This is a genomic window from Rhizobacter terrae, from assembly GCF_003852895.1.
Classification (GTDB): domain Bacteria; phylum Pseudomonadota; class Gammaproteobacteria; order Burkholderiales; family Burkholderiaceae_C; genus Albitalea; species Albitalea terrae.
Genome location: NZ_QUSW01000009.1, coordinates 1 through 115,343, shown reverse-complemented (window position 1 = coordinate 115,343; position 115,343 = coordinate 1). Strand labels below are relative to the sequence as shown.

Annotated in this window: 94 protein-coding genes and 1 pseudogene (1 of these 95 running past the window's edge); 42 read left to right on the top strand and 53 right to left on the bottom strand. The window is 65.5% G+C overall.

Going from position 1 to position 115,343, the window contains the following annotated elements; all coding sequences use genetic code 11:
- Together DZC73_RS25590 and DZC73_RS25585 are read right to left on the bottom strand one after the other, a co-directional pair.
- On the bottom strand, nt 1-107 hold the start of the coding sequence (locus tag DZC73_RS25590; RefSeq protein ID WP_124543217.1) for a prenyltransferase/squalene oxidase repeat-containing protein. 1,669 nt of this gene lie to the left of the window's left edge; 107 of the gene's 1,776 nt are visible here — the first part of the coding sequence; its start codon is at nt 105-107; the stop codon falls past the left edge of the window.
- A 179-nt stretch (nt 108-286) separates the two neighbouring features.
- Nucleotides 287-694: a hypothetical protein gene (locus DZC73_RS25585; protein ID WP_124543216.1), complete on the bottom strand. Its 408-nt coding sequence runs from the start codon at nt 692-694 to the stop codon at nt 287-289.
- A gap of 79 nt (nt 695-773) precedes the next feature.
- Between DZC73_RS25585 and DZC73_RS25580 the strand changes: the two genes are divergently transcribed.
- Nucleotides 774-1,097: a helix-turn-helix domain-containing protein gene (locus tag DZC73_RS25580; RefSeq protein ID WP_161974743.1), complete on the top strand. Its 324-nt coding sequence runs from the start codon at nt 774-776 to the stop codon at nt 1,095-1,097.
- A gap of 97 nt (nt 1,098-1,194) precedes the next feature.
- Nucleotides 1,195-1,473: a hypothetical protein gene (locus tag DZC73_RS25575; RefSeq protein ID WP_124543214.1), complete on the top strand. Its 279-nt coding sequence runs from the start codon at nt 1,195-1,197 to the stop codon at nt 1,471-1,473.
- 77 nt (nt 1,474-1,550) lie between these two features.
- Here DZC73_RS25575 and DZC73_RS25570 read toward each other — a convergent pair whose 3' ends face one another.
- The 15 genes and pseudogenes from DZC73_RS25570 to DZC73_RS25505 all read right to left on the bottom strand — a co-directional run bounded on the left by DZC73_RS25570 (nt 1,551) and on the right by DZC73_RS25505 (nt 11,514).
- Nucleotides 1,551-2,492 carry an NAD(P)/FAD-dependent oxidoreductase gene (locus tag DZC73_RS25570; RefSeq protein WP_161974742.1) on the bottom strand — a complete coding sequence of 314 codons (942 nt, stop codon included), beginning with the start codon at nt 2,490-2,492 and terminating at the stop codon, nt 1,551-1,553.
- A 125-nt stretch (nt 2,493-2,617) separates the two neighbouring features.
- Entirely contained in the window at nt 2,618-2,899 is a 282-nt protein-coding gene (locus DZC73_RS25565) for a four-helix bundle copper-binding protein (RefSeq protein WP_407924129.1), read from the bottom strand.
- A gap of 30 nt (nt 2,900-2,929) precedes the next feature.
- Nucleotides 2,930-2,995: pseudogene (locus tag DZC73_RS30735) on the bottom strand (four-helix bundle copper-binding protein); the annotation flags it as partial.
- Between the two features lie 204 nt (nt 2,996-3,199).
- Nucleotides 3,200-3,544, bottom strand: a complete 345-nt coding sequence (locus DZC73_RS25560; RefSeq protein WP_124543212.1) for a hypothetical protein — start codon at nt 3,542-3,544, stop codon at nt 3,200-3,202.
- Between the two features lie 308 nt (nt 3,545-3,852).
- Entirely contained in the window at nt 3,853-4,389 is a 537-nt protein-coding gene (locus DZC73_RS25555; RefSeq protein ID WP_124543211.1) for a hypothetical protein, read from the bottom strand.
- A 15-nt stretch (nt 4,390-4,404) separates the two neighbouring features.
- Nucleotides 4,405-4,782 (bottom strand): copper-binding protein, encoded by a 378-nt coding sequence (locus tag DZC73_RS25550; RefSeq protein ID WP_124543210.1) that lies wholly within the window; start codon nt 4,780-4,782, stop codon nt 4,405-4,407.
- An 11-nt stretch (nt 4,783-4,793) separates the two neighbouring features.
- On the bottom strand, nt 4,794-5,273 hold the full coding sequence (locus tag DZC73_RS25545) for a DUF411 domain-containing protein (RefSeq protein WP_235835296.1): 480 nt from the start codon (nt 5,271-5,273) through the stop codon (nt 4,794-4,796).
- The gene (locus tag DZC73_RS25540; RefSeq protein WP_124543208.1) at nt 5,254-5,826 is read right to left on the bottom strand and encodes a cupredoxin domain-containing protein; all 573 of its coding nucleotides are present in this window, start codon (nt 5,824-5,826) and stop codon (nt 5,254-5,256) included. The genes DZC73_RS25545 and DZC73_RS25540 overlap by 20 nt, the downstream gene beginning before the upstream one ends.
- A complete protein-coding gene (locus DZC73_RS25535) occupies nt 5,823-6,575 on the bottom strand; it encodes a class I SAM-dependent methyltransferase (protein WP_124543207.1) in 753 nt (250 codons plus the stop codon). The genes DZC73_RS25540 and DZC73_RS25535 overlap by 4 nt, the downstream gene beginning before the upstream one ends.
- An 8-nt stretch (nt 6,576-6,583) precedes the next feature.
- Nucleotides 6,584-8,011, bottom strand: coding sequence for a multicopper oxidase family protein (locus DZC73_RS25530; protein WP_124543206.1), 1,428 nt, complete (start codon nt 8,009-8,011; stop codon nt 6,584-6,586).
- An 18-nt stretch (nt 8,012-8,029) separates the two neighbouring features.
- On the bottom strand, nt 8,030-9,493 hold the full coding sequence (locus DZC73_RS25525; protein ID WP_235835281.1) for a TolC family protein: 1,464 nt from the start codon (nt 9,491-9,493) through the stop codon (nt 8,030-8,032).
- Complete coding sequence (locus tag DZC73_RS25520; protein WP_124543205.1) at nt 9,490-10,116, bottom strand: hypothetical protein; 627 nt, start codon at nt 10,114-10,116, stop codon at nt 9,490-9,492. The genes DZC73_RS25525 and DZC73_RS25520 overlap by 4 nt, the downstream gene beginning before the upstream one ends.
- A gap of 125 nt (nt 10,117-10,241) precedes the next feature.
- Nucleotides 10,242-10,475 carry a hypothetical protein gene (locus DZC73_RS25515; protein WP_124543204.1) on the bottom strand — a complete coding sequence of 78 codons (234 nt, stop codon included), beginning with the start codon at nt 10,473-10,475 and terminating at the stop codon, nt 10,242-10,244.
- Nucleotides 10,476-10,780: 305 nt separating this feature from the next.
- The gene (locus tag DZC73_RS25510) at nt 10,781-11,116 is read right to left on the bottom strand and encodes a copper-binding protein (RefSeq protein WP_124543203.1); all 336 of its coding nucleotides are present in this window, start codon (nt 11,114-11,116) and stop codon (nt 10,781-10,783) included.
- Between the two features lie 38 nt (nt 11,117-11,154).
- Entirely contained in the window at nt 11,155-11,514 is a 360-nt protein-coding gene (locus DZC73_RS25505) for a DUF4148 domain-containing protein (RefSeq protein ID WP_124543202.1), read from the bottom strand.
- A gap of 173 nt (nt 11,515-11,687) precedes the next feature.
- Here DZC73_RS25505 and DZC73_RS25500 point away from each other — a divergent pair, with 173 nt between their 5' ends.
- From DZC73_RS25500 to DZC73_RS25470, 7 genes are all read left to right on the top strand, one after another.
- Nucleotides 11,688-12,371, top strand: a complete 684-nt coding sequence (locus tag DZC73_RS25500; protein WP_124543389.1) for a heavy metal response regulator transcription factor — start codon at nt 11,688-11,690, stop codon at nt 12,369-12,371.
- Nucleotides 12,368-13,741 (top strand): heavy metal sensor histidine kinase, encoded by a 1,374-nt coding sequence (locus DZC73_RS25495; protein WP_124543201.1) that lies wholly within the window; start codon nt 12,368-12,370, stop codon nt 13,739-13,741. Before DZC73_RS25500 ends, DZC73_RS25495 begins: the two co-directional genes overlap by 4 nt.
- Before the next feature lie 288 nt (nt 13,742-14,029).
- Complete coding sequence (locus DZC73_RS25490) at nt 14,030-14,842, top strand: hypothetical protein (RefSeq protein ID WP_198414977.1); 813 nt, start codon at nt 14,030-14,032, stop codon at nt 14,840-14,842.
- Between the two features lie 237 nt (nt 14,843-15,079).
- Nucleotides 15,080-15,397, top strand: coding sequence for a hypothetical protein (locus DZC73_RS25485; RefSeq protein ID WP_124543199.1), 318 nt, complete (start codon nt 15,080-15,082; stop codon nt 15,395-15,397).
- Between the two features lie 285 nt (nt 15,398-15,682).
- On the top strand, nt 15,683-15,904 hold the full coding sequence (locus DZC73_RS25480; RefSeq protein WP_235835280.1) for a helix-turn-helix domain-containing protein: 222 nt from the start codon (nt 15,683-15,685) through the stop codon (nt 15,902-15,904).
- A 296-nt stretch (nt 15,905-16,200) separates the two neighbouring features.
- Nucleotides 16,201-17,301 carry a hypothetical protein gene (locus tag DZC73_RS25475; RefSeq protein ID WP_124543197.1) on the top strand — a complete coding sequence of 367 codons (1,101 nt, stop codon included), beginning with the start codon at nt 16,201-16,203 and terminating at the stop codon, nt 17,299-17,301.
- Between the two features lie 32 nt (nt 17,302-17,333).
- A complete protein-coding gene (locus DZC73_RS25470) occupies nt 17,334-17,843 on the top strand; it encodes a hypothetical protein (RefSeq protein ID WP_124543196.1) in 510 nt (169 codons plus the stop codon).
- Nucleotides 17,844-18,245: 402 nt separating this feature from the next.
- Here DZC73_RS25470 and DZC73_RS25465 read toward each other — a convergent pair whose 3' ends face one another.
- A complete protein-coding gene (locus DZC73_RS25465) occupies nt 18,246-18,722 on the bottom strand; it encodes a hypothetical protein (protein WP_124543195.1) in 477 nt (158 codons plus the stop codon).
- Between the two features lie 934 nt (nt 18,723-19,656).
- On the opposite strand from DZC73_RS25465, the gene DZC73_RS25460 reads away from it, so the two are divergent.
- The 3 genes from DZC73_RS25460 to DZC73_RS25450 all read left to right on the top strand — a co-directional run bounded on the left by DZC73_RS25460 (nt 19,657) and on the right by DZC73_RS25450 (nt 25,283).
- Nucleotides 19,657-22,596 carry a hypothetical protein gene (locus DZC73_RS25460; RefSeq protein ID WP_124543194.1) on the top strand — a complete coding sequence of 980 codons (2,940 nt, stop codon included), beginning with the start codon at nt 19,657-19,659 and terminating at the stop codon, nt 22,594-22,596.
- A gap of 90 nt (nt 22,597-22,686) precedes the next feature.
- Nucleotides 22,687-23,754, top strand: a complete 1,068-nt coding sequence (locus DZC73_RS25455; RefSeq protein WP_124543193.1) for a hypothetical protein — start codon at nt 22,687-22,689, stop codon at nt 23,752-23,754.
- Complete coding sequence (locus tag DZC73_RS25450; protein ID WP_124543192.1) at nt 23,751-25,283, top strand: hypothetical protein; 1,533 nt, start codon at nt 23,751-23,753, stop codon at nt 25,281-25,283. Before DZC73_RS25455 ends, DZC73_RS25450 begins: the two co-directional genes overlap by 4 nt.
- A 191-nt stretch (nt 25,284-25,474) precedes the next feature.
- Here DZC73_RS25450 and DZC73_RS25445 read toward each other — a convergent pair whose 3' ends face one another.
- From DZC73_RS25445 to DZC73_RS25375, 15 genes are all read right to left on the bottom strand, one after another.
- Entirely contained in the window at nt 25,475-25,762 is a 288-nt protein-coding gene (locus DZC73_RS25445) for a hypothetical protein (protein WP_124543191.1), read from the bottom strand.
- 614 nt (nt 25,763-26,376) lie between these two features.
- Nucleotides 26,377-27,549, bottom strand: coding sequence for a hypothetical protein (locus DZC73_RS25440; protein ID WP_124543190.1), 1,173 nt, complete (start codon nt 27,547-27,549; stop codon nt 26,377-26,379).
- Nucleotides 27,550-27,710: 161 nt separating this feature from the next.
- Nucleotides 27,711-28,292 (bottom strand): heme-binding protein, encoded by a 582-nt coding sequence (locus DZC73_RS25435; RefSeq protein WP_124543189.1) that lies wholly within the window; start codon nt 28,290-28,292, stop codon nt 27,711-27,713.
- A gap of 136 nt (nt 28,293-28,428) precedes the next feature.
- Entirely contained in the window at nt 28,429-29,715 is a 1,287-nt protein-coding gene (locus DZC73_RS25430) for a glycerate kinase type-2 family protein (RefSeq protein WP_235835279.1), read from the bottom strand.
- Nucleotides 29,712-30,887 (bottom strand): dihydrodipicolinate synthase family protein, encoded by a 1,176-nt coding sequence (locus DZC73_RS25425; RefSeq protein ID WP_124543187.1) that lies wholly within the window; start codon nt 30,885-30,887, stop codon nt 29,712-29,714. Before DZC73_RS25425 ends, DZC73_RS25430 begins: the two co-directional genes overlap by 4 nt.
- Before the next feature lie 9 nt (nt 30,888-30,896).
- Entirely contained in the window at nt 30,897-32,510 is a 1,614-nt protein-coding gene (locus DZC73_RS25420; RefSeq protein ID WP_124543186.1) for a GMC family oxidoreductase, read from the bottom strand.
- The gene (locus DZC73_RS25415; RefSeq protein WP_124543185.1) at nt 32,507-33,280 is read right to left on the bottom strand and encodes a 3-ketoacyl-ACP reductase; all 774 of its coding nucleotides are present in this window, start codon (nt 33,278-33,280) and stop codon (nt 32,507-32,509) included. The genes DZC73_RS25420 and DZC73_RS25415 overlap by 4 nt, the downstream gene beginning before the upstream one ends.
- Nucleotides 33,277-34,809, bottom strand: coding sequence for a GMC oxidoreductase (locus tag DZC73_RS25410; protein ID WP_124543184.1), 1,533 nt, complete (start codon nt 34,807-34,809; stop codon nt 33,277-33,279). The genes DZC73_RS25415 and DZC73_RS25410 overlap by 4 nt, the downstream gene beginning before the upstream one ends.
- On the bottom strand, nt 34,806-35,918 hold the full coding sequence (locus tag DZC73_RS25405) for an ABC transporter ATP-binding protein (RefSeq protein ID WP_124543183.1): 1,113 nt from the start codon (nt 35,916-35,918) through the stop codon (nt 34,806-34,808). Before DZC73_RS25405 ends, DZC73_RS25410 begins: the two co-directional genes overlap by 4 nt.
- Before the next feature lie 3 nt (nt 35,919-35,921).
- Nucleotides 35,922-36,800, bottom strand: coding sequence for a carbohydrate ABC transporter permease (locus tag DZC73_RS25400; RefSeq protein ID WP_407924128.1), 879 nt, complete (start codon nt 36,798-36,800; stop codon nt 35,922-35,924).
- 31 nt (nt 36,801-36,831) lie between these two features.
- Nucleotides 36,832-37,698 carry a carbohydrate ABC transporter permease gene (locus tag DZC73_RS25395; protein ID WP_124543181.1) on the bottom strand — a complete coding sequence of 289 codons (867 nt, stop codon included), beginning with the start codon at nt 37,696-37,698 and terminating at the stop codon, nt 36,832-36,834.
- 9 nt (nt 37,699-37,707) lie between these two features.
- The gene (locus tag DZC73_RS25390) at nt 37,708-39,219 is read right to left on the bottom strand and encodes an aldehyde dehydrogenase family protein (RefSeq protein WP_124543180.1); all 1,512 of its coding nucleotides are present in this window, start codon (nt 39,217-39,219) and stop codon (nt 37,708-37,710) included.
- Between the two features lie 22 nt (nt 39,220-39,241).
- Nucleotides 39,242-40,030: an enoyl-CoA hydratase/isomerase family protein gene (locus tag DZC73_RS25385; protein ID WP_124543179.1), complete on the bottom strand. Its 789-nt coding sequence runs from the start codon at nt 40,028-40,030 to the stop codon at nt 39,242-39,244.
- Complete coding sequence (locus tag DZC73_RS25380; RefSeq protein WP_124543178.1) at nt 40,014-41,618, bottom strand: acyl CoA:acetate/3-ketoacid CoA transferase; 1,605 nt, start codon at nt 41,616-41,618, stop codon at nt 40,014-40,016. Before DZC73_RS25380 ends, DZC73_RS25385 begins: the two co-directional genes overlap by 17 nt.
- Nucleotides 41,615-42,652 carry a Gfo/Idh/MocA family protein gene (locus DZC73_RS25375; protein WP_124543177.1) on the bottom strand — a complete coding sequence of 346 codons (1,038 nt, stop codon included), beginning with the start codon at nt 42,650-42,652 and terminating at the stop codon, nt 41,615-41,617. The genes DZC73_RS25380 and DZC73_RS25375 overlap by 4 nt, the downstream gene beginning before the upstream one ends.
- A gap of 87 nt (nt 42,653-42,739) precedes the next feature.
- Between DZC73_RS25375 and DZC73_RS25370 the strand changes: the two genes are divergently transcribed.
- Nucleotides 42,740-43,762 (top strand): LacI family DNA-binding transcriptional regulator, encoded by a 1,023-nt coding sequence (locus DZC73_RS25370; RefSeq protein ID WP_124543176.1) that lies wholly within the window; start codon nt 42,740-42,742, stop codon nt 43,760-43,762.
- Nucleotides 43,763-43,772: 10 nt separating this feature from the next.
- Here the strand turns inward: DZC73_RS25370 and DZC73_RS25365 are convergent, their stop codons facing one another.
- The 7 genes from DZC73_RS25365 to DZC73_RS29820 all read right to left on the bottom strand — a co-directional run bounded on the left by DZC73_RS25365 (nt 43,773) and on the right by DZC73_RS29820 (nt 51,328).
- Nucleotides 43,773-44,753: a LacI family DNA-binding transcriptional regulator gene (locus DZC73_RS25365; protein ID WP_268879065.1), complete on the bottom strand. Its 981-nt coding sequence runs from the start codon at nt 44,751-44,753 to the stop codon at nt 43,773-43,775.
- Nucleotides 44,754-44,787: 34 nt separating this feature from the next.
- Nucleotides 44,788-46,059, bottom strand: a complete 1,272-nt coding sequence (locus tag DZC73_RS25360) for an ABC transporter substrate-binding protein (protein ID WP_124543174.1) — start codon at nt 46,057-46,059, stop codon at nt 44,788-44,790.
- On the bottom strand, nt 46,056-47,612 hold the full coding sequence (locus DZC73_RS25355; RefSeq protein ID WP_124543173.1) for a methyl-accepting chemotaxis protein: 1,557 nt from the start codon (nt 47,610-47,612) through the stop codon (nt 46,056-46,058). Before DZC73_RS25355 ends, DZC73_RS25360 begins: the two co-directional genes overlap by 4 nt.
- Before the next feature lie 172 nt (nt 47,613-47,784).
- Complete coding sequence (locus DZC73_RS25350) at nt 47,785-48,996, bottom strand: maltoporin (protein ID WP_161974740.1); 1,212 nt, start codon at nt 48,994-48,996, stop codon at nt 47,785-47,787.
- 104 nt (nt 48,997-49,100) lie between these two features.
- The gene (locus tag DZC73_RS25345) at nt 49,101-50,345 is read right to left on the bottom strand and encodes an ABC transporter substrate-binding protein (RefSeq protein ID WP_124543171.1); all 1,245 of its coding nucleotides are present in this window, start codon (nt 50,343-50,345) and stop codon (nt 49,101-49,103) included.
- Between the two features lie 222 nt (nt 50,346-50,567).
- Nucleotides 50,568-51,074, bottom strand: coding sequence for a TspO/MBR family protein (locus DZC73_RS25340; RefSeq protein WP_235835277.1), 507 nt, complete (start codon nt 51,072-51,074; stop codon nt 50,568-50,570).
- Between the two features lie 116 nt (nt 51,075-51,190).
- Nucleotides 51,191-51,328, bottom strand: coding sequence for a hypothetical protein (locus DZC73_RS29820; protein WP_161974739.1), 138 nt, complete (start codon nt 51,326-51,328; stop codon nt 51,191-51,193).
- 160 nt (nt 51,329-51,488) lie between these two features.
- On the opposite strand from DZC73_RS29820, the gene DZC73_RS25335 reads away from it, so the two are divergent.
- The 4 genes from DZC73_RS25335 (at nt 51,489) to DZC73_RS25320 (ending at nt 55,339) form a co-directional block, all read left to right on the top strand.
- Nucleotides 51,489-52,109 (top strand): TetR/AcrR family transcriptional regulator, encoded by a 621-nt coding sequence (locus DZC73_RS25335; protein WP_124543170.1) that lies wholly within the window; start codon nt 51,489-51,491, stop codon nt 52,107-52,109.
- 230 nt (nt 52,110-52,339) lie between these two features.
- Nucleotides 52,340-53,569, top strand: a complete 1,230-nt coding sequence (locus DZC73_RS25330) for an SAM-dependent methyltransferase (protein WP_124543387.1) — start codon at nt 52,340-52,342, stop codon at nt 53,567-53,569.
- Nucleotides 53,538-54,815: an MFS transporter gene (locus DZC73_RS25325; protein WP_124543169.1), complete on the top strand. Its 1,278-nt coding sequence runs from the start codon at nt 53,538-53,540 to the stop codon at nt 54,813-54,815. The genes DZC73_RS25330 and DZC73_RS25325 overlap by 32 nt, the downstream gene beginning before the upstream one ends.
- Nucleotides 54,812-55,339, top strand: coding sequence for a DUF3833 domain-containing protein (locus DZC73_RS25320; protein ID WP_124543168.1), 528 nt, complete (start codon nt 54,812-54,814; stop codon nt 55,337-55,339). The genes DZC73_RS25325 and DZC73_RS25320 overlap by 4 nt, the downstream gene beginning before the upstream one ends.
- 37 nt (nt 55,340-55,376) lie before the next feature.
- On the opposite strand, the gene DZC73_RS25315 is transcribed toward DZC73_RS25320, so the two are convergent.
- The 3 genes from DZC73_RS25315 to DZC73_RS25305 all read right to left on the bottom strand — a co-directional run bounded on the left by DZC73_RS25315 (nt 55,377) and on the right by DZC73_RS25305 (nt 59,003).
- Nucleotides 55,377-56,321, bottom strand: a complete 945-nt coding sequence (locus DZC73_RS25315; protein WP_124543167.1) for a hypothetical protein — start codon at nt 56,319-56,321, stop codon at nt 55,377-55,379.
- Nucleotides 56,322-56,512: 191 nt separating this feature from the next.
- A complete protein-coding gene (locus tag DZC73_RS25310; RefSeq protein WP_124543166.1) occupies nt 56,513-57,778 on the bottom strand; it encodes a hypothetical protein in 1,266 nt (421 codons plus the stop codon).
- A gap of 55 nt (nt 57,779-57,833) precedes the next feature.
- Entirely contained in the window at nt 57,834-59,003 is a 1,170-nt protein-coding gene (locus DZC73_RS25305) for an acyl-CoA dehydrogenase (RefSeq protein ID WP_124543165.1), read from the bottom strand.
- A 212-nt stretch (nt 59,004-59,215) separates the two neighbouring features.
- Here DZC73_RS25305 and DZC73_RS25300 point away from each other — a divergent pair, with 212 nt between their 5' ends.
- Nucleotides 59,216-60,127: a LysR family transcriptional regulator gene (locus tag DZC73_RS25300; RefSeq protein ID WP_124543164.1), complete on the top strand. Its 912-nt coding sequence runs from the start codon at nt 59,216-59,218 to the stop codon at nt 60,125-60,127.
- Here the strand turns inward: DZC73_RS25300 and DZC73_RS25295 are convergent.
- Nucleotides 60,081-61,310, bottom strand: coding sequence for an MFS transporter (locus DZC73_RS25295; protein ID WP_124543163.1), 1,230 nt, complete (start codon nt 61,308-61,310; stop codon nt 60,081-60,083). The genes DZC73_RS25300 and DZC73_RS25295 overlap by 47 nt on opposite strands.
- Nucleotides 61,298-61,510 carry a hypothetical protein gene (locus DZC73_RS25290; protein ID WP_124543162.1) on the bottom strand — a complete coding sequence of 71 codons (213 nt, stop codon included), beginning with the start codon at nt 61,508-61,510 and terminating at the stop codon, nt 61,298-61,300. The genes DZC73_RS25295 and DZC73_RS25290 overlap by 13 nt, the downstream gene beginning before the upstream one ends.
- 138 nt (nt 61,511-61,648) lie before the next feature.
- Here DZC73_RS25290 and DZC73_RS25285 point away from each other — a divergent pair, with 138 nt between their 5' ends.
- From DZC73_RS25285 to DZC73_RS25180, 22 genes are all read left to right on the top strand, one after another.
- Complete coding sequence (locus DZC73_RS25285) at nt 61,649-62,449, top strand: phosphodiesterase (protein WP_328589540.1); 801 nt, start codon at nt 61,649-61,651, stop codon at nt 62,447-62,449.
- 57 nt (nt 62,450-62,506) lie between these two features.
- Nucleotides 62,507-63,586, top strand: coding sequence for a DUF6001 family protein (locus DZC73_RS25280; RefSeq protein ID WP_124543161.1), 1,080 nt, complete (start codon nt 62,507-62,509; stop codon nt 63,584-63,586).
- Nucleotides 63,570-64,118: a DUF6031 family protein gene (locus tag DZC73_RS25275; protein ID WP_124543160.1), complete on the top strand. Its 549-nt coding sequence runs from the start codon at nt 63,570-63,572 to the stop codon at nt 64,116-64,118. Before DZC73_RS25280 ends, DZC73_RS25275 begins: the two co-directional genes overlap by 17 nt.
- Nucleotides 64,115-65,389, top strand: a complete 1,275-nt coding sequence (locus DZC73_RS25270) for an aspartate aminotransferase family protein (RefSeq protein ID WP_124543159.1) — start codon at nt 64,115-64,117, stop codon at nt 65,387-65,389. The genes DZC73_RS25275 and DZC73_RS25270 overlap by 4 nt, the downstream gene beginning before the upstream one ends.
- Nucleotides 65,382-65,846 (top strand): aromatase/cyclase, encoded by a 465-nt coding sequence (locus DZC73_RS25265; RefSeq protein WP_124543158.1) that lies wholly within the window; start codon nt 65,382-65,384, stop codon nt 65,844-65,846. Before DZC73_RS25270 ends, DZC73_RS25265 begins: the two co-directional genes overlap by 8 nt.
- Nucleotides 65,843-66,928: an SDR family oxidoreductase gene (locus DZC73_RS25260; protein WP_124543157.1), complete on the top strand. Its 1,086-nt coding sequence runs from the start codon at nt 65,843-65,845 to the stop codon at nt 66,926-66,928. Before DZC73_RS25265 ends, DZC73_RS25260 begins: the two co-directional genes overlap by 4 nt.
- An 8-nt stretch (nt 66,929-66,936) precedes the next feature.
- The gene (locus DZC73_RS25255; protein WP_124543156.1) at nt 66,937-67,908 is read left to right on the top strand and encodes a fatty acid desaturase family protein; all 972 of its coding nucleotides are present in this window, start codon (nt 66,937-66,939) and stop codon (nt 67,906-67,908) included.
- Nucleotides 67,899-68,417, top strand: a complete 519-nt coding sequence (locus tag DZC73_RS25250) for a dCTP deaminase (protein WP_124543155.1) — start codon at nt 67,899-67,901, stop codon at nt 68,415-68,417. Before DZC73_RS25255 ends, DZC73_RS25250 begins: the two co-directional genes overlap by 10 nt.
- Nucleotides 68,414-69,016 (top strand): dCTP deaminase, encoded by a 603-nt coding sequence (dcd, locus tag DZC73_RS25245; RefSeq protein ID WP_124543154.1) that lies wholly within the window; start codon nt 68,414-68,416, stop codon nt 69,014-69,016. The genes DZC73_RS25250 and dcd overlap by 4 nt, the downstream gene beginning before the upstream one ends.
- Nucleotides 69,017-69,021: 5 nt before the next feature.
- Nucleotides 69,022-70,962: a PEP/pyruvate-binding domain-containing protein gene (locus DZC73_RS25240; RefSeq protein ID WP_124543153.1), complete on the top strand. Its 1,941-nt coding sequence runs from the start codon at nt 69,022-69,024 to the stop codon at nt 70,960-70,962.
- Nucleotides 70,959-72,188: a hypothetical protein gene (locus tag DZC73_RS25235; RefSeq protein WP_124543152.1), complete on the top strand. Its 1,230-nt coding sequence runs from the start codon at nt 70,959-70,961 to the stop codon at nt 72,186-72,188. The genes DZC73_RS25240 and DZC73_RS25235 overlap by 4 nt, the downstream gene beginning before the upstream one ends.
- On the top strand, nt 72,185-73,327 hold the full coding sequence (locus tag DZC73_RS25230; protein WP_124543151.1) for a hypothetical protein: 1,143 nt from the start codon (nt 72,185-72,187) through the stop codon (nt 73,325-73,327). Before DZC73_RS25235 ends, DZC73_RS25230 begins: the two co-directional genes overlap by 4 nt.
- Nucleotides 73,328-73,349: 22 nt before the next feature.
- Entirely contained in the window at nt 73,350-74,417 is a 1,068-nt protein-coding gene (locus tag DZC73_RS25225; protein ID WP_198414973.1) for a hypothetical protein, read from the top strand.
- A gap of 15 nt (nt 74,418-74,432) precedes the next feature.
- On the top strand, nt 74,433-75,026 hold the full coding sequence (locus DZC73_RS25220) for a dephospho-CoA kinase (RefSeq protein ID WP_124543150.1): 594 nt from the start codon (nt 74,433-74,435) through the stop codon (nt 75,024-75,026).
- A 197-nt stretch (nt 75,027-75,223) separates the two neighbouring features.
- Nucleotides 75,224-76,666, top strand: a complete 1,443-nt coding sequence (locus DZC73_RS25215) for an alkaline phosphatase family protein (protein WP_124543149.1) — start codon at nt 75,224-75,226, stop codon at nt 76,664-76,666.
- Nucleotides 76,657-77,436 (top strand): HAD-IIA family hydrolase, encoded by a 780-nt coding sequence (locus tag DZC73_RS25210; RefSeq protein ID WP_124543148.1) that lies wholly within the window; start codon nt 76,657-76,659, stop codon nt 77,434-77,436. Before DZC73_RS25215 ends, DZC73_RS25210 begins: the two co-directional genes overlap by 10 nt.
- Nucleotides 77,437-77,504: 68 nt before the next feature.
- Nucleotides 77,505-78,614 (top strand): GNAT family N-acetyltransferase, encoded by a 1,110-nt coding sequence (locus tag DZC73_RS25205; RefSeq protein ID WP_124543147.1) that lies wholly within the window; start codon nt 77,505-77,507, stop codon nt 78,612-78,614.
- A complete protein-coding gene (locus DZC73_RS25200) occupies nt 78,611-78,898 on the top strand; it encodes a hypothetical protein (protein ID WP_124543146.1) in 288 nt (95 codons plus the stop codon). Before DZC73_RS25205 ends, DZC73_RS25200 begins: the two co-directional genes overlap by 4 nt.
- Before the next feature lie 135 nt (nt 78,899-79,033).
- Nucleotides 79,034-80,305 (top strand): MgtC/SapB family protein, encoded by a 1,272-nt coding sequence (locus DZC73_RS25195; RefSeq protein ID WP_124543145.1) that lies wholly within the window; start codon nt 79,034-79,036, stop codon nt 80,303-80,305.
- 95 nt (nt 80,306-80,400) lie between these two features.
- Entirely contained in the window at nt 80,401-81,246 is an 846-nt protein-coding gene (locus DZC73_RS25190) for a universal stress protein (RefSeq protein WP_124543144.1), read from the top strand.
- A gap of 15 nt (nt 81,247-81,261) precedes the next feature.
- Nucleotides 81,262-82,101, top strand: coding sequence for a universal stress protein (locus DZC73_RS25185; RefSeq protein ID WP_161974736.1), 840 nt, complete (start codon nt 81,262-81,264; stop codon nt 82,099-82,101).
- 69 nt (nt 82,102-82,170) lie between these two features.
- On the top strand, nt 82,171-84,828 hold the full coding sequence (locus DZC73_RS25180; protein ID WP_198414971.1) for an excinuclease ABC subunit UvrA: 2,658 nt from the start codon (nt 82,171-82,173) through the stop codon (nt 84,826-84,828).
- 20 nt (nt 84,829-84,848) lie between these two features.
- Here the strand turns inward: DZC73_RS25180 and DZC73_RS25175 are convergent, their stop codons facing one another.
- A complete protein-coding gene (locus tag DZC73_RS25175; protein WP_124543142.1) occupies nt 84,849-85,349 on the bottom strand; it encodes a hypothetical protein in 501 nt (166 codons plus the stop codon).
- 143 nt (nt 85,350-85,492) lie between these two features.
- On the opposite strand from DZC73_RS25175, the gene DZC73_RS25170 reads away from it, so the two are divergent.
- Nucleotides 85,493-86,977, top strand: coding sequence for a sensor histidine kinase (locus DZC73_RS25170; RefSeq protein WP_124543141.1), 1,485 nt, complete (start codon nt 85,493-85,495; stop codon nt 86,975-86,977).
- On the opposite strand, the gene DZC73_RS25165 is transcribed toward DZC73_RS25170, so the two are convergent.
- Both DZC73_RS25165 and panD read right to left on the bottom strand, forming a co-directional pair.
- Nucleotides 86,974-87,408 (bottom strand): hypothetical protein, encoded by a 435-nt coding sequence (locus DZC73_RS25165; protein ID WP_124543140.1) that lies wholly within the window; start codon nt 87,406-87,408, stop codon nt 86,974-86,976. The genes DZC73_RS25170 and DZC73_RS25165 overlap by 4 nt on opposite strands.
- A gap of 11 nt (nt 87,409-87,419) precedes the next feature.
- Complete coding sequence (panD, locus tag DZC73_RS25160) at nt 87,420-87,785, bottom strand: aspartate 1-decarboxylase (protein ID WP_124543139.1); 366 nt, start codon at nt 87,783-87,785, stop codon at nt 87,420-87,422.
- Nucleotides 87,786-87,972: 187 nt separating this feature from the next.
- On the opposite strand from panD, the gene DZC73_RS29810 reads away from it, so the two are divergent.
- Entirely contained in the window at nt 87,973-88,338 is a 366-nt protein-coding gene (locus DZC73_RS29810; RefSeq protein WP_161974735.1) for a nuclear transport factor 2 family protein, read from the top strand.
- A 15-nt stretch (nt 88,339-88,353) separates the two neighbouring features.
- Here the strand turns inward: DZC73_RS29810 and DZC73_RS25150 are convergent, their stop codons facing one another.
- Genes DZC73_RS25150 through DZC73_RS30780 form a run of 5 tightly spaced genes read right to left on the bottom strand, consistent with a single transcriptional unit; the run spans nt 88,354 to nt 115,278 of the window.
- Entirely contained in the window at nt 88,354-89,658 is a 1,305-nt protein-coding gene (locus DZC73_RS25150) for an MFS transporter (protein WP_124543137.1), read from the bottom strand.
- Complete coding sequence (locus DZC73_RS25145) at nt 89,655-91,292, bottom strand: MBL fold metallo-hydrolase (protein ID WP_124543136.1); 1,638 nt, start codon at nt 91,290-91,292, stop codon at nt 89,655-89,657. Before DZC73_RS25145 ends, DZC73_RS25150 begins: the two co-directional genes overlap by 4 nt.
- Nucleotides 91,293-91,310: 18 nt before the next feature.
- Complete coding sequence (locus DZC73_RS25140) at nt 91,311-103,748, bottom strand: non-ribosomal peptide synthetase (protein ID WP_124543135.1); 12,438 nt, start codon at nt 103,746-103,748, stop codon at nt 91,311-91,313.
- Nucleotides 103,745-115,180: a non-ribosomal peptide synthetase/type I polyketide synthase gene (locus DZC73_RS25135; RefSeq protein WP_124543134.1), complete on the bottom strand. Its 11,436-nt coding sequence runs from the start codon at nt 115,178-115,180 to the stop codon at nt 103,745-103,747. Before DZC73_RS25135 ends, DZC73_RS25140 begins: the two co-directional genes overlap by 4 nt.
- Nucleotides 115,177-115,278, bottom strand: a complete 102-nt coding sequence (locus DZC73_RS30780) for a hypothetical protein (protein ID WP_456238447.1) — start codon at nt 115,276-115,278, stop codon at nt 115,177-115,179. The genes DZC73_RS25135 and DZC73_RS30780 overlap by 4 nt, the downstream gene beginning before the upstream one ends.
- Between the last annotated feature and the right edge of the window lie 65 nt (nt 115,279-115,343).

The window sequence follows — 115,343 nt, the reverse complement described above, 5'->3', positions numbered from 1 at the left end:
ATGCTTTTCGCGTGTTCTCCGCTGTACTCCTTGAACCGACTCAGCTCCATGGAGAACGGTGGAGTTTCCCACCAGCGTGCATGACCATGCACAAGAAGATTGAACATGTGGAGATTCGGTTTGAGGATAGAAGCGACCGGTTTCAGGGATGGAGGTGTCGAAGGCGCAAGGCCGCGATGTTATGGTCCTTCGCGCACGTGCAGGTTCCCCGCTCAGTCCGGGCAGCACTCTTCCTGCCGGAAGCCACATAGGTAGAGCCGCACAAGCCGCCGCCGGTGGGCAGAGGTCAGGCCGCGACCTTTCCCTGGAACGCCACGAACAACACGGTCGCCGCGATCGCTCCCCATGCTCTGACCTGCGGGCTCGCAGCTGGCAGCTGGTGGGCAAATCGGACGAAGTGCTCGCAATTGAACTGGGTCCAGCTGTAGGCCGGATGCGCGCCGGAGCGAGCACGGGCCAGGACCTGCCACCAAGGCAGTGTGCCGGACAGGCCCTCGACGGTCACTTCCTGGTTGCGTGCAAACGTGGACACGAACTCCTCAACGAGCTGTGACCCAGCGAGGCCAGGATTGAGTGAAATGACCTTTCGCGCCTGTCCAGGACAAAGCTCTGTCAGAAGGCCGACGTGGCGGTATGCGCCTCTGTTCACGCTGATGACCGTTGCGGGCGGAAGCGACTCAAGCATGCGATTCATGGTAGGATTCTCATTGAACATGTTTGCATTAAATGCATAAATGAGCAGAGTGTCAACCCCGCAGGTGCCGAAGCCGGAGATGCCCTACCCGTCGCTCCTGGGTCAGGTCGTCAAATCGGAACGCGGTCATCGGGGCATCGACCAGGCGTCCATGGCCGGATTCCTGGGGGTGTCTCAGTCGGCCTATTCCCGCCTGGAGTCTGGCGACACCACGATGAATGTCTGGCAACTCCGTCTTTGCGCGACCGCGCTCGGATTGTCCGTGTCTCAATTGATGGCAAAGGTCGAGGTTGTTGCCCGCCAGATCGAAGGGCAAGGCATCGAGATCGTCGCGGAGCGCCGCACCAACCCGGCAGCGGCGCTCATCGGATTGGCCATCCTGGCCGCCTTCCTCGGAAGCTGATTCGCTTCGAGTCGTTCACGACGACCGCCGACGCAGACCGTGACATTCGGCCAAGCTCATCGCCATAGACTAGGGATCCACACCTGGGAGACTCGAAATGGATGACGACGAACAGAAGCACTCGATGACCTACCAGGAGCGCGAGCAACTGAAGCAGTTCGCGAGGAAAGGTCAGAACCTTGAGCAGACGTTAATCATGATCTCGCACTGGATGTCGTGCGGCCACGATGTCACGTTCTCTGGGTACGCGGCCAACTGGGCCGCGGCGAACTCACGAGACGACGTGGGAGCGATTCGCCAACAGTGGCCCTTGACTGGCCCACGGATGATTGCGGACGACCGTACCGAGTGGGGCAGCGCCGTACGAACGGATTGAGGCCTTGTGCAACATTGGCGGTCATTGCCCCAGATTCCTCCTCCGCTGTCCAAGCACTGAATCGGCAGCATGTAGGCTCACGCGGATGACAGATCGTTGTGAATGGCTGTGGCGGCAATGGCAGCATGACCCACAGCCACGGAAATCTGGTCGAGCGCACTGACCACGTCTCCCGCCGCATACAGGTGTGGCACGCTGGTCTTCGAGTGCGCATCGGTCACGAGATTTCCGCGCTCGTCGACACTGGCGCCCAAAGCCGAGCCCAACTGTGACCGCGGGTCCGCGCCCAACGCCGCATAGAGGACATCGAACCGATGGCCGCTGCCATCGTCCATCGTGACGAAAGCCTTGTGATCGGCATCCACGGCGAGATGTCTGGCCACACCGGGAATGCGGTGCAGGCCCGCTGAATGCACCGCTACGTCGAGCCTTGTGCAGGGAGTCTTGGCCGCAATTTCGATGAACGAAACGTTCGCACTGAAGTGCCGGATGAAGGCGGCCTCCTTCACGCCGTGCAGCGAGTTGCCGATGACGCCGATGTGTTTTCCGGTGAACTCGTAGCCGTCGCAGACCGGACATTGGCGCAGCAGATCGGCGGAGACGAGGGCATCGACACCGGCCACGTCAGGCTGCCGGTCCTTCACGCCTGTGCACAGCAGCACATTGCGCGTCCACAGCTTCTCGTGGCTCAAGCACACCACGAACGAGTCATCCGGATGTCGAAGGATGTGCGAGACGGTGTCATGAAGGACGAAACCGTCCACCTGCCGCAAGTGCCGGACCATTCGCTCCAGCAATTGGACGCCAGCCACACCCGACGGGAATCCCGGGCAGTTGTTGGAGCGCGAGATTTGCAGTGCGCGGCTCGCACCTGCGTCCACGATCCGCACATTGCGATGGAAGCGGCGCAAGTAGAGACCGGCGGTCAAGCCCGCCGGTCCCGCACCCACCACCACGCAGTCAAGCAGTTCGAGCCCACCGTCCTTGGGGTCTTCGATCAAGTCATCGATATCAATCACTGTCAGTTGTCACCTCGTCGTAGTGGTCGCCGTGCCGGCCCGCGGTCCTCTGAGGGGGCCGGCGTCCCGATGCCCGTCAGGCGGCCCATGGCAGCCCCGATGCGCGGGTGTTGGCGGCCATGCGGTCAATGGGCATGCACGCCCAAGGCCGCGTCAGCCCTCGCGCCGGCGCCCTGCCCGCTCATCTTGCGGCACTCCTGGGCGCAGCGCTGACAGGCCTTGGCGCAGTCCTGGCAATGCGCCATCGAGTGCTTGGCACACTCATCGCCGCAGGCTTCGCAGATGTCCGCGCAGACCGCGCAGATGGCCGAGGCGAATTCACCACCGCGCGCCATCGAGGCCGCCGCCAGCTGGCAGATGGCAGCGCATTCGATGTCCAGCGCGCTACAGCGCGCCATCATCTTCACGTCAGGTTCCTGCAGGCAGGCGGTCGCGCAGTGGTTGCATGCCACTGCACATTCGTTGCAAGCGTCGATGCACGATTGAAACTGCTGATGGGCCATTTGGATCTCCTTGCTTCGCGCCGGAAATTCGGCAACCTTGAGAGGCAAACAGAACGCCTGCGGTGAAAGACCACCGCTTGACGTTCGCGCGACCAGCCTCCCACCCGCCCTCTTGTCAGACGCGTGATATCGACGCTTTCGAGCTTCAGGAGGCGTCGTCTGCGGCATTCCCTCCATGCAAATCTGCAAGGGCCGGCAAGGCCTTCATCGACGATGCAACGTGACCATCAAGGTCGACTTCGCGCTCGTCTTGTTGTCCCACATCCAGCAGTAGTCCTGATCGACGGGAACCTGCAGTTCGCCGTCCGAGGAGGCGACCTTGTCTTGCTTGGCCGGGAAGACGACGTTCTTGCCTTCGTGGTAGTGGATGTTGAAGTTCAGCGGCTCGTGGCCCTTGAACGACCAGGCGATGGCCTGGCCCTTGGTGAGCTTTCCGCACAGTTCGGCAAACTTGCCCGGCGCCACGTCGATCGCGCGCTCGAAATGGCCCGACGCATCCCAATCAATCTCGATCAGTTCGGCCCTTGCGCCCGTGCCGATCAGCAGCATCGCGCCGGTCGCGGCAAGGGCCACTGCATTCCTTGTCTTCGTCATCGTTGTCTTCCTTCTTTGTAGTAGTCAAAACCTTCATGTCGCAACCACGGCCCAGGGTCGCAGCCGCTCATTCATCGTCGCCGTCGCTTCGCGCGAGGCGGCGCTCCACCCTTGGGTGCGCGCGAGTTGCCTGGGTGTTTCCACCGCATGTAGATCACGAACACCACGATCAGCAGCCCGACAAACGCGCCCGCGGTGAGGATGTACGTGAACACCTCGTGAGGTTGGTCCTGCAAGCCTCGCAGTTCGTGTGGCATTGGCGTTCACCTGCGCTGACCGCTCCAAAGGAAGAGGGATGCGTCATCGCGCGCAAGACGCCATCCGGCGAGCACGAGCGCACCGCTGACCGCGAGTGCGAAGAGACATGGCGCAAACTCCACGCCTGCGAATCCCTTGGCCACCAGCGCCACGAGCGCACCGGTGAGCGTCCACGCGCCGATGCGTCCCGCTTCATCGACCAATGGCGACCGTCGATACCGCGCCCACATCACCCCCTGGACCACCACCAGCGCCGCCATCGTTTGCACGCCTCGATCATTGGCCGGTGTCCACAGTTCGAACCAGGCAGCGATGACGGTGCCAACGAGGATGAGCGCCGCGGCCATGGTGGCGCCGCCCATCAGCCAACACCGCGCCGCCGCGGCCCATCCGGTTTGAGGGGCGAGCGCGTCCATCGTCCGGTGAAACGCCTGCATCGCGATCACTGCCGCGCTTGCGATAAGCACGCAGTCGCGCCACATCAGACCCGTCGCCAGGGTGGCGGCGGCGAGTCCCCAGGGCAGCGCGCGTTGCAGGCTCATCCCGATGCGACGCGTTTACTTGGCGGACTGGATCTCGGTGACCACGAGCGCCCCGTTCGCCTTCTCCGCCTTGAACATCACCTTGTCGCCTTGTTTCAAGGTGTCGAGCACGGCCGGGTCCTTGACCTGGAAGACCATGGTCATGCCGGGCATGCCGAGGTTCTTGATCTCGCCGTGCTTGAGAGTAATCTTCTTGTTCTCCTTGTCGATCTTGCGGACCTCGCCATCGCTCATGTCGGGCATCTGCATGCCCGATGCCGTCGCTCCGGTCACGCCGGTGGACGTGCCGGCAGCCGGGCTCGTCGCAGCTCCGGCCGTCTGCGCCTGAGCCGATGTCCAGAGACCGGCAGCAGCAAGGATGGCGAGCGCGGTGGTTGCGAATTTGAACTTCATGATGCTTCCTTTCAGGAGTACGACTTGAAAACCGTTGCGCTGGCATCGAGGCCAATCAGCAACACCTGGTACGGGTCTTTGCGCCCGCCTCGCTCCATTCCCGGAGAACCGGTAGGCATGTCGGGCACCGCCAGGCCGATCGCCTGCGGCTGCTCGCGCATGAGCGTGAGAATGTCCAGCGCCGGCACATGCCCGTCGATCACGTAGCGGCCGGCGCGAGCCACGTGGCAGCCGGCGTATTTCTCCGGCATGCCCAATTGCTTGCGCACCGCGGCCACCTCCTCGACCTTGCGCTGGGTGACGACGAACAGGTAGTTCTGCAGGTGCTTGGCCCATTGGTCGCAGCACTCGCAGCCTTCGCTGCTCCACATTTCGACATGAGGCGCAGTGCCGTGCGCAAGAGAACTCAGTGGCAGAGCGCCTGCGAGCGCCGCGGCGCCCGCCCCGATCAGCCAGCCCCGGCGTGCCAGATCAGTGCTTGTGATCGGCATGTCCGTCACCCTTGGCTGCACCGCCCTTGCCTGCAGCGACATTCACGGCGCCCTTCATGCCGGCGTCGTAGTGACCCGGCTGAAGACACGCGAAATCGATCTTGCCGGCCTTGGTGAACTTCCAGATCACCTCGCCCGTCTTGCCCGGCGCAACGGTCACCTGGTTGGGGTCCGAGTGCTCCATCTCCGGGAACTTCTTCATCAGCTCGTAGTGCTCCTTGAGCTCCGCCTCCGTGCCGAGAACGAATTCATGCTTCACGGCGCCGGAGTTCTTGATGACGAAGCGGATGGTCTCGTTTTGCTTGGCCGAGATGCTCGACGGGTTGAAGCGCATGGCGTCGGTCATGTCGACGCTGACCGTGCGCGTCACCTTGGCCTTGTCGCCAGGTGCGCCAATGGCGCTGGCGTCCCCGTGAGAGTGACCGGCTGCGCCATGGCTGTGGCCGTCCGCGGCTTTGCCCGCAGCGGCAGATGCTGCGTGGTCTTCGCCGTCGTGCGCATAGGTGCCGACTGCGAACAGAGCAGCGGCAAGGGCGATAAGTGACTTTTTCATTTCGGCTTTCTCGGTTTGGATGAGGGGATAAAAAGGGGTTCGAAAAAGGCCGGCGCGTACACCGGCGCGTTGGGCGAATCCCGGATGTCGTCTCCGAGCTGCCCGATGGCAATGAAGAGATTGCCGCACCACGCGGACTCAATTTGTCGCAGTTCGGCGCCGCATCCTTCGAGCAGGCTCCATGGGCGGTCGAGTCCCATCCATGTGTCGAAGCTCTTGCGTGCTCGATACAGGTTGAACGCGTTCAATGGCCCACCCCACCACCAGGGCAAGGTCTTGAGGCCGACGATCGCGATGCGCGCGCGTGGCTTGCAAAAGCGAATCAGGCGGTTCAGCGCATCCGGTGACAGCAACACGTCGTGCGCGAAGGAAAAGATCATCGCGTCGGCGCGCTGCGTGGTCTCGAAGCGCTCGGCCGAGGTCTCGTCGACCTGAACGCAGTACCCGAAAGCGATGCCTTCGATGCGACGCTTGGCGTGTTCGGCCATGTGCGGCGAGCGTTCGATGCCCACCACCCAGCCGTTCTCCTGAACCCGGCGGGCCAGCGTCGGCAGCAGCGAGCCAGTGCCACAGCCCACGTCGAAAACCGTCTCGCCTGGTTGCACGTTCAAGGCTTCCAGGGCCCGCAGACGCAGGGCGTCCAGCGGGGCACCGGTCGCGTCATCGGTCATCTCGAACGGGCTGTCGTGATGACCCGCGGCGCTGGGTGGGGAGCGTCGAAGGAACTGCTGCAGCAACGATTTGACCATGATCGCCCTCAATGGTTGTGCTGCGCAGACCCGGCGCCTGGCTTGCGGATCTGTACTTCGATGTCCTTGGGCCTGTTGCGCCGCGACACCGGCATGGACTGCCCGCCTTCGCTCGCGAACCGCGACGGTTCGGGCATGGCGCCGGTCCACTCAAACGCGTTGGTGCCTGTCGGGTGCTTGTACCAACCCGGGTCCTTGTAGTCGCCGCGCGGCTGGTTGCGCCGCACCTTGACCACGCTGAACATGCCGCCCATCTCGACCGAGCCGAAGGGGCCCTCGCCGCCCATCATTCGCGCGGTGTTGTCGGGAATGGGCATCTCCATCTCGGACATGTCGGCCATGCCGCGCTCGGCCATCACCATGTAGTCGGGGATGAGCTTGTTGATCTCGCGCACGACCCCGCGATGCTCCACACCGATCATCGTGGGCACCTCGTGGCCCATCGCGTTCATCGTGTGGTGGCTCTTGTGGCAGTGGAACGCCCAGTCGCCCTCCTCGTCCGCGATGAATTCGAGCTGGCGCATCTGGCCGACCGCCACATCGGTGGTGACCTCGTGCCAGCGGCTGGACTTCGGGGTCGGGCCGCCATCGGTGCCGGTGACGAGGAACTCGTGCCCGTGCAGGTGCATCGGGTGGTTGGTCATCGTCAGGTTGCCCATGCGGATGCGCACCTTGTCGCCCTGTCGCACGTTGAGCGAATCGATGCCCGGGAAGATGCGGCTGTTCCACGACCACAGGTTGAAGTCGAGCATCGTCATGATCTTGGGTGTGTAGGCACCCGGCTCGATGTCGTAGGCATTGAGAAGGAACACGAAGTCGCGATCGACCTCGTCGATGAGCGGGTGCTTGGCCTTCGGGTGCGTGACCCAGAAGCCCATCATGCCCATGGCCATCTGCGTCATCTCGTCGGCGTGCGGGTGGTACATGAAGGTGCCCGGCCGGCGCGCGACGAACTCGTAGACGTAGGTCTTGCCCGGCTCGATCGGCGTCTGGGTGAGCCCCACCACGCCATCCATGCCGTTGGGCAGACGCTGGCCGTGCCAGTGGATGGAGGTGCGCTCGGGCAGCTTGTTGGTGACGAAGATGCGCACGCGGTCGCCCTCCACCACTTCGATGGTCGGCCCCGGCGACTGGCCGTTGTAGCCCCACAAATGCGCCTTGAAGCCCGGCGCCATTTCGCGCACGACCGGTTCGGCCACGAGGTGGAACTCCTTGACGCCGTTGTTCATGCGCCAGGGCAAGGTCCAGCCATTGAGCGTGACCACCGGGTTGTATTGGCGCCCGGTGTTGGGTACGAGCGGGGGCATGGTGTTGGGCGTGGTCTGCAGCACGGGCTCGGGCAATGCAGCCATCGCTACCTTGCTCACACTGGTGGCGGCCAGAGCCACGCTCGCCCCGGCGCCGCCGAGCAGGAAGTTGCGTCGATTCGTTGTCATGAGAATTCCGTCAAAAGGTCAGTGGCCGGCGGCCTTGGCGCCGCTCGCGGAACTGGAGTCGCCGTCTTGCGACATGGACATCGAGGACATGGGCCGGCCGATCAGGGTGGCTTGCAGCCCCGCGTCCGCGAGCCAGAAGTCGCGCTGCGCGTCGATGGCCTGGACCACGCTTGCAATCTGTTCGCGCGAGTCGGCGAGCAGCTCGAACACGCCGATCAGCATCCCGTTGTAGCGAAGGATGTTTTCTTCGGCGATCGTCTTGCGCAGCGGCACGATCTCGTCGCGGTAGTGGCGGGCGATGTCGTAGGCGGTGCGGTAGGCGCCATAGTTCTCGCGCACCTGCGAGTTGGCATCGACGGCCACCTGCGCTGCGCGGTGGAACGCCGCCATGTAGGTGGCTTGCGCGCGGGCTCGCGTGGCGTCGCCGAAATCGAAGATCGGCAGCGGCACCGACAAGTCGTAGCCCTTCTGCCGGGAGAGGCCCGTTTCGTTCTTGCGCGTCACGCCCACCTCAAGACCATTGACGATGCTGGTGACGCGCGTGAGCCCCTGTTCGCGCGCGACGAACTCCAAGTTCGCCTGCGCCATGCGCACGTCCAGGCGCTGCGCCATGGCGGTTTTGGCGATGCTTGCTTCGTCCTTCGGCGCCGCCGGCAGGTCGGGCAGGCGATCGGGAAGCTTCAACGCCGAGGACTGCTGTTCGTTCAAGCCGAGGATTCGGATCAGTGCCTCGCGGGTCGAGCGCGCGGCTTGCTGAGCCCGGGCCAGCTGTGCGACAGCGTCGGCCGAAAACGCCTGTTCCCTCGCTCGTTGCAGCTTGCTGTAGTTGCCCACCGCTTGCATCCGTCGAGCCAGTTCGGCGCCCGCGTCGGCCGTGGCCTTGACCTGTTGGAAGTACAGCACCGACTGCTGGGCCGCGACGGCACTGACCCACGCCTGGCGGGCGTCGGTGGCGGCTTGAACCACGTTCGACGCGAGCGTGAGACGACTGGCTTGTTGCTGGTAGTCCGCGAGTCGCAAGCGAGCTGGCAGGAGCAGCAGATCAAGCACCGAGAAGCTCAGGGTGCGCGTGAGTTCGAGTTCGCGTGCCCCAGCGTTGTCCCGCACGAGGCGTTCGAACGCGAACACCGGATTGGGCAGCCGGGCGGACTGGGTCGCCGCGGCTGAGTTGGCGGCGCTCTCGTAGAGCATTGCCTGCAAGGCGGGGCTGTAGGCCAGCGCGATGCGAACGGCGTCGTCGCCGCTGAGCGGCTTAGCCAGCAGCGCGTCGACATCGGTTTGTGCCTGGAGTCGAGCGTCTTCGGTGGTGAGCCACTTCACCTCACCGCCAAGGCGCTCCTGGCTCAGCTGTTGCACGCTGGTGAAATTCTCGTTGATGGTCGTGCTCGCACAACCGGCCAACACCAATGCGGCGACGGCAGCCGCGAGCAGTCGTTGGCGGGGCAAGCGTTCGATGAGCTTGGAGCGCATGTTCTTGTTCATTGCATCTGGTGACCGGAGTGAGCGCCCGAGGCGGCGGGCGCCGCTGAGGGTTGCTTCGGGGGCGTGGCGGTGCTGGCGGCCTTTGGCGCAAGAGGCGTGACTTTCGCGGGTGTGGGAGAGCGGCCCGGGCTGCTTGCAGCGGGCGACATCGGGGGCGCAGACCCTGCGCCCGAGGCCGGCATGGCCATCCCACCATGACCGGCGGGCATGTCTTTCATGCCAGGCATGTCCTTCATCCCCGGCATGGCAGGCATGCCCTGCTGTGCCGGTGCAGTGGCTTCGCTGCCAGCGGTTGGCCCGCCTGCGCCCTCACGCGCATACGCTTGCCAGCCGCCGATGCGCCCCACCACGTCGTTCGCTTCGCGCCACGACACGACGGGTTGCTCGTTGAACGGCCGATAGCCATCGAAAGCCGATTGGTAGCGCATCGGGTCACTGACAGATGCGGAGGCGTTGGCGGATGCGGCCTTGACACTGGCCGCGGTATTCGCGCTCGCCGCCTTGCCGGGCGTCGCGGACGCCTTGGACGCAGCGGGCATCGCGCCGGAGGCCTGCGCCGCCGCGGTACCCACGGCGGACGCGAGCAGCACCGTCCAAACGACGGAGCGAAACTGGGAATGCATGAGAATCCTCGGGAGAGGCCCCAGGGCGGACCGGCACAGGGCCGATCAAGCGATGCTTGGGGCGGTTCGACTGGGCGAGGAAGCGGCGCCGAGATCGGCGCGCGCCAAAGCGTCACTGACGAGCGTCAGGCGAGGATGGACCGGGGGGGCCGCTCGGGGCCCTCGGTGACGAAGACCACGACGCTGCGCCGATCGAAGGTCGTGAAGAAGTCGGCCACTGGCGTGGCTTCAAAGGAGACGATGGCCGTCGGAAGCGCGGCGGCCATGCAGCACGAGGCACATGCACTGCACGAGCCTTTGGTGACCTTGCCCGAAGCGCCCTGTGCCTTCAGGTGACCGTGCCCCAGGTCAGCCGTCATCCCGTGGTGGTGGTCAGAGTCGGCGTCTGCCTGATCAGCATCGTGCGAATGCGCCGGGGTTTGAGCCGAATGCGAGTGCTCGTGCATTCCCATCGCATGCGAATGCATGCCCGAGGCGTCTTGATGCCCAGTACCGCAGCCGAACATGGACGCGGCAGCAAAGCCCTGGGCAGGAACCGCCAAGGCCAAGAGCCACATCAATGTGATCCGCAATACGCGCAGCATCTGAAAAGTCTAATGCATCTGTTGGAGATGGCCAAAGGCCGGGAATAACAAAGGGAAACAGTTCATCTGATTCAACTCGATCAGCGGCGTTCAAGCGCGGTCAACACGAACAAACCGTCGAGCCGGTCGGCCTTGAACTTGACCATGTCGCCTGCCTTGAGGTTTGCGAGCTTGGCCGGGTCCGTCACCCGATAGACCATTGTCATCGCAGGCATTCCGAGGTTCTCGATGGGACCATGCTTCAAGGTCACCTTGCCCTGCCCCGCGTCGACCTTCTTGATCTCGCCATAGCAGTAGACGGTTGTGCCGATGGCCGACACCGCCGTCGTCCCCGGTACGGTGGCGTTCGATGCGTGCGCGATAAAGGACAGCGCCGCCAGCGCACCGAGGATCAACGCGAGCAGCAGGTGGGGCATGGATGGGCGGTCGCTTGAACTGAGCGGTGGCTGCACGTTCAGCGCCCCTCGTAGACCCAACCGGCTTCTCCGCCGACGTATCGCCAGCCGGTAGTCGCGGGCTGTTCGCGCAGGCGCATGGCTTGCCGCGTCTCGTCCCGGCTGGAGACGAATCCTGCGCGGGGGGCGTTGTCGGGCAGGCTGGCACTGCGCTGGATCAGGCGCAAGCTGCCATCGCGCCGCGCGGCCTCCAGTTCGGCCTTGACCTGTTCGCGCGTTAGCGTGCTGCTCTGGCCGACAAATTCCGCTCCGGCATCGTTGCGCAGGGTCCGAAAGCCGTCTTGATCCGCAAACACGAGCGGCGAGGCAAGCCCCGTCGCTGCACAGATGATGCTCAGCAAGGGAATGCGATTCGACATGACGGTACTCCTTGATCACAATGTTCCGACAGTCGCCGTAAGCGTTGTGGCACTTCGCGGTGGTGAGACGAAACCGACATCACGGTTGACACTGTAGGCACCCGATGCCGACGCAAGCCTGTTGTTCAGATTACAAATCTGTCAGCTTCGAAACCACCAAGGAGCCCCATCCCATGCGAGTCCTCGTCATCGAAGACGAACAAAGACTGGCCGAGTACCTGCGCAAAGGCCTGTCGGAGAACGGCTATGTCGTGGACATCGCGCACGATGGCATCGACGGCAAGCACCTGGCCGTCAACGGCGACTACGCCTTGGTCGTGCTCGACGTGATGCTCCCTGGCATCGATGGCTTCGGCGTGCTCAAGGCCATCCGCGAGAGCAAGGACACGGCAGTGCTCATGCTGACCGCCCGCGACCGCGTCGAGGACCGCGTCAAGGGATTGCAGCAAGGCGCCGACGACTATCTCGTCAAGCCGTTTGCGTTCAGCGAACTGCTTGCGCGCCTGCAGGCCCTGACACGACGTGGCGTGCGCGTGAGCGGTGACGACGCGACCACTTTTCGGCTGGGCGAACTGGTGCTCGATCTTGCGCGGCGCAAAGCATCGCGCGAGGGGCGCCGGATTGACCTGACAGCCAAGGAGTTCACCCTCCTCGCGCTCTTGATGCGCCGCCAGGGCGAGGTGCTTTCCCGCACGGTGTTGGCCGAACAGGTGTGGGACATCAACTTCGACGGCGACACGAATGCCGTAGAGGTCGCCATTCGGCGCCTGCGCGCGAAGATGGACGATCCGTTCGACAAGAAGATGCTGCGCACGGTGCGCGGCATGGGTTACGTGCTGGAAGCGCCCTCGGCGTGAGTGGCGCACTGCCACGGGCATCGATCGCTGCCCGGCTCACGTTGATGTTGACGTTGGTGGCCGTGGCCGGCTTCAGCACGGTGGGCGCCTTGCTGCATATCGCGCTTCAACGGGAATTGCTACACCTCGAACGCCAGGGGCTCGAAGGCAAGGTCGACGTGGTCCAGCATTTCATCGACGAGGTGCAGAGTGCGGCGGACCTTGGGGAATTGCGTCACCACCTGGACGACACCTTGATCGGTAACGCCGGTCTGCGCGTGTGGATCGTCAGCGCGGATGGCCAGGTGCTGTACGGTGGCTCCCACGTCCCGCCGATTCGGCCGGCCGATCCAGGGCGACTTTTCATCACGCGCGAAGACGGCGTCGTCCTGACCGGTGTCCGCTATGCGCTGCGCACCGGAGCTGTGCTGCCTGACGCGCATGTCCTGATCGGACTGGACCCGCGTCCGCGAGAAGCGCTCATGCGCACATATGACCAAGCCACCGTCCTGGTTTGCGCGCTTTGTGTGGCGATCACTGTGGTGCTCTCGATCGGCGTGACCCGCCGAGGCCTGCGTCCGCTGCGCCGGCTATCGGACGAGGCGTCGAGCATTGCCCCCGATGCGCTGTCCAAACGACTGGCCGCCCATCACGCGAGTTTCGAGCTCGTCCCGCTGGTCAAGAGCTTCAATCGCGTGCTCGATTGCGTGGAGGACGCGTACCGGCAGCTCGAAGGCTTCAGTGCCGACGTGGCGCATGAACTGCGCACTCCCCTTGCGATCCTGATCAATGGGACGGAAGTCTCCTTGTCTCGCGAGCGGCCGGCGGAAGAACTTCGGGACTTGCTCGGAGCGCATCTCGAAGACCTGCGTGGCTTGGCCTCGATGGTCAACGACATGCTGTTCTTGGCTCACGCCGACCGTGGCGATCGGGCTGACAAGCTCGCCGAGGTGTCCTTGCGCGACCAAGCGCTGGGCGTGGCGGACTTCGTAGAAGCCATGATGGAGGCGGGGCGCCACCGTCTGCACGTCGAAGGCGACGTTCGAGTGCGAGCCGATCCCTCGCTCGTGCGGCGAGCGTTGATCAACCTGGTGGCCAATGCAGCACGCTACACGCCGGCGGGCGATGCCATCATGATCCGGCTCGAAGCTCAGCTTGGCATGGCGCGCGTATCGGTCATCAATCCCGGACCACCGATCCCTGAGGACGAGCGCATCCGAATGTTCGACCGCTTCTGGCGGGGAGAGTCCTCCCGTCCCAAGTCGTCAGAGCGCCATGGGCTGGGGCTTGCGATTGTCCGGGCAGTCGCACGCATGCATGGAGGCGAGACTTTCGCTCATTCGCAAGGTGGTGTCACGACCGTGGGACTGACGCTTGGGCCAATTGCCTGACCCGTTCGAACGGAGACAGGCTCTCGGGCCACAGGGGTTGTTCCGCCACTGCGGTCACCATGCTCCCCTATCGCGTGAGGGTGGAAGTCCCTATCCGGTCAGAAATCGCGAACTGCTCAAATCGATTGAGCAGATGCCAGTCCATCCGGCTGGCTCTGTGCACTGGCGAACGACCCGGTGTCTCATCCTTGACGCTGAGTCGCTCGACGATCATCCATCGTCTACCAAGGGACTCCCATGTCAAAGAAGACATTCCAACGCCTTGCGGCGGCAGTTTCGGTTGGCTTGATGCTTGTGGCCGTGGCCACGCCGAGCCAGGCCACCCACTCCTGGGCTGGCTACCACTGGGCGCGAACCACGCCTGAGTTCACCTTGAAGCTCGGCGACAACCTGACCACCGCCGACTGGAAAGCTCACCTCGCGCAAAGCTCCAGCGACTGGAACTCCGGCAACAGCCCCGTGCTCACGGCAGTGGTGGGCGGCACCTCGAACAAGCGCTGCTCCATGGTCGCCGGCACCACGCAGGTCTGCAATGGCAGGTACGGCAACAACGGCTGGCTTGGCCTGGCGTCGATCAACATCACCGGCGGCGTGCACATCACGCAGGGCTCGGCCAAGATGAACGACACGTACTTCAACTCGGCCACGTACAACAATCCCAACGAGAGAGAACACGTGATGTGCCAGGAGGTGGCCCACACCTTCGGTCTCGACCATCAGTCCACCGATGGCAGCTCTCAGAACAGCTGCATGGACTATTTCTCGAACACCGGCGCGAACGCCGGCAGCACCTTGAGCACCAAGCCGAACCGGCACGACTTCGACGAGTTGAGCCTCATCTATTCGCATCTGGACAGCACCAGCACCATCAATCAGATCGCCGCCGAGGTCGTAGCGATGAGCGTCGGACCCGCCGCGGCCAATCGGGACGTGGGCGATGAACCCGAAAGCTGGGGGCAGTTGGTTCGCCAATCCGCCAACGGCCGCAGCTCAGTCTACGAGCGCCACAACGGCGATGGCTCGAAGAATGTCACCCATGTCTACTGGACGCACGAAGCAACCGCCAGGTGTCCAGGGTGCGACCACCGGTATGACCGGTAAGCGCTGAGCGTCGAACGCTGCTGGCGCAAGGAGGCGCCCGGGTAGTCGACGTTTCGAAAGAGGGGGCGAGGCCAAGAGCTTCGCCCTTTTTGTTTTCTCGGTCGCGGCAGGACGCCGAGGCGACCGCACACGTCGTATGCGTGCGCCGAACACACCTTGACGGCTGGGCTCAGTGGGGGGGCTCAGTATCATCAACCGCCTTCAGCAAGCCGCCACGTGGCGGCATTGGGAGCCGCCATGAGGATCAAAGATGTCCGGCCGCAGCCGTTTGTTTTTCAGCTTCGTTGCGACCGTTGCGGCGCCGAAGCGCAGCACAACATCGACGACGGCTTCAACAACTTCCTGCAGATCGAGTTCGATACGAGCTGGGGCTCAGACCTTGGCGACGGAAACCATGTGGAGCTGGACATCTGCCACACCTGCCTGAAGGAGACAGTGGGATCTTGGTTGCGCGCGTCGCCAGCCGCGTGGGCTGCTGTGGGACAGGTTCCTGCATCCGAGGATTTCATGGCCGGAGTCGAGAAGCTTCCCGTCCAGGAGCGGGACCCTCTGTAGTCACACGTCGCGACGTGCGGCGCGATGTCGCGCGGGCCTCAGGCTGCAGATCCGTCGGCCGCTAGCTCTCCATCTCAAGGCGGCGACGAATGCCGGACCTCCATCGACCTCATCCGTTTTGGTCATACCGAAACACACCAAGAGAAACGAAAAATACGGCATATATGCCGTGGTCAGGCAGGTATCTGAATTGGCACTCTTCGCGCCGTGCCACCTGCCCGTTCCGTCCCGTCCAAACGCGTCGCTCCCAAAGCGCGGTCGACCTCGTTCGACCCGGCAATCGCCGTGGCGTTCGGCAAGGTCGTGCGCAAGGAGCGCGAGGAGCAGGACATCGCCCAGGACGCATTCGCCGTACTTGCCGATGTGGATCGTTCGTACTACGGCAAGCTGGAGCGTGGTGAACGCCAGCCCTCGCTCGCCCTCCTGATGCGAATCGCGCACAGCCTCAAAGTGCCACCCGGGGAGCTTGTGCACCGGGTCGAGAAGGCCATGAAGCGCCGACGCTGACCCCGTCAGACCAGCCAGGCGCGCTTGTGCCGGCCGCGGACATCTCGGCTTCCGACCGCGACGCGACCAGCTTCACCTGAATTGGTGAGGCAACCCGAGTCGAAGAGCCTCTCCCCCAGATTCGTGCAGGGAACCCGTCCGTCCCAGCGCGCCGCTTGCTGCTTGCAGCGCGGCCTCGGCGCGCGCCACGAGGCTCTTGGCGCGCCGGCATGTTATCTTTCTGTCCACGGCATATATGCCGTGGACAGAATCAACTTCAAAGCGGCTCGCGACGGACCGCGGCCTCGTATCGATATGTGACGAAGCCGCGCTCGACCTGGGCGCGGCAGTTCAACTTCATCGAAATCATGGCGATCACGATCACGACCCGTGGGCCTCGGCTCGCGTCGCCCAGCGACGAGACGGTGCCACTGTGCGGTTCCCGCTTTGCCACCCCACGGCACCGGGCCATGTTGAAAACCGAGTGGGCGCGCAGCAGGCAAATCCTGACGCTGGTGGTTCTGTTTCTCTGTGGAACTGCGATTTCATCGTCGGCAAAAGCACAGCAGGCAACTAATCTGGACCGCCCCCCCGCCTTCTTCGCAGAATTCAGAAAGCAGGTGGGGACGATAGAAGGCATCACAGTCGGTCCGACATCGCCCTATCGGCTGGCCGTGGAATCGGGTGGCGGCGACTACAACTTCGTCGAGTACCTGCCTTGGGATGAATTTCGCCTCACCTTTGACCTGAATGTCATCAGGACCGCTGAGCCCATTTTGGAAACGATGCGCCTGCTCAAGATTGCGATGCAGCAGGCTTGCGGGCATTCAAAACTTGAACAGCGTCCCCTCGGGCCAAGGCACGGGTTTATGCTCTCCCTTCCCACCGACAAATTCATGACTGAGGTCTACTTCCGAGCATTCGATGAAGGGCTCGTTGGCGAGTTCGAGTGCCAGCAGGCCGACAAGCTCGCTCCGCAGCTCATTCGCGTCCAGTGGGATGACGGAAATCGCTATCCGGCTTCGGTCGTCCCTGCGGCCGAGTGGCACTTCCTCGTCGAGGGCATCGGGCCGGACCAGTTGGCTGCCCATCGCGCGAGGTTCGAGCAACATCGGCGAAGGTCCGATGCGCTGCGCACGAAACTCGCGGTCGGTTCAAGCGTTCAAGTCATGGCGCAGGATGTTCCCGCGCCCCTGCTCGCCCGATACAAGCAGCCTGAGAACCGGCGCAAGCACGCGTACGCAATCTGTGCGCTGGTGACCGACGTGCGAGGCCCGCTGGCTCAAGTTCAGATTCAGGCCGACACGTTCATGCTGCCAGCACGAAAGTTACTTCCGATGGGCCGGCCTGCGTCGGCTGATGAAATGTGGCAGCACCTTCAACAACAAGCGCCAGTGCAGTTGGCCTGTCTGAAGTAGGTTGTCCAGCGTCAAGCGTGAAAGAGAGTGCAATGTTTCAGATCGTGACCCTGCCGCACTGGCAATGCCGCACCCCAGTTTCGTTCAGCCGTCGAGGCGAACACTACTGGACTTGCGCGGAACTTCCGCTGGGCCAGGCCTGGGTATTCGTCGTCAACACAGCTGCCGACCCGAAAAGCCAGTTGGCCGCGCGCTCTGTGGTCGTGGTGTCCGCGGAACAACTGCTCGATGTCCTGGCCGAACTGGGGCCGGATCGCGTCAAGTCGGTCTATCAAATCCACCGTGGAACCGCCGACGACGATGATGCGTTGGTGATCAATCGCCTCTGCGCAATCGACGTAGGCGAAGACAGCCACGACGGATGGCGAAAAGTGTTCATGTTCCAGGCCGACGATGGGGTGCGGTGGGCGGATGAGCGAGACTTTGACGCCGTCGAACGCATCGTCAACCGCGTGGAAGTGGCCGCATTTCGGGCACCCGCGGCGCGGGGTGATGACAACGGATCAGGGGCCCCGAAGGCGCCGTCAATGCAGGACCTTTGAGCGGCGATCAACGAAGGAGACGCCTCCAAGCCTGGTGCTGGTAGTGCTGCTGATGGATCATGACACGGCCGCTTCAGGCAATGTGCCCAGACTGCGCTCGCAGCTACCGTCGTACGCGCCTACCGATCCGGTCATGAGGATGAGCCCCGCGAGATTGAAGGCGGTGCGAACTTTTTTTCTTTGGAGGCTTCGTGGCGCAGGCCCGTCGGCAGCCAAGACTGCCTTCATCTTCCCGCACGCTCAACCAAGACCAAACGGACATTCGCAGTTCCCCAGGCTGAGCGCCGGATGGGAAGGTCGTGGGTATGTCGTGCGGCGCGCCGAGAACACGGAAAAAAACTCGCGCCTGTCTCCTCGTCAGTCTCGGCGTCTGGCATTCACCGGGCGCAACTTCCTTGCTCCTCAATCCGTCAATTGCTTGGGTACCTTCCACCCCAGCTCTTCGGCTCGCTGAAGAACGAGCTTCTCCAACACGTGGGTGCGGCAGCCCGCAATCTTTCCGTCCAGGAATTGCAGGGCCTGCCATGCCTCGCTTGATAGTCTGATTGTCGACCGGTGGCCGCCTTTGTCTCGAAGACGCTCCCATGACTGCAAGACTCTCTGCGTGGGCGAAAGCTTTGCCGACGGGGATCGAACATCCTGTCGTTCGAATTCCTCTCCCTCCGCCCACTGCAGACAGACGCCTACTTCTGCATCCTCAGCCACAGGTACACCCAAGCCAAGATCGGCGATGTCAACAAATATGCGCCACTGCGCAATTTGGTTGAGCAATGCAACGGCGTTCTTTGCGCTTGTTGCCACTACTCGATAGTCCGAGCAGATTCGCCCGTCGCGAAGCGGGAAACCAGAACCTCGTCCTTCCCATTGATTCATCATCATGTGCGTTCCTTTCGATCCGGTCGGGCAGACTCCGATGGATAAGGCCACTTGTCCGCAGCTCACGACCTGACACGTCACCCGAGTAGCTGCGCCAGTGTCAGCGGCAGTCGTCCTGCCCGAGTGGACAGGAAGCAAGTGGAAGGTGGAGCAAACCTACACCGCAGCGGCATCGTCACGACGCTTGCATCGTTTGGGACATCTCGTGATCCATCGCCAAGGATGATCAACTTCTTTTGTTGGCACAAAGTTTTTTGAAACAACTCGTAGAGGACTGCTTTCTATACGAATAGGCATTATTGATATCCTTTCGATTTGATCGCTCGCCGCATTCGCATTTCTGTGAAATGCAGCGCGTTCAACTCTTCACCTGCGGCGAGAACATGACCGGGTTGGGCGCCGTCTCGACTTAGAGACTCTGTTCAGACAGGCGCATCACATCGTGCAGCCGCTGAGAACTACTGGCGGGACCGAGTCACTTCTAAGTTCCACGTCAACGTTCATGTTGAGGAATTCACACATCGCGCTCCCCTGCGTCGACGTTTTAGAACTTGGGTAGTTTTAGCGCCCGCTGAGGTGGCGCCGTTATCGAATCAATATTATTGGCGCAAGACGCCATTTCCCTCGAAGCGTCGGCCGAAGTCCGGCGGGCCTTTTGCACCCAGTTGAACTTTGCACAGGTTACGGCTAACAACGAGGGTGGGCGCCATGTCATGGCGCCAAGGAAATGCGTGCGGCAATAAGCGGCGCGGCCCAACCACTGCAATGGTTGAGCCGCTCTGTAAAAAAACCTTCAGTGCCCGTTGAGAACCAGTCAACAAGGTCCTTGGACTCTAGGCGAAGCCTTGAGTATTTGCAAGGGCGGGACTTCTTCGGCCTGCAGTTTTTGACAGGGCCACTTCTTCGCCGCGGCGCCACTGAAATCAGGAGGCCCGAAGTGTCAAAGAAGCAGTCGCCGCGTTCCCGCGGAAAGGGATTCAAACCAAATGGCCCCCTTGCAGACGCGGCTCGCGCGCGAGGCGCAGGGCCCGGAAATATCTGGTACCTGTTCGGCAACAAGGCGCAGAGCGACCTTGTCGTCAACAGCGACGCCGCGCTGCTGCATGTCCTCTCGATGGAAGGCAGCCCGGAGGTGAAGTCCTACCGCATCGGCATCAAATCCGAGAAGGGACCCATCAGCGCGACCAATCTTGTGGAAAGGTTCGATGCGGATGTCACGAGGCGCGGCGGTCAGCGCGAGCTGTGTCTACTGGAACGCTCCGTCTCAGCCGCCAGCGACGACTCGATGGTCGGACAACTCAAGCACGAGGATCACGAGCGGCTGTGTGCCGCGATCGGTGCGAAGTACGTTCGGGTGACCAACGAACAGTTGACCAAGTGCGCCGTGCTCACCGAGAACTGGAAGTTTGGCCTGGCGGCTATCAGTGCGGCGCGTCTGCACTCTCTGGTGAACTCGGATCTTTCCCTGAGCCTGCTGCTTCGACAGCGGTCAAGTTGGACAGTTGGGGAGCTTCTGCCCTGCGTGGAGAAGGACAAGGTCGCGCTCTTTCTTGCTGCCCTGTTTCGGGCAATTTCAAACGGCACGGTGGCGTCGGACTTGGATTCCAAGCTTTGGGGCAAAGCCACAAGGATTTGGAAACCAGGCGCTGTGCTCGAAACGGACTCCGGTGCCGACACTTCGGTCGCGCCATCCATCGGGGCAACGGTGGACGACGCGTCCGCCTTGCCCGAGCAGGTCACCGCGCGACATCTCGCGGCGGCTCAGAGCCGCTCGGATTCGCTGGCTTTGATGATCTCTCGGATCGCCAACGGGGCTGGGGGTGAACCGGTCTGGTTTACTCGCAAGAACCTTCCCCCGGAATACCGCGACCTTTCGAAGTGGCCCACTGTCGACTCCAGTTCCCTGGATGGTGGAGACGGCCCACGCCCCAACGAAGACCGGTTCAACCGATGTCGCGCAGCGATTCTTGCCTACCTTGAGGGCGGTGGCGTCATCGCCATCAGCGCGGAGCACGGTGTCAGTCGGTCCGAGGTTCTCAGGCTGCTCAATCGAGCGGTACAGAGGCATGAGGATGGGCGGATTTTTGGCTGGCGCGCCTTGATATCTCACAAGCACCTGGCGCCATACACGCGCACAGCACCGGTTGCACCCTGCGCGAAGAACGGGAGAATTGGCTATTCGGGTGTCGTGGGTGCGTTCTTCGACAGATTTCCTGACCTGCAAGACCTGGTCGATCGCCTTGCACTGAGAAGGCCGGCAAAGGATGAGGTCGCCGAGTCGCAGATGAACGTGTCAGACATCCACGCTGCGCTGCTACGCGCTTGCGCAAAACATCCAGAGATCACCATGTTCGATTGGCCACTGCGTCCAGACAATAAGGGCCTTGGCGGCCTGCGCAGCTACGTCGAAGCGCTAAGAGCAGACAACCCCGAGCAGACCGCCGCTCTGATGGGCGGGACCGGGGCAGCGAATCGCCTTCGACTCGATTCAGGAGTGAGTTCGATCCTGAACAACTTGGAGCCGTACAAGGCGGTCCAGCAGGACGGCCACAGGCTCGACTTCATCGGAAGCATTCGAGTCCCGCACCCGAGCGGATATGTGGTGATACCCATCCAGCGGTTCATTCTTCAGCCGATTGTGGATGTCGGATCCCACGCCGCGCTTGGCTACGAGTTGTCGATGGGTCGAGAAGCGTCAGCGAACGATGCCCTTGCGGCAGCCAAGCATGCGCTGGACACATGGTCGCCCCTCGTGATGGAGAAGCCCCCAGTACCCTATCCCGAAGGCGCCGGCTTCCCGTCGGGTCTGATTCCTGAACTCGCCGGCGTTGGGTGGTCGCTGCACTACATCGACAACGCAAGCATCAATACCTCCTACGCGATGGTCGAACGCATGCGCAAGCGGGTCGGATGCGCGGTCAATTTCGGACGCGTGAAAGACTGGCCACGGAGGAAATTCGTTGAAGCCATTTTTGCCGTACTCGAAAAAAGAGGATTCCAGCGTCTACCGAACACAACGGGCAAGGACCACAAAGACGTTCGCCGCCGCAGCCCCGAAAAGCAGGCTGTCGCTCTGCAGTGTGACTCCAGCGAACTTGTGTACCTGGTGGACGTGGCGCTCGCAACCTGGAATGCCACGCCACTGCCGAGCCTTGGAGGACGTGCGCCGCTTCAGGTGCTTCGTGAGCTTGTCCAAGACCCGCGGAGCAATTTCGTACCCAGGCCGCTTCCACCGTTGCCACCGGGCATGTCCGACTTGGACATCGTCGTCGAAACTCGATCGGTTCGCGGAAAGCTCGACGAAGGTCGTTCATGCTACGTCGAGATCGACGAAGTGCATTACACCAACGATGTCCTTGCACGCTGCTTCAATCTGATTGGCTCCGGCCTGAGTTTGCACATTGATGAAGCAGACTTCCGTTCGGTCGAGGCGTTCCTGCCGGACGGCAGCAATCTTGGCGTATTGAAAGCCACGGAGGGGTGGGATCGGACCCCTCATAGCCGAGAAATTCGTAAGGCGATCAACAAGCTGATCAGGCTAAAGAGGATCGCGCGGCACCTGGGGGAGGATTGGGTACAGGCCTACCTTCGGTACCTCGCGACAAAGGCGGTGGAAAGCAGGGACAAGCAGCCAAAGCACAAGGTCTCAAAGGAGGCGACTGCAGCCGCAAAGGTGGCCCATACCACCGGACTGCCCATTCCCGAAGTGCCTGCCGCCGGCACGAAACCATCGCGCGCAACACGTACCCCTGTACCGCCTCGCTCTGTCATTCCGCCGCCAGTGCGCCCACCCTCGCCGACTACCGCGCCGACTACCGCGCCGACGACGAGGCCGCCGTGGATGAGGATCCGTTCAACACGGCGTGCGGTTTATTGATGGGCGCTTCGCGGCCTTGCCTGCGCAATGCAAGCCTTCGCAGCGACGCGGTCCTGCTCTCCCACCAGCTTACCCCCAAGGATTGTTGCTATGGATGCTAGCGATCGTCAGGACGAACAAAACGATCCTCCACCGGCCACCCAGGAGCAGCAGATCATCATGGCAGCGGCACACCCGGTCACGTTGAGGAAGTACTTGATGCCGACACCGTCGGTGGAGCGAGTCTCAGAACGTGCAGTGAGTCGAATTGGAAGGAGACTGGCTTGCTGCGCATTCGCTGGCCTGCCTCGCTTCGGCAAGTCTAGTGCCATCCGATATCTAGAGGCAGATCTCCGCGATCAAGTTCCCGACGCACTTGTACTCCCCGTTATTGGACAAAAGGCAAATAGCAAGGCACCTGATGCGTTCTCGAATTGGCTTTACGAGACTGACGGAGGGCCACCGTTCAAGCGATCTGAGGCCGGAGATCCAGTAATAAGGGTCGTCAATCGTTTTTTGGCACGCGCATATGACGCCAAGGCAAATCAATTGATACTTCTCGTAGATGAGTTGCCGCGATTGACGATCGATGAACTGACAACGCTGGCGGACATCCTGAACAAGCTCGTGAAGGCTGACCTGCGCTGCACCGTCGTTTCCTTTGGAACCGAACAGATGGTTCACCTGAAGTCCGCGCTGCGGCTGACCAAGAGGACCGACCTCGTCGGGCGGTTCCTTGCGGGGCTTACCTCGTTCGACGGAATAAGTTCGCAGGCCGAGGCAGAGGCGGTATTGGGGCAGTTCGACAACCCTGAAATTGCAGACTATCCGCGCGGATCTGGCTGGTCCTTTTCGCGGTTCTTCTGCCCATGTGCTTTCGTCAACGGCTGGAGACTTTCTCACGAGGCAAAGCACTGTTGGTGCGCGTTTCAGACGGCTGCACGCGAATTCAGTCCCGATGGGATTGAGGGGCTGCAAGTCGGCGCGGAGTACTTTACCGCTGCTGTCGAATACATGCTCACGCAAGCCATGGACTACGAGACGACGGAACCAGACTTCGAAGACTGGGCCGTCGCAGTCTCCGAATCCGGATTCATTGATTCATTGGGTGAAACGTATCGAGTTGGCGATGTGGCCGTGCCGCCCGCCCCGCCGCGAAAGAAAGGGGCGGAAGAATGACGACGGGAAAGTACACGTGGAGCCAGTCGTGGCAAGGTCCATTCGAAGGCTCCTTCACACTTGTGTCGAAGCTCGCATGGGCGAACTGCATCGCTCATGGTCGAATGAGCCGAATCTTTGCAGTGAGGCAGCGAGGGGACTTTCCAGATGCCACGCCGACCCGAAGCTTTGTGAGGGGACGATGGAGGCAGTTTCCCGAATTCGCCAGCTATGAAACAGACGACCTGAAATTCCGGGAGCTGTTTGGCCACTCGGTGCTTAGCGAGCTTGCCGGGGAATGGGCCGCAGTCTTGGCCACTGACATGCGCGTTCGCTACTGCCCCGAATGCCTCGCCAGTGGATATCAGTCAACCGTGTTTCAAATCAACGCCCTGGTTCTGTGCCCCATGCACAACATCCCGCTGCTGGACGAATGCAAGTGCGGCGCGCCGATGCCGATCTATGGACTCGCTAGCAGCATATGTCAGCGGCCGTTCGAGTGTGTCCGCTGCGGCGAGCGCTGGACCTCAAACATCAAGGATTGGGGACAGACCGCCGAACTGCACGCGCAATGTCTGGCGCGTCTGGGTCCGATTGCCCGTTGGCTCCAAAGACTCGCCAAGATGGAAGTGCCAAGTGACTTCAGGTCGAAGGTCCCGAGTGACACCCTCCGCTTGGCCAGTGCATCCATGAACGCCATTGCATTTCAATGTGCGACGGAACTGATCCCTTTCGAACGCGATGCGCGCATGTGGGCGTCAGCGCCGCCGTCAGTTCGACTTACCGAAATCACAGGCGATTCCAAGCAAGTCGGAGACGCAAATCGCGTGGAGGCAGTGTTCAAGCCCATCATCAAATCGATCCGAAGATACTTGTCCAAGACCTACCTCAGGCCACACAAACGGTTCATCCCTCTACTGTCTCGGCTCAAGTTCGTTGCCCGTGATCCGATTTTCGAATTTGACGTTCCGGGAACCGTTCAGGCCTTTGCTGCTTGGCGCAGCTCATTCGAATATCGACTCGGCGCGGTCAAAGGCTCAAGGCATCACCACCGAGTTTCGGTACTCGGTACTCGGGTCCGAGCCGGTCAATCGGACGCCTTCTTCTCTGATGACTTCCGCTACATCTTGGTCTCGAAGAGTGCGACCTTCCCTATCGATCTTGGCGTGCTTGCACAGTTCGCGCTGTCCTACTTCTTCGTGCTTTGTGGGGCGGCGGCGAGATTCGTAGAAGCGTGTCAGGAGATCGACGAGAAGTGGCGACAGATGCGAATGCAGCCTCTTGGCGAACGTCGTCTGAGCGCAGAGTCGACGTTGGCGGAGCGTCTGTATTTGCAAGAGGCGCAAAACCTGTTGAAGCGCTTTGTTCGGCTAAACACGAACGCGTTCCCGCTTTGCACTTTTGCGTTGCATCCGATGGGCGGCGGCGCGTCGAAGTACGGCATGTACACCCTGTCGAGTCTCGGTGTAGAGCGGCTCGTCGCGGCAGAGAGGCGCGAGTACCCTGGTGCGTGGCCGCTCCCACCTTGGAGAAGCAGTCGCCCTGGGTGACTGCCCGCTTCGGCCTGGAGGAAAAATGGCTTCGCGGTTGAGATCAACGGCCCACTACCCTTGCCTGCGGAATGCGGCCTCCGCGTACTTGCGCACGGCAGGCACCCTCGGATCAGAGGGAGCACGATGCTGCGGTGGCAGCGCATGCCTCCGGCAAAGTCATTTTGAAAGCGCGCCGCGCTCATGCAAGGTCAGCCAGTCTGGCGGCTCCTCCACTCTTCGATGGGAATGAATGACTCTTCATGGACTTCATCGAAAATGATCCAGCCACCGCACTTGGCGCTCATGGCATGAAGCCGATGAACCTCCTCGGGAGTCAGCTTCATGAGGGGGACACGGCCTAAGTCCGGCGCATGCATTGCTACCCAGACTTCGCTTTCAATGCCTTGCATCCAGCCGGCGCGATAGCTTCGTTCCGACAACTGAGAGAGGAAGTCAGCCAGTTCCTGCTGCTCTCGAGTAAGGTCTCCGCGGGCCATGGTTCTCTCCTTGGTAGGCGGCCGGCACGTGCGCTATGGCCCTGCCGCTCAAAGGTTCGCGACAGGCAATGTCGGCTCGTACCCAGGGCGCGTCTCATTCGGCCTTCGGGTAGGTCGCCGGCAATTGCGCGTCTCTTTCTCGCCCGCCGCGATGGCGTCTATGTAGCTCGCATGAGCGCACCTTTCCCCTACTAGGAGTGTGCCATCGGCGCCACAACGCAGCATCTCGCGCAGCTGGGCGGCACACGCCCGCTGCTGCGGATGTACCAGACGCCGAACATGAGCGAAAACTTGGCGCTTCGGGGGTCGCATCGTGTCTCCGACGACCGGCTTGGCCGCTCACATGGTGCCACCGAACCAATTTGGTGGACACCATTCTGGGAGCCAAGGGCGAGCCGTTGAAGACGTATTGATCGGAAGCATGCGTAGCAGCGGCAGGGGATTCCGGCGTCACCCCAGGAAATGTTGCAACCTTCCGTGCGTCGCAGGAATTGTTGTACTTTTGGGGGCTGGAAATCACCTCCGGAAAAGTCCAACAAGCAGCTGTCATCGAGTCCGTAGCCCGGTAGCGGCAATGTTTAATGTTGTAGCTTCACAATACCCTGGTACAAGCGCTAAGCCGCGAGCCGCAAACAGCTCAATCGGCCCGCATCCCGCGCAATTGTTTCGACGATGGTGGCATGTGTGGCCTCGACCGTGGCATCTCCGAACAGGATGGTGTGCACTGCACGAGCAATCGCGTCGCGCAGACGCATGCCGCTGCCTTGCAGTAGGCTCATGGAGGGAAGCAGGATTTCAGGGCACAAGGATGCGAGGTGAAACAGCTTCCATCCTTCCGGATCGATGTTCGGCTCGATGGCATCCTTGACGGCGGGCAACGCGCCCTTGATCAAACCAAATCGCGCCTGGGTCTCCGGATGGAGCAAGGCGGTGGCCAGCGCCGTCAGAGCCTCGCCGTTGATGGCCGTGTTGGCATCTTCCACGAGCACGACGTAGTCAACGCTGTAGAGGTAAATGCCTTCCGTTCCAGGAACAGTCCACTTGTAGCTCGAACGATACCCAGTGCTGCCGAAGGTGCTGGGTTCGGTGAACTCACTGTGAAGCCAATCGCCCATCACGAGCGAGGCGACCTCTCCCGCGCGCTGCTGCGCCGCGAGTTCGTGCCATGCCTGCGAAGCGCGCTCCGGTGACACGAAGGGCCTGAACCGGGCCAGCGCCTCGATGCATTCCAACATCTGCCTGGATGAAACGGCCCTGGCCGACTGCATGCCGAAGACCCTGCGATGGAATTCAGGCCCCTGCAGTGATAGCACGATGGACTCGAACAACAGGCTTTGTGCCCAGGATTCACGGCTCACGCCCAAGGGGCAATTGGTGAGCCGGGATGCTTGCCTCAACCAGTCCATCCACTCGCCGAGGTCGCGTGGCCTGCCACCAATGCGGTCGGCGATGCCCCGGTCCACCCACATGCTGTTGTTGCGAAAGGCGCCCAGAGGAATGCCATAGAGACACAAGTGGGACGGCCCATCCGCGACCCGGAATGGCGGAAATATCCGCGACTCCAGATCGAAGAGCGACAGGTGATGCGACAGGTCGATGGGGCGTGGACCGTCTCCGCGCACACGCTCCCACAACGGGTGAGCGGACATCAGGACGGCCTGCAAATCGGCCAGTTCAGGCCTGTCCACCAGGCTGAGGCCCTTGGCCTCCAGGCTTCGCTGCACGATCTCCAACGACTGGAGTTCCGACGAGGACACCCACCAATGAGAGAGATGCACCTTGGACATGGCAATGCTCCTTGCTAGAGGCGTCCCACCCTGGATGTGCACAACTTCGCGATGGTGTCGCAGGAGGCTGCCGATGTGCGATCAGCATGAGCTCCTCGAAGGCACCAAGTTGCCGAAGGAGCAAGTGCCAGGTGCGCATGAACATCGGCTTGCGGGGTCAGTCACTTGCGCAGGAACTTGCGCAGGACCTGCACAATGAAGTCATGGTCGCTGCCATCGGGTCCGCCGGAGGCCACGATGGTGCCCACGAACCCCGAGCCCTTGACGACGATGGGAAAACCGCCGCCTACCAGTCCGGCGGCTTCATCGGGCGTCAGGTTCCAGAAGCGCACGGCGTCACCGCCGCCATTGGGATAGGACTTGAGCCAGTCCGCGCCCATGAAGGCCCGGTACTCGAGCTTCTTGCGTTCCGTGCTGGCCAGGAAGCGCGTCGTCGTGGCGATCTTCGCGTTCACCCAGCGCTCGTTGTCGGGCGAAGATCCTTCCAGCGAAACCCGGAACAGGATCTGGCCGTTGCGGCGGATGTCGAAGACGGTCTGCGGTGCCTTGGTGTCCTGCGCTTCCTTGACCATGGCCATGCCGAGCTTCAGCGCGGTGGCGTGGTCGAATGAATCGAACACCAGTTGGGACTCTTCTGCCACGACTGTCGCCAGGCGTTGCTTGTCGGTGGTGGATTGCGCCATGGCGGGTGAGGTCAGAAACGTGACGACGATGTAGGCGAAAGCTAGAAGGCGAAGGTGCATGTGTCTCTTTCGTTGATGTCGTGGATTGCGCCCCCCTCGGAGCGCTCGTTCCAAACCATATTGGAACGTTCCAATTATGATCCGCGACAACGATGCTGCAACGAGGGTCAACCCGCGGAACGCGACGTGACCTGGATCACGCCGGCAACACGAGCACGGCGCGGAAGTCGTTAATGTTGGTGTGCGTCGGCCCTGTCACCACGCACGCATCCAAGGCATGGAGGTAGGTGAAGCTGTCGTTGCGCGCCAGGAAGTCGGGGGCTTCATACCCCAGGCAAGCGCCGGCTTCAAGCGTCGCGGGCGTGGCCCATGCACCGGCGGCGTCGGCGGTGCCGTCCAGGCCGTCCGTGCCGGCGGACAACGCGAAGATGCCGCGGGCGCCGCGCAATTCATGCGCCAACGCCAGGATGAACTCCGTGTTCCGTCCGCCTTTGCCCTTGCCCCTCACCTTCACCGTCGCCTCGCCGCCGGAAAGCAGGACGCAGGGGGCAGACGAGAATGTCAGCCCGCGTTGCACCTTGAGCGCGATGTCCGCGTGAGCCTTGGCCAGGTGGATCGCCTCGCCTTCGAGCGCGTCCGAGATGATGTGAGCCGTGAAGCCTTGCTGCCTCACGGCGGCAGCGGCGGCCTGCAGGCCGTCCATGGCGCAGGTCACCATCACGCTTGGGTTCCGGTTCATTTCGCTGAGTGGCACCTTCGGCGTTTCGAACGCACCGGTGGTCAACCCCCGCCCCACCGATTCCGGCATGTCGATGCCGTATTTCTCCAGCACGGCGAGTGCCTCTGCACAGGTGCTCGCGTCCACGAAGGTCGGGCCCGACGCCACCATGCCCAGATCGTCTCCCGGGATGTCCGAGATGACGAAGGAATGGACCCGCGCCGGCAGTGCGGCCTGCAACAGGCGGCCTCCCTTGAACTGGGACAGGTGCTTGCGCACGATGTTCAATTCATGGATGGACGCGCCGCCCAGCAGCAAGGCTCTGGTCAGGGCCTGCTTTTCATGCAGCGACACGCCGGACTGCGGCAACGCACACAGTGCAGACCCTCCGCCTGAAATCAGCGCGAGAACCAGGTCGTCCTCATTCAATCCGGCAACGCGCGAGAGCAACCTCTGCGCTGCCGCCACGCTCGACGTGTCCGGAATGGGGTGCGGCGCGGACAGCACCTCGATGTGCTGGAGTGTCAGTTGTGCACCATGCGGCACCACGACCGAGCCTTCCAGAGGGACGCCATAGTGCGCCTCCACCGCCGCGGCCATGGCTGCAGCCGCCTTTCCGACGCCCACGACCCGCAAGCGCCCGGACGGCGGCGGCGGCAGGTGGCGGGGCAGCACCACACGCGGGTCGGCCGCCTGAAGCGCGGCGTCATAGAACCTCGACAGCAGTTGCACCGAATCCGGTGCCCGGGAGCTGACCCGGTTCACGTCGAGACCTGCTCGATGCCCGCGTTGACCTGGAGAAAGGCCTTCATGCGGCGAACGGCGAGCTCCGGATCGATAAGCGCACCGCAACGGTCGGCCAGCTCGAACACCCGCGCGTAGTGCAGCACGTCGCGGGCGGACTGCAGCCCTCCTGCCATGCTGAAGTGGTTCTGATGCCCGTTCAGCCAGGCAAGAAAGACGACCCCTGCCTTGTAATGCCGGGTGGGCGAGCGGAACAATTCGCGCGACAGGTCCACCGTCGGGTCCATCGCCTCCCTGTATTCCTTCACCCTGCCCTGTGCCAGCGACCTCAAGGCCTGTGCAGCGACCGGTGCGATGGGGTCGAAGATGCCCAGGAGTGCGTGTGAATGCCCTCGGTCGTCCCCTTGGATCAACTCGGCGTAGTTGAAGTCGTCGCCGGTGTACATTCGGACCCCGTCAGGCAGGCGTTCGCGAAGTGCAATTTCCCATGCCGGATCAAGCAGCGACACCTTGATGCCATCCACCTTGGAACGGTGTCGCTCGATCAGTTCGCACACCGTGTCCAGTGCCTCGCCCAAGTCCCGGCTGCCCCAGTAGCCGGTGAGGGTGGAGTCGAACATCTCCCCCAGCCAATGCAGGATCACGGGCTCGTCTGCGTCCTGCAGCAGGCGGCCATAGACACGCAAGTAATCCGCGGCCGTCTGTGCACTGGCAGCCAAGGCGCGGCTGGCCATCATGATCACGCGGCTGCCTGCTCCCTGGACGACGTCGAACTGTTCCCGGTAGGCACGCTCGATCGCTTCGAGGCTTGCCGGCCCGGCAGGCAACTGGTCGGTGCCGGCGCCGCACACGATGCGCGCCCCGTCGGTGAACCTGGCGTGCCGCACGCTGCGTTCGATCAGCTCCTTGGCCGTATCCCACGGCACGCCCATGCCGCGTTGCGCGGTGTCCATGGCCTCTGCCACCCCCAGGCCGAGCGACCAGAGGTGGTCGCGGAAGGCGAGCGTGGCGTCCCAGTCGACAACGGGTCGCGAATCCCAGGGATCGCGCGAGGCCAATGGGTTCACCACCACATGTGCCGCCGCATAGACGACACGATTGAAGCGAGAAGGCTGTCGGGCGAACTCGACGCTCGAATGCTTGAGGGCGTGGATGCGCAGGCAGCCCTGCGCATCCGGAAGGAGGATGTTCATGAAAAGGTCTCAGTGGGTGGCACTGGCGCGGATCAGGTCGGCGCCCTTCTCTGCCACCATGATGGTGGGCGCATTGGTGTTGCACGACGGAACGCGCGGCATGACGGATGCATCCACGACCCGAAGGCCGCTCAGCCCCAAGACGCGCAGATGCGGGTCGACCACGGTCTGGGTGTGATCGGGTGACCCCATGCGGCATGTGCCGACGGGATGATGGTCAGTCTTCGCGTTGGCACAGGCATATCGGTAGAGCGCATCGGCATCGCGCACCTCGGGGCCAGGCAACACCTCGGACTTGACGAACCGGCGCAGGGCACGCTGGGTCATGATGTCTCGCGCGAGCTGCAATCCGGCGATGGCTTTGCGGCGGTCGTGCTCTTCCGACCAGTAGTTCGGGTCGATGAGCGGCGCCGCCGCCGGATCGCCCGTCGCCAGCGTCACCGTTCCGCGGGAACGCGGCCGCAGGAGGGCGCTGTTCAAGGTCACGCCGGCATTGCGCAGCTTGGCCATGCCGGCCTCGATGCCTGAGCCCAGGCCGAGGTGGAACTGGATGTCGGGCGATCGGTCAGAGCCCGAGCCTTCGGCATACCAGAAGCCACCGGTCTCGAACAGGCTCGACGCCACCGGTCCTTTCTTGAGGACCAGGTACTGCAAGCCGGCGACAGCGGCATGGTGCGGTTTGTTGAACTTGTCGTAGGTGTGGTCGCCGGTGCACTCGGCAATCGTGAAGAGATCGAGGTGATCCTGCAGGTTCTTGCCCACGCCCGGAAGATGGTGCGCGACGGAGATGCCCAGCTTCTCCAGTTCATCCGCAGGCCCGACGCCCGACAGCAGCAGCAGCCTCGGCGAGCCGATGGCGCCGCACGACACCACCACCTCGCGCGCCGCGCGGATGACGCGGGTGTCGCGACCGACAGCAACGGTCACGCCTGTCGCCCGTGTGCCTTCGAGATTGATCCGAAGCACCTGCCGGGCCATCAACACCGTGAGGTTCTTGCGCGACATCGCGGGACGCAGGAAGCCGGTGGCTGCTGACGAGCGTCGCGCATTCAACTGCGTGAGCTGGTAGTAGCCCAGCCCGGCCTGGCTGGCGCCGTTGAAGTCTGCATTGAAGGGAATGCCCAGCTCCTGGCCCGCCTGGAAGAACGCTTCGCAGATGGGCAGCGGGCTGATTGGGTTGGACACGCCCAGCGGTCCGCCATAGCTGTGGTATTCGTTGGCGAATCGCTGGTTGTTTTCGGATTTCTTGAAGTACGGCAACACGTCGTCGAACGACCAGCCGCTGGCACCCTCCTCCCGCGCCCACTCGTCGAAATCGGCCGCAACGCCGCGGGTGTAGATCTGCGCGTTGATCGACGACCCGCCGCCGATCACCTTCGCCTGGGTGAAGCGAATCACGCGGCCGCCCAGATGCTGTTGCGGCACCGTGCTCCAACCCCAGGAGCCGATGCCGCGGGTCATCTTCGCGAAACCCGCCGGCATGTGGAAGAACGGGTGACGGTCCGAGCCACCGGCCTCGATCAGGAGCACCGTCGCCTGCGGGTCTTCGCTGAGCCGGTTGGCCAACACGCAGCCGGCCGAGCCGCCCCCGACGATCACATAGTCGTACTCTGCTGGACTCATAGTTTTCCGATGGACAGCCCGCCATCCATGTGGATGACGGACCCAGTGGCAAAAGACATGCTGCCGCTGGCCAGCACACCGACGGCCTGGGCCACGTCGGCCGGTGTTCCCCAGCGCGCCATGGGAACCAGGCCGTTGGCGATGGCCTCGTCGTACTTGCGCGCCACCCCTTCGGTCATGGGCGTGCGGATGATGCCGGGCCGCAGTTCATAGACCGCGATGCCCTGGGGCGCCAGGCGCAAGGCGAACAGCTTGGCCATCATCGCCAGGGCCGACTTGGAGATGCAGTATTCGGCCCGTTCGAGCGACGCGAGCTCCGCGCTCACCGATGACACGATGACTATCGAGCGGGGACCGTCCTTGCTGGCATCGGTGCCCATGCGTGCGGCCACGGCCTGCGACAGGAAGAAGGTGCCACGCAGGTTGATGTCCATGACCCGGTCGAACGCCTCGGGTGTCACGGCCAGCATGTCGCCTCGCGCGGATGCGGGAATGCCGGCGTTGTTCACCAGCGTGACGACCGGTCCACCCCAGGCGACGGCCGCGTCCAGAACCTGCGCATGGTGTTCGATGGCCCCCAGGTCCGCGTGGAAGAACCGGGCACTGTGGCCGTCCGCCGAGAGTTGCGCAGCCAGTGCTTCGCCTTCGGGATGGAGGATGTCCAGGATGCCCACGGAAAAGCCAGCCCCCGCCAGTTCGCAAGCGATGGCCGCGCCAATTCCCCGGGCACCGCCCGTGACCAGCGCCAATCCTTTGGTGGACCGCGTCATCTGAGCACCTCGGTCCGCAGGTGATGCCCCACACGCAAGGCCTGCGCCGCGATCGTCAACGCGGGATTCAGGGCGGCCGAGGACGGAAAGAAGCTGGCGTCCACCACGTAGAGGTTGTCGTGGTCCCATGCTTTGCACATCGGGTCCAGCGCAGAGGCGGCCGGGTCGGTTCCAAAGCGCACAGTGCCGCACTGGTGAGAGGGCGTCTCGACGGTGAAGGGTCGTGCCAGAACGACCGGATAGCCGATCTTCTTCAAGATGGCCGTTGCCTTCTTCACCCAACGCTGGTGTGCCTGCCGGTTGGTGCGCTCCCAGTGCACCTTGATCTGGCCACTGGAGGTCAGCCGCACCGTCGACTCAGGATGCGGCAGGTCTTCCGACATCACATACCAGTCCACGCTGTGGCCGGTCAGCCAACGGCCGACCTGGCGGGGCATCCACGAAGGCATCGCAGCTCTCACCATCGGCTCGGACAGCTTGCCCAGCAGCTGCAGATTGCCCAGGGGGTACGGGAACGACGGATCACTCGTGTCACCGAAGTAGAAGTCGTTGACCGACAAGGTCTTGGGGAACCGGGTGTGGTTGCTTCGCAGCGGGTGCAGCGCCATCAACCCGGTGCAGTTGTGGTTCATGAAATGCCGCCCTACCACGCCGCTGCTGTTGGCCAGGCCGCTCGAATGCAACGGCGAACTGGAACGCTGCAGGATGACCGAGGAATTGACGGCACCGGCCGCCAGGATGAAGGTCTCGGCGTGGATCTCCCGCACCTCGCCGCCCTCCTCGACCTCCGCTGCCACGATCCTTCGCCCGGTGGAGTCGGTGAGCAGCCGGTTCACCTTCACGCCGGTGCGCAAGCTGACGTTGGGCTGGCGCAGCGCGGGGTCGATCAGGCAGACCTCTGCATCACCCTTGGCACCGATGCGACATGGGAACGCGTCGCAGGTGCCGCAGCGCTGGCACTTGCCGCCGCTGCCGTAGTCGACCGCGGCCGGCATCGGCGACGGGTGCAGCGACGCCTGGCGCAATCGCTGCTCGATCGACGCGAGCACAGGCTCATGGGGAATCGGCGGAAACGGATAGGTCGTGGTTCGCCACGGCTCCGTCGGATCGGCGCCCTGCCCTCCGCGCACGCCGAAGAGGCGTTCGGCCTGGCCATACCAAGGTTCGAGGTCGCTGTAGCGGATCGGCCATGCCGGCGAGACTCCATCCTCGTGCTGCACCTCCTCGAAGTCCTCGACGCGAAAGCGGAACATCGCCGCGCCGAAGAACTTGGTCAACCCGCCCACGTAGTAGTACTGGCCGGGGCGGGATTTGCCGCTGTCGAACTCCCAGTGTTCGTGGGTGCGATAGCGCTGGTCCACGAAGACGGCCTCGGCGTCCCAGTTCTCCATTTCCCTTGGCAGGCGCGAGCCGCGCTCGAGGATGCAGGTGCGCAGGTTCGTCCCCGCGAGCTGAGTCGCCACGCAGCCTCCGCCGACCCCGGAGCCGATGATCACGACGTCGTAGTAGAGGACCGGCGGACTGCTCACGGGATGAGGGCTTCCGTTTCAGTGTCGAAGCAGACCAGGCGCGACCGGTCGACCAGGAAGCGATGGCGTTGGCCGACCTCGATCGGCGCTTCCGGTTCCAGCCGGGCCACGAGCTGTGCCTGCCCGATGGACAGCGACGCCAAGGTGTCTGCTCCGGTCGGCTCGATCACTTCCACCTTCGCTCGGACCTGGGCGTGGTCGCCGACCGGGATCGAATCGTGAGCCAGGTTGATCGCTTCCGGTCGCACGCCCATGATCACCGACTTGCCCAGGTAGTCGTCGAGCGCCGATGGTGCTTCGGGCAACGCGATGACGGCCTCCTCCTGCGCACCTGGCGCAATGGCCAGGCCCAAGCGACCGCGCTCGCCGACGACGCTCACCTCGACGAGGTTCATGCGCGGCGATCCCATGAAGCCGGCGACGAAGGTGTTGGCGGGCCGGTTGTAGATCTCGTGGGGTGTGCCCAGCTGCTGGAGCACACCGCCCTTCATGACGGCGATCCGCGTGGCCAGCGTCATCGCCTCGATCTGGTCGTGCGTGACGTAGACGATGGTTGCCCCCAGGCGTTGATGCAGCTTCTTGATCTCCGTGCGCATGTCGCCGCGCAACTGCGCGTCCAGGTTGGACAAGGGCTCGTCGAAGAGATAGAGCTGTGGCTCTCGCGCCAGCGCACGGCCAATGGCCACTCGCTGCCGCTGGCCGCCCGAGAGCTGCCGCGGCTTGCGCGACAGCAGGTGCTCGATCTGCAACAGGCGTGACACCGACTTCACGCGCTCCGTCCGCTCGGTCTTTCCGACCTTGCGCATGCGAAGTGGGAATTCGATGTTCTGCTCCACCGTCATGTTGGGATACAGCGCATACGACTGGAAGACCATCGAGATGTTCCGGTCCGCAGGCGACAGCTGGGTGATGTCGCGTCCGCTCATGCGCAGGTTGCCGCCAGTCGGTTCCTCCAGGCCGGCGATGATGTTCATGAGCGTGCTCTTGCCGCAGCCCGAGGGGCCGACCAGCACGAGGAACTCACCCTTTTCCAGGCTGATGGAGATGTCCGACAGGATCTTGATCGGCCCGAAGCTCTTCTCGACGTTGACGAGGTCCAGTGATGTCATGCCTTACCCCTTGACTGAGCCTGCCATCAGACCTCGGACGAAGTACTTGCCTGACAGGAGATAGACGATCAACGTCGGCATCGCAGCGATGAAGGCGCCGGCGAAATGGACGTTGTATTCCTTGACCCCCGTCGAGCTGCTGACGAGGTTGTTGAGCGCCACCGTGATTGGCGACGAGTTGAAGTTGCTGAACGACGCACCGAACAGGAACTCGTTCCAGATGTTCGTGAACTGCCAGATGACCGTCACGATGATGATCGGTGTGCTGTTGGGCAGCAGGATGCGCAGCAGCACACCGAAGAAGCTGGCGCCGTCCATGCGCGCCGAGCGCACGAGCTCCGAAGGGAATGCAGCGTAGTAGTTGCGGAAGAAGAGCGTCGTGAAGCCGATGCCGTACACCGTGTTCACGAACACCAGCCCCCACACCGTGCCCGCCAGACCGATCGCACCCAGCGTCTTGGCCATGGGGATCAGCACGATCTGGAACGGGATAAAGACCGAGGTCAGCATGCCCGCGAAGATGAGCTGCGCCCCCCGGAACTTGAACTGCGTGAGGATGTAGCCGTTCAGCGCACCGATCATGGTCGACAGCACCACGCTCGGGATCACGATCAGGAAGGAGTTGATGAAATATGGACGCAGGCCGGTGGCCTCGACGCCGATCTGCGCCGTGCTCCAGGCCGTGAGCCAGGGCTCGACCGTCCAGGCGGTGGGCAGGCTCATCAGGTCGCCGCTGCGGATCTCGTCCAGCGATTTCAGCGAGTTGACGACCATGACGTACACAGGCGTCAGAAAGACGAGCGCCAGGAAACCCAGCAGGACGTAGAGGACCAGTCGGGGCAAGTCGCCGCGCTTTCTGGTTCGGGTGGATTCGGTGCGCATGGTGCGGCTCGTCATCGATGTCACCGTGGCGCTATGCATGTTGGGCCTTCTTCATCTCGCTGTACAGGTAGGGCACGACGACCACGCTGATGGCCAGCAGCATCAGCACGGCGCTGGCGGCACCGATCGCCATTTCATTGCGGGTGAAGGTGTACTGGTACATGAAGACGGAGGGCAGCCAGGTCGAACGACCGGGGCCGCCGTTGGTCAGCGCGATCACCAGGTCATAGGACTTGATCGCCATGTGCGCGAGGATCACGAAGGACGACACGAACACCGGCAGCAACTGCGGAATGACGATGCGCAGGTAGATCTGCCACGGCGGCGCGCCATCCACCCGGGCGGCGTTGATCTGCTCACCGTCCACGCCGCGCAGTCCAGCCAGGAACATCGCCATGACGAAACCGCAGGTCTGCCACACTGCCGCGATGACCACGCAGTAGATGGCCATGTCACTGTCCTTGATCCATCCGAAGTGGAACTGCTGCCAGCCCAGCCGTTGCAGCGACTGTTCCAGCCCGACGCCCGGGTCCAGCAGCCACTTCCAGGCTGTCCCCGTGACGATGAAGGACAAGGCCATCGGGTACAGGAAGATCGACCGCAAGGCGGACTCGGCCCGGATCTTCTGGTCGATCATGATTGCAAGGCCCAGGCCCAGCGCCATCGCAATCCCGATGTACAGCGACGCGAAGGTGGCCAGGTTGCCCACCGACACCGACCAGTTCTCGGACGCGAGCAGGCGGCTGTAGCTCCTGGCGCCCGCCCATTCGTAGCTGGGCATGAGCGTCGAATCGGTGAAGGACAGATAGATGGTGAAGGCGATGTACCCGTAGACACAGCAGGCCATCAGGATGACGCTCGGGCTGAGCAGCACTCGTGCAAGCGGCGTGGCTTTCATGGGATGACCTCAGGCCTTGCTCGACCACATTGACTGACGCGGACCGATGTGCAGGTGCATCGTCTTGGTCTCGGTGTAGTCCTCGGTGGCCAGGCGACCCAGCTCGCGGCCGATGCCGCTTTCATGGAAGCCTCCGAACGGAAGCTCCGCATGCCCTTCCAGGAACGTATTGACCCACACGGTGCCTGCGCGGATGCGGCGCGTGGCAGCCACGCAGGTATCGAAGTCGCGGCTCCAGACCGAGGCGGACAAGCCATACGGCGTGCTGTTGGCGATGGCCACGGCCTCGTCCAGGGTGTCGAACGCAACGACGGCGAGGACGGGGCCGAACACCTCCTCGCGGGCGATGGGCATCTCGGGCGACACGCCGCTGATCACCGTCGGCTCCACGTACATCCCGGGGCGATCCATCCGCGATCCACCCAGCCGCACCTGGGCGCCGTCGCCTCGTGCCAGGTGGATGTACTGGAGGATGGTGTCGAGCTGCCGCTCGGTGGTGATTGCGCCCACCTGCACGCCTGGCATCAGCGGGTCGCCCACGCGAACGTTGCGCGAACGTGCCGTGACCTCTTCGACCAGCCGGTCATGGACCGTGCGGTGCACCAGCACCCGGCTTCCGCTGTTGCAGCACTGGCCGGCGTTGAAGTAGATGCCATGCACGACGGCGTCCACCGCTGCATCCCAGTCGCAGTCCGGAAAGACGATCTGGGGGTTCTTTCCGCCCAGCTCCATCGAGACCTTTTTCAGTGTCTGGGCGGACTTCGCCACGGCCTGCTTGCCAATGGCAGTGGACCCCGTGAACGACAGCATGTCCACCATTGGATGGGTGACAAGGACATCGCCCACCACGCTGCCAGGCCCGACGACGATGTTGGCAACACCAGCCGGCAAGCCGGCATCGAGCAGGATGCGCCCCAGCATGACGGTGGTGGCGGAGGTCACCTCGGCCGGCTTGACCACCGCGGTGCAGCCCGCTGCCAGCGCGAAGGGAAGCTTCTGGCTGACGATGAGGAAAGGAAAATTCCACGGCGTGATCACGCTCACCACGCCGATGGGCTCGCGCAAGACAATCCCCAGCGTGCGTTCGCCCAGGGTGTTGTAGCTGTCGCCGTGCAGGTTTCTGGCCAGCGTCGCGGCGTATTGCCACAGGTCAGCCGCCCCTTCGATTTCAGCCAGGGCCTGCTCGAACGGCTTGCCGTTCTCCAGCGTTTCCATCAGCGCGATCTCGCGCTTCTGGGCGAGGATGGCGTCGCCCACGCGACGCAGCACGGCGGCGCGCTCAGCGCCTGACATCCTGGGCCACGGGCCAAGGTCGAACGCGCGGCGCGCGCTCTCGATGGCGGCCTGGGCGTCTTTCACCCCGGCCTGCGCATAGGTCGCCACTGTCTTTCCGTGCGCCGGAGACTGGCGCTCCAGCGTGCGCCCGTCGAGGGCGTCCACCCAGCGTCCTTCAATGAGCAACTGACCCTGGAGAGGCTTGTCGAAGATCGCCTGGGCGGCGGCTTGAATGTCGTGAGTCATCGCGTCTTCTTCTTTCTGCCAATCAATGGCCTTCGTACTTCGGCGGCCGCTTTTCGCGGAAGGCCCGCATGCCTTCGGCGGCGTCCTGCGTCGTCGCGGCCAAGGCGCCGGCCATCGCCTCCATGCTGGCCGAGGCGTCTTCCTGTGAGGCGGCGTTGATCAATTGCTTGGTGAGCTGCAGTGCCACCGGCGCATTGGCGGCCATTTGCCGCGCCAGTTCGTGGGCACGGTCCTGGACCTGGCCGGGTTCGACCACTTCATCGACCAGCCCCCAACCCAGCGCGGCCGATGCGGCGATCCGTTGACCGGCCAATGCCATGTATTTGGCGTGTGCCGGCCCCACCAGGCGCACCAGCCGCTGGGTGCCGGACCACCCTGGACAGGTGGCGATGCTGGCCTCGGGCAAGCCCAGCAGTGCCTGCGAGGAGCAGATGCGGACGTCCGCCGTGACGGCCAGTTCCAGGCCACCGCCCAAGGCATGCCCGTTCAGCGCCGCGATCACGGGCATGCGCAAGCGAGCCCAGCGGTCGAAGACGCGATGGCCGATGCGCACCCAGCTGCGCCACATCTCCAAGGGCGGCAGCGATGACCACTCGTTGATGTCTGCCCCGGCGCAGAAGGCACGTTGCCCATCGCCGGTCAGTACGACGGATCGAATCATCGGGTTGCGCTCGATGGAATCGGCACAGGCCTCCAGCTGTTCCAGCATGTCGGGCGTCAGGGTGTTCAACTTGCGCTCACGCTCGATGACGACGGTCGCCACCGCGCCGACACAGCTCAGGCGCACGCGCGCGTCAGCCTTGGCGTCCACGGCGGACCTCGCTCTTCAAGGACATGCCCATGGGCTGATCGCGGAACAGTGCTTCATCCATCAGGCGCAGGTCAGGCGACACGATGAGCGAAAACTCGCACTGGTCAAGCACGTGCCGCTGCAGATCGATTCCCGGCGCAATCTCGGTGACCATCAGGCCATCGGCCGTCATGCGCAGCACGCAGCGCTCGGTGATGTAGGTTGCGTTCTGCTGCCGCTCCCGGCCGACCACGCCGCTGAACGTGACCTGCTCGATGGCACGGACGAACTTCCTGGAGCGCCCTTCCTCCAGCACCGCGAGCTTGCCGTCACCCACCTGCAGCTTTGCACCCGCCGTGAAGAAGCCGGAGAAGATGATGTTGCGCGCATGGGCCGTGATGTCGACGAAGCCACCACATCCGGCAGTGAGATAAGGCTTCGCAGCCAGCTTCGACACATTGACGCTGCCCTGCGGATCCACCTGCAGGAACGACAGCATCGTTGCGTCGAAGCCGCCGCCCTGGAAGTAGGTGAACTGCGTGGGCGAGGCCACGATCGCATCGGCGTTGGACGCACAGCCGAAGGCGAACCCCAGCAGCGGCATGCCACCGACCGCACCTTGTTCGATGACCCAGGTCACGTCGCCGTGCAGGCCTTCTTCCAACAGGATGCGTGGCACGTTGGCAGAGATGCCGAATCCGAGGTTGACGGTCGAGCTGGCGTGCAGCTCCATCGCAGCCCGCCTCGCGATCACCTTTTCCGCGCTCCAGGGCTGGTGCTCGAATGCGGACAACGGCTGCATCACCTCGCCGCTGATGGCCGGGTCGTACGGCGTCTGGGTCGTCTGCTGCTGGTCGGGGTCGACGACGATGTAGTCGACCAGATTGGAAGGAACGCGAACATCGTGCGGCCGCATGGAGCCGGTCTTGGCCAGCCGCTTCACCTGTGCAATCACGATGCCGCCATGGTTGCGCGCGGCCAGTGCCTGGTCGAGCCCGCCGAGCAAGGCCCCTTCGTGTTCGTAGGTGAGGTTGCCCCGTTCGTCCGCGGTCGTGGCGCGGATGATGGCCACGTTCGGCACGATGCCGGGAAAGTGCAGCCATGTGTTGTTGTCGAAGCTCACCTTGCTCACGATGGGTTGCATGCGGGCGGACGGATTCATCGCGCATCCGTCCTGGTCGGGGTCCACATAGGTGCCGACACCCACCTTGGTGAACACGCCTGCGCGCTTGGCCGCGACGTCGCGGTGCATGTCGAAGAGGATGCCGCTCGGCACGTTGTAGGCGGCGACCTCGTCATCAAGGATCATTCGCCAGATGGCCGGCATCGGATGCGAGGACGGGCCGCTCGGGTAGGAGCCTGCCAGCACTCGGGTGATCAGGCCTTTCTGCGCGACGTGGTCGATGCCCTTGATGCCGTACATGTCGCCGGCCGCGATGGGGTGGAGCATGGTCAGGGACCTCGGTGCCTGCTCGTTGCGATAGCGCTCACCCATGGCTTCCAGAACCTTGTCCGGGCAGCCAAGGCCGCTGGACGAACTGACACTGACGACGTCGTGGTCGCGGATGAGAGCGGCAGCCTGGGCTGCGGTGACGACTTTGGACTTCATTGGCCTTCGCCCGTGATGTTGGGAATGTGCACGACAGCGCCGGTTGCGCAGGCTTGGGACACGGCCAGCGCTGCAGACAGTGACTTGACGCCGTCCAGCCCGGTGGCTGCCGGCTCGCCTTGGCCGGCCAGCGCCTTGCAGAAGGCGCGCACGCCGGTGACGTAGAGGTCCTGGTGACGAAGGTCCAGCGTGCGGCTGCCGTTGGCGTCGACGAGGGTGACGTCGCCGACAGGCTGCTGGGTCATGACATTGCGTCCGATCAGCGACCCCGCGTCTCCGTGAAGCTCCAGGCCGGTGCCGGCGTGCTTCACCGTGAAGGCGTCGTGGAGCTGCACCAGCGTGCCGTTGTCGAACCGCACGACAGCCATGACGCCATCGGTCAGTCCTTTCTGCGCCATGCCGCCTTGCCGGCCCAGGCCGATGGCTTCCACCGGCTCCGCAGCGAGGATGAAGCGAAGCGTGTCGATGTCGTGGACGGTGATGTCCAGCTCCACCCCGCCGCCGGCCTCGGGCTTGTTGATGCGCCAGGCCTGGAGATGCTCCGGCAAATGAACCGCATGGAACACGCGGGCAAATTGCACCTGGCCAATGGCGCCGGATCGAACCGCGTCGCGCATGGCGCGGTGGCTGGCCGCGTTGCGTAGGTGATGGTTGGTTGCCAGCAGCACGCCGGCCCGTTGGCAGGCCGAGACCATCGCCAGTGCGTCGCCAACGCTCAGCGCCAGCGGCTTCTCGCACAACACATGCTTGCCGGCCGCTGCGGCAGCCATGGCCTGGGGCGCATGCAACTCATTGGTCGTGCTGATGTACACGACATCCACGGCAGGGTCCGCGAGCAAGCGATCCACGTCGGCGTAGGCATTCGCAATGCCTGCATGCGCGGCGAAATCACGCGCTCGCTGCTCATTCGAGCTGGCCACGGCGACGACACGATGCCCCGGCTGGGCGTTGATGGCCTGCACCATGTGCTCGCGGGCGATGGTGCTGGCTCCGATGAAACCCCACCCGGTCTCTGGCTTGGACGTCGATGTCATGCAGCTACACTCATTGGAACGGTTAAATAGATTATTGGAACGTTCCAATAAATTGTCAATCAAAAACAAACCACGGGAAAACCCGAAGTGAAACCCAAGACGCCACAGGCAGCCGCGCGCAACGTGACCATCCTGGACATTGCGAAGACCGCAGGCGTGTCGAAATCCACCGTCTCTCTCGTCCTGCAAGGCAGCGACCTGATCCGGGCGGAAACTGCCGAGCGCGTACGCGCCGTCGCAGCGGACCTCGGCTACGTGTACAACCGTCACGCCGCATTGATGCGCGGGAACACGAGCAACGTCATTGGCGTTGTCATCAACGACTTGATGAACCCCTTCTTCGCTGAAGTGCTCGTCGGCATCGAGCGCAAGCTCGTGCGCGAAGGTTTCATCACGCTGATGGCGCACAGCTGCGAAGACGTCGGGCTGCAAGGCAAGCTGCTCACCTCGATGCGAGAGCAGAACGCCGCGGGCATCATGCTGTGCCCTGCCCTGGACACGCCGAGCTCCCTGCTCAAGCAGATGGGCGAGTGGCGCATTCCCGTCGTCTTGATGGTTCGGCCACTGGGGCGCACCGTGCACGACTACGTCGGATCCGACAACGTCCTGGGCATGCGGACCTCCACCCGTTACCTGGCCGAGCAGGGGCACAAGCGCATCGGGTTTATCGGCGGCCAGACCGGTCCGGTGTACCGCGACCGCCTCAAGGGCTACCAGGAGGCGCTGGAGGAAGTGGGGCTTCCCTTCGACGAATCGCTGGTGAAGCCCGCCCCGCCGACACGCGAAGGCGGGTTCACGGCGATGCTGGATCTGCTGGCGAGCAAGCGACCAGCGACGGCCGCCGTCTGCTACAACGACATCACCGCACTGGGCGCCCTGGCCACCCTTGGCAGCCAGGGGCTGAAGGCTGGGAAGGACTTCGCCATCGTCGGCTTCGACGGCATCCTCGACACCGAGCACTCCAACCCGCCCCTCACCACGATGGACGTGCAGCCGGGGCAGCTCGGCGAACAAGCGGCCGCCCTGATGTTGCAGCGTCTGTCGGAGCCGGCCGGCAAGCCGATCCGGCATCTGGTGAAACCAGCCTTGAAGCTTCGCACCTCCGCGTAGTGCACCGTCGTCATGCGGTGCGGCGCACCACCAGTTTCGGCAGAGACAGGTGCACCCGCTGCGCCTGCTCGGGCGCGGCCCGCCGCTGCAACCACAGCTGCGCCGCCGCGGCACCGAATCCATGCGGGTCGATCGAGATGGTGGTGAGCGGCGGATTGAGATGCTGCGCCGCGCGGATATCGTCGAACCCAGCCACTGCGATGTCGACACCGGGGCGTCGGCCGAGGCGCGAGGCCGCGGCAATGGCGCCGAATGCAACGATGTCGTTGTAGCAGACCACGCCCTCGAGCCCGGGCTGCCGGCGCAGCAGCCAATGCAACCCGTCGAAACCGAACTGGCGTGTCGCGGCGCCCCAATGCTCGAGGTGGTCCGCGCGCGATACCTCGTACTGCCGCAAGGCCTTGAGAAACCCCCGATAGCGCTGGTTCCGGACTTCGCTCGGCAACCCGCCCAGGTACGCCAACTTGCGGTGGCCGGCCTGCAGCATCCGCTGCGTGGCCAGGTAGCTTCCCATCTCGTTCTCGAAGCCAGCGAAGTCGCAGCCGCCCATGCCCAGTGACCGCACCATGAGCACGAACGGCGTGCGCCAGGATCGCAGGTCGTTCAGTGCCTGCCGCCGCGTGCCCTGGCTGGGCGCGAGCATCACGCCGGCGACGCCTTGCTCGCGCATCGACCGAAGGACCGCGTCTTGCCGTTCGCAGCTGTTGTCGGTGTTGGCGACAAGCACCACGAATCCATCCTGCATGAGCCGCCCTTCGATGCCCGCCAGCACCTCGACGAAGAATGGATTGGCCAGGTCATTGACGATGACGCCGACAGCATTGGAATCGTGCCGGCGCAACTGTGCCGCGGAGCGGTTGTAGACATAGCCGAGTTCTTCCACCGCTCGTCGAACCCTGGTCTTCGTGGCCAGGCTGATCAGCTGGCTGTCCTGCAGGACCAGGGACACCGTCGACACCGACACGCCTGCGCTCGAAGCCACGTCATGCATCGTGACGTGCCGGCCGGAATGCGCGCCCATTCTCTCAGTGCTGGTCCTTGGTTCCGATGGCGCGTATCCGCTGGATCCGCCTCACCGCTTCGGCCACCGGCATGGCGTCGTTGCTCCAGAACTCCGACACGAGGTTCTTCAGCGCCGTCTCCTGTTCCACCGGAAGGGCCATGTGGAAGGCCACCGAGGGCACGAGCGTGTCGACCATGGAGGTGGCCACGAAGTAGGCGCTCGACTGCTGGCCGCAGACATCGAACTTGGCCATGTCCACGTTGGCAGACAGGGGAACCGACCCCTTCGCCAGGTTGAATGCCTGCTGGAAGCTGGGGGTCATGATCAAGCGGGCCAGGGTCTTCTGGGCCGCGGTGGCTTCGTCAGCCCCCTTCTTGAACACCGCGAAGCTGTCGACGATGAACAAGAAGGATCGCTGCGTGCCAGGTGGTGCGATGCACAGGAAATCCCGATCGGCGGCCTTGCCCGCTGCGAAGAATTCGCCCTTGGCCCAGTCGCCCATGAACTGCATGGCGGCCTTGTTGTTCACGACCATGGCCGTGGCCGCATTCCAGTTGCGGTCATTGGCGGCCGCGCCATCGGTGTAGGACTTCAGCCGGCGAAAGACCTTGAGCGCCTCCTCCACCTTGGGGCTCTGGATGGCCTCGTTGTCCAGCGCGATGAGCGCTCGCCGGTAGGTGTCCACGCCGCCCACGCCAAGCAGCACCGTCTCGAAGAGCGCGAAGTTCTGCCAGGGCTGGGACCCATGGGCAATCGGCAGGATGCCTGCGGTCTTCATCCGGTCGGCCATGACGAAGAACTGGTCCCAGGTCTCTGGCGTGCGCCCGGCGTACTTCACGAAGGCATCGCGGTTGATCCACAGCCAGTTGGCGCGATGGATGTTGAACGGCGCGGCCACGAAATGCCCGTCCACCTTCAGTCCGCGCGTCACCACCGCCGGGATCTGGCTCTCCCACTGCTGTTCTTTCGCCACCGCGTCCAGGTTGGCCAGCGCCTTCTGCCGGCCCCAGCTCTGGATGGATGCACCGTTCATCTGCGCGGCTTCCGGTGGCTGCCCCCGCGAGACGCGTGCCTGCAGCGTCTCCATCGCCTTGTCCCCGCCACCGCCTTCCACAGCCATGTCTTTCCAACGGTAGCCCGCGCCCTTCAGGCGTGACTTCAGTTCATCCAGCGCCTTGGCCTCGCCGCCGCTGGTCCACCAGTGCATGATTTCGATGTCTTCGGACGCAGCCTGCGCCGCCATCACGCACGCGCCGCACAGCGCACCCACCACGAGTGACGAAATCTTTTTCATACCAACGACTCCTGCCCGACCTCGAGCACCTTGAACCGGCTGACCATCTCGTTGAGCCGTGCAGCCTGCGACTTCAGGCTTTCCGCCGCGGCGGCCGACTGCTCCACCATCGACGAGTTCTGCTGCGTCATGGCGTTGAGCTGGTTGATGGTCTCCTTGACCTGGGTCACCCCGACCGATTGCCGCGATGCGCTGGCCGAGAGCTGGCCGATGGTGTCGGTCACTGCCTGCGCCGCGGCCACGATGTCGTTCATGGTGCGGCTGGCCTCCACCACACGCGTCCCGGCGTCGCCGATGCCTTGCAGGCAGTCCTGCAGCAAGCCGGCAATCTCCTTCGAGGCCTGCGCGGACCGCGTCGACAGAGCGCGCACCTCGCCCGCCACGACGCCGAAGCCGCGTCCCTTGTCGCCGGCACGCGCCGCTTCCACGGCGGCATTCAGCGCGAGCAGGTTGGTCTGGTAGGACAGCCCGTCGATGAACGACACGATCTCGCTGATGCGCGTGGAGCGCTGGGTCACCACTTCCATCGTCTCAACCACGCCGCTCATGAGATCACCACCGCGGTTGGCGTGCAGGGAGGCCGACTCCGCCAGCTTGACGGCGTGCTCCGCCGCCTGCGCACTGGTGGCCAGTGCATCGGAGAATTCGTTCAGCGTGGAGGCCGTGGCTTCGAGGTGCCCGGCCGCCTCCTCGGTCCGCGACGACAAATCGAGATTGCCCGCGGCCACCTCGTCGGACGCGACGTGGATGGAATCCGACGCCTGGCGGATCTGGCCGACCATGTCGCTCAGGCCGGATTGCATGGACTGGATGGCCAGCAGGAGCCTCCCCAGCTCGTCATGAACATGGCCATCGACGGCGTGGGCCAGATCACCCGAGGCAATCCGTTCGGCAGCGGAAATGGCCATGTCGATCGGCCGCCGCACGCTCTTGATGATGCTGCGGCCCACCAGCATGCCGAGGATCACGGCCACGGCCGAGATCGCTGCCATCGCCGAGATGGCCGACGTCAGCTGGTCCGAGGCCCGTTGCACCGCGTGTGTGTTCTGGTCCTGGGCGGAGGCAATCAGTGCAGCCAAGGCGTCGCGCCACAGCCGCTCGTTCGGCGCGACCTTCAGGTTGAGGATGACAGTCGCGTCTTCATTGGCGCCGGCCGATCCCTTCACGGCGGCCTGCGCGATGTCGCCCATCGTCTTCTTGCCGAGTTCATCGACCAGCCTGAGCTGCCTGAACTCCTGTTCAGTCGCCCATCGAGGGGCGGTCAGCATCAACTCCCTGAGCCTTTTGTCGTATTCGCGTTGTGCTGACTCCATCGCCTTGACCTGACGGTCGATGGTGGCCTTGTCCGTCAGGATGGTGACGTTTCGAACGCCTACAGCGAGCACGTTGGCATCGTCGCGCATCGCATTCAGCAGCGAGATGCGGCCATTGTTGGCCAGCAGCACGTCGCGCATCTGCGCTTCGAGATCGCGCATCTGCAAGACGCCATAGATGGCCGCCGCCAGTGCCATCACGATGAGCGTCCCGAACCCGAACCCAAGCTTGTGGACCACGGACAGGTGCAGGCCCGATGGCCGCCCCTGCTGTGGTTGTCCTCTACCCCCCTCACGAAGCCTCTTGCTCACTTCGCACCCCACTTTCTGACAAACCGCTGCCCGCAAAGCTGGCGCAGCAACTGGTGGCCTCGGGTGCGCGCAGGCACAAGAGGCCACCAGCCAAGCGTTCTCAGAACCAGATCTCGACCTGCGCGCCGTAGCTGGTGCCGGTGGTCTTGCCGTCGCCGATGCCAGTGACGCCTGCGGCTCCCGCTGCCGTGTTGGCGGCGGCGTTCCACTTCGCCGTCGTCACGTAAAGGCGCAATTCCGGGCGGTTCCAGAACCCAGGTCCCGTCGACAGGGCCGGTCCGACCGTCAACTTCGCCAGCTTCTGGGTCGAGGCGCCGTCCGGCTTCTTCTGCGAGTAGCCGGCCTCCGCCAGAACCTTCAGGTTCCTGGTGACGGCATACGACGCACGGGCACCGATGGACGACGAGGTGGTCTTGAGACCCGACGCGCCATCCTTGTCCTGCTGGACCATGGCCTGCGCCTGGCCACCCAGGGGCCCCATCTGCCATGTGAGGCTTTCGACGATGCGCAAGCCGCGGGTGCCGCTGTCTGCGGCCAGGTTGCCGAAGCCGCCGTCCAGCCCGGCAGAGCCCTGTGCCAACTGCAGCCACAGCGTGTTGCCCCCGCCCAGGCCGAACACGTTGTCCTGGTTGTGCTGGAAGGTCAAGCCGAAGCCGCTCTTGCCTCCGCTGAAGTCGCCGTTGGTGAAGGTGCCGACCACCCGCAGCTTGCCGCCAGGGTTCGTCTCCAGGTCGTGCAAGTCCAGGTTCACGCGGCTGCCGGGGTTGGTGGCGCCGCCATCGGTGCGGAAGTAGGCGAAGTTCAGCTTTGCGCCTCCGGCGCTGATGTTGTCCACGCCTGCCCCCACGCCCGAGAGGTTCACGTAGAAGGTGTCCACGATATGCACGTCGGCGCGGCCGTAGAAGCGCTTGCCGATCCAGAAGCTGGCCTCGGGGGCGATGTCGTAGCCCTTGCCTTCCACGTACATCTGGTTGATGCCCAACTTGCTGCTGTCCAGCGGCGTGGCGCCGGCGCCCGTGTCCGTACCCGGGCTGTACAGGTTGGTCATCAGGTTGGCCTTGTATTCGACCCCATCGGCCTTGAATCCCTGGCTCAGCAGGAACTCGCCATAGAAGTCGCACTCGTTGCCCAGGCGGTACTTGAGGCCCGCGCCACCCAGGCCGTAGCAGGCGCGCGCGGCATCCTTCTTCGTGGCGCCGGGGCCCGTGCGGAAGTAGCCGCCCCAGTCCACGGCCGAGGCGGTGGTGGAGTACAGCCCGAGGCAGGCGGCTGCGACGGCGGCCAGGCGGAAGTTGAAGCTCGATTGACTCATTGTCGTGGTGTCCATTCTTTTGAGTGAGAGAGGCCATCCACCCAGGCGCGCCAGGTGGAACGTTCCAATTCTTTGGTGTGCTGAATCCCGGAAATGCAGGTGCGTCAGCCCTTGGCCGCGGACATCATGGCCTGCACGGCCTTCTTGTCGTCCAGCTGCCCGTTGAAGTGCCGCGTGATGACGTCATAGAAGGCATTCTTGATCGACGCGGGCACGGCGTGTCCATGAGCCAGCGAGCCGACGAGGGTGTTGTTCTTGTTGGCTTCGGCAAGGTCGCGCATGCCCTTCTTGCCGCAGTCGTCGAAAGCTGCGTCAGGCACATCCGTACGCGCGGGGACCGATCCCTTCACGACGTTGAAGGCGGACTGGAAACCCTTGTCCATGATCGCTGCGGCAAGCTTGTTCTGCGCCGCGATCTTGTCGCCCTTCACCTGGAACATGGCGAACTGGTCGGAGTTGAAGGTCACGGAACCCTGGCTGCCTGGCACACGGAAACACACGAAGTCCTTGCCGGGCACCTTCTTGGCATTGAGGAATTCACCCTTGGCCCAGTCCCCCATGATCTCGTAGCCGGCCTTGCCCGAAATGACCATGCCCGCGGCGACATTCCAGTCTCGGCCAGAGAAGTCCTTGTCAACGAACTTGCGCAGTTGCGACATGCGCTGGAAGACCTTCTCCATCGTGGGCGAACCAAGCGCTTTGGGGTCGAGCTCGATGAAGGCCTTGCGGTAGAAATCCACGCCACCGGTGGACAGGGCCACGCCATCGAACACCGTCACCTCCTGCCAAGGCTGGCCGCCGTGAGCGAGCGCGACGAACCCTGCCTTCTGGACCTTGTCCAAATCGTCGATGAACTGATCCCAGTTGGCCGGCTCCTTGGTAACGCCGGCCTTGGCGAGAACGTCCTTGTTGGCCCATACCCAGTTGGTCGAATGGACGTTGACCGGCGCGGCCACCCACTTGCCGTTGTATTTGGAGAACTTCTGCAATGCGAGCGGCACCACCTTGTCCCAGTTGTCGTGTGCTGCCACGGCGTTCAGGTCCGCCAGCACGTTCTGCTTGGCCCAGTCGGTGATGTCGTAGCCAAGCATCTGCACGGCGGTCGGCGGAATGCCGGCGCTGACGCGCGCGCGGACCGCGGTCATCGCCTGCTCGCCGCCGCCGCCCGCAATGGGGCTGTCTTTCCATGCGATGCCTTGTTTCTCGAGGTTCTGCTTGAGCACATTCAACGCAGCAGCCTCACCGCCAGACGTCCACCAGTGCACCACTTCCACCGATTGGTTTTGCGCGATGGCACCGCCACACGCCATCAGGCTTGCCATCGCAATGCCTGCAATCTTGAAGCTCATATCCGTCTCCTTGTCCTGTTGAAGATTCCAGTCTCTTTGCCGCGCGGCCGAGTTCGACCAAAGAGCAGATGACGCCCTCTTTGATGATGAGGCCCTTGGTTTCCCGTCTGACCTGGCTCACGGTGCGTAAGTATTGGAACGTTCCAAACAGTTGGTCAAGACGTTCGAAAGGCTTCGAGGGTTTGTCCTAGGAATCAGCCGCCACAGAGTTCACGGGCAGGACTAAAGCAGTGCTGGATTGCCCTGCCACACCGCCCAGGTCAATGCGCTGGCAAAGCTCACCCAGAGCAAATACGGCATCAGCAGCAAAGCGGCGAAGTGGTTCAAGCGCCAGAAAGCGCCAATCGTCGCAGCGATGAGAATGCACATCAGCGCCACATCGGCAAAGGCCGCCGCACCAAGATGCCAGGCAAAGAAGAGCCATGACCATAGGGCATTGATGGCCAACTGCATCAGATAAACGCCAAGCGCTGCGTGCGTCCTGCCCGGCGCCTTCCAGATCAGCCAGGACGCCACGCCCATCATTGTGTAGAGCACCGACCATACCGGGCCGAAAAGGTACGCAGGTGGCGCCCATCCTGGCTTCGTTAGCTGGCCGTAGAACGTGCTCGCATCCACTGAGGCACCAGCTCCCACGGCGGCAGCGAAGTAGGCCGTGACGATCCAGCCCAACAGTCCGAGTGCCTGGGCCCGCCATGGCTTGCGCTGCGGAGTCTGCTCACCAGCCAAGGGAGTCTCCATCACGAAACAAGCCATCGGTGGTTCCGTTTGCGGGCAACAGGACTGCCCATACCACGCCGCGCGCACTGGCGTGTACCGGTCGGGCGCCCATGGCGGTGATGCCCTCAGATGTCACCGTCAGCCCCGGACAGACAGCGTTGACGCGTGGACTGGATGACGGCCAGCTGCTTGCAGATCTCGAATCCCAGGCCGGAGCGTCGGCCAGCACCGGTGACGAGCGCGATGAGGGAGGAAGTGGGCATGTCGGTCCTCGCTTTTCCGATGGCCTGCCGAAGCTGCGATGAGGCGAAGTTTGAATGGGCTGACGCCTGCGAGCAACTGTATGGTCATTTTTTATACCGACCAGTTCACTATGAAAGGCGACCCATGCCGGCAATGTGTCGAGTTGGCTACCATTCCGGCATGGAACAGCGCCTGTCGGTGAAGGAACAGCTTGCCCGCGTGCGGGAAGACGCGATCGTGTCTGCAGTCAACCGGCTGCTTGCCCGCAAGGGATTCGAGGCGATGACGGTGGACGACGTGGCTGCCGAGGCCGGCATGGCCAAGGGTAGCCTCTACAAGCGTTTCGAATCGAAGGAGGCGCTGGCGGCAGCCGCGATGACAAGGGTCCTGGAGCAAGCGCTGAGCCGCATGGAGCAGCAGGCGGCGCGCCAGGGCGTCGCCGCGGTGGACCAGTTGCGCGACGTCGCCCGCTGGTCCATGCAGGCCTTGCTGGCGGGGGAAATGCCCATCCTGCCGGCCCAGAACTCAACGCTGCGGTCGTCATTACTCGCCGACAAGACCTATCTGAACCGGCTGAACGACGTCAGCGAGAAGCTGGGCGAATGGATCATCGAGGCGCAAGGCCGTGGAGACCTCGACCAGCGCACGCCACCCGAGGTGGTGCTGTGGGCGCTGCTGGCAACCGCTTGCGATCCGGTGGTCGCGGTGATGAAGACAACAGGTCAATACAACGACGAAGACATTGTCGAGATGCGGATCTCGACGCTCTTTGGGGGCCTGTCGGGCGCAGCCAGCCGGTAGCGCGCTTGATCCGACGCATCGCCGCCTCGATCATTCCCATCGGAGATCGCCCTGTGTCCGATGACTGCGTGGGGCAGCGCCGAGGACCGCGACCGCTTCTTCACGTCAGCAGTTGCGCTGATCGCAAAGACCTCACGGCGCCGTGCAGTTGCAAAGTGAACCGATTAGTTCAACAATTGAACTCATTGGTTCAATTTGTGGCGCCTGCCGCCACGCCCTTGCGCCTGCAAATGAATCCTTCGCTCATTCGGCCTTCAGCGCCAATCGCCGCCCCGCCTCTGGGCGCCATGCCGGTCCTGAAGCTGCTGCGGCGGCTTCGTCACGGAACCCTTCAGCTGGCGCTGCCCGACGGACGGTTCGAGTGCTGTGGCTCGGCCGACGAACCATCTGCCAGCGTTCGGGTGCATCAATGGAACGCCTTGGTGCGGCCCCTTCGTCATGGCGACATCGGCTTGGCCGAGGGGTACATCGCCGGCGAGTGGGACAGCGACGCACTGACGCCGCTGCTGAGGCTGCTGCTGCGCAACCGGCAGGCCATCGAGCCCCTGGTGTACGGAAGCTGGTGGGGGGGGCTCCTTCACCGGCTGCGTCACGCCCTGAACCGAAACACTCGGCGCGGCAGTGCCCGCAATATCCACGCGCACTACGACCTGGGGAACGAGTTCTACGCGCTGTGGCTGGACGAGACGATGAGCTATTCCAGCGCATGGTTTGATGGTGACTTCTCGCAGCCGCTGGCCCAGGCGCAAGCGGCGAAGGCCGGGCGGGCGTTGCGCGAAGCCGGTGTCACGCCAAGTTCGCGCCTGCTGGAGGTGGGCTGTGGTTGGGGCGGGCTGGCCGAAGTCGCCGCTTCCGAATTCGGCGCGCAGGTCGTTGGCGTCACCCTGTCCGCCGAGCAACTGGCCTGGGCCCAGCAGCGCGTGCTCGAAAGAGGCTCGGCGGACCGAAGCGATCTGCAACTGCTCGACTACCGGGACCTGCCGGCACGATACGCGAGCCAGCCGTTCGACGCCATCGTGTCCATCGAGATGTTCGAGGCGGTCGGGCAGGCGTACTGGGAAGACTACTTCTGCATGCTTCGTCAGTGTCTGAAGCCGGGAGGCCGTGCCTGCATCCAGAGCATCACCATCCGCGAGGACTTGTTCGAGCGTTACCTGCGTTCCACCGATTTCATCCAGCAGTACATCTTTCCGGGCGGCCTGCTGCCCAGCGTCGGCCGGTTCGAGGCCTTGGCACGGCGTGTCGGATTCGTGGTGGAGCGGCGCCTGCACTTTGGCGCCGACTACGCCGAAACGCTGCGGCGCTGGCGAGAGGCCTTCGATCAGCAGGAGCCGTCAGTGCGCGCACTGGGCTTCGACGAGCGGTTCATGCGCACCTGGCGCTTCTACCTGAGCTGCTGCGAGGCGGCCTTTGCCGAGAGCAACACCGATGTCGTCCAGTTCACGCTCAGGCGCGATTGACGACACGCCGGCCCTGCGCCCCGTCGACGGCCTGCGCTACGGCGCCCTCGGCCTGCCGCTGGCCTTCCTCGCCATACCGTTGTACCTGCAGTTGCCCAGCCACTATGCGGCCCATGAAGGTGTGTCCCTCCCGGCCCTGGGACTGGTGCTGCTGCTGACGCGGCTGGCCGATGCATTGGTTGATCCTTTCATCGGCTTGGCGGCCGACCGCTGGTTCTCGCGCTCCTCACGCATGGCCTGGCGCATCGCCGCGGCGTCGGCCATCGCAGTCGCTGCCGGCTTTCCCGCATTGTTCTTTCCGCCCTCCGGTGTGCCGCCGCTTGCCTGGCTTGCCGTGATGCTGCTGCTCACCTACCTCGCCTTCAGCGTGCTGGTGGTGGTGCACCAGGCCTGGGGTGTGCGGCTGGGTGGCAACACGGCGCGGCGCGCCCGCGTCGTGGGCTGGCGTGAAGGCTTCGGCCTGGTGGGCGTCATCGCGGCAAGCGTGCTGCCATCGGTGGCCGGCATGGCCACCAGCGCTGTGGTGCTGGCGGTGTCCTTGGCCGTGGGCTTGGGACTGCTGTCCAAAGCACCCTCGCCCGATTCTCCTCAGGCGGCTGTCACGCACAGCTGGCTGCTGCCCTGGAGGCATGCCGCGTTTCGCCGCCTGCTCGCCGTGTTCATGCTCAACGGCATCGCGAGCGCGGTGCCGTCCACGCTGGTGCTGTTCTTCATCCGCGATCGCTTGCAACTGCCCCGGGCCGAGCCGCTGTTCCTCAGCGCCTATTTCCTGAGCGCGGTGTGTTCGCTGCCGCTGTGGACCCGGGCCGCCGGCCGCTTTGGACTCGCCCGGACGTGGTGGGCGGGCATGCTGCTGGCGATCGCGTCCTTCACCTGGACCTGGCTGCTCGGCGCAGGCCACCTGCTCGGCTTCGCACTCGTGTGCGTGGCCAGCGGCATCGCGCTCGGCGCGGACCTCACCGCCCCAGGGGCGCTGCTGACCGGTGTCGTGCAGAGGTCGCGCCAGGACGCCACCGCGCAGGGCGTGTACGTGGGCTGGTGGAACACCGCCACCAAACTCAACCTGGGCCTGGCGGCCGGCCTTGCGCTGCCGCTGCTCTCGTGGGCCGGCTACACGCCAGGGCGGCACGATAACGCCGCCCTCACCGCACTGGGCATCGGCTACGTGCTGGTGCCTTGCTCGCTCAAGCTTCTGGCCGCCGGCCTGTTGTGGCGCAGGTGGCTGCAACCGGAGGACACCGCATGAAGAAATCCATCCTGGCCCTGGTTCTCGGCGCCGCGCTCACTGCTTGCGCCGGCCCTGACCTGGCCGACCATGCTCGGCAGACACCTGTGCTCGACCTGCGCCAGTACTTCGACGGCCGGGTCGTGGCGCACGGCATGGTGCGCAATCGGCAAGGGAAGGTCCTCCGTCGCTTCGTCGTCACCATGGATTGCAGCTGGACGCCTGAAGGCGTGGGCACCCTGCGCGAGGAGTTCCGCTTCGACGATGGCGAGCGCCAGCAGCGGATCTGGCAAATCCGGCGTACCGCCGATGGACGCTGGACCGGCACGGCGGCCGATGTGCTCGGCCAAGCTGAAGGCGAGGCGGCGGGCTCCGCGTTCCACTGGCGCTACACCCTCAAGCTGTCGGTGGACGGTTCGGTCTACGAGGTGCAATTCGATGACTGGATGTACCGCATCGATGAAGAAACGGTGATCAACACCGCCGAGATGCGCAAGTTCGGCGTCAAAGTCGGCGAGGTTGTGCTGGCTTTCAGGAGGCCCTAGGCCAGGTAGCGATGAGTCGGGTCGCGAACCCCAAATGTCAGAAAAGGCCTTCGCAGTTTCGCGCCGCGACGCGCACCAAGATCTCCTTCGCCAAGGCTTCCACACCAGACCTCTCTGTGTCGGTCATCATTCGAAGATCCAAATCGAGTTCGGATCTCAGATCGCATTCACCTGCGATCGCGCAAAGTCCTGCCAGCATGACCGAATCACGAATACATGGCGAGTTCTTGCTGCCGAGCTTGCACGCAGCGAGTTGAACCGCTTCACTCAGATTTCTCTTGGACAGGCCATTGCCCGTCGACCTGAGGATGGAAGGCTTCAGCGCAGCGGCGACCAGGTGGCCCGAGACCTCCAACGCCTCAGGATTCTCCTGGCCCTGCACAATCAACGCGCACATCTTGGCCCTCAGCGAACCGTCGGCGAGAGCGGCAGCGGTGTTGTTGGACATACTCAGCTGGTATTGATAGGCCAATGCTTCTGCGCTTCCGAGTGCCGCGGCCCTCGCCCACATCTGCGACTCTTCATTGGGGCCGACAAGTTGCGACGGGAAGCCCTGACAGCGTGTCACCAGGGCCTTCGCGGCCGCCAGACGCTCCTCCCGGCGGAGGCTGGTCATGGCCCTGGACTCTGCAAGAGACGTTGTCGTCGCCAACTCGGAGTTGTTCATGTAGCCCGCGCAGTCCTGCAAGGCTTTGAGACCTTTGACAATCACCTGTGGGTCCTGTGAATAGCGCGCTTGTTCCAACTCGGGCCATCCCGGACGCAGGTCAAACGGGGTGATCCGCCTGATCGCCTGGCTCGTTGCTCCAACGGCGGGACTTGCAGCTGGCTCGACAGCCGGCTGCGAACCTGGGTGGATCAGTTCGGAGATTTGAGGGCGCGACGGTGGCGGTCGCTCTTGCATGGCGGAACGAAAAGCGGTGACCAGAGCGGCACCCAGCAAAGCGGCAACGATCAGTATCAGAAGGCCGAGTTTTCCCATGGCTAGCGAAGAACTTGTTGGGTTCCTGGCCAAAGCGAGTCTCTCGGCCGCGCGGGATGCAGCTGGCCTGAGAGGCGGTAGCACCTATTTTCCTCGCCAGACTTCGGGGTGAATCGCTAGAAGCAGCGAACAAAGTCACAGCGAGTGCCGCACGCAGCCATGGCTCAACTTTCACCGGACGCCATCCCTGATCATAGTTGCCCAAAGGTCAGCGTCATCTCCCTGGACTGCGACACCCGCGTGGCGCTGTCGTTGTTCGGCAGGATGTAGTTGTCGAACTTGCCCTTGGCGTTGCCATCGACGCCCTGCGCCTTTTCCGGCTCGTACTGCGTGAAGAAGTCGACGACGTCCTTGTTGGTCTTGCCGTCGAAGCCCTGAGCCGGCTTGAAGACATCGTTACCCGCTGCATCCTTCGTCAACAGGTTGGCGGCGCGCGGGTCCTTCTTGGCCGCCTCCAGCATGCTGTGGTCGGAGCCGGCAGTCACGCCGTCGCCGGTCTTCATCGTCACGTTCGCATTGCCACCGGGGATCTTGCTGACATCGAACCAGGTCTTGGCCTCGTTGCGGCCTTTTGATGCGTCGGCGGGCTCGTTGTTGAATTCGGCCCAGGTGGCGGGATCGTCCATCTTGCCGCCGTACTTCTGCGCGCGGCCTTGCCAGTTGTCGGGAATCGACACGTCGGCGGTCTCCCCGGGTTCGAGGTGAACCTTCAGGCTCTCCCCGCTCATGCCCGGGTGCGGGCCAGGGCCGTTGTTCTTGAAGTAGGCGATGTCCATCGGTTTGTCGGTGTCGTTGACAAGGTGGTGGGTGTACGAGCCGCCGCCATCGAGGGTGTATTGCTTGCGGTCGCCCTTCCCCTCCGTGGGCTTGGCCGGTTCGCTGGTCTGGGGAACCTGTTGTGCTGGAACGTTTGGCGATCCCGTGTTCTTGGCCGATGGATCGCCGAGGCCGGCAGCCTGTTGATCGCCATCAGCACCTCCGCCACCCCTGCGCGCGGTCTGCATCTGTTCCAGCATGTCGACGAAGCTGCGCATGAACTCAAGCATCTGGTCGAGTTCCGGGCCGGCGGTGGTTTGCTGTGCATCGTTGTCGAGCGACGCGTCCGCCGCGTCGGAACTGGCCCAGTCGCCCTGCGCGCCATCGAGGCCCGGCACGCCTTCAGCCGAGCCGGTGTCCAGCCCAGCAGAGGGGTCCTGCCCTGCCCCCTTCAGCCAGTCGTCCAGGCCACGGTTCGTTCCTCCGGGCACGTCGGCAGGCGACACACCCGCGTCGATTGAGTTCGCCTGCAGGTTCGCCAGCTGATGCCGCAGTCCGCCGGGCTTGTCCGGGCTGTCCAGGTTGCCGAGGTACAGCAGCATCGGGATCAGGTTGCTCAAACGCATCACGAATCTCGCTCGACAAGATTGCTCTGATGATTCCGTCTTGGTATCGGCCCCGTGCCTTGAAAAAACGAACACGTGCCGGGTTTTGCGAACTCGCTCCTGCCCTCAGGCTGGCCACCCGACTCCCCGATCAAAAGGCAGCAATGCCGGTGATGGCCCGCCCAAGGATCAGCGCATGCACATCATGCGTGCCCTCGTAGGTGTTCACCACCTCGAGATTCACGAGATGGCGTGCGACGCCGAACTCATCGCTGATGCCGTTGCCGCCCATCATGTCGCGTGCCATGCGGGCGATGTCCAGTGACTTGCCGCAGGAGTTGCGCTTCATGATGGACGTGATCTCCACCGCTGCCGTGCCTTCGTCCTTCATGCGGCCCAGGCGCAGGCAAGCTTGCAGGCCCAGCGTCACCTCCGTCTGCATGTCGGCGAGCTTCTTCTGGATCAACTGGTTGGCGGCCAGCGGCTTGCCGAACTGCTTGCGGTCCATGGTGTACTGGCGGGCGCGGAACCAGCAGTCCTCTGCCGCACCCAGTGCGCCCCAGGCGATGCCGTAGCGGGCGCTGTTGAGGCAGGTGAAAGGCCCTTTCAGGCCCCGCACTTCGGGGAAAGCGTTCTCTTCCGGGCAGAACACGTCGTCCATCACGATCTCGCCGGTGATGGACGTGCGCAGGCCCACCTTGCCGTGGATCGCAGGGGCGCTCAGCCCCTTCCAGCCCTTCTCCAGGATGAAGCCGCGGATGGCGCCTTCATCGTCCTTCGCCCAGACGACGAAGACATCGGCGATCGGGCTGTTGGTGATCCACATCTTGCTGCCGCTGAGCGAGTAGCCGCCCGCGACCTTGCGTGCTCGGGTGACCATGCTGCCGGGGTCGGACCCATGGTTGGGCTCGGTGAGGCCGAAGCAGCCGATCCACTCGCCCGAAGCCAGTTTTGGCAGGTACTTCTGCTTCTGGGCTTCATGGGCGAACTCGTGGATCGGCACCATCACCAGCGACGACTGCACGCTCATCATCGAACGGTATCCCGAGTCCACGCGTTCGACCTCGCGGGCGATGAGTCCGTAGCACACGTAGTTCATGCCGGCACCGCCGTAGGCCGCGGGAATCGTCGCGCCGAGCAGGCCCAGCTCGCCCATCTCGCGAAAGACGGCGGGGTCGGTCTTCTCGTGCCGGAAGGATTCCAGCACGCGCGGCGCCAGCCGCTCCTGGCAGTAGCTGTTGGCGGAGTCACGCACCATGCGCTCCTCATCGCTGAGCTGTTGATCGAGCAACAAGGGGTCGTCCCATTGAAACGAATCCATGGTGTTCGAAGAGTGCATATCAAAACCGCCGTGAAAAGTAGAAAACCGACCTGGAGGAGACTTCACGGTTCATGCATCCCTTACTATGGGAAATGCGCGAACTTCAGGTCAATGTAGGTTCGACAAGCCACTCGGTGCAAACGAATTGTTGGCACGAGGTTCTGCGTTTTCGGAACTCCGTGGCGGCGCACCCCTAGGAAGAGCAAATCGCCATGCGCAGAAAAATTCCGTCCACCGCCGCGTTGACAGCCTTCGAGTCTGCCGCGCGGCACCAGAGCTTCACGCGGGCAGCGGCCGAACTGGCCGTCACGCAGAGCGCGGTGTGCCGGCAGGTGGCCAGTCTCGAAGACTTCCTCGGCGTGAAGCTGTTTCGCCGAACCAAGCGCGGCATCACGCTCACCGAAGCAGGCGTCAGCTATCACCACCAGGTGAGCGCGCGTCTGGACGAACTCGAGCGCGACACGCTGGAGCTGATGGCACAAGGCGGCGCGGGCGGTACGCTGGAGCTCGGAGTGGTGCCGACCTTCGGCACGAAATGGCTGCTGCCGCGCCTGGCCGCCTTCGCGAAGGCGCACCCGGGCGTGAATGTGAATCTGGCGCCTCGGGTGCGACCGTTCTTGTTCGACGAGACACCGCTGGACGCGGCGATCTATGCCGGCGACGCCGCCTGGCCGGGCACCGAAGCGCATTTCCTGATGCGCGAAAACCTGATCGCGGTAGCCAGTCCGGCATTGATCGCACCGCTTCGCACTTTGAAGCCGGGCTCGCTGCGCCGCTACGTGCTGCTGCAACAGTCCACCCGTCCCTACGCCTGGCGCCACTGGTTCTCGTCGCTGCAGATGGAAGTCGAGAACGACATGGTGGGCCCCCGCCTGGAGCTGTTCTCGATGCTCACCGAAGCGGCCATCCAGGGCCTGGGCATTGCGCTGATCCCGCGCTTCCTGATCGAAGAAGAACTGCGCGCCGGTCGATTGATCGAGGTGGTCCGGCATGCCTACCTGAGCGATCGGTCGTACTACCTGATCTATCCCGAACGCAAGTCTGAGAATGCCACGCTGAGTGCGTTCCGGGACTGGCTCATCGAAGAAGCCGCGAGTTATCGGGATGCCGCCGGGCTGGCTTAGCGCACCAGGCTGCTGACCAGGCAGTGCATGCGCACAGCAGCGTCCCCACGGTCAACGCCATGGCCTTTGAATCGAACTGCTGACCGATGACGACACCGATCAGGCCGCCTCCCACATTGGTGATCGCACCCTGCACCGAGGCGGCTGTTCCTGCGATGCGCCCCACGCTTTCCATGGCGGCCGTCCCGAAGTTCGACACTGCAAGGCCGAAGCAGAACATCAGCGGCGCCTGCAGCCCGATGAACCAGGCCAGATTTTCGAAACCCAGCCACGCCACGGCGGCGTGGACACTGGCCAGCACGAGGTAGGCCAGCAGCGCGCGACGGGCTGCTCGACGCACCCCGATGCGCGACGTGACGCGCTGGTTGACAAGGGCCGACGCTGCGACGGAGGCGGCCATGCCGCCGAATACCAAGGGAAACAGGTGAGGTGCATGGAACACCTGCGCGAGCAGCGGCTGGCAGGAGTTGATCAGGCCAAACAAGGCGCCGAGCATGGCGGTGGTCGCCAACGTATAGGACACGAATGCCCTGTCCGACCCCAGCGCATGCAACGTCGAAGCGAAGCCTCGCGCAGAGAATGGAAGACGTCGCTGCACCGGAAGCGATTCCGGCAAACGGCAGGCCACCCACGCCAGCGTCAAGCCACCGCAAGCGGCGATGAACCCGAATATCCAACGCCACGACAGGCCCGACAGCATCAGTTGGCCCAGACCTGGCGCCAGCACCGGGACAACGATGAACGTCGCGAATGACAGCGAAACGATGCGGGACATCTCGGCACCGCTGTACCGATCACGCACGATGGCCAACGCCATCACGCTGCAGGCACCGCCCATGCCTTGGAGAACACGCAAGGCCACAAGCTCGGACAAGCTGCCGGCGCTGGCAGCCAGCGCGGCACACACTGCATAGACAGCCAGCCCGCCAAGCAGCAAACGCCTGCGTCCGAACTGGTCAGCCAGGGTGCCAAACACGGGCAGCGCCACGCCATACCCCAGGACGTACGCCGTCACGATCCACGTCAGCCTCGTCACTGGACGGACATGGAACGTGTCGCCGATGGATGGCAGCGCAGCCAGCATCGTGTCGATGGCCAGCGCATTGACGGCCATGATTGCTGCAACGATGGCGACAAATTCCCGGCGCGACGGTTCGCTGGGAAGCCTGCTCATCGAAGCCATGCATCATCCAAATCCAGTTGCGCCAAAGAGGTGCGATTTGGTGCGGCAATCGACCGGCACTTGAGATGATCAATCAGTGTGCATGGATGCTTGATGATGGTGTGTGAGAGCGCATCGATCAGGTGCTCATCGCTGCGAACCAGCATGGTGCCAAGCGTTGCCAGATGAGGCGATCTCGGCGGCAGCTCGGTGGTTGGCATGGCGGCGAGCATTGGCGCGCGAACTTTTCGGGCAAATACGCCGTTTGGCGAATAGGATCCTCTACACCGTTAAGACAGCATTCAAATCCATACGACGTCTTAAACGTCTATCGCGTAGTGCCCTCCGGCACAGGGAGTATGCGAATGCTGATTGCACAACTGTCGGATTTGCACGTCCGCCCTCACGGCGTGAAATACCAGGGAGTCGTGGACTCCAACCAAATGCTCGGCGAAGCCATCGAGCACCTGCTGCAGATGGATCAGCGCCCTGACCTCGTGCTCGTCACGGGCGACCTGGTCGATGAAGGCAGTCCTGCAGAGTACGAAGTCGCGAAGGCGTTGTTGGCCTCGATGCGCATTCCCTACCTGGCGATTCCGGGCAACCATGACCATCGCGAAAACTTCCGCAAGGCCTTCGCCGACCAAAGCTACCTGCCCGGCAGCGGGCCCTTGCACTACTGCGTCGATGACCACGAAGTCAGGATCATCGGCCTGGATTCCTGCGTGCCCGGCCACCATCACGGCAGCATCGACGTCGCCGGTCTTCAGTGGCTGTCCGACGTGCTCCAGAGCAACACGAGCAAACCCACGGTGGTGATGCTTCACCATCCGCCCTTCTTCTGCGGCATTCCGTACATGGACGAATACCGCTACGTCGACCCTCGGCCGCTGGAAGCCGTGCTGAAGCAGGCCGGGAACGTCGAGATCGTGCTGTGCGGACACGTTCACCGGTCCATGCTGCGCCGCTGGGCCAACACCGTCGTCTGCACCTGTCCCAGCACGGTGACTGAAATAGACCTGCAGTTGCGCCCCACCGCGCAGCCCAGCAGCCATGTTGGCCCCAGGGGCTGCATGTTGCATCTGTGGGATGAACACATCGGCATGGTCAGCCACACCAGCCAGATCGGGGCCTTCGCCGGCCCCTACGCGTTCGCCTGACGCCTGCCGTGTTCTGTGGTGCGGCTTCGGCCGCCATCTGAAAGCATTGGAATCGACGTGGACTACCCAGCATTCCTGACGGCGAACGCCCTTGAGTTCCTGAACTCACGCGGACTGCCCCAGGAGGAATTGTCAAGACTCGCTCACAAGCAAGGGTTTGAGGACGCGCTGTTGCTTCTCACCAGTTCCCCGGTCCACGGCATTGCGACGGCCACGAGCGACATCGATCTCATCTGCATCTCGACCCAGGCTGTCAGCAGGGCGCAGATGGCCACGCAGATCCACCACCAGGGTCAGCACGTCGAGCTACTCCCTTTCTGCGCCGCCGACGTCGAGACATCCTTCGCTGCGTGGTCCGCGCTGGCCCGGTGCGACCTGCCCGATCTGCTCGCCGGCTATCAACGCTGGGACGCCACGAATCCGGTGCGGCGCAAGTATCTGGAGCGCCTTGTCTACGGCGTCGAACTCCGCGGTGGAACGCCCTTCGTTTCCCATCTGGGCAGCACGGCGCACATCGTGGCGGCTGCCGACTTCGACACACTCCAGCAAGCGCATGCATGTGCCTGGCTGGCGGCACGTGCGGGCGAAACCCATGCGGCTCGCGGCTATCTGCTGAATGCCTGTCTTTCAGCGATGAGCGTCCTGCTCTCGCTGGGCGGCTGGGTGGTGTCGAACAAGAAGTGGACGCTGCGCCGCTGGACCCTCGCGCAAGGTGGCGGCATGGACATCCTCGATGCCGCTCTCCAGCGAACTGCATCCCGGTTGTGGGCTGCCCTGACTGAGCCCGCCACCCACACCAGCCGGTCGTTGGACCTGCTGGACCAACTGCGTGCCGACCTCGCCCGTCTGCTCACGCAGGGCCCCTCCGCCGCCCTCCACCACCCGGCACCCACAGAGCACCTTCACTCACCGATGGACGCCCGCTCGGCGTTCATTCACGGCGACGCCGCATGGTCCCGGATGGAATCGTCTGCCGCCTTGCCTGAAACACCCGCCGACCTCGACGGCTTGAGATCGCTGCCGCCGGACCACGCGCAGCGCCTGCTGCGAGCCGTGCGCTGCGGTGAGTGGGCTTGCTCGTTGCGGGCTCCCGACGCAGTCAACACCAAGGAGCCGGCCGATGCAGCTGCACAGTGAAGTCCCGCCGGCCATCTGCTGGTTCCCACGCTTGGGTGCGGGCTATCAGTTTCGATCCACGACCCACGTCAAGGCGATCGTCACGGCGGCTTGGCTGCTGATGACGGAGCTGTACGCCTACCTCGAAGACCTCGAAGGCGCCCGTGAGCAGTCCGAGGTGGCCGCCCTGGTGAGGGTCAAGATCGCCGAGCTGTTGCTCCAGGTCGATTGCGTCCTCTGCGGCGCCGACCTGCCCGACGAGATGCACCGGCTGCCGCTGCTGATGCAGTACGGCCTGGGTGACGTTGCAGCGCTCGACGGGCCAGCTGCCATCGAGGCCCTGGGCCTCGATCGCGTGATGGACGCGGCCGAAGTCCAACGCCTGACGGACACGATGACTGCGTTGATCCGTGCCTTTCCGCTCGAGCTGGTCGACGCGCTGAAGCCCGAGAACCAGGGGCGCCTGCTGCGCTTCCTGCGCTTTGCCAACAAAGCCTGCGAAAAAGTCGGCTGCGATGCCGGCTTCCTCGCGCCGTTGATGCGTTCGCTATGAATACGCCGTCAATCGTCGACGACAACACCGCGGCGCGGGCCAAGAGTTCGTTCGCCGACCGATATGGCAGCGTGTTCGGACGCCAGCAGGGCCTGATGCTCAAGGTCGCAGGATTGGCCAGTTCCGAATGCAGTGCCTCTGGCGCCTGGGTCGAGGACAGCCGCGGCGCCCGCTGGCTGGATTTCGGATCGTTCGGCGTGCACCTGCTGGGTCATCGGCATCCGCAGGTCGTGGCCGCCGTGTGCGAGCAAATCCAGCAAGTGGGCCTGTCGACCAAGATCCTGTCCAACGAACCCATCGTCCGCGCGGCGGAACGCCTGCTGAAGATGGCGGGCTCTCCGATGGACAACGTGATCTTCGCCAACAGCGGCTCCGAGGCCGTGGAGTGCGCGCTGAAGCTGGCTCGCATCGCCACCGGCCGGCGCCGCATCCTTGCCTTCCGCCATGCGTACCACGGCCGCACCGCTGGGGCCTTGAGCGTGAGCCACGGCTATGTTCACCATGCCGAATTGATGACCGATGGCCAGGCGACGTTCGTCGACGTGGGCGACCTGCCGGCGGTCCGGGACGCACTCGCGAGCGGGCAGTTCGCCGCCGCGATCATCGAGCCGATCCAGGGGGAAGGCGGCATCCGCCCGGTGAACCTTTCGTTCCTGGAATTCCTGCGGACGCAGACCCGGTTGCATGGCGTGCGCCTCGTGCTTGACGAGATCCAGACCGGACTGGGACGCGCCGGCTGCCTGCTTTGCCCGGTGTCCGCCGACATCCGGCTGCTCGGCAAGGTGCTGGGCGGTGGCATTTTTCCGGTGGCCGCCGCACTCGTGGACACGCGGCAGTTCGCCGCCGCCGCACGCGACCCGGTGGTGCACGCCTCCTCGTTCGCGGCCAGTGCCATCGCCGGCTCGGTCGTCAATGCCGTGCTCGACATCGTCACCGCAGAAGACTTCCTGCCGCAGGCGTGCCGCCTCGGACGACTCTGCCGCGAGCAGATTGGCTCGCGCCTGGGTGGCCATCCTGCCATCGCCGAGATCCGTGGCGACGGACTGATGCTCGGGATCGAGTTCAAGACCACGAGCCACGCGGGGGACCTGGTCATCGAAGCCGCCAAGCGGCGACTGCTGCTGGCCTTCTGCCTGACCGCACCCAGCGTCATCCGCATGTATCCCCCCGCGACGATCAGCGAGGTTGACCTGCTGGAAGGCATCAACCGCTTTTGCGACAGCGTCAACGCGCTTCCCATTCTTGCCGACGGAACCACCGAACATGCCTGACGTCAATTCCCTGCTGAGCATGGGCCGGGTCGATCGCCACCTTGTCTGGGAGGCCCTGTGCGACTTCGAGCGCTACCCGCAGTTCATGCAGGACGTGCTGGAGGTGGTGGTCGAGCGCCGCTGCGCACAGGAAATCATCAGCCACTGGCGCGTGCTGCTCAATGGAAGCGAACTGTCGTGGACCGAGCGCGACGTGCTGACGGACGATCACCGAATCGTGTTCGAGCAGACCGACGGCGACCTGGAGATCTGGACCGGCCAGTGGCAATTGCTGGACGATGGGCCGGACGGCAGCTTGCGGGTCGAGCTGAATGTCACCTTCGATCTGGGCATCCCGTCGCTGGCGGATGTGTTGCACCCGATCGGAGAGCGCGCCATCCGCGCCAACAGCAAGCAAATGCTCGAAGGGATTCGCTCACGCGTCCTGGCGGCGGTTGCCGCAGGGGACGCGACATGAATGTGCTGCTGAGCGGCGCCACAGGCACGCTGGGCGTCCCACTCGTTCGTGCGCTGCTGGCGGCACACCCTGCCCTGCGCATCACCTGCGTGCTGCGCTCCGGGAAGTCGCTGCAGGCCTTGCGGGAATCTCTGGAGCCGGCCATGCACGGCCGCATCGTTCCCTTGTTGGCCGACCTGGCCGACACCGGCGGCGTGGAGGCGGCCGCGGCTGCCCTGCAGCCGGGAGGGGCCATGATCGGTGTCCACCTCGCCGCAGACGTGTCATGGGACAAGCCCTGCGACGAGATGGTGCAAGTCAACGTGGAAGGCTCGCGCAACTTTTGCCGCCTGTTGCATGCGGCATCCATCGCGCCCCAGTTGATCTACGTCTCCACGGCCTACACCCAGACCCACGGCTGGACCTACCGCAACGGGTATGAGGAGAGCAAGGCCCTGGCCGAGATCAGCCTGCGCAAGGAATTCGGCGCTCGCATGCCGATCTCGACCTTCAGCTGCAGCCTGGTCGTCGGCGACAGCCGCACCGGCGAGATCGCCCGCTTCAACGGCCTGTACCCGCTCATCAAGTTCATGGCCGCCTTCAACCCTCCTTTTCTGGTCGGCAACAAGGACGGCCTGCTGGACATCGTGCCGGTCGACTGGGTGGTGCATGAACTGGCTGGCCTGGTCGAATGGCTGAGCTCGGGCGGAGAACCCACGGAGGTCGTGGCATCGGCCGGCAACACGCGCATCCGCTACGAGGCGGCCGTCAGGCTCATCGAACGGCAACTGTCTCTCGCGCGCGGCGAGCAGGGCCAGCCATCCGCACCGCCCGTGCCCATCCTGCGCGATCGCCAATGGGGCTTCCTGAAACGCTCGCTGGCCGCATGGCAGCCACCGGGCATCTCTGCCTCGGACTTCCGGTACTTCGAGCGGCTGCTGCAGGTGTACGGCACCTATGCAAGCAGCGACCGGGTGCGTGCGCCGCTGAACGTGCGCACCCCGGCGCCTGACCCGCACGACTATCTGCCGAAGGCCATTGCCCACTGGGTGGATCGGCACCCTCGCGTCATGCGGCCGCGCACCGTGGGAGAAGCCGCGTGAGGTCCGGCATGGCCACGCAGCACCAGGCTCATCGCCGCTTTCGCGTCGAGCCGTCGCTGCAGGACGACCTGAGGACCCTTCGCCACTGGGCACGTGCCCGCCAGATCGGGATGCAGTGGCTGGTGTGCGCGGCCGCCATCGTGACAGCGGAGCACTTCCGCCTCTGGTACGTCACCCTGATCGCCATGATGGTCATCGCCACGCGCCAGCACGCCCTGCTGGTGCTGATGCACGACGCCGCCCACCAGCTCATCAGCAGGCGCCGCTGGCTCAACGACCTGCTGGGCAATCTCCTGTTGGCCTTCCCCATGACCATCAGCGTCGCGCGCTATCGCAAGCACCATTTGCTTCACCATCGGCACCTGAACAGCGAGCAGGACCCCGATCGAGCCGATTCGGTGCTGCCGCCTTCGCGGGCGGCCTTCCTGCGCCTGCTGCTGCGCGACGTATCGGGCCTCACCACGCTGGCGACGCTGCGGTCGGCGAACAACTTCGGAATCATCGGACTGTTCTTTGGCAGCTCCCGAGGCAGCCGCTTCGACCGGATCCTCGCCGCGCTTTTCCTGGTTGGCGTTGCAGCCGCGATCTGGGGCTTTGGTGCCGGGCTGCCTTTCCTTGTCTACTGGATCGCTCCCATCTTGCTGTTCCTTCCTGCCTTGCTGAGGGTGCGCGGCATCGCAGAGCACGGCGGCCGGCTGGACCACCCGGCGGAGAGCAATGCACGCAGCATCCACCCCGGACTGGTCGAGAAATTCGTGTGGGCGCCCTGTCACATCAACCTGCATTGGGAGCACCACGCATGCCCCGCCGTGCCTTGCTACAACCTGCCGCGACTGTCCTCGCGCCTGGCTCGCGCCTATCCACATTCGCAGGCCGCGCACCCGGCGCAGGGTTACTTCCTGGGACACCACAGCCTGCTGCGTGAGCTGTTCCCCTCGCCCACGGATGCCGCCATGAGAAAGGCGCCGCCATGGTGCTGACCGGAAGCGAGATCCACCTGATGGTGAAGTCGGGAAGGGTCGTCATCGAGCCTTTCCACGAGGACCAACTGGAACAGAACTCCTACGGTTGCCGGCTGGGCAGCGAGTTGCTGGAATACACCTCCACCCACATCGACCCGCACGCCAACCTGGAGGTGCGCCGGCACCAGATTCCCGAAGAGGGCTTCGTGCTGCAGCCCAACAGGTTCTACCTTGGCACCACCGCGGAGCGCATCGGCGGCGTCAACTTCGCCAGTGAGCTCTATGCCAACGTGTCGGCGGCAGCGTGCGGCATGTTCATCCAGACCAGCGCGCCGCTGGGCCACACCGGTGCCGTCATTTGCTGGACGCTCGAAATCGTCGTTGCGCAACCGCTGCGTGTCTACGCCGGCGCGCGCATCGCCAAGGTCTGCTTCTGGACCAACCTGGGCCAGGAACAAAGCTATCGAGGCCGCTACGTGGGTTCCGATGGCGTCATTCCCTCACGCATCATCATGGACACCAAATGATTCTGACCGGCGAGGAAATTACCAATCGGGTGAGTTCGGGCGACATCGTCATCGCACCGTTCCTTCCGCAGAACGTCAACCCCAACAGCTACAACTTCAGGCTGCACTCGCACATGAAGGTGTACGAGGAAGGGGTGATCGACATCAAGGAAGAAAAGCGGACCACCGACCTCCACATCGGCCCGGAGGGCGTCGTGCTGGAGCCCATGCGCCTTTACCTGGCCAGCACCATCGAAACCATGGGCAGCACGAAGTTCGTGCCGACCTATGCGGCACGCTCGTCCATCGCCCGGCTGGGCATGTTCATCAACCTGTCGGCTTCGCTGGGCGACATCGGCTTCATCGGCCGCTGGACCATCCAGCTGCTGGCCGTGAACCGGATCCGGCTCTACGCAGGCATGAACATCGGACAGATGATGTTCTGGAAGGTCCAGGGCGACATCAGACTCTACGACGGCAAGTACCAGGGGGCCAAGGAGGCGTTCTCGTCTCGCATCTACATGGACTACGCACGACCGGCTGCGGCAGCCTCCCCTGCCCCTGAATCCGATGTGCCGGTGGAAGCCGCCGAGGGCGGGCCTGCCGTGAGTTGCGTGTGAACCGGATGCCGACCGCCATGTCCGGCAAATCCGGCAAATACGCCACCTTGCAGGCCTTGTCAGGCCAGTTGCCCATCCCGGCCTTCTTCGGGCTGCAGGAAGCGCAACGCGCCCGGCTTTGGCTGAACGCCGAGGCGATTCAGGCCGAGGCGCAGGCCATCCTGCACAACATCCACTTCACCGCGGCGGCATTCCTGGACCGCGACCTCGCCCAGCTCGATGCCTGCGCCCCGCTCGCATGGCATCCCGAGGCCGACCAGGTCCTGCTGGAGTGGCTTGCGGCGGCCGGATTGGCGCCCGATGCGCAGTTGGCGGTGCGTTCCTCCGCAAGCATCGAGGACGGCACCGTCAACAGTTTTGCGGGCGTGTTCGACACGGTGCTGCACGTGAGCGGCCTGCCGGCCCTGCGCGCCGCGATCGAGCGCGTGTGGAGATCATCCTTCTCGCGCCGCGCCGCGATGGAGCGCCTGCGTTGCGGCCTGCTGGAGTCTCCCTTGTCCATGACCGTCATCGTTCAGCAAATGGTCGCGGCACGATGGGCCGGCGTCGCATTCAGCCACGACCCGGTGTCTGCGCAAGCCGGAATGCTGATCGAAGCCGTGCCGGGTCTCGGTGAGGCGCTGGTCTCCGGAGAGGTTCGGGCGAGCACCGCCGTTCTCGGCGACGGCGTTCCTCGCGGCAGCCCGGCGCTCCTGGCAGAGCGAGCGATGCTGGATTCGATTCGCTGCCTGGTGCAGCAGGCCGAGGCGGCGCTTGGCCAGCCGGTGGACATCGAATGGGCCTTTGACGCTGAGACGGTCTGGCTGCTGCAGGCCAGGCCGATCACCACGCTGAAGCGGCGAGACGACCACCCCGCCTGCTGCGATGCCGTGGCGCTCTACCTTGCCGGAGACGACGAGCTGGCGCCGTTCAAGCCGCTGCCGGACTTTGCGCAGTATTTCCGGTCCAAGCGCCGGCCGCTGGCCTTGCTGGCGCAGCAGCATGGCGTCCCTGCCGGCTCGGCGCTCCTGGTGCGCGCCAATGCGGATGGCTTCGCCGACCCGAAAGCGGCGGCATCGCTGTTGTCGCAACTGCATGGCGGGCGCGTCGTGCTGGATTTTTCGGCCGGCGTGCGGCAGCAGATTCTCGATGCCGGCGACTTGCCTGCGCGCCTTTCTGAGCTTCTGACGCCGGAACTGAACATCTTCACTTTGCGCGATTACATCAAAGGCGAGTTTGGAATCATCACGCAGCCCTTGGCGACGCCGCCCGGCCAACCGCGCCAGGTGCTTTGCGAGTACTCGGCCGATGGCTTGCTGGCCTTGAATCGCGGCTCGGCATCGACCACCAGCTTTCACATCGACGAAGACGGGCAATGCGACGCGACAGGACCGGCTGCGTCACTGTTCTCCGCGGCTCAGCGATTGCAATTGTTCGAGGTGAGCTCCGCCGCGGTGGACCGTTTCGGCCAAGTGCAACTCGAATGGGTGCTGGATGCCGGCCGCCTGCGCCTGATCGACTTCTCCGAGGTGGCCACCTTGCACCTGAAGCCCAGTGGTGACGGTCAGCGAACCGTGTCGCCAGGCTATGCGCGCGGCCGGACCCTGCTGGTCCTTGGCGACCGCGAGCTTGAAGACATCAGCATCGCCGCCACCGTGTCCATCAACCATCTGCCCAGCGCCGAGAGCCTCGGCCCGCGGATGATGCAGCTGCTGGCCCAGGCACGCGCCGAGGGCGAACGCCCCATCATCGTTTCTCCCCGGCCGTATGCGGCATTGGCCGCGCTCATCCCCTACGCCGCCGGCTTCGTGTTCGAACAGTCCTCCTTGCTCTGCCACCTGGCGATCCTGTTGCGCGAAGGGCAATTGCCGGCCATTGAATCTGCCGCTCTGTTCAGCCAGGCTCGTCAAGGAGAGCCGGTGGTCATCGGAGCCACGAGCGAAGAACACAAGGAGGCCATGGCATGACGCGCGTCCATCTCTGCCTCAACGTTCCGGGCTCAGCCTTTCCTGGGGAGTCGCCGGGTGTCGTCGCAGCGCTGGAATGCTCAGCCGGCGAACTTCGAATCGGTGCCAACGGCCTCTACCTGCGCCAGGGAGACCTGCTGCCCGTGGCCCTGTGGATCGATGACCAGCGGTTGATGCTCGACGGTGCCCCCCCTTTCGAATTCCGCAGCTTCAGCGGCGCACAGCGGCAGCAAAGCCGGACCTTCTTCGACTGGCTCTGCGGCCGCTTCGATGGCCTGGCCCGGTTGAAGCCAACCGGTGCCCGCTGGATGCCTTCGATCGCCGCTGTCGAGCGCGACGACGGCCGGATGTCGTTCTTCCACCTCGTCCAGCAAGGCGAGCCAGGAGCGATGTTCGTGCTCTACAGGGACGAGGCGCTGGCCACGGGCGATGGCCTCGCGAAACAGCTGTGGTGCCAGACGCCAGGGCATGCCGAGCGTCTGGACACCCTGCGGCCGGCCCTGGGCGACGAGTGCTGGTACACGAAGTGGCGCCCCGAGATCGAGATGGAACGCAAGTTCACCTTTGCCGGCATCCCCGACACCTGGGCCTTGCTGCACGCACTGCATGCCGGCATCGCAGGCAGCGGCGAGTCGGGCTTCGTGCCCGAACTGGACCGCGAGATCCAGGTCTGGGACTACGAGCAGCACATCTTCGAAGTGCTGGGAGGCAATGCCGAAAGCGGCTACATCGCCTACATCCCGCAGGCTGACGGCCTGATGACAGTCAAGCGCAAGTGGTTCGTGGAGAACTGCGAAATTCGCCGTGAATCCTTGTGGGTCGAGAAGACCTTGCGGCTCCAGGAGATTGACTCACACGTCGCGACGCTCACCGCGGAACGCACGCGCCGCCTGCCTTCCTATCGCCGCAAGCGCTTCGACGCGCAATTCGAGTCGCTGCAGACCGGCAACATCTTCGGCATCTACATGGACGTCTGCCGAACGCTCGATTCGCGTGCGGCATTCTCTCAGTGCGAGATCGAGTACTGCCGCACCCGCACCTTCGCCGAAATCCGGGGCGTGGAGGCTGACTTCGAGAGCTTCTGCGGCCACGTCGGTGCGCAGCTCAGGTCGCTGGGTGTGCCGTTCCAGCAGGACCTCTACTCCAAACTCGACTTCGTTCGCAGCGTGGCTGACGAAGCGCTCGACCAGCCGTACGCACGCGAACTTCGGGCAGAACCGGCATGAGCTCCGACTCCTCCTCACTCCTGGTGTTCGGCAACTGGCGCGTGCGCCACGCCGAACCCGTGCCCGACGCCCTGGCTCAGTTGCAGGTGGTGGCACTGCCGCCCGGCGCACGCATCGCTGCGCGGGCGGCGCAGATGGACTGCCGGGAATCACTGCCAGTCATTGGACACGCGGGACCCGACGGCTGGCACGAAGCTCCGCTGGGCGAGACAGCCGTCTGCGCCAACATCGGGGTGCAGGCCATGCCGCTTGCAATCATCGAGCGCTGCAGCGCAACCCGCGGGCCGTCGTTGCGGCTCACCCATCTGGTCGACCGGGCTGATCGCCATGGGACCCACTTCCTCGCGGTGCCGCCGTCCGCAGACATCGCACCCGACGACCTGTGCCAACGGCTGTGGCAGGCGTTCGAGAACCTGCACCTCGTCACCAACAACTACGAGTGCTTCTACACGAAGGGCACGGCGCCAGCGGGATGGCGGCTGCTCCTCGACGAGCCGTCGCTCGACGTGCATCGGCTGGGTGAAGACTGGCTCGATCACCTCGACACCGTGCCGGGCAGCGAGTTCGTCAGCCAGTTGGGTGAAGAGCTTCAGTTCGCCTGCCACGACAACGTGCTGTGCGAAGTGCTGCCCACCTCGTCGGGCAAGGCAGGCTGGGTGAATGCCGCACTGTTCACCCACAAGCGCAAGGCCCGCGTGACCGACGCCTTCGCCGACATCCGTGCGGCCATTTCGGCCCCAGGCGGGCCGCCGCGCACCGCCATCCACCACGACGAGCGGCTCACCTCCTCGCCCGAGGAGCACATGGCCCTGTGCCTCGACCTGCCCTTGCAATCGGTGCTGCGCTGGCGCCGGACTGAGTTCGTGTCCGGCTGCGAGTCGCTGGCCAGCGGCCATCTGTTCAGGCTTGGCTTCTCCATCAATCAATCGCTCGACGACACCGCACCCGCAACGCTGTGCTCGATCGACTACCTGAAGACGCGAGGCTTGGACGGTGCGCGATCGATCTCGTCCGATGCAGAGGCGCTCGCGGCGTTGGTGCAGTCCTTCCTGGACTTGCAGCGGCTTCGGGTGCGGCCCATGCCCACGGAGGCCGCCGATCCCACTTTCCGCCGCCTCTGCGTGGCGGCTTCCTTGTGATTTCCGTGCCGGGAGACGACCTGTGAAAACCGTGTTGACCAATGGCGTCTTCAGTCTCGGACTGAACACCCAGACACCTGAACCGCGCCCCGACCCCTGCGGCCTTGCCGAGCGCTTGTGCCGCTTCCTCTCACCCTACCTGCTTCCCACTGCTGAGACGACCTCCTGCGACCTGGAGGTAAGGCTCGCACCCCCGGAAGCTTTCCTCGCGAGCTGGAAGGCGTGCTGCACGCAGCCCGCGACGATCCGCGAGACCTATGCAGAGGGCTTCACGCTGAAGGTCAAGCAAGGCTGGCTCGACGATGGTCGGCTGGTGGCCTGGGACGAGGACAAGCAGGTGGGCTACCTGATCGACCGCAACCGCCGGCACGTCGATTTCCACGGAGGTGCCGGTGCTTTCATCCACCTGATCGAGCTGGTGCGCTACCACGGCCTGCTCGTCGAGCAGGCCAAGGGCACGGCCATTCTTCACAGCTCGGCCACCTTGAACGAGGACACGGGCGGTGCGATCGCCATCGCCGGGATGAAAGGCGCCGGCAAGACCACCACCATGCTGGAGCGGGTCGTCAACGGCCGACAGCGCTATTTCTCCGGCGACAAGCTGTTGCTGGACGTGATCGACGGCCGCGTTCGAGCCCGTGGCTGGCCCGACTTCCCTCACATCGGCCTGGGCACCCTGCGTCAATTCCCTTCGCTGATCAAGGCCCTGGGCGACGACCTGCGCAGCCTGGTCGACTCCGACATGCCCGACCAGAAGAAGATCCTGCTGCAACCCGAAACCTTTGCGGGACTGATCGGTCGCAGCCCCGTGGGCACCGCCTGGCTGGACGAAATCGTGCTGCCGCAGGTGCAGCTTGACGAGCCGCTGCGAACACACCGGCTCACGCGCACCGACATCCAGCGCATCCTGTCGGAGCGCAGCATCTTCGAGTGGCCGCATACCTTCATCACGTCGACCTGGCATGGTCTGCCGCCGGCCGGCCAGGGCCTGTCCGCCCACCTGTCCCCCGATCTGGTCGAGGCCTTGTGCGAGGTGCCTTGGACTCGCGCTCAGGGGCGTGCACAACAGCAGGCCACGGCCCAGGCCTGACGAGGGAACGACACCATGCCCGGACTTGCGTCCCCCACCCTCAAGCTTTGCCTGGTCGCGCCCAGTGGCTCGGGCAAGAGCACCACCGCCGGCCTGATGCGCGAGACCTTCGAGGCACGTGGCCTGTCGGTGGGCATCGTGAAACTGGCCGCACCGCTGTATCGGCTGCAGTCGATGTTCTATGCCGAAGCCGGCATGGCGATCGACCCGGATGCGCAGGACCAGCGCCTGCTCGAGAGTGTCGCGACCCACTTGCGGCGCATCCATCCGGAATCCCTCGCCAGGCGCTTCCTGCTGGGGCTGGCAGACACCCAGGCCGATGTCGTGATCAACGACGACCTGCGAGACGACATCGTCGACTGGCCAGCCCTGCAGCGTGCCGGCTTCATCGTCGTCAAGCTGGTGGCACGCCCTGCGCTTCGCCGGCAGCGCCTGGCCTCGCGCATGGATCCGAGCATCGTCGAAGACAGCCCGCTGGACGCCCAGATGGCGCGGATCAGGCCCAGCTATGTCCTGACCAACAATGGCAGCCTCGATGAGTTGCGAAGCCAGGTGGAAGGCCTGTGCGCCAGGCTCCTCGCGCAGCCAGCGGAGGCGGTGGCGGCATGAAGCCCAGGCGGCTGCTGTGGCTCCTGGTCGATGGGCTGTCGCTGAAGCTCTTTCGCCTGCTGGAGCCAGAGCTGCCGCTGGCCTTCGCACGGATTCTTCCGCTGGAGCCCCTGAGTCCCAACTGCCAGACGCCGCCATCACTGTTCAGCATCTGGAGCGGGTTGCCGGTGGCAGCGCATGGCCTCACGGGATACACCATGCCGGCGCGCCAGCACGGAGCGCCGCTGGCCATGGACGATGCGTTTGTCGCGTGGCCGCGCGACATCCCGATGGTGTGGGATCGCTGGGCGCGCAGCGGCGGCACCGTGCGCACCTGCGCCGTGCCGTTCGTGCAACCCGACCGCCTCGGGCCCGCGCTGCTGTCGCACAGCCATGTCTATGGGCCGTCACTGGCCCGGCCGCAGGTACTGCGTTCCGGGGAAGCACTGGTCATCGACGCGCTCGGCATTCGCTGGAGCGTCGAGGCCGGCGATCACTGCATGCGCCTGACCGGAACGCCGCAGGGCTGCGTCGAGATTGCATTCGATACCACCCGGCACCTTCGGCTGCCAGAAAGCGCCGCGCCATCGCTGGCAGGCCAGACCCATCGCGCCATCGCAGTGCGCGCGACGCGCATCGACGGCGAGCCATGCCTGTGCTCCCTCGGTTTCCAACCGGTGCTCATCCAGGGAGAACATGCGCAAGCGCGCTGCGCCGCGCTGCAAGACCTCGCCTACTGCGCCGCCAATCCGGCTCGCCTGTATGTGGGCAGCCGGCTGGGTCGCCGCATCGATGAAGACGGCGCTGGCGAGGCAGAAGCCCTGCTGCTCGACTTGCTGGACTGCGTCCACCGGAGCTTCCTGGATGATCTCCTCTGGACGCTGGAGTCCGAAGGCGGCGATCTGGTCGTTGCCTACTATCCGCTGATCGACTTGCTGTCCCATCAGCTGCTGAGGCAGGTGGTGGAGCCGCGTACCGCGTCTGAATTTGCCTTGGCTGGCAGCGTGTTGCGGCGTGCGGCCACATGGCTGGGCGAACTGTTCGTGGAATGCGGCGCGCGGCTGACGCCGGACTCGCGCTTCATCGCCCACGCCGACCACGGCATGATGCCGATCGTCCATGAAGTCTGTCCCAATCAATGCCTGCTGCACAACGGCTGGCTGGTTGCCGACGCCACTGGCGACATCGATGTCACCCGGTCGCTGGCGTTCTACCACCCTGCCGAGAACGGATGGATCGCGCTGCATCCTGAACGCATGGCCAGCGCCGGCCTGTCACCCGAAGATCTTGTCGAGACCTTGAATCGGTCGCCGGGCGCTGCGTTGGACGGCCGATTCGAGCTGATCGAAGGACCTCCGCACTCGGCCGGCCAGGGCTGGACCAGCACCTGGTACCTGCAACCGCCGGCCCGTGTGCGGCTGCGCGCCAGCCTTCGCTACCCCTTGATGGCACCGGCCCGCAAGGGCGGCGACCACACCTGCTGGTCGGACGACCCATGGCTGAAAGGCGTCCTGCTTGAACCCCGCGCCAACTCGCCGGACTGGACCCAGCCGCTGGAGCTGACAGACCTCGCGCCCGCACTGCTGGGCTGGCTGCGCGACATGCACGGCAGCCCGGTGCACCACATGCCGACACCTCCACGACTCGCACCATGCACCTGAAAGCCTTGTTGCTGGACATTGATGGCACCCTGATGTTCAAGGGGCAGGCCATTGCCGGCGCGAACGAGACCTTGCGCAACGCGCGCGAGCGCGGCCTGCTTGTCCGCCTGTTGACAAACATCAGCGCCCGTTCGGCGGACCAGATCGCCGGCGAGTTGCAGGCCGCCGGCATCGACGCCATGGCAGACCAGATCCAGACGGCGGCCAGCGCCTGTGCCCATCACGTCAAGGCCCATGCCGGGGCCAGCTGTCATCTGCTGGTTCCGCCGGCCATGGAGTCCTTGTTCGAAGGCGTTCCCAGGAACTGCGAGGCGCCGGACTTCGTGGTGGTGGCCGATGTGGCCGAACGTTTCGACTACGCCAACCTCAACCTGGCATTTCGCCTCGTCAGGCAAGGCGCGACGCTGCTCGTGCCGCACCGCAACCTCTACTGGCACGACCGCGAGGGGCCGATGCTCGATGCGGGCGCCTTCATCGTCGGCCTGGAAGCGGCCACGGGCCGCAGCGCTTCAATCACGGGCAAGCCGTCGCCCCTCTTCTTCCAGGCTGCACTGGCTGCCTTGGGCGTGGAGGCACACGAGGCGATCGTCGTCGGCGATGACATGCGCACCGACATTGCCGGTGCCCAGGCACTGGGCCTGGAGCACGTGCTTGTGCTCACCGGCAAGGGGCGAGACCACGGCGACACCGGGCAGGCGCCAGCACGTCACCGGATCGCGAGCATTGCCGATCTCCTCGATCACCTCACCGCGACAGCATTGATCCCCTGATGGAAAGCCACCCATGAACCTGACGGGCAGGTTGCGACTCGAGCAGGCCCCCATGAGGATTCACCGAGATGACCCCACAGTTCAGAATCGTCGACAACCCTCGTGAGACTTCATTCCAGCAGGCTTGGGAACGGCACGTCAGCGCCGGCGAACTCTCGCTGGATCTCGACTATCTGCGCCTTGTGTCCGAAGCCACTCCGGAGGCCTCTCACCACTACGTGGCATGCATCGATGCGGCGGGAGCCATCTGCGGGCTGGCCTATGTGTCCCTGACCGGCAGGCGCATTGCGGGATTGATCCCTCTGCGCGTTCTGGTGCTGGGCGGGACGGTGGCGGGAGGGCAGGCTTTCTGGTTCGATGAAGCCGTGCTGCGGTTTGCCGACTTCATGGCAGCACTGCGCTCCTTTCTGGCACGAGCGGTGCCGCACGACCTGATCGTCCTGAAGGAGTTCTCCAGCGGTCGCGATGCGACCGTGCTGCAGGACAACTGCGACGCCGGATTCGTCAACGTGCTGTGCTTTGACCGCAGCCGGGTCGACCTGCGTTCGACCGCTTCTCTGGATGCATGGCTCGACACCTTGCCTGCCAAGAAGCGCTACTACCTGAAGCAAGTGCTGCGGCACCAGCGCGAGAGCGGACTGGCCTTCGACGTGATGGAACGCTTCGATCACTTGGTCGACGAGCTGTACCCGCTGTACCTGGCGGTGAACGCCCGCGCCACCGAGGCACGCACACAGGCACTTCCGAAATCGTTGTTCCATGCGATGGCACGCCAACTGGGTTCCTCGCGCTTGCTGGTGGCAAGACAGGACGGCCGCTGCGTCGGATTCGGGCTTCTGCTGGAACGGCACGACCAGGTGAAATGCATGGTCATCGGTCTCGACTATGCGGTATCGCGGCAGCTGAACCTTTGGTATGCGATCGTCCTGCGGTCGATCGAGCATGCGGTGACGCGCGGATGCTCGATGGTCGACCTGGGTTCGACGAACCACGACATGAAGCGCAAGTTCGGTGCCGCCAGCGACGACATCTGGATTTCGGTCAGGCACCGTACCCCATGGCTCAACCGGCTGCTCGCCCCCTACATCCGTCACAGCCTGAAGCAGATGTATGCTCCAAAGTCCCGCGATCGGGAAGTCCGTGGGAAGTTGAGTTTCAGCGTGGAGCCCAGTCCATGAAGCTGCCTGCCCTGCTCCTGTGTCTGCTGACCGCCTGCGCCGCACCGGTGCTCCCCGCCGCCTGGACAAGACCGGGCGCCACCGATGCCGACCTGAGGGCCACGATGTCGCAATGTCGGGCCGAGGCTTCCAAGCAGCCACTGGCGCCGCGCCCCATGCCATCGGCCGGCACCGACCCGAATTCCGCGAGCGTCGGCAATCCTGCTGCCACCGCGCAGGACATGCAGGACTATCGGTACGCCGTCAATGAATGCATGACGCGGGCGGGGTGGGCCCGCAAGTAGGCCGTCTGCCGGAAGGTCCGGGTTCTGTGTCGACACCCGGGCCGTACGAATCTTTTCCAAGCGCCAGCGTTCGATCGCTGAGTTCCCTTGACGCAACGCAAGCGTCACCCGCGGCCGTCCTGGACACTTCACAGCATGAATCTGGAAGTCGCCCGTCATTTCCTGGTCGCGCTGTTCATCGGCGCACTGGTCGGCGTGGAGCGCGAGCAGCGCAGGAGTTCGGAGCCCGAGCGCGTCCTCGGTGGCGTGCGCACGCACATCCTGTTGGCGCTGGTGGGAGCCACCTCCGCATGGCTGGCGCGAGAGCTCGCGTCCGCCTGGGTCTTCGCCATCGCGCTGGCTGCCGTCAGCGCTGTCGTCGTCGCCGGCTACGTCCGCCGCGGCAGGGATCCAGCCGATCAGGCGCCCGGACTCACCAGTGAAATTGCGGCCATGGCCGTGGTGTTGCTGGGCGCCATGGTCGTCGTGGGCGATGCTGCCCTGGGCGTGGCGCTGGCCGTGGCCGTCTCGGCCGTGCTCGCGTTCAAGCAGCCGCTGCATGTCCTGGTGGCCAAGATCGGCACCGAAGACCTGCTGGCAGCCATCAAGCTGATGTGCATGTCGTTCATCGTGCTGCCCCTGCTGCCGAGAACGCCGGTCGATCCATGGAATGCCGTCAACCTCTACCAGCTCTGGCTGCTGGTCATCCTCACCTCGGCGCTGTCCCTCGTGGGCTACCTGGCCATGAGGTGGCTCGGCTCCAGCCGCGGCACGGCCATCACCGGCTTGGCCGGCGGATTGGTGTCGTCCACCGCCACCACCCTCAGCTTTGCGCGCGCAAGCCGAAGCGCCGAGGCGTCGCCGGCCGGCAACCGCGAGGCCACCGGCATCCTGCTGTCCTGGCTGGTGATGTTCTTGCGCGTCCTGGTGCTTGTCGCGGTCGTCAATCCGTCGCTGCTGCAAGCGGTGTGGATTCCGCTGACTGCCATGGGCGCTGCCACCGGTGCCTTCGCCCTCGCCCACTACCTGCTGTGTACGCGCACGGCTGCAGCGGATGCCGGCTCGCTGGCCGTGCGGAACCCGTTCCAGCTGGGGGAGGCCCTGCGATTCGGCTTGCTGTTCGCCGTCATCCTTCTGCTCATCCGGCTGGCACAGATCCATCTGCCCCAGTCCGGCTTCTACGTGGTGTCCGCCCTCGCCGGATCCGCTGACGTGGATGCGATCACCCTGTCCTTGGCTCACGACGGCCACACACAGGTGCAGACGGCCCAGGCCGCCACGGCCTTGTGCGTGGCCCTGCTGAGCAACACCGTCGTGAAGACCGCCACCGTGCTGCTTTATGGGCGCGGCCGCGTGCGGCACCACACCCTGGTGGCGGCTGGCACCGTCATGCTCGTCGGGGTGGCGACGCTCCTGATGCTGGCTTGAGTCCATCTCAAACCTCGTCGAGGCTTGATGCAGCGCAATCCACCCGCGCGGCCCATTCCTAGACTTCGCATAGCTTCTTTTCTGGAACCTCCACCATGGGCACGACCTTTCGAAGCATCCTCGTCTTGCTGGACGCCTCTGCCGAGAGCGCGAAGCGCACGCAGGCGGCCATCCGCCTGGCCCGTGAACATGGCAGCCGCTTGGCGGGCCTGTCGCCCACGGGGCTGGCGGACCTGCCGGACCTGCGGACCTCCAACCGTGAACTGGCCGCACGCGCGGCCAGGGCGTGGGACGCCTTGAAAGATCGCGCCGAGTCCGCCGCGCAGTCCTTTCGCGACGCCTGCTCGGCGGCTGGCCTGGGCGACGTGCAGGTCGTCATCGAAGAAGCGGACACCGCGGCCAGCGTCTTGCGGCACGCACGCTTTGCCGACCTGGTGCTCGTGGGCGAGGCGCGCCCCGATGCCGCGGCCGGCCGCGAGCGCGGCGAAGCGATTGAACAAGTGGTGCTTCACAACCCACGTCCAACGCTCTTGTGGCCCGACAGTGCGCCTGCGGACTCGATGGCCCGACGCATCCTGCTCGCCTGGGACGACAGCCGTGAAGCCACGCGTGCCGCCAGCGATGCCCTGCCCTTCCTGCAGCGTGCCGAGCATGTGCACGCGCTCTGGGCAGACGAAGGCGACCTGGATGCCGGCAAGGCACGGGAGCGGCTGGATGGGCTGTATCACTGGCTGCATGCGCACGGCGTGCGGTGCGTGGTGCACGTGGCACAGGTCAAGGACGGCATTTCGGCCACGCTGCGTACCCGGGCCACGGAAATCGGCGCGGACCTCGTGGTGATGGGTGCCTGGGGCCGGCCGCGCTGGGCCGAGCGCGTCATGGGCGGTGCCACCCACGGCATGCTGCGCACGCTGGACCTGCCCGTGCTGATGTCGCATTGATCAATGGAGAACCTCATGACCTACCGTAGCCTGCTCGTCCTGCTGGATTCGTCACCGCTGTGTGCGTCGCGCGTCGACTGCGCCATCCGCATCGCCAAGTCGTTTGAAGCCCACCTGGTCGGGCTGGCGCCCACGGGCATCGTCGACATGCCGGTGGCCACCGAATCGGCCGCCTCGCTGGCGGAGTACGCCACGCTGGCGTGGAACACCTTGCGCGCCGAGGCCGCGCAATCGGTGGAACAGTTCCGGCAGACCTGCCGCGCGGCTGGGTTCCAGTCTTTCGAAACCCAGGTCGATGACGAGAGCAAGGCGCGCTCGCTGGTGAGCCACGCGCACTGCAGCGACCTGACCGTGCTGAGCCAGGCCGACCCGTCCTCTCCCGGGCACGCGGCGATGCGCGAGACGGTGGAGCAGGTCATCCTCTACAGCGCGCGCCCCACGCTCGTGCTGCCGTACGCCGGCCGCTTCGACACGGTCGGAACGACCGCGATGGTGGCCTGGGACAACAGCCGAGAAGCCGCACGCGCCGTGGCCGATGCGTTGCCCTTCCTGAGGGCCGCGCAGACAGTCCACGTGGTGTCGTGGGAAGAACAGCGCAACGAAGACGGCGGCCTGCGCCCGAGCCTCGATGCATTGCAGCGCTGGCTGATGTGGCAGGGCGTGACGGCGGAAATCCATGTGGAACGCAGTGGAATTCCGATTGCGCAAGCCATGTTGTCGCGCGCCGCGGACCTGAGCGCCGACCTGATCGTGATGGGCGCTTATGGCCATGCCCGCTGGAGCGAGCGGCTGCTGGGCGGCGCCACGCGTGGACTGCTGGATGCGATGACCGCGCCGGTGCTGATGTCTCATTGAATCGCAGCGCGTCATTCGAGCCGGTGTCCTACATCCACCGGTGGCAGTCCGTGTGCAAACTCGGTCCTTGTGAACCGCCCACGCCAGCTCGACCCTGACCCATCGCTCCCCAGGCCTGACAAGGGCCGGCCCGGCTTCGTGTGCGTGCGCGGCGCCCGGGAACACAACCTGAAGAATGTGGACGTGGACATCCCGCGCGATGCGCTGGTTGTCTTCAGCGGGGTGTCCGGCTCGGGAAAGTCGTCTCTGGCCTTCGCCACCATCTATGCAGAGGCCCAGCGCCGCTACTTCGAGTCGGTCGCACCCTACGCACGCCGGCTGATCGACCAGGTGGGCGTTCCGGCGGTGGACGCCATCGATGGCTTGCCGCCCGCCGTCGCCTTGCAGCAGCAGCGCGGCACGCCAAGCGTGCGCTCCTCTGTCGGAAGCGCGACCTCCTTGTCCAGCCTGCTGCGCATGCTGTATTCAAGGGCCGGACACTACCCTGCCCACCAGCCGATGCTCTACGCAGAGGACTTCTCGCCCAACACGCCGCAAGGGGCGTGTCCGACCTGCCATGGCCTGGGGCGGGTGCATGAGGTGACCGAGCAGTCCATGGTGCCCGACGACACCTTGACCATCCGCGAGCGCGCCGTGGCTGCATGGCCCCCTGCGTGGCATGGCCAGAACCTGCGCGACATCCTCGTGACGCTCGGCATCGACGTGGACACGCCATGGCGCAAGCTGCCCAAGAAGACCCGCCACTGGATTCTCTTCACCGACGAGCAGCCGACCGTGCCGGTGTATGCCGGATTCAGCCCCGCCGAAACGCGCGAAGCGCTGCGGTCCAGGCAAGACCCCAGCTACCAGGGCACGTTCATGGGCGCGCGCAAGTACGTGCTGCACACTTTTGCGACGACCCAAAGCGCCCTGATGAAGCGACGCGTCTCGCGCTACATGGTCGCCAGCGACTGCCCCGCGTGCAAGGGCAAGAGGCTCAAGCCCGAGGCGCTGTCGGTCACGTTCGCCGGGCGAGACATCGGAGAACTGTCGCGACTGCCGCTGCGAGACCTCGCCGAAGTGCTCAGGCCTGCCTCCGCCGGCCATGCCGATGCCGCCGAGCCCACGAACAGCATCACGCGATCGCAGTCGCGCCGGCATGCGGCGACGCGGGTCGCCGAGGGCCGCAGCGAACACCGTGCCGCGCCGGACGTGCGGCGCACGTCGCACCTGTCCGAGGAAAAGCTCATCGCTGCGCAGCGCATGGCGCACGACATGCTGGAACGCATCTCGACGCTGCAAGGCCTGGGCCTGGGCTACCTGTCGCTCGATCGCAGCACGCCCACGCTGTCTTCCGGCGAACTGCAGCGGCTGCGGCTGGCCACGCAGATCCGCTCGAACCTGTTCGGTGTGATCTACGTGCTGGACGAACCGTCCGCCGGGCTGCATCCGGCCGATGGCGAAGCGCTGCTGAGCGCGCTGCGAGGGCTCAAGGATGCCGGCAACACGCTCTTCGTCGTCGAGCATGACGTGGACCTGATGCGGCAGGCCGACTGGCTTGTCGACGTGGGTCCGGACGCCGGCGAACGCGGCGGGGAGGTGTTGTACAGCGGGCCGCCGGCCGGCCTGGCCGGGGTGGCGGCGTCGCGGACGGCCGAATTCCTGTTCCCAAGCGAGCGCACCACGCCGGCGCCCTGGCGCCCGGCCAAGGGCTGGCTCAAGCTGGAAGGCGTGTGCCGCAACAACCTGCACGGCGTGGACGTCGACTTTCCGTTGGGCTGCCTGACCGCCGTGGCCGGCATCTCCGGTTCAGGCAAGTCCAGCCTGGTCAGCCAGGCGCTGGTGGACCTGGTCTCGCAGGCGCTGGGCCATGAACGCCCGGCCGTGGAGACTGACGAAGGCATCGACGACGACCTGGCCTCGAACGAAGCGACGCGAGGCCGCATCAGCGAAGGCATGGACCGCATTGGCCGGCTCGTGCAGGTGGACCAGAAGCCCATCGGCCGCACGCCGCGTTCCAATCTCGCGACATACACCGGCTTGTTCGACCACGTCCGCAAGTTGTTCGCCGCAACGCCGGCCGCCCGCGCCCGGCGGTTCGATGCCGGCCGCTTCTCGTTCAACGTCGCCAAGGGCCGCTGCGACACCTGCGAGGGCGAAGGCTTCGTGAGCGTCGAACTGCTGTTCATGCCCAGCGTCTATGCGCCTTGCCCGACCTGCCACGGCGCACGGTACAACCCGGCCACGCTCAAGGTTTGCTGGCAGGACCGGAACATCGCCGACGTCCTGCGGATGACCGTTGACGAAGCCCATGGGTTCTTCTCCCAGGAGCCTTCGCTGGTCCGCCCGCTGGCACTGCTGAGCCAGATCGGCCTGGGCTACCTGCGGCTGGGGCAGCCCGCCACCGAGCTCTCGGGCGGTGAAGCCCAGCGCATCAAGCTGGCGACCGAACTTCAGCGTGCACAGCGAGGCCGCACGCTGTACGTGCTGGATGAGCCCACCACGGGCCTGCACCCCTCGGATGTGGTCAAGCTCCTGGCGCAGCTCAATCACCTGGTGGACGCGGGCAACACCGTCGTGGTGGTCGAGCACGAGATGCGTGTGGTCGCCGCGTGCGACTGGGTCATCGACGTGGGTCCTGGTGCCGGCGACGAGGGCGGGCGTGTCGTGGCGAGTGGAACGCCCGACGAGGTCTCGCGCAACGACGCCAGCCCGACTGCCCGATACCTGCGTTCGGCGCTTTCGTGAATCCCGTGCTCCGGGGCGTGTCAGGCCAACCCTGGGCGGCGCGCTGCATGTCGTCCTCCCTGCCTGACCGATAGCGCCACGATCGCGGCACCTGCGGCCACGACCAGTGCATCTTCAATCAAGCCGCTGCGCGTCTGACCGATCCGCGCCATGGCTCGCTTGCGCGCGGCAAGCGTGGCATAGGCAAGCGGTACAGCGGTGGCGACTGCGACCGCTGCGCCGGCCCTTTCGCGTCCCCGGGGCGCCAAGGCCGCGCCGGCAATACCTGCACTCATGACGCGTGCCAACAGCCCCAGGAAGACGGTGCGGTCGGGCGCGGTCTTCATCTTGTCACCGACCAGTTCGCCGGCGCCCATCGCCAAGGCTCCCCACTTGACCACGGGGCGGTCCAACAGGACGAGATGCCCCGGTGGTCGACGACCCGCCAACCGCGCCACTGCGATGGTCGCCATGGGCGTCATGGATCGCGCGCTTGCAACGGCACCGATCAGCACGGAGGACAGCAGCTTGGGAAGTTTCATGGGGAACACCTCTGCATGGAAGACCTCATGCCGAGCAGCAAACGACGTTCCTTCGTGGCGAGGAGAGGTCATCCGGCGCAGCATGCATCGCACGCTCGTGCTGCATGGCACCTGCGATACATTGACGTGTACCGCCCCGAACCATGATTGAAGAACAACATTCCCGCCTGCCGGTCCAAGCCGCCGCACCAGCTTTCTCGACGGCGGACGCGGGTCCGGCGAATGGCGTCGCTCGCGACCAGGCGCGCCGGCTGCGGATGATCCGGGTCTCGTTCACGAACTACCTCACGGCCACGGTGCTGCTGTCGATGTACGCCGCGGCCGGCACCGTGGGGTGGGCCGTGCCCGTGCTGTATGCCGGCTTCACGGCCGTGGGAAACCTCGGTTTCGCGATGGCGGTGCGCACCGGGTTCAACCTTCGGTTCAAGGAGCCGAACCTGTTCACCGGGCAGATGTGTTTCGCCGGCGTGGTCGCGTTCGGCTTCCTGGGGTTCGTTCCCGAACTCGCGTTCCTTTTCCTGGCCAGCACCTTCGTCACCGGTGCGTTCGGCCTGGTGCAGTTCAACGCCCGCGCCTTCCTGATGTGGGTGTCCATCGCGGGCCTGGCGATCGCGCTCGTGCTGGCGACGGTATGGCAACGCCTCACCTTGCCGGCGTCGACCGCGGCAGAGGCTTTCATCCTCTGGGTCACCCTGGTGTGCATGCTGATGCGGTTCGTGGCCGTCGCCTCGCACGTCGGATTGCTCAGGGGCAAGCTCAACGAAAAGAACGCGCTGCTGAAGCTCTCGCTGGGGCGCATCGAAGAACTGGCAGCCGACCTGGAACATCGCGTCACCGAGCGCACCGCGGAGTTGAGCGCAGCGAATGCCGCCTTGCGAAGCGAGATCGCGGAACGCCTGCGCACGGAAGCCGACCTGCGCCGCGCGCAAGACGAGCTCGTCAGGGCGGGACGGCTTGCGCTGCTGGGAGAGATGTCGGTGGCCATCACGCACGAGCTGAACCAGCCCCTGACCGCGTTGCGTGCCATCTCGGACAATTGCCAGACGCTGATCGAGCGAGACCGCGTGGAGGACCTGGTGCCGAAGCTTCAGGCCATCGCGCGCCTCACCGAGCGCATGGGACGCATCACGGCGCAATTGAAGCTGTCAGCCGGCAGGGCCGAACTCCCGTTCGCACCGGTGCAGCTCCTCGCCAGCGTCACCAGCTCGCTCGCGCTGCTGGAACAGCGCATTGCCGTCCAGGGTGTGTCGCTGAACGTGGCGGTGCCGCCGGACCTGCTCGTGCTGTGCGATTCGTACCGGCTGGAACAGGTGCTGGTGAATCTCGTGGCGAATGCACTCGACGCCATGCGATCCACGCAGCACAAGCGGCTGTCGATCAGCGCGGTGCCGTCTGAAGGCCGGGTGATGGTGCGGGTGTCCGACACTGGAACCGGACTGCCACCCGACGTGCTCGACCGCATGTTCGAACCCTTCTTCACCACCAAGCGCCATGGTGAAGGGCTGGGCCTGGGGCTCGTGATCTCCAGCCGCATCGTCGCCGAGTTCGGCGGCCAGCTCAGGGCTGCCAACACGCCCGATGGCGCCAGCTTCGAATTCGATCTCGCAGCAGGCACGAACCCTGGCTAGCGGGCGACGGCGAACATCCAGTCCATGCTGCCGGTGTACTTGATGAGCACGTACAGGCAGACCGCCCAGAGCCAGATGCCGGCCACCATCCAGCGAGCGAGCTGGCGTTCATCCGCGCCGAGCACCATGGCGCCCAGCGAGGTCAGGATGGGGCCGAGGATCCACGGCGCCAGCAGGCCCAGGCCGACCGTGCCACCCTTGTCCAGGAAGCGCTTCGTGCGCTTGACGATGCGCCCTTCCCTGCTCACCTTGCGCAGGACCCAGGCGCGGAACCGCGCGCCCAGGAAGATGGTCGTGAGCGCCCCGATGGAGGACGCCAGCGCGATCAGCACGCTCGCCTGTTCCCACGGCATCTTCAATGCATAGGCCGCGGGATAGGCCAGCCAGAACTCGAAGAGGGCGACGGATGCAACGCTGAGGTATTCCATCATGGCCGCTCAGCTCAATCGCCGCCCTTCACGCTGGTCAGGCGGTTCTGGGCGTCGACGAACACGACCCGGGCACGGTGGCGTTCGACCTCGGCCGCCGTCAGCGGCGCATAGGTGCAGATGATCAGCAGGTCGCCAAGCTGGGCGCGCCGCGCAGCCGCGCCGTTGAGCGATATCTCGCCGCTGCCGCGCTTGCCGCGGATGGCGTAGGTGGAAAAGCGTTCGCCGTTGTTGACGTTGTACAGCTCGATCTTCTCGAACTCCACGATGTCGGCGGCCTCCAGCAAGTCTTCGTCGATGCCGCAGGAACCTTCGTAGTGAAGGTCGCACTGCGTGACGGTGGCCCGATGGATCTTTGCGCGAAGCATGACGCGTTGCATCTGGGTGTCTCTCGGTTGGGTTGGACCAGGCACCCGCTCCATGGACCAGGCGCACGGCCAGTCTAGGCAGCCGCATCGCCACGGCGTTCCGAGAACTCGTAGATGCGCCGCACGCTCCCGGGCGCACAGTTGTCGCCGACGGTTGCCGCTGCAATGGCGGCTTCTTTCTCAGTGCGAAGGAGACACCATGATGGACCATCTTCTGGAACACAAGGTGCTGCTGATGTTCCAGCACATCGATTCATCCGATTGGGCACGGCTGGATGATCACTTCCACCCGGACGTCGAGTACCACCGTCCCGGCTACGACTCGATCAAGGGGCTGGACGAACTGCGCCAGTTCTACGCCAACAGGCGAATCATCAAGACCGGCCGGCACCAGCTGGAATCGGTCTTCTACGGCCCGGGAGGCGAGTCGCTGAGCGTGACCGGCTCCTTCCGCGGGGCCGACCGGGCCGGACGTGACCTGAGCGTGCGCTTTTGCGACGTCTACTTCTTCGCGGACGACAAGATCATCCGCCGCGAGACCTTCTTCAGCGCTCCCGCGGTGTAGAAGGCCGGCGCGGCATCAGAGTTCGCGCAGCGGCTTGTAGGCGAAGCCGCTGAGCGTCGCGAGCAGGCCCACCGTCCCGGCAATGACGAACATCATGCCGACCGCGGTGGCCTTGCCCAGCGACAGCCACTCGCGCGACATCCAGGCCGCAATGCCGCCTCCTGCGGTGAGCTTGGCCTCCAGCACGCCGACGAAGATGCCTCCGAGGATCACGGTGACCACCGTCGTCAGCATCGCGGCGTTGCTCAACACGACGAGGATGCTGCCCTGGCGCGCCACCGGCACCTTGCTCATCCACAGCGCGTAGGCGCAGCTGCCGCCCACGCTGGCCGCGGCCGAGGCGATGAACTCCAGGATGCTGTAGCGCACGATGGAGCCGCCGAATCCGGCCAGGATGACGCAGATGGTCAGCACGGCGTCGCAGCCGAGGATGACCTTCATGCGCCGCTGCGGGCTGTCCACCACCACCATCAGCAGGCTGCCCACGAGCGCGCCGACTGCCCCGAAGGTGAGCGCCACGCCGAGGTTTTCGGGGGAATGCTGGTTGAGGATGAGCGGGATCACCATCGTCGACGCGAGCGCGATCATGGCCGCCTGGATCAGTGAATAGGCCAGCAGGCTCAGCATGGTGAGGTCTTCGGTGAAGAACTCCAGCGAGCGCTTGAAGTTGCGCAGCGGCGAAGGCCGGTCGGCAGGCTTGTCATCGTCGGTGCTCGCCGGCACGCCGTGGCGCAGGTTGGAGAACGCCCGCCACACCAGCGGCGCACCGATGAGGAAGGTCAGCAGGTCCAGCGACACCAGGCCTGACAGGCCGATGCTCGCGAGCAGGAAGCCCGTGAGCGTGGGCGTGACGATGCCCAGCGTGGTCTGGCTGATGCCCATCGCACCGCTGGCGCGCGTGAGGTGCTCGCGCGCGATGATGGAGTTGACCGACGCCTGGTAGGCCGGGCCGCTGAAGGCGCCCAGCACCGACGACACCGCCGCGAAGATGTACAGGTGATGCACCTCCAGCCGGTGCGTGATGACCGCCACGAGGAAGATCGCCGACATCAGGGCGCCCACGCAGTCGCAGGTGATGATGATCGTGCGCCGGCTCGTGCGGTCGATGATCGCGCCCGCGAAAGGCATGATCAGCAAGGCCGGCAGCACGCCGGCCGTGACCGACCCCACGAAGCTCAGGACCGACCCGGTCTGCTGGTAGATCCAGATGCCGATGGCGAACTGCACCATCTGCACGCCGAAGCTCGTGATGCCTTCCCCGAGCCACAGGTACCAGAAGCGTTTTCCGAGGTCGCGCAGGGACTGGATGATCTTGTTCATGGGGTGTCCTGGTTCACGCCGACCGACCCGGTGGCCTGCTGCGTCAAGGCGATCTCTCGCTTGCCGTACAGCCGCTCAGCAGGGATGTCGCGCGTCATGCAGTAGTCGATGAGCTTGTTGGATTCCACGATGGGAATCGAGCGTTCGTCGTACACGATGCTCGTGATGTGCGAGAACCAGGGTTCGGCTCCCATGGCATAGACGAAGACGCCGCGTGGGCGCAGGTCGTCGATGATGGACTTGGCGCGGGCGAAGTTCGAGCCGTTGAGCCGGCGTGCCTCGTCGTGCTCGCGGCTCAGCCGCTTGGTGAGGAAGCTGCCGTACAGCCACGACATCGGGCCGCCTTCGCACTCCATGCCGATGAACATCAGGTCCGGCGACGGGACCAGGCGCGCAATGCGCCGGTACATCGCAGTGTCCAGGTTGTTGGAGTCGGCCAGGCACATCACGCGCTTGCCGGCCAGTTCCACCGCATAACCGAGCTTGGAACGGATGTGCAGGTCGCTGTGCTCGCCCAGGAAAGGCAGGCCGGTGATCGAACCATCTCCCAGGGCGATCGTGCCCAGCTCGTCGAGCTCCATCACCGACTTGAATCCGACCTTTTCGAGGATCATCCTGAGCGACGGGTCCTGCAGGAAACCGCCGTTGGACTTGGGCACCACCACCGTGCCCACCCGGTGCCGCAGCTGCAGCAGGAACTCGAACAGCACGTGGTCCTGGTGGTTGTGCGTCAGCAGCAGGTAGTCGATGTGCTGCGGCAGGTCGTGGAAGTCGAAGCAGTCCAGCCCTGCGGAAGCGGAATAGGCGAAGCTCGGGTCCACCAGCACCGACTGGCCCGCCCCTTCGATCAACAGCGTCGCATGGCCGAAATAGCGCACGCGCACCCCGTCCTGCGGCGGGGCTGAATGGCGGATCGCTGGCGGTGTCTCGGTGAAGAGGCTGTCGAAGCGGGTCATGTCGGCGCAGTGCTGCTGCACGCGCGAGCGCAGCGAGGCGAAGGCCGGCTCGTCGAGCCCCTCTTCCCGCGCGCGTGCCAGTTCGTCCCACAAGGGATCGGCGAACGGTGCGTTCACCAGCACGCCGCCCGAACAGTCGATCAGCGGCGTGCTCATGACGAACGGCCTCGGCTTGCTGCCCATGGGCCGCAGGAACACCGACTGCAAGGACGTGTCGTACAGCGCGTCCGCATACAGCAGCGGCTCGATCAGGCGCAAGGAGGCGTGGTTGTGCAGGTCGTAGCCCAGCTCCACGACGCCGCGCAAGGGCTGCGGAATGCGCTCGTACAGGGGTTCGAGCGAGTTGCCCTTGCCGGTCTGCTCCAGCAGCTCGGTGGCCTTCTCCAGCGCCTGGGCCAGTTCGAGCTGCGGTCGCACGCTGCTGCGCATCTGCGCGAGCAGCGTCTCGGCCGCGGCCACGTCGCCGTCATGGTCGACGAAGGGGCCGCCGCGCATCTTCGGGTTGCGCACGGCCGAGCGGTGGAACTCCGGGTCCTCGACGAAAGACTCGAGGATGGGCAGCAGGCGGTTCTTCATCACCAGCGACAGCGTGGCCGGCGCCATCAGGAAGGGCCACGCATACCAGCGGCAGATCAGCGGTTCGAAGGCGACGTTGGGTTGCAGGTACACGGTCTTCATGGTCTCGGTCGTGGATGCTCACAGAGAGGTTTCAGAAACAGTCGGCCGCGAAGCGGGCACGGACCAGCGCTGGGAATCGAGGCCCGACTTCCACCAGTGCGCCAGCTCATGCACATGCGGCTTCTTGAGGACAGTCATGTGGTTGCCCGGGCCGATCCAGCTCTGCGCGTTGGGCGCCCAGCGCTTCCACAGCGCGAAGCTCTCCTGCTGCGTGCGCCGGTTGGCCTCGGCGTCCATCCGCGTGTCGCTCACGAACACCAGGCGAACCGGCCCTTCGTAGACCGACGCCGGGCGGTAGTTGGTGCGCAGGGCGGTGCCGAAGGTGCGAAGCGGCCCTTGCAGCACGGCGGGCTGCGAGCGCGCCGGCATCAGCCCGGCGCGAACGACTGCGGCATGCAGCACCTGCAGCCGCTGCCCCGCGGCCAGCGTTTCCAGCGCCTGCCGCTCGATGCCCAGCGGACGCTCCGCCGCCAGTTCGAGGATGCCGACCATCTCCATCATCACGTCGATGGCGCTGTACTCGGCGCCGAGCAGGCCGCCATGGGTCTCGGGCGCCTCGCCGTCGATGATGGTCAGTGATGCCACCGGCAGGCCCGCTGCATGCAGGCGCCGCGCCATCTCGAAGACGATCCATCCGCCGAACGAGTGACCGATGAGGTGCACCGGCTCGCGAGGGCTGGCCTTGTGGACGGCGCGCAGGTAGGCACCCGCGGCGGACTCCACGGTGGTGTGCGGCACCAGGCAGCCGTCGAGTCCGCGCGGCTGCAGGCCATGGAACGGCAGCTCCGGATCGAGCGCAGTGGCCAGCGACGTGAAGCCGATCGTGTTGTCACCGGCGCCGGGCACGCAAAACACGGGCGCGGTGCCGCGCCGGCCGGTCTGGATGGCTACTTCAGGCCAGTACGCCGCTTCCTCGGTGGACGCAGCCTTCGCCGTCGCTTGCCCCAGGGCATCGGACACGCTGCGGCCCAGGGCCTTGATGTGCGGGCCCATCATCGATTCGTGGTGGCCGGGCACCGCCACGATGCGAACGCCCTCCTTCGACAGCACCGAGCCCCACTGCAGCAGCGGGTCGCGCCCGGTCTCTTCCTGTGCCACGAAAAGATGGACAGGCATGGAGATGGGCTGCACCTCGTAGCACTGCTGCGCATGGGTGTGGGCCATGAGGCGCGCCACGTAGCGCATGGCCTGGCGAGGCGTGCGTCCGACCAGGTAGTCCGGCAGCACCTCCTTGTGCGCGCAGCGGGTGAACAGCTCCTCGAAGTCCATCTGGTCGGCGGTCTCCGCCAGGCGCGCGATCGCGCGGCGCTTGAGCGCCGACTTGAGCATGCGCTGCACCGCGCTCAGCGTGGACTTCCGGTCGTCTTCGCACAGGGCGAGCAGGTCTCGCTGCGGCGTGCGCGGCTCGTGGCGCACCGGCTCGGCGCCCACGGCCGGGAGCGGGCAGTGGGTGTCGAGCAGGCCGAGGAACTCCACGGTCTCGTCCTGCCCGATGAGCTGGGTCGCGATCTCGTAGGCGATCACGCCGCCGAACGACCAGCCCGCCACGCGGTACGGCCCGGCCGGCTGCGCCTGGCGGATGATCTTCACCAGCCGCGTCGCCATGCTCTCCACCGTGGTCGGCTGGTGGCCGTCCAGCGGTGCGCCCGGCAGGCCGTAGATCGGCACATCCGCATCGATGTGCTCGCCCAGCGCGGCGAAATACGCGTCCACGCCGTGGTACTCGTGCACGAGGAAGAGCGGCCGTTGCGTGCCGCTCGCGCGCACGGCGATCAGTTCCGGCTCCGGGGGCTCCGCCGTCTGGACGAGATGGCCCGCCAGCGCCGTGATGCTCGGGTGGCGAAACAGGTCCACGACCGTGACGCTCAGCCCCGCACGCTTGAGCATGTCCACTGCCTTCACCGCCAGCAGCGAATGGCCGCCCAGTTCGAAGAAGTCGTCGTGGCGGCTCACGCGGCGCAGGTTGAGCACATCTTTCCAGACCTGCTCGATGGTGGTTTCGATCTCGCCCACGGGCGCTTCGTGCAGGCGTGCGGCTTCGGCCCCCTCCTCGGGTGCCGGCAGCGCCTGGCGGTCGAGCTTGCCGTTGGGCGTGAGCGGCAGCGACAGCAGCCGCACGAAGGCGGCCGGCACCATGTACTCCGGCAGGCTGCTGCCCAGGTGCTCGCGCAACGCCGCCGGTGTCGTGCCGGCAGCGTCATCGTGCGTCGTGTAGTAGGCCACGAGGCGGCGATCGCCGGCTTTGTCTTCGCGCATTGCCACCACGGCCTGGCGGACCGCGGGGTGCTGCGCCAGGCGGCTTTCGATTTCACCCAGCTCAATGCGGAAGCCGCGGATCTTCACCTGGAAGTCGTTGCGGCCGATGAACTCGATGCGGCCATCGGACAGGTAGCGTGCCAGGTCGCCGGTCTTGTACATGCGCTCCTGCCCGCCGGGCGAGAACGGGTCCGGCAGGAAGCGTTCATGGGTGAGTTCCGGCCGGTTCAGGTAGCCCCTGGCCACGCCATGCCCGCCGATGAAGAGTTCGCCCGCGGCCCCCGTGGGCACGGGCAGTCCGTGCGCATCCAGCAGGTAGATCTGCGTGTTGGCGATGGGGCGGCCAATGGACATGGACACGCCGGCGGCATCCACACCGTAGTCGGTCACTTCGCAGGCACTCGACCAGATGGTGGTCTCGGTGGGTCCGTAGACGTTCCACAGGCGGGCCACGCGCTGCACCAGGCGCTGGGCCAGGTCGGCGGGCAAAGCCTCGCCGCCGCACAAGGCCTTCAGCTCGGCGGCACCGTCCCACCCTGAGTCGAGCAGCATGCGCCAGGTCGTGGGCGTGGCCTGGGCCAGCGTGATGCCCTGCCGCTCGATCAGTGCAGCCAGGCGCGAGGGATCGAGTCCGTCCTCGCGATCGGCCAGCACGATGGCGGCGCCACTGATCAGCGGCAGGAAGAGTTCGAGGCCGGCAATGTCGAAGGCGAGTGTCGTGAGCGCCAGCACGCGGTCTGCATGCTCGACGTCGACCAGTTCGCGCATCGACCACAGGTGGTTGACGACGCCCCGGTGCTCCACCATCACGCCCTTGGGCCGGCCTGTCGAGCCCGAGGTGTAGATGACGTAGGCCAGGTGGCGCGGCGTCAGCCCTGCCATGAGCGGGTTCGGGTTGCTGGCGGGCTGCTCGGTCCACGGCTGAGGACTGTCCATGTCCAACACAGCGGCCACCGGCGCCTGCCGCATCAGCAGCGAACGCAGCGGACTTGCCACCGCATCGCCGACCGCCGCATGCGTGAGCAGCACGACGGGAGCTGCGTCCTCGCACATCGCCAGCAGCCGGTCGCCCGGGTAGGCCGGGTCCAGCGGCAGGTAGGCCCCGCCCGCCTTGAGGATGGCGAGCAGGCCCACCACCATGTCCAGGCCCCGTTCCAGGCACACGCCGACGCGGGTGTCGGCCCGTACCCCCAGGGCGCGCAAATGGTGGGCGAGCTGATTGGCGCGAGTGTTCAGCTCGCCATAGGTCAGCGAGGCCGAGCCATGCACGAGCGCAGGGGCGTTCGGCCAGGCAGCAGCATGCGCCTCGAACAGTTCGTGGATGCAGCGCTCTTCCGGATAGGCCTGCGAGGTGTCGTTCCACTGCGTCACCAGCCGATGGCGCTCGCAGGGACCCAGCAGGTCTTGCCGGCACAACGGCACGGGCTCGTCTGCGGCGATCAGGCGCAGTGCGCTGCGCAGGTACTCGAGGTGGCGCTCGATGGTGGCCTGGTCGAACAGGGCACTCGCGTATTCGATGCCACCCGCGATGCACGGTCCGGCCTCGCCCAGGCTCAGCGAGAGGTCGAACTGCGCCATGGCCTGTCCGCTGCCCAGCAGCGTCACGGTGAGGCCAGGCAGCGCGAGATCCTGGGCGTCGTTGTTCTGCCAGGTGAGCATGGCCTGGAAGACCGGGCTGTGCGACAGGCTGCGCGGCGCATTCACGAGCTCGACCACTTGCTCGAACGGCAGGTCCTGGTGCTGCTGTGACTCGATGGCGGTGAGCTTCACCTGCTGCAGCAGCTCAGCCGCAGTCGGCTCGCCCGAGAGGTCCACGCGCAAGGCCAGGGTGTTGGCGAAGTAGCCGATCAGCGGCTCGAATTCGCTGCGCGTGCGGTTGGCGATCGGCGTGCCGATGACGACGTCGCTCTGCCCCGACAAGCGCCCCAGCACCACCGACCACGCCGCCAGCAGCGTCATGAACAAGGTGGTGCCGTGGCGTTCGCTGGCGGCCTTGAGTCCGGCCGTGAGGGACTCATCCAGCACGAAGCCCACCACGCCGCCGGCATGGTCCTGGTGCGGTGGGCGCGGCCGGTCGGTTGGCAGTTCGAGCAGCGCAGGTGCGCCTTGCAGCTTGCGGCTCCAGTAGTCGGACTGGGCCTGCAGCACGTCGCCGCTGAGCCATTGGCGCTGCCAGGCGGCAAAGTCGGCGTATTGCAGCGGCAATGCCGGCAGCGGGTCAGGCGGCCCCGCGGCATAGGCCTGGTACAGCGCGTTGAGTTCGCCCACGAACACGCCCATGGACCAGCCGTCGAAGACGATGTGGTGCATGGTGATGAGGAGGACGTGGCGCGTGTCGCCGAGCCTGACCAGCCGCCCGCGCACGGCCGGCGCGGCCTCCAGGTCGAAGGCGGCCTGGGCTTCCTCGGCCGCCAGGCGTTCCAGCAGTGTCTCGGCCTGTGCTTCATGCGACAGGTCCTGCACCTGAAGCGCGAAGCCGTGGTCCGCCGGCGCGATGCGCTGCACCGGTTCTCCCTCGTGAGACACGAAGGTCGTGCGCAGCACCTCGTGGCGCGCCACGATGCGGTCCAGCGCATGGCGCAGCGCCTGTTCGTCCAGCAGCCCGTCGAGCTGCAGCGCGGCGGGCATGTGGTAGGCCTGCGATGCGCCTTCGAGCTTCGCGAGGAACCACATGCGCTGCTGGCCGAAGGACAGAGGCAGGGGCTTGTCGCGCGGCGCCTGCATGATGGCCGGGCCACCGGCAGACGAGGCCCGGCGCATGGCCGCGGCCAGTTCGAGAAGCACGGAATGCTCGAAGATCTCGGATACCGCCAGCTCGACGTTCATCGTGCGGCGCAGTCGCGATGCGAGCTTGACCGCCAGAAGGGAGTGGCCGCCCAGCTTGAAGAAGTCGTCGTGGCGACTCACGCGGTCGAGCCCCAGCAGCTCGCCCCACAGACTGGCGATCGCGGCCTCCGACTCATCGGCCGGCGGCTCGAACCCTGTGGGCGCGAGCGCATTCTTCCGCGGCTGCGGCAAGGCCTTGCGATCGATCTTGCCGTTCGGGCTCAGCGGGAGCTCATCGAGCGCGACGACATGGGCGGGCACCATGTGTGCTGGCAGCGCAGCGCTGGCCCAGTCACTCAGGTCGCGCACGAGGCCGTCTTCGGTGCTCCACGATCTCGGCAGCGTCGACGCTTCGGCCTCCACGCGTACCGGGGTTCGCACCGCATAGACGTTGTGCAGCGACGTGCTCTGCAGCATCGGGTCCTGCTCATGGTGAACCTTGTAGCCCTTGTCCGACAGCAGCGTGCAAACGTGTTGCAAGCGCCCGTCCACGTCGTGCACCTCGATCACCAGCTGGCGGATCTTCGGCCAGTCGGCATCTCCGATGCCGCGCAGCACCAGCAGCTCGCCGTTCTCGACGTCGACCTTGAGCAGGTCGATGCGCTCCACGCCTTCTTCGCGGATCACCTCCGACAGCGTGCGAAGCTGGCAGGTGAAATCCTGCGTGCCCAGGCGAGCCTCGATCAACTCGTCCACCGAGGGCTCCGGCGTGTTGGCGAGGTCGGTGTCGCCCGCTGATTTCCGCTCGTTCTCGATGAACGTGCGGACCACCTCGCGGGCCTGCTGAGTGGTGGTGAGGCTGCTCGACAGCGCGGTGTTGTGCGGATAGAACTGGAACACCGCCTCGGCCGACACGTCCGACAGGCCGCAGGCGAACAGCCGCGCGTCCAGCCCGTGCAGTTGTGCGTTCAGGCGCAAGGTGTCGAACACCGGCGGTATCGGCTCGAAGGCGAAGATGCGTGGACGGCGGCACTGCTGCGCAGCGAAGAGCGCGAACATGCCGATGTTGGCGCCGACGTCGAAGATGCAGTCGCCATCGTGCAGCGTCACGCCGTGCTGCAGATAGCCCCGGCGCTCGAAGATTTCCTCGTAGATGAAGTCGGTCTCGCCCTTGTTCTGGTGGAAGACCGGCAAGCCGTTGGGCAGGTCGACACGTCGCTCCAGGACCTGCGGTTCAGCGGCGGCCAGGCGCAGCAACTCGCGCACGGGATGGGCCTGCTCCGAGGGCACGACGTAGGCGACCAACTGTTTGCCCTCATCGCCGTCGCCGTTATCACGCGCGATGACCACCGCCTCGCGCACGCCCTCGTGCTTGCGCAGGCAGGCCTCGATCTCGCCGAGCTCCACCCGCATGCCGCGGATCTTCACCTGGAAGTCGTTGCGTCCGAGGAATTCGATGCACCCATCGGCACGGTAGCGCGCCAGGTCGCCCGTCTTGTACATGCGCTGCCCGGGCTGCCCGAATGGATCGGCCACGAAGCGCTCTTCGCTCAGCTCCGGCCGGTTCAGGTACCCGCGCGCGAGCACCTCGCCCCCCACATGCAAGTGCCCGGCCACCCCCACGGGCACCGGCCGGCCTTGCTCGTCCAGCAGGTACACCCGCGCGTTGTCGATCGGCCGCCCGATCGGCGGGGCGCACTCTTCCCGCGGGTCGCACTCGTGCATCGTCGTGCACACCGTGGATTCGGTGGGACCGTAGGCGTTGATCAACCGCCGCCCGTGCCCCCAGCGCTGGACCAGCGCCGCGCTGGGCGCTTCGCCGGCCACCACCAGCGTGCTCACGCTGTCCAGCGCCGCGTCCTCCAGCGCTGCCAGCACCACCGGCGGCAGCGTCACGTGCGTGATCGCGTCGCGCTGCAGCAGGTCGCCCAGCGTGGTCCCGGCCAGCACCTGCCCCGGTTCGCCCAGGTGCAGCTGGGCTCCCACGCTCAGCGTGGTCACCAGCTCGGACACCCATGCGTCGAAGCTGAAGCTGGCGAACTGCAGCACCCGGCTGATGGGCTCGATCCCGAAGCCGCGCACCTGCGCCTGCGCCAGGTTGCACACCGAGCGGTGCTCCACCATCACGCCCTTGGGCGTCCCGGTGGAACCCGAGGTGTAGATCACGTACGCCAGGCTGGTCGCGCTCGCCCCGGTCTGGCTCGTGGCGATGTCGTGCTCGCTGTCGTTCGCCCAGCGGTGCACATCCTCGCCCAGGTCCAGCATCGGCACATCCAGCGTGTCCTGCAGCCGTGCGCGCACTTCGGCATTCACCTGGCCCTGCGTGAGCACCACCACCGGGGCACTGTCGCGCAGCATGAACGCCAGCCGCTCGGGCGGGTACGCCGGGTCCAGCGGCACGTACGCCCCACCGGCCTTCCACACCGCCAGCACCGCTTCGACCATCTCGAAGCTGCGCTCCACGCACACCGCCACTCGCGTCTCGGGCTTCACCCCCAGCCGCACGAGTTCCCTCGCCAGCCGGTTCGCCCGGGCGTTCAGCGCCTCGTAGCTCAGGCTGTGTTCGCCCTGCACCAATGCCGTCGCCTGCCCTTGCATCGCAGCACGCGCTTCGATCAGCTCGTGCACGCAGCGATCGCGCTCGTACGGCCGACTCGTCTCGTTCCAGCCGACCAGGACTCGCTCGCGCTCTTCCGCCGGCAGCACCTCCTGCTCGCGCACCGCCTGCTTCGGCCGGCTTTCCAGCGCCTGCACCAGGCCCTCCAGCGCCGTCTGCATGTACCGGCACACCTGCTCGGGGGAGATCGGCGTTTGCACGATGGCGCTGAGGCCGAAGTCCTCGCCGAGGTCGTCGACCGTCATCGTGAGCGGGTAGTTGCCGCGTTCCTCGCCGCCAAGGTACGCCATGCCGGACCACGCTTCACGCGTCGCATCGTCCAGCACCGGCGCGGACGCGCTGCCGTGCCGGTAGTTCAGTCCTGCCGTGAAAAGCGGCAGCGGTGCGGCCACGCCGCTGCAGCGCTGGGCGAGCACGAGCGGTGCATGCTCGTGCCGCAGCAGTTGCGCGAGCAGGCGATGCGTGTGCCGGGCGCTCTCCTCCACACCGCGTCCGTCCAGGCGGATGCGCACCGGCAAGGTGTTGATGAACAGTCCCAGCACCCGGTCCGATCCGTCGCCGGACTGCATGCGTCCGAGCAGCACGGTGCTGAACACCACGTCGTCGCGGCCCGATGTCCGTGCCAGCACCTGTGCCCATGCCAGGTGGCAGATGCTCGCCGCGCTGATGCCCAGCGCACGTGCACGTGCCCGCAGTCGCCGCGACAGCGACGGGTCCAGGAGAAGCCTGGCCTCGGCCAGGCTGGATCCATCGCTGTGCACATCGTCGAAGCCGAAGGGCGTGGTGGGTTCATCGACGTCCGCCAGCATCTCGCGGAAGAAGGCTTCATGTTCTTGCCGAGACACGCCCAGGCGGGCCTGCGCCACGAAGTTGCGGAACGGCAGCGGCCGGGGCAGCATGTCTTCTTGCCCGAGCAGGTGGGCTTGAATCTCCTGCTGCACCAGTTCGAGCGTGGTGTGGTCGCCCAGCAGGTGATGTTCCAGCAGCAGCAGCAACCAGCGCTGGTTCACCGGGTCATGGGCAATGCACGCACGCAGCCAGCTGTCCTGGATGTCGAGCCGAAAGCCGCGCGGGTCGAAGCGCGCACGCAACTGGCCGGCAACGTCGCCGTCGGCCGGATCCAGATCGATCTCCTCGATGGGCAGCGGCGCCTGGCGGCGCACCACCTGCACCGGCTCCGGCAGCCCCTGCCACAGCACCACGGTGCGCAGCACGTCATGGCGGTCGATCACCGAGCGCACGGCCTCGAGGTAGGTGTCCAGCCGATCGCGGCTGTCGAAGCCAAGCATGCAATCCTGCAGGTATGGATCGCCCTCCTGCCCCATCAGGTAGTGGAAAAGAATGCCCTCCTGCAAGGGGGCGAGCGGGTAGATGTCTTGCACGTTGGCGGCACCGCCGGGAATGCGCCGCACGATGCGCGCGATGTCCGGCTCGCTCAGCGACACCAGCGTCAGCATGTCCGGCGTGATGTGGCGGCAGTCCGCGGGGATGCGGTTCGCCGGCACCTCGACCTCGCCGCTTTCACCGCCGACGGCAGCCGCCAGCGCGGCGATGGTGGGCGTGAGAAACAGCGAGCGCACGTCGGCCTGCAACCCCGCCTGGCGCATGCGCTCGATGAGCGTGACCGCCAGCAGCGAATGGCCGCCCAGGCTGAAGAAGTCGTCGTGGCGGCCGACACGATCGCGCTTGAGCAACTGGCACCAGATGCCGGCCAGCAAGGTCTCGATCTCGCCGCACGGCGGCTCGTCGCTGCGCACGCCGAAGGCATCGGCATCGGGTGCGGGCAATGCGCGGCGATCGACCTTGCCGCTGGTACCCAGCGGCAGGTTGTCGAGCAGCACATAGGCGCTGGGCACCATGTAGTCGGGCAGCCCGGCGAGCAGGTGCTCGCGCAGCGACTGCGGCGTGGGCCGTTCGTCCACGGCAGTGAAGGTCGCGCAATAGGCCACGAGGCGCTTGTCGCCATGGGCATCGGTGCGCGCGAGCACCAGCGCCTCACGCACCTGCGGGTGCTGCAGCAGCCGGGCCTCCACTTCACCGGGTTCGATGCGAAAGCCCCGGATCTTCAACTGCTCGTCGTTTCGACCGAGGAATTCGATGCTGCCATCCGGCAGGTAGCGGGCCAGGTCACCGGTGCGGTACATGCGGGCCTCGCGCACCGGGCTGAACGGGTCCGCGACCATGCGTTCGGCCGTGAGCTCCGGGCGGTTCCTGTAGCCGCGTGCGACCTGCACACCACCCACCACCAGCTCGCCAGCCACCCCCAGCGGCACCGGCTCGCCGTGCGTGTCCAGGATGTAGATGCTGGTGTTGGCCAGCGGCCGGCCGATGCTGTGGGCACCGATGCCGTCGGCGACCTCGTTGACCGTCACGATCATCGTGGTCTCGGTCGGACCATACGCGTTGAAGAGCCGCGGCCGATGTCCTGTGCGCTTCAGCCACGCATCGATGGCGTGGGCATCGGCAGCCTCGCCGGCGATGATGATGGCCCGCACCGACCCGGCAACCTGCACCGCGGGGTTGTCGGTGAGCTGCTGCCAGAACCGCGTGGGCACGTCGACCACGCTGATGCGTGCGTCCTCGCACAGGGCCCAGAAGGCCCTCGCGCCGGTGAGCCACGCGTCCGTGCGCAGCACCAGCGTGGCGCCGCTGAGCAGGCTGGCCAGCACTTCTTCGATGGACGCATCGAAGCTCGGTGTGGCGAACTGCAGCACGCGGTCGGCCGCGTCGAAGGCGCAGCGCTGGCGCAAGGCACTGATGTAGTTGCACACGCTGCGGTGCTCGACCATCACGCCCTTGGGAGCGCCGGTGGAGCCCGAGGTGTAGATCACGTAGGCCAGCTGCGTGGGGCCGCGGCTGCGGTCGCGCACCGGCAGGTTGTCGTCACGGTCGCCCTGCCATGACGGTGCGTCGGCCTCCATGTCGATCACCGGCACATTCGCACCCAGCATCTCGCGCAGCCGCACGGCCTGTTCGCCATGCGACAGCGCCACCAGCGGCGCGCTGTCGGCCAGCACATGCGCGATGCGCGACGGCGGATCGCTCGGGTCCAGCGGCACGTAGGCCCCGCCGGCTTTCCAGATGGCGAGCAGCGCGGTCACCCATGCGAAGCCGCGCTCCATGCACACGGCCACCGTCGCCTCGGGCGCGACGTCGAGCCTGCGCAGGCGATGCGCCAGCCGGTTGGCGCGTGCGTTGAGCTCGCCGTAGCTGAGCGTGCGGCCTTCGTGTTCGAGCGCGATCGCTTCGGGGTGGCGCCGTGCTTCCTCCTCGAAGAGCTCGTGGATGCAGGACTCGCTGGGAAACGGAGCCTGTGTCTGGTTCCATTCGACGAGCTGCAGCCGCCGCTCCGCCGGGTCGAGCATCGGCAACTGCTCGATGTGCTGTTCGTCGCCGCTCGTCATGCCCACGAGCACGCGGCGCAGGCAGGCCAGGAAGCGTTCGACCGTCGTCCGGTCGAACAGCGCGCTGGCGAACTCCACCTCGCCGACGATGCGTCCGCCGGCTTCGGTGAGGTTGAGCGACAGGTCGAACAAGGACGCGGGCTGTCCCGATGCGACCGGCGTCACTGCGAGGCCGGGCAACCCAAGTTCACCACCGCTGCCGGCGTTCTCCCACGAGAACATCACCTGGAACAACGGGCTGTGCGCGAGGCTGCGAGGCGGCCTGGCGATTTCCACCACCTGCTCGAACGGCAGGTCCTGGTGATGCTGCGCGTCGAGCGAGCGCGCCTTCACGCGCCGCAGCAGCTCGCCCACCGTCGGGTTGCCCGACAGGTCCAGCCGCAGGGCCAGGGTGTTGACGAACAGGCCGATCAGGGGCTCCACCGCCGTGCGCGTGCGGTTGGCCACCGGTGTACCGATGACGAGGTCTGTCTGGCCGGACAGGCGCGCGAGCACCGCCGCCCAGCCTGTGAGCAAGGTCATGAACATGGTCGTGCCGTGCCGCTGGCTGAGCCTGCGGATCGCGCCGACCAGGTCGGCGTCGAGCTCGATGCCCACGCTGTCGCCGTGGGTGTCCTGCTCTGCCGGTCGCGGCCTGTCGGTGGGTAGCGCCAGCAAGGCTGGCGCATCGGACAGCACCTCGCGCCAATACGACTCCTGGGCCTGCAGGACCTGGTCCTGCAGCCATTGCCGCTGCCACACGGCGTAGTCGGCATACTGGATCGCAAGCGGCGGCAGCGGGTCGCGTCCACCGGCACTGAATGCGGCGTACAAGGTGCTCAGCTCGCGGGTCAGCAGCCCCATGGACCAGCCGTCGGACACGATGTGGTGCATGGTGACGAGCAGCACATGCTCCGTGTCGGCCAGCTGGATCAGCCGCCCGCGGATCAGCGGTCCATCCTGCAGGTCGAAGGTCTGCGCCGATTCTTCCTGCGACAGCTGCCTTGCCGCGGCCTGCGGATCTGCCTGCCCGCGAAGGTCATGCTCGGTCAGGGCGAAGCGGCTCTGCGGCGGACCGATGCGCTGCATCGGTTCGTCGCCCTCCAGCGCGAAGGTCGTGCGCAGCGATTCATGCCGCGCGACACACGCATCGAGGGCCCGCCGCAGGGCCGGCTTGTCCAGCGTTCCGCGAAGGGCCAGGCCGCTGTGGATGTGATAGGCCGTGCCCAGGCCACCGATCTGCGCGAGAAACCACATGCGCCGCTGCGCGAAGGACAAAGGCAACGCGCCGCCGCGAGGCACGGCCACGAGCGGCGGCTCCTGCACCTGCGTGGCAGTCCCAGCCAGGGCATGACCCCTGGACTTGAGCTTCTCGAGAAACAAGGCCCGCTGCTGCGCGGAAAGGCTGGAAAACTGCTCGAACAGCTGGCTCATTGCTCACTCTCTCCGTTCACCGGTGTCATGCCCCGCTGGAGGGCGAGTTCGTCGGCCGACATGCGCTGCACTTCCGCCAGCAAGGCCTGCACGCTGTCCATGTCGTCGGCGGCCACGCCCGCGAGCATTTCGTGCGCGACGACCTGCGCGGTCGCAGCGACCGTCGGTGCGTCGATCAACTGGCGCAGAGGCAGCTGCACCGAGAACTGCTGCCGGATGCGCGACGCCAGCTGCGTGGCCAGCAGCGAGTGCCCGCCAAGCTCGAAGAAGTCGTCGTGGATGCCCACGCGCTCGACGCCGAGCAAGGCGCGCCACATGGCCGCGATCGACTCTTCGATGTGGTTGCTGGGCGGCACGTGGTCGTCAGGCAATTCATCGCCGCCCGGCTCGTGCGTCGCAGGGAGCGACTGCGCCGGCGTGGCCTGTGCCGCGCGGCGCAGCGCGAGCAGGCGCTCGACGTCGCGCGTGCACACCGCCACCTCAGGCAGGCCGAGTGCCAGGATGCGCTCGAAGGTCTCGCCGCCTTCCGCCGGCAGCAGGCCGTGCGCCAGGCTGGCGGCCCGATGCAAGGGCGATGCGATGCGCTGCGACGCCGCCGCGGCCATGCCGACCGACTGCCAGGTGTCCCAGTGGATGGACACGGTGAACGGCCCGCCGCGCTGCGCATTGCGCTGCGCGAAGGCATCGAGAAAAGCATTGGCCGCGCCGTAGTCGGTCTCTCCCGCGAACCCGTCGAGCGACGCGAGGGACGAGCACAGGACGAGGAAGTCCAACGCAGCGCCGTGCAGCAATTCATCCAGCACCAGCGTGCCCTTGACCTTGGGATCGAGCACCGCGCCACCGCTGCGCGGGGTCTTCTGCTGGATCAGTTCGCCGCCGGCCACACCGGCCGCATGGATCACCCCATGCAGTGCACCGAAGCGCTCGTGCGTGCGCTCGATCACGGCACGCATCTGGCCGATGTCGGTGACGTCGGCGCATTCGACCGCCAGCTCGCCGCCGAGCGCCTCGAGGGCGAGCAGCTTCTCGATGCGCTCGCTCGTGGCGCCGTCGTGCGCCGACAGCGGCTCCCAGCGTTCGCGCGACGGCAACGGGGTGCGTCCCACCAGCACCACGCGCGCGCGGAACCGGCGCAGCAGGTGCTCGGCCAGCGACAGCCCGACGCCGCCGAGCCCGCCGGTCACGAGGTAGACGCCCTGCTCGCGCAGCCGATGCGAGCGAACCGGCGCATCATCGGCACGCAAGGCTTGCAGCGTGCGCACCCAGCGATGCCGTCCGCGGTAGGCCACCACCGGGGCGTCGTCCGATGCTTCGGCCTGGGCGATCAACTGCTCGGCCAGCACGGATTCGGCGTCGCTGCCCGGCAGCGGCGCCACCACGTCGACGGTCGTGCAACGGATGTTCGGGTACTCGCAGCCGATGACCTGCGACGGGCCCAGCAGCAAGGCCTTCGCCGGCTGCACGGCCTCGTCACCCAGCACGGCATGGAGCTGGTCGCACACGGCATGGATGCGCACCGCCTCACCGGCCCCGCGATGGTCTTCCAGTGCCTGCGCCAACAGCACGAGGCTGTCAAAGCCCATGGACTCGGCACGCTGCAGCTCTTCCATCGCGCTGGCGCCCGCCAGCCGGCCGCCGACGTTCCAGGCGTGGATGACGGTCGACGGCATCGCGCGGTCTGCCGTCAGCTGGCGCAGCAAGGCCCGATAGTCCGCGGGCTGCATCGGATCGATGGTGAATGCGTCGACGCCGACGAGGCGCATGGCGTGGCCGGCGCGCACCGTGATGACACGCGTGCCGCGCGCCTGCAGCAGCTGCGCCACGCGCAATGCCAGGCCGCCTTCGTCCAGGAAGAGAAGCCACGCTGCGTTCGTCCGTGCGTGGGCAGGCGCAGAAACCGGCAGCGTGCTGCGGGTCCATGATGGTTCGTAGAGCCAGTCCGCGGGATCCGACCGCTTGCGGGGCACCGCGTCGGGCAAGGCATCGCGCGATGGCGGATCGATCCAGTGGCGCTCCTTCGCGAAGGCATAGCCCGGCAGCGGCACGCGCCGCCGCGCGCTCGCATGCAGGCCTCGCCAGTCGACGTCCACGCCGGCTGTCCAAAGCTGCCCGAGGCTGGCGAGCACATGGGCGTGGTCGCTCTCCCGATCGCCTTCGTAGCTGCGCTGATGCGCGGCCAGCATGGAACCCAGCACCACAGGCGCCTGGTGCTGCCGCGCCAGCGTGGCCAGGGTGCGGCCGGGGCCGACCTCCAGCAGCAGCGGCTTGTCTTGCGCGAGCAGCAGCGCGATGCCGTCGGAGAAGCGCACGCCTTCACGCAGATGCCGTGCCCAGTAGGCCGGGTCGCAGGCCTCGTCGGCGGTGATCCAGGTACCGGTGAGGTTGGAGACGAAAGGCAGCCGGGGCGCGTGCCGCGGCACCCCGGCCACGCACTCGGCAAAGTCCTTCAGCACCGGCTCCATCATGGACGAGTGGAAGGCGTGCGAGGTGTGCAGCCGCGTGCACTCGATGCCTCGTCCACGCAGGCGTGCCGCCAGCGCGTCGATGGCCTCGCACGTGCCCGACACCACGCAAAGGCGCGGTGCGTTCACGGCCGCCAGGGCGAGCATGCCATCCAGCAGAGGCACCAGTTCGGCAGCCGGCAGGGGCACGCTGAGCATCGCGCCGCGCGGCTGTGCCTGCATCAGCGCGCCGCGCCGCGCAACGAGTGCCAGCGCGTCTTCCAGCGTGAAAACACCCGCCAGGTGAGCCGCGACGTATTCGCCGATGCTGTGGCCGATCATGGCCTGTGGTTTCACGCCCCACGAGGCCCACAACTGCGCCATGGCGTACTCGACGGCGAACAGCGCGGGCTGGGTGAACGCGGTCTCGTTGAGACGCTCGCGGGCCTGTGCCTCGTCCGCCTGTGCGGGGTAGAGCAAGTCCAGCAGGTTCGTTCCGAGGTGCGGCGCGAGCAGCTCGGCGCAGCGCTCCAGCGCCTGGCGGAACACGGGTTCGGTGTCGTACAGGCCCCGGCCCATGTTCACGTGCTGCGCGCCCTGGCCGGTGAACATGAAGACGAGCGTGGGCGGCCGTGCCGGTGCAAGGGCTTCGGCGCGCACGGTGGTGCGCTGCCCGAGCACCCGAACCGCATCGTGGACATCACGCGCGACGACTGCTCGCCGATGCGGCAACGCCTGCCGTCCGAGCTGCAAAGTGAAGGCGATATCCGCCAGGTTGACATCAGGATGCGCCTGCAGGTGCGCTGCGAGCCGCGATGCCCCTTCATCCAGGGCCTGCGCGGTCTGCGCAGAGACGATGAGCAAATGCTCGCCGCGCGCCGCCTCGGTGGGCGCAGCAGGCGGCGCCTCTTCCAGCACGAGATGGACGTTGGTGCCGCCGATGCCGAAGGAGCTCACCCCGGCACGGCGCGGCTGGTCCGCCGGCACTGTCCAGTCGTTCAGCTGCGCGTTGACCTGCAAGGGTCCCCGGGCCCAGTCGATGTGCGGATTCGGCTCCTTGAAGTTCAGGCTCGGCGGCAGTTGCCGATGTTCGAGCGCCAGCACCGTCTTGATGATGCCGGCGATGCCCGCGGCGCTGTCGAGGTGGCCGATGTTGCTCTTCACCGAGCCGATGGCGCAGCGCGCGCCGTCGCGCATCGACGGGCCGAAGACCCTGGCCAGCGCCGCCGCCTCGATCGGGTCGCCCAGCACCGTGCCGGTGCCGTGCGCCTCGACGTAGCCGATGGTCGAAGGATCGACCCCGGCCCGTGCCAGCGCCTGCTGGATCACCTCGACCTGGCCGTCCTCGCTCGGTGCCGTGAAGCCGACCTTCTGCGATCCGTCGTTGTTGACGGCCGAGCCCTTGATGACCGCGTGCACCGTGTCGCCGTCGCGCAGTGCCTCCACCAGCGGCTTGAGGACGACCAGCCCCAGGCCGCTGCCCGGCGTGGTGCCCTGGGCCTTCGCGTCGAAGGGCCGGCAGTGCCCGTCCGGCGAGAGGATGCCGTCGGGCGTGTAGGTGTAGCCGCCATGGCCCAGGGTGAGCGACACGCCGCCGGCGAGTGCCATCTCGCACTCGCCGTTCGCGATGGCCTGGCAGGCCAGGTGCACGGCGACCGCCGACGTGGAGCACGCCGTCTGCACCGACATGGCCGGGCCCCGGAGGTTCAGCCGGTAGGCCACCTGCGAAGCGAGCGAGGCGGCCTGGTTGCCGATGCTCACCTGGTAGGCGCTGGAGATCTCGGCCACGCGCGGATTGCCCAGCAGGTTCTCGGCCAGGTACTGGCTGTTGTCCTGCCCGGCATAGACGCCGATGCGTCCGCCGAAGCGCTGCGGGTCGCAGCCCGCATGCTCCAGCGCGTGCCAGGCGGCTTCGAGGAACAGCCGCTGCTGCGGGTCCATCACCTGCGCATCGCGGGGGTTGAACCGGAAGAAGCGGGCATCGAAACAATCGATGTCATCGATCGATGTGACCTCGGACTTGACGTAGTGCGGGTCGGCCAGTTGTTCTTCAGGAACACCGTGCGCGCGCAGCATGTCGTCGGTCAGGCGCTCGACACTTTCGAGGCCGCGTCTCAGGTTCTGCCAGAACTCGTCGACGTTTCGCGCTCCGGGGAAGCGGCCCGCCATGCCGATCACGGCGATGTCGGTGGTCTCGGCGCGGCGCGGCAGCATTCGCACAGGATGCGCGGTTTCGATGGCCTGTTGAGGCGACAGTTGGGCGGCCTGCGCCGCGACCGTGGTGTGCTTGAACAGGTCGATCAGCGGGAACTGGTGGCCGAAGGCTTCCGACAGCCGGCTGTGCAGCTGGACCATCAGGAGCGAGTGGCCGCCGAGGTCGAAGAAGTTGTCGTCCATCCCCACGTCGGCCGCATGAAGGATGTCTTTCCAGATGCCGGCGACGAGATGCTCGGCCTCGCTGCGTGCGGGCACGTGGGCCGCAGGCGCAGCCCGGGCCGTGCTGTCGGGCGCAGGCAAGGCCTTGCGGTCGAGCTTGCCATTGACGTTGACGGGCAGGCGCTCGAGCACGACATAGGCCGTCGGCACCATCACATCAGGCAGCGCGGCCAGCAGGTGCGCGCGCAAGGTGTCGGGACCCGGCGCGTGTCCGGCTCCCGCACGTGGCGTGACATAGGCCACCAGGCGCTTGTCGCCCGCAATGTCTTCGCGCGCGATCACCGCCGCTTCGCCCACCTGCGGATGCCGTGCGAGCTGAGCCTCGATCTCGCCCAGTTCGATGCGCACGCCGCGGATCTTCACCTGGTGGTCGTTGCGGCCGAGGAACTCGAGATGGCCGTCAGGCAGGTAGCGCACCAGGTCGCCGGTCTTGTACATGCGGGCCTGCGGCCGGTCCGAGAACGGATCCGCCACGAAGCGCTCGGCGGTGAGTTCGGGCCGGTTCAGGTAACCACGCGCGACCAGCGCGCCGCCGATGTGCAACTCGCCCGCCACGCCCAGCGGCACGGGTTGGCCGCGCACATCCAGCACATAGACGCGCGTGTTGGCGATCGGGCGACCGATGGGCACCAGCGTCGCATCGGCCGACGCCGTGCAGCGCGCGACGGTGGCCCACACCGTGTTCTCGGTCGGACCGTATTCATTGTAGAGCACCGCCCGCGGGATCACCCGGGCGGCCTGGGCCACGAGCGACGGCGGGCAGGCCTCGCCCGCCACGATCACCGTGTCCAGGCTGTCCAGTTCATCGCCCCGTGCCTCCGCGAGCAGCACCTGCAGCAACGACGGGACGCACAGCAGGCCGGTGACACCCCAGCCGCGAACCGCCGCGCGCAGCGCCGGCAGCGAGAGTGCGTCCTGCTGGCGCGGCAGGCACAACGTGCCGCCCGAGGCCAGCGTGCCGAACAGCCCGGCCACCGAACTGTCGAAGGCCAGAGACGACAACAGCAGGAAGCGCTCGTAGCGGCCGTACACCTGCAGGCGCGCCGCCTGCGACGCCACCAGCGTGCCGTGCTCCACCATCACCCCCTTGGCGGCGCCGGTGGAGCCGGAGGTGTAGATCACGTAGGCCAGGTGGGCTGGTCCCAGGCCGAGCGCCGCCCTGTCGGGGTTGTGCGCCGGCTCGTCACGCCACCGCGGCGCATCGGCGTGCAGGTCCAGCACCGTGGCCGGCGGCGGTTGCAGGCCATGCGGCAGCCCGCCGCTCACCAGCAAGGCGGACGGGGCGCTGTCTTGCAGCATGTGCTGCAGGCGTTCGGCTGGATACGCAGGGTCCAGCGGCACGTAGGCACCACCGGCCTTGAGCACGGCCAGCACGGCCACCACCATCTCGAAGCCACGCACGAGGCAGACCGCGACGCGGTCCTCGGGCCGGATGCCCAGGCCGATCAGGTGGTGCGCCAGGCGGTTGGCCTGCTCGTTCAGTTCGGCATAGCTGAGCCGGTCGTCACCGTGCAGCACCGCGATGGCCGATGGGGCCTGGGCCGCATGCGCCTCGAACAGCTCGTGGATGCAGGGTCCCTCCGGCCCAGGCAAAGGCAGCCCGGTCGCGTTCCAATCCTCCAGCAACAGGTGGCATTCGGTCGCCGGCAGCACGTTGAGCTTGCCCACCGGCGTGTCGGGTGCGCCCTGCAGCGCTTCGGCCAGTTGCGCCAGCACCTCGTGCATGTAGCCGCACACGCGCATCGGATCGATGGACGCCTGCACCTGCGCCGTCAGTCCGAAACCCGCGTCACCCCAGTCATCCATCGCCAGCGTGAGCGGAAAGTTCGTCCGCTCCTCCCCGCCGAGAAAACTCACGCCCTCCCAAGCCTCGCGAGCCGGCTCGTCGAGCGGCTGCGCAGCGAAGGCGCTGTGGCGGTAGTTCAGCAGCGCACCGAACAAGGGGGTGGGCGACTGCACCGCGCTGCAGCGCTGGGCCAGCGACAGCGGAGCGTGTTCGTGGCGCATCAATTGCGTCAGCAGCTCGTGAGTGCGCAACGCGGCGCGCTTCGCAGTCTCTCGACCCAGGTCGAGCCGGATCGGCAAGGTGTTGATGAACAGGCCCGGGACGCGATCCGCCCCCTCGGCGCCATGCATGCGGCCGAACAGCAAGGTGCCGAAGACCACATCGCTGCGTCCGCAGAGGCTGCCGAGCACGCGTGCAAAGGCAAGGTGGGCAAGGCTCGCCGTGCCGATGCCCAGCGATCGCGCGCACTCGCGCAGCCGGATTGCGAGCGAGCGTTCGACCGTGACCTGTGCCTGCACGATGTCCGAGCCGTCGCCGCGCGTGTCCAGCAGGCCGAAGGGCGCGCTGGGCTCGCTCACGTCACCGAGCATGCCGCGGAAGAAGGCCTCGTGTTCCTCGCGCGCTACGCCCAGGCGGGCTTGCGCGACGAACTCGCGAAATGGAATGGACGCCGCAAGATCTGCTTCGCGCCCCGCCAGGAAGGCCTGCATCTCCTCGCGCAGCACCTCCATCGTGGTGTGGTCGCCGGCCAGGTGATGAAAGCGCAGCAGCGCCACCCAGCGTGCCTGGGCCGCGTCATGCGCCAGGACGACGTGCATGAGCGGCGCGGTCCGGATGTCCAGCCGATGGCGCCGCGTGTCGAAGCGCTCGCGAAGCTGTTCGCCGGCATCACCCGCGGCCGCATCGACTGTCGCCTCCTGCACCACCAGCGGCGCCTGGCGCCACACCACCTGCACGGGTTCGGGCAGCCCTTCCCACATCACCGCGCTGCGGAAGATGTCGTGCCGGTCGACCACCGCCTGCAGGGCGCGCAGGAACTCGTCGGCGCGCGCGCGGGTGTCGAAACCAAACAGCATCGGCGTGAGGTACACGTCGCCGGTTTCGGACATCAGGTGATGGAAGAGCATCCCCTCCTGCAGCGGTGCCAGCGGGTAGATGTCCTGGATGTTGCGCGCGCCGCCCGGCACTGCGTCGACGATGCGCTGGATGGCGGCTTCGTCCAGCGCGACCAGCGGCAGCATGTCGGGCGTGATGTGCTTGCATCCCGCGGCGATGCGGTTGGGCGGCACGCGCGGTGCCTCGTTCGCCTGGCTGCCGGCGATGGCCGCCGCCAGCGAACGCACGGTCGGCTTGGCGAACAGCGTGCGAACATCGGTGCGCAGGCCTTCGCGCCGCAGGCGTTCGACCACGCTGATGGCCAGCAGCGAATGCCCGCCCAGTTCGAAGAAGTGGCCGTCGCGGCCCACGCGCTCCAGCTTGAGCGCCGCGGCCCAGACCTTCGCGATGGCGGCTTCCACCGGCGTGGCCGGCGCTTCATCGTCGCCCCCGGCCAGCGTGGCCAGGTCCGGATGCGGCAGTGCGGCACGGTCGAGCTTGCCGTTGGCCGTGTGCGGGAACTCACCCATCATCACGTACAAGGACGGCACCATGTACTCGGGCAGGCTGTCCAGCAGGTGGGTGCGAAGCTCGTCGGCCGACACCTCGCCTGCCGCCGCAGGAGACGGCGTGTAGTACGCCACCAGCCGCTTGTCGCCCGCCCGCTCGCCGAACGCGACCACCACCGCCTCCCACACCGCGGGGTGCCGTGCGAGGCAGGCCTCGATTTCCTCCAGCTCCACGCGAAAGCCCCGCACCTTGACCTGGAAGTCGTTGCGGCCCAGGAACTGGATGCTGCCGTCGGGCAGATGCCGCCCGAGGTCGCCGGTGCGGTACAGGCGCACGGGTGAATCCTCCAGGCCCGGCACGACGATGAATCGCTCGGCCGTCAGTTCCGGCCGGTTGAGGTAGCCGCGGGCCACGCCCGGGCCGGCGATGTGAATCTCGCCCACCGCCCCGATGGGCACCGGCCGGCGGCGTGCATCGAGCAGGTGGACGCGCATGTTGGCCAGCGGCCGGCCGATGGACAGCGAGGCCAGGTCCCAGCCCGCGGGTTCGTGCAGCGTGGCGTTGATCGTCGTTTCGGTGGGACCGTAGGCATTGGCCAGCGCAGGCCTGTGGCCGGCGCGGGTGAACCAGGCCTTGAGTGCGGCACTGCTGACGGCATCGCCGCCGATGACCACGCGGCGCAGCGTCGCCGGAATGGCCGCCTGGCTGTCTTGCACCAGGTGCTCCCAGAACAGCGTCGGAAGGTCCAGCAGGGTCACGCCATGGCTCGCGCACAGGCTCCAGAACGTCGCAGCGTCGGCCAGCCATTCGGGCGTGCGCAGCACCAGGCTGGCACCGCTGCACAGGCTGCAGAAGATCTCCTCGACGCTCACGTCGAAGGCCAGCCGGTAGAACTGCAGCAGGCGGTCCTGCGGCACCAGGCCGAGGCGCTGCTGCAACGAGCGGATCTGGTTGCACACCGAGCGATGCGGCACCATCACGCCCTTGGGCTCGCCGGTGGAGCCGGAGGTGTAGATCACATAGGCGAGGTGTTCCGGTGTGAGGCCGTCTCGTCCGAGGTCGTCGGCGGGCAGCCCGGCCCACTCGGCGGCATCGGCTTGCACGTCGACGATCCGCAGTCCCTGTCCCAGGGCTTCCTGCACGGCAAGAAGCGCGGCATGCGAGTCGCTGTTGACGAGCACCACGGCGGCTTCGCAGTCCCGGATCATGAGTTCGAGGCGCTGCGACGGGTAGTCCGGGTCGAGCGGCACGTAGGCACCACCGGCCTTGAGCACGGCCAGCAATGCCATCACGGTGTCCATACCCCGTTGCATGCACACGCCCACGCACACGTCGGGTCCCACACCCTGGCTTCGGAGGTGGCGGGCGAGCTGGTTGGCCCGCCCGTTCAATTCGCCGTAGGCCAGGGTGTGGAGGCCGTGCAGCAGCGCCACGGCCCCGGGCTGGCGCCGCGCCTGCGTTTCGACGAGTTCGTGCAGGCAGGGGTCGTCGGCCTGCGGATCATCGGTCTGGTTCCATTGCGCAAGCAGCCGGCGTTCCTCGTCGGGCATCACGTCGATGTCCGACAGCGGGGTCTGCGGCGCGTGTTCCAGCGCATCGACCAGTCGCGCGAGCGCCGTGTGCATGCAGGCGCAGACGCGGTCAGGGTCGATGGGCGGGCGGACCTGCGCCGTGAGCGCGAAGGCCTCGCCGAAATCGTCGACATCCAGGCTGAACGGGTAGTTCGTCCGCTCTTCGCCACCCAGCACCTGCACGCCGGACCATGCGGTCGCGGCCTCGGGCGACGCATCGACGGCCTGGGCGGAATGGCGGTAGTTCAAGAAGGCGCTGAACAAGGGGCGACCGCCGCCGATGGCGCTGCAGCGCTGCGCGATGGCCAGCGGCGCATGTTCATGCCGCAGCAGCCGCGCCAGCAGTGCCTGCGCCTGGGCCACGCCGGCCTGCGCGCCCTGCCCGCCCACGGTGATGCGGATCGGCAAGGTGTTGATGAACATGCCCAGCACGCGGTCGGCGGCGGCGCCGCCTTGCATGCGGCCGAACAGCACCGTGCCGAAGACGACGTCCTCGCGTGCGGAAACCCGCGCCAGGACCATCGCCCAGGCCACGTGGCACAGCGCTGCGGTGCTCACGCCCAGCGTGCGGGCGCGCTCGCGCATGCGGGCCGCCAGCCCCGGCTCGACCACTCGGCGCGCCTCTTCGATCTGCGTGCCGTCGCCTTGCACATCGAGCATGCCGAAGGGTGCGGTCGGCTCGTCCACGTCGCCGAGCATCTTGCGGAAGAAGGCTTCGTGTTCCTCCACCGGCACACCCAGCCGCGCCTGGGCCACGTAGTTGCGAAATGGCATGGGGGCGGCCAGCCGGTCGCTCAGTCCGAGCAGATGGGCCTGCACTTCCTTTTGCAGCCCGTCCAGCGTGGTGTGGTCGGCCACGAGGTGATGGAAGAGCTGCAGCGCCAGCCACCGGTTATTGGGCGCGTCATGCGCGATCACGAGCCGCAGCAGCGGTGCCTCGGTCAGGTCGATGCGGTGATGGCGCGGGTCGTAGCGCTCGCGCAGTTCGGCCGCGGCATCGGCGGCGAGGTCGTGCACCTCGTCCACCCGCAGCGTGGCCTGGCGCCACACCACCTGCACGGGTCGCGACACGCCCTCCCACTCGACCGAGGTGCGCAGGATGTCGTGGCGCTCGACGGCCGCCTGCAGCGCCTCGATGTAGCGCTGCAGCAGGCTGCGGTCGGCGAAGGCGAGCAGCAGGTGCTGCAGGTAGGGGTCGCCCTCCTGCACCATCATGTGGTGAAAGAGAATGCCCTCCTGCAGGGGTGCCAGCTGGTAGATGTCCTGCACGTTGGCCGCGCCGCCGGGCACGCCCGACACGATGAAGTCGATCTCCTCTTGCGTCAGCTCGGCCAGCGGCAGCATCGACGGCGTGATCGCGGTGCATCCGTGCGGAATGCCGTTGGGAGGCACCTCGATCGCGGCAGCGCGCGCTTCGACGGTCTCGCCCGATTGCAGGGCCTCGATCAGCCGCGCCTTGTTCTCGCGCAGCAGCGCCACGACGGCAGGGTCCTTCAGCGCCTGCTTCTTGCCCTGGACGACCAGTTCGCCCTCCTTCACCGCGAGCGACAGGTTCCTGCCGCGGATCTCGGCCAGCAATTCGGACAGGGTCACAACACGATCTCCATCTCTTCGGTGGCGGCGGCAAAGGCCATGAGCGTTGGGGTGGTGAACAAGGCGGCGACGTCGGCGTCGAGGCCTTGTTCGCGCATGCGTTCGATGACGGTGACGGCGAGCAGGGAGTGGCCGCCGAGCTCGAAGAAGTGGTCGTGGCGGC

Coding starts and splice junctions, on each gene's coding strand:
- DZC73_RS25585 (WP_124543216.1), bottom strand. CDS start 694: ATGAATCGCATGCTTGAGTCGCTTCCGCCCGCAACGGTCATCAGCGTG.
- DZC73_RS25580 (WP_161974743.1), top strand. CDS start 774: ATGCCCTACCCGTCGCTCCTGGGTCAGGTCGTCAAATCGGAACGCGGT.
- DZC73_RS25575 (WP_124543214.1), top strand. CDS start 1,195: ATGGATGACGACGAACAGAAGCACTCGATGACCTACCAGGAGCGCGAG.
- DZC73_RS25560 (WP_124543212.1), bottom strand. CDS start 3,544: ATGCTGCTGATCGGCACGGGCGCAAGGGCCGAACTGATCGAGATTGAT.
- DZC73_RS25555 (WP_124543211.1), bottom strand. CDS start 4,389: ATGAGCCTGCAACGCGCGCTGCCCTGGGGACTCGCCGCCGCCACCCTG.
- DZC73_RS25550 (WP_124543210.1), bottom strand. CDS start 4,782: ATGAAGTTCAAATTCGCAACCACCGCGCTCGCCATCCTTGCTGCTGCC.
- DZC73_RS25545 (WP_235835296.1), bottom strand. CDS start 5,273: ATGCCGATCACAAGCACTGATCTGGCACGCCGGGGCTGGCTGATCGGG.
- DZC73_RS25540 (WP_124543208.1), bottom strand. CDS start 5,826: ATGAAAAAGTCACTTATCGCCCTTGCCGCTGCTCTGTTCGCAGTCGGC.
- DZC73_RS25535 (WP_124543207.1), bottom strand. CDS start 6,575: ATGGTCAAATCGTTGCTGCAGCAGTTCCTTCGACGCTCCCCACCCAGC.
- DZC73_RS25530 (WP_124543206.1), bottom strand. CDS start 8,011: ATGACAACGAATCGACGCAACTTCCTGCTCGGCGGCGCCGGGGCGAGC.
- DZC73_RS25525 (WP_235835281.1), bottom strand. CDS start 9,493: ATGAACAAGAACATGCGCTCCAAGCTCATCGAACGCTTGCCCCGCCAA.
- DZC73_RS25520 (WP_124543205.1), bottom strand. CDS start 10,116: ATGCATTCCCAGTTTCGCTCCGTCGTTTGGACGGTGCTGCTCGCGTCC.
- DZC73_RS25515 (WP_124543204.1), bottom strand. CDS start 10,475: ATGACGGCTGACCTGGGGCACGGTCACCTGAAGGCACAGGGCGCTTCG.
- DZC73_RS25510 (WP_124543203.1), bottom strand. CDS start 11,116: ATGCCCCACCTGCTGCTCGCGTTGATCCTCGGTGCGCTGGCGGCGCTG.
- DZC73_RS25505 (WP_124543202.1), bottom strand. CDS start 11,514: ATGTCGAATCGCATTCCCTTGCTGAGCATCATCTGTGCAGCGACGGGG.
- DZC73_RS25500 (WP_124543389.1), top strand. CDS start 11,688: ATGCGAGTCCTCGTCATCGAAGACGAACAAAGACTGGCCGAGTACCTG.
- DZC73_RS25490 (WP_198414977.1), top strand. CDS start 14,030: ATGCTTGTGGCCGTGGCCACGCCGAGCCAGGCCACCCACTCCTGGGCT.
- DZC73_RS25485 (WP_124543199.1), top strand. CDS start 15,080: ATGAGGATCAAAGATGTCCGGCCGCAGCCGTTTGTTTTTCAGCTTCGT.
- DZC73_RS25470 (WP_124543196.1), top strand. CDS start 17,334: ATGTTTCAGATCGTGACCCTGCCGCACTGGCAATGCCGCACCCCAGTT.
- DZC73_RS25465 (WP_124543195.1), bottom strand. CDS start 18,722: ATGATGATGAATCAATGGGAAGGACGAGGTTCTGGTTTCCCGCTTCGC.
- DZC73_RS25455 (WP_124543193.1), top strand. CDS start 22,687: ATGGATGCTAGCGATCGTCAGGACGAACAAAACGATCCTCCACCGGCC.
- DZC73_RS25450 (WP_124543192.1), top strand. CDS start 23,751: ATGACGACGGGAAAGTACACGTGGAGCCAGTCGTGGCAAGGTCCATTC.
- DZC73_RS25445 (WP_124543191.1), bottom strand. CDS start 25,762: ATGGCCCGCGGAGACCTTACTCGAGAGCAGCAGGAACTGGCTGACTTC.
- DZC73_RS25440 (WP_124543190.1), bottom strand. CDS start 27,549: ATGTCCAAGGTGCATCTCTCTCATTGGTGGGTGTCCTCGTCGGAACTC.
- DZC73_RS25435 (WP_124543189.1), bottom strand. CDS start 28,292: ATGCACCTTCGCCTTCTAGCTTTCGCCTACATCGTCGTCACGTTTCTG.
- DZC73_RS25425 (WP_124543187.1), bottom strand. CDS start 30,887: ATGAACATCCTCCTTCCGGATGCGCAGGGCTGCCTGCGCATCCACGCC.
- DZC73_RS25420 (WP_124543186.1), bottom strand. CDS start 32,510: ATGAGTCCAGCAGAGTACGACTATGTGATCGTCGGGGGCGGCTCGGCC.
- DZC73_RS25415 (WP_124543185.1), bottom strand. CDS start 33,280: ATGACGCGGTCCACCAAAGGATTGGCGCTGGTCACGGGCGGTGCCCGG.
- DZC73_RS25405 (WP_124543183.1), bottom strand. CDS start 35,918: ATGACATCACTGGACCTCGTCAACGTCGAGAAGAGCTTCGGGCCGATC.
- DZC73_RS25400 (WP_407924128.1), bottom strand. CDS start 36,800: ATGCGCACCGAATCCACCCGAACCAGAAAGCGCGGCGACTTGCCCCGA.
- DZC73_RS25395 (WP_124543181.1), bottom strand. CDS start 37,698: ATGAAAGCCACGCCGCTTGCACGAGTGCTGCTCAGCCCGAGCGTCATC.
- DZC73_RS25390 (WP_124543180.1), bottom strand. CDS start 39,219: ATGACTCACGACATTCAAGCCGCCGCCCAGGCGATCTTCGACAAGCCT.
- DZC73_RS25380 (WP_124543178.1), bottom strand. CDS start 41,618: ATGAAGTCCAAAGTCGTCACCGCAGCCCAGGCTGCCGCTCTCATCCGC.
- DZC73_RS25375 (WP_124543177.1), bottom strand. CDS start 42,652: ATGACATCGACGTCCAAGCCAGAGACCGGGTGGGGTTTCATCGGAGCC.
- DZC73_RS25365 (WP_268879065.1), bottom strand. CDS start 44,753: ATGCATGACGTGGCTTCGAGCGCAGGCGTGTCGGTGTCGACGGTGTCC.
- DZC73_RS25360 (WP_124543174.1), bottom strand. CDS start 46,059: ATGAAAAAGATTTCGTCACTCGTGGTGGGTGCGCTGTGCGGCGCGTGC.
- DZC73_RS25350 (WP_161974740.1), bottom strand. CDS start 48,996: ATGAGTCAATCGAGCTTCAACTTCCGCCTGGCCGCCGTCGCAGCCGCC.
- DZC73_RS25345 (WP_124543171.1), bottom strand. CDS start 50,345: ATGAGCTTCAAGATTGCAGGCATTGCGATGGCAAGCCTGATGGCGTGT.
- DZC73_RS29820 (WP_161974739.1), bottom strand. CDS start 51,328: ATGCCCACTTCCTCCCTCATCGCGCTCGTCACCGGTGCTGGCCGACGC.
- DZC73_RS25335 (WP_124543170.1), top strand. CDS start 51,489: ATGGAACAGCGCCTGTCGGTGAAGGAACAGCTTGCCCGCGTGCGGGAA.
- DZC73_RS25330 (WP_124543387.1), top strand. CDS start 52,340: ATGAATCCTTCGCTCATTCGGCCTTCAGCGCCAATCGCCGCCCCGCCT.
- DZC73_RS25325 (WP_124543169.1), top strand. CDS start 53,538: ATGTCGTCCAGTTCACGCTCAGGCGCGATTGACGACACGCCGGCCCTG.
- DZC73_RS25320 (WP_124543168.1), top strand. CDS start 54,812: ATGAAGAAATCCATCCTGGCCCTGGTTCTCGGCGCCGCGCTCACTGCT.
- DZC73_RS25315 (WP_124543167.1), bottom strand. CDS start 56,321: ATGGGAAAACTCGGCCTTCTGATACTGATCGTTGCCGCTTTGCTGGGT.
- DZC73_RS25305 (WP_124543165.1), bottom strand. CDS start 59,003: ATGGATTCGTTTCAATGGGACGACCCCTTGTTGCTCGATCAACAGCTC.
- DZC73_RS25300 (WP_124543164.1), top strand. CDS start 59,216: ATGCGCAGAAAAATTCCGTCCACCGCCGCGTTGACAGCCTTCGAGTCT.
- DZC73_RS25295 (WP_124543163.1), bottom strand. CDS start 61,310: ATGGCTTCGATGAGCAGGCTTCCCAGCGAACCGTCGCGCCGGGAATTT.
- DZC73_RS25290 (WP_124543162.1), bottom strand. CDS start 61,510: ATGCCAACCACCGAGCTGCCGCCGAGATCGCCTCATCTGGCAACGCTT.
- DZC73_RS25285 (WP_328589540.1), top strand. CDS start 61,649: ATGCGAATGCTGATTGCACAACTGTCGGATTTGCACGTCCGCCCTCAC.
- DZC73_RS25275 (WP_124543160.1), top strand. CDS start 63,570: ATGCAGCTGCACAGTGAAGTCCCGCCGGCCATCTGCTGGTTCCCACGC.
- DZC73_RS25270 (WP_124543159.1), top strand. CDS start 64,115: ATGAATACGCCGTCAATCGTCGACGACAACACCGCGGCGCGGGCCAAG.
- DZC73_RS25265 (WP_124543158.1), top strand. CDS start 65,382: ATGCCTGACGTCAATTCCCTGCTGAGCATGGGCCGGGTCGATCGCCAC.
- DZC73_RS25260 (WP_124543157.1), top strand. CDS start 65,843: ATGAATGTGCTGCTGAGCGGCGCCACAGGCACGCTGGGCGTCCCACTC.
- DZC73_RS25255 (WP_124543156.1), top strand. CDS start 66,937: ATGGCCACGCAGCACCAGGCTCATCGCCGCTTTCGCGTCGAGCCGTCG.
- DZC73_RS25250 (WP_124543155.1), top strand. CDS start 67,899: ATGGTGCTGACCGGAAGCGAGATCCACCTGATGGTGAAGTCGGGAAGG.
- dcd (WP_124543154.1), top strand. CDS start 68,414: ATGATTCTGACCGGCGAGGAAATTACCAATCGGGTGAGTTCGGGCGAC.
- DZC73_RS25240 (WP_124543153.1), top strand. CDS start 69,022: ATGCCGACCGCCATGTCCGGCAAATCCGGCAAATACGCCACCTTGCAG.
- DZC73_RS25235 (WP_124543152.1), top strand. CDS start 70,959: ATGACGCGCGTCCATCTCTGCCTCAACGTTCCGGGCTCAGCCTTTCCT.
- DZC73_RS25230 (WP_124543151.1), top strand. CDS start 72,185: ATGAGCTCCGACTCCTCCTCACTCCTGGTGTTCGGCAACTGGCGCGTG.
- DZC73_RS25220 (WP_124543150.1), top strand. CDS start 74,433: ATGCCCGGACTTGCGTCCCCCACCCTCAAGCTTTGCCTGGTCGCGCCC.
- DZC73_RS25215 (WP_124543149.1), top strand. CDS start 75,224: ATGCCGGCGCGCCAGCACGGAGCGCCGCTGGCCATGGACGATGCGTTT.
- DZC73_RS25210 (WP_124543148.1), top strand. CDS start 76,657: ATGCACCTGAAAGCCTTGTTGCTGGACATTGATGGCACCCTGATGTTC.
- DZC73_RS25205 (WP_124543147.1), top strand. CDS start 77,505: ATGACCCCACAGTTCAGAATCGTCGACAACCCTCGTGAGACTTCATTC.
- DZC73_RS25200 (WP_124543146.1), top strand. CDS start 78,611: ATGAAGCTGCCTGCCCTGCTCCTGTGTCTGCTGACCGCCTGCGCCGCA.
- DZC73_RS25195 (WP_124543145.1), top strand. CDS start 79,034: ATGAATCTGGAAGTCGCCCGTCATTTCCTGGTCGCGCTGTTCATCGGC.
- DZC73_RS25190 (WP_124543144.1), top strand. CDS start 80,401: ATGGGCACGACCTTTCGAAGCATCCTCGTCTTGCTGGACGCCTCTGCC.
- DZC73_RS25185 (WP_161974736.1), top strand. CDS start 81,262: ATGACCTACCGTAGCCTGCTCGTCCTGCTGGATTCGTCACCGCTGTGT.
- DZC73_RS25175 (WP_124543142.1), bottom strand. CDS start 85,349: ATGAAACTTCCCAAGCTGCTGTCCTCCGTGCTGATCGGTGCCGTTGCA.
- DZC73_RS25170 (WP_124543141.1), top strand. CDS start 85,493: ATGATTGAAGAACAACATTCCCGCCTGCCGGTCCAAGCCGCCGCACCA.
- DZC73_RS25165 (WP_124543140.1), bottom strand. CDS start 87,408: ATGATGGAATACCTCAGCGTTGCATCCGTCGCCCTCTTCGAGTTCTGG.
- panD (WP_124543139.1), bottom strand. CDS start 87,785: ATGCAACGCGTCATGCTTCGCGCAAAGATCCATCGGGCCACCGTCACG.
- DZC73_RS29810 (WP_161974735.1), top strand. CDS start 87,973: ATGATGGACCATCTTCTGGAACACAAGGTGCTGCTGATGTTCCAGCAC.
- DZC73_RS25150 (WP_124543137.1), bottom strand. CDS start 89,658: ATGAACAAGATCATCCAGTCCCTGCGCGACCTCGGAAAACGCTTCTGG.
- DZC73_RS25145 (WP_124543136.1), bottom strand. CDS start 91,292: ATGAAGACCGTGTACCTGCAACCCAACGTCGCCTTCGAACCGCTGATC.
- DZC73_RS25140 (WP_124543135.1), bottom strand. CDS start 103,748: ATGAGCCAGCTGTTCGAGCAGTTTTCCAGCCTTTCCGCGCAGCAGCGG.
- DZC73_RS30780 (WP_456238447.1), bottom strand. CDS start 115,278: ATGCGCGAACAAGGCCTCGACGCCGACGTCGCCGCCTTGTTCACCACC.